The 115,343-nt window shown below is 38.5% G+C and carries 96 protein-coding genes, 1 pseudogene, 1 riboswitch and 1 other annotated feature (1 of these 99 running past the window's edge); of the genes and pseudogenes, 73 read left to right on the top strand and 24 right to left on the bottom strand.

Translation table 11 applies throughout. The features are described from left to right. A protein-coding gene (locus NQ185_RS15310) for a helix-turn-helix domain-containing protein (protein ID WP_257582847.1) crosses the window boundary here: on the top strand, positions 1-2,007 show its 3' portion. The gene continues 243 nt to the left of window position 1, outside the view; only the last 2,007 of its 2,250 coding nucleotides appear in the window; its start codon lies off the left edge, out of view; its stop codon occupies positions 2,005-2,007. A 1,045-nt stretch (positions 2,008-3,052) separates the two neighbouring features. After that, positions 3,053-3,850, top strand: coding sequence for a hypothetical protein (locus NQ185_RS15305; RefSeq protein WP_257582846.1), 798 nt, complete (start codon positions 3,053-3,055; stop codon positions 3,848-3,850). 304 nt (positions 3,851-4,154) lie between these two features. Here the strand turns inward: NQ185_RS15305 and NQ185_RS15300 are convergent, their stop codons facing one another. Continuing rightward, entirely contained in the window at positions 4,155-5,327 is a 1,173-nt protein-coding gene (locus tag NQ185_RS15300; protein ID WP_257582845.1) for an AraC family transcriptional regulator, read from the bottom strand. A gap of 394 nt (positions 5,328-5,721) precedes the next feature. Between NQ185_RS15300 and NQ185_RS15295 the strand changes: the two genes are divergently transcribed. From NQ185_RS15295 to NQ185_RS15285, 3 genes are all read left to right on the top strand, one after another. Next, positions 5,722-6,831, top strand: coding sequence for a Gfo/Idh/MocA family protein (locus NQ185_RS15295; protein WP_257582844.1), 1,110 nt, complete (start codon positions 5,722-5,724; stop codon positions 6,829-6,831). Positions 6,832-6,929: 98 nt separating this feature from the next. After that, positions 6,930-7,949: an NAD(P)-dependent oxidoreductase gene (locus NQ185_RS15290; protein ID WP_257582843.1), complete on the top strand. Its 1,020-nt coding sequence runs from the start codon at positions 6,930-6,932 to the stop codon at positions 7,947-7,949. Between the two features lie 153 nt (positions 7,950-8,102). Further along, on the top strand, positions 8,103-8,345 hold the full coding sequence (locus NQ185_RS15285) for a Gfo/Idh/MocA family oxidoreductase (protein ID WP_257582842.1): 243 nt from the start codon (positions 8,103-8,105) through the stop codon (positions 8,343-8,345). 265 nt (positions 8,346-8,610) lie between these two features. Here the strand turns inward: NQ185_RS15285 and NQ185_RS15280 are convergent, their stop codons facing one another. Beyond that, positions 8,611-9,408: a sulfite exporter TauE/SafE family protein gene (locus NQ185_RS15280; protein ID WP_257582841.1), complete on the bottom strand. Its 798-nt coding sequence runs from the start codon at positions 9,406-9,408 to the stop codon at positions 8,611-8,613. Positions 9,409-9,576: 168 nt separating this feature from the next. Here NQ185_RS15280 and NQ185_RS15275 point away from each other — a divergent pair, with 168 nt between their 5' ends. The 6 genes from NQ185_RS15275 to NQ185_RS15250 all read left to right on the top strand — a co-directional run bounded on the left by NQ185_RS15275 (position 9,577) and on the right by NQ185_RS15250 (position 17,234). After that, positions 9,577-10,482 (top strand): LysR family transcriptional regulator, encoded by a 906-nt coding sequence (locus NQ185_RS15275; RefSeq protein ID WP_257582840.1) that lies wholly within the window; start codon positions 9,577-9,579, stop codon positions 10,480-10,482. A 257-nt stretch (positions 10,483-10,739) separates the two neighbouring features. After that, on the top strand, positions 10,740-12,029 hold the full coding sequence (locus NQ185_RS15270) for an ABC transporter substrate-binding protein (RefSeq protein WP_257582839.1): 1,290 nt from the start codon (positions 10,740-10,742) through the stop codon (positions 12,027-12,029). A gap of 233 nt (positions 12,030-12,262) precedes the next feature. Next, on the top strand, positions 12,263-13,132 hold the full coding sequence (locus NQ185_RS15265; protein ID WP_257582837.1) for a carbohydrate ABC transporter permease: 870 nt from the start codon (positions 12,263-12,265) through the stop codon (positions 13,130-13,132). Positions 13,133-13,149: 17 nt separating this feature from the next. Further along, positions 13,150-14,016, top strand: coding sequence for a carbohydrate ABC transporter permease (locus tag NQ185_RS15260; RefSeq protein WP_257582836.1), 867 nt, complete (start codon positions 13,150-13,152; stop codon positions 14,014-14,016). Positions 14,017-14,222: 206 nt separating this feature from the next. After that, on the top strand, positions 14,223-15,728 hold the full coding sequence (locus NQ185_RS15255; RefSeq protein ID WP_257582834.1) for a sulfatase family protein: 1,506 nt from the start codon (positions 14,223-14,225) through the stop codon (positions 15,726-15,728). A gap of 27 nt (positions 15,729-15,755) precedes the next feature. Then, positions 15,756-17,234 carry a sulfatase gene (locus tag NQ185_RS15250; RefSeq protein WP_257582833.1) on the top strand — a complete coding sequence of 493 codons (1,479 nt, stop codon included), beginning with the start codon at positions 15,756-15,758 and terminating at the stop codon, positions 17,232-17,234. Between the two features lie 1,084 nt (positions 17,235-18,318). On the opposite strand, the gene NQ185_RS15245 is transcribed toward NQ185_RS15250, so the two are convergent. The 6 genes from NQ185_RS15245 to NQ185_RS15220 all read right to left on the bottom strand — a co-directional run bounded on the left by NQ185_RS15245 (position 18,319) and on the right by NQ185_RS15220 (position 24,734). Beyond that, complete coding sequence (locus tag NQ185_RS15245; RefSeq protein WP_213129538.1) at positions 18,319-19,146, bottom strand: carbohydrate ABC transporter permease; 828 nt, start codon at positions 19,144-19,146, stop codon at positions 18,319-18,321. Between the two features lie 157 nt (positions 19,147-19,303). Beyond that, the gene (locus NQ185_RS15240; protein WP_257582831.1) at positions 19,304-20,206 is read right to left on the bottom strand and encodes a carbohydrate ABC transporter permease; all 903 of its coding nucleotides are present in this window, start codon (positions 20,204-20,206) and stop codon (positions 19,304-19,306) included. A gap of 60 nt (positions 20,207-20,266) precedes the next feature. Next, the gene (locus tag NQ185_RS15235) at positions 20,267-21,604 is read right to left on the bottom strand and encodes an ABC transporter substrate-binding protein (RefSeq protein WP_257582830.1); all 1,338 of its coding nucleotides are present in this window, start codon (positions 21,602-21,604) and stop codon (positions 20,267-20,269) included. A 13-nt stretch (positions 21,605-21,617) separates the two neighbouring features. After that, positions 21,618-22,364 carry a glucosamine-6-phosphate deaminase gene (locus NQ185_RS15230; protein WP_257582829.1) on the bottom strand — a complete coding sequence of 249 codons (747 nt, stop codon included), beginning with the start codon at positions 22,362-22,364 and terminating at the stop codon, positions 21,618-21,620. Positions 22,365-22,418: 54 nt separating this feature from the next. Further along, positions 22,419-23,726: a family 4 glycosyl hydrolase gene (locus tag NQ185_RS15225; protein WP_257582827.1), complete on the bottom strand. Its 1,308-nt coding sequence runs from the start codon at positions 23,724-23,726 to the stop codon at positions 22,419-22,421. Between the two features lie 15 nt (positions 23,727-23,741). Further along, positions 23,742-24,734 carry an ROK family protein gene (locus tag NQ185_RS15220; RefSeq protein ID WP_257582826.1) on the bottom strand — a complete coding sequence of 331 codons (993 nt, stop codon included), beginning with the start codon at positions 24,732-24,734 and terminating at the stop codon, positions 23,742-23,744. A 147-nt stretch (positions 24,735-24,881) separates the two neighbouring features. On the opposite strand from NQ185_RS15220, the gene NQ185_RS15215 reads away from it, so the two are divergent. From NQ185_RS15215 to NQ185_RS15195, 5 genes are all read left to right on the top strand, one after another. Beyond that, positions 24,882-25,727, top strand: a complete 846-nt coding sequence (locus tag NQ185_RS15215) for an AraC family transcriptional regulator (RefSeq protein ID WP_257582825.1) — start codon at positions 24,882-24,884, stop codon at positions 25,725-25,727. An 832-nt stretch (positions 25,728-26,559) separates the two neighbouring features. Beyond that, entirely contained in the window at positions 26,560-27,171 is a 612-nt protein-coding gene (locus NQ185_RS15210) for a competence protein ComK (protein WP_257582824.1), read from the top strand. Positions 27,172-27,418: 247 nt separating this feature from the next. Next, positions 27,419-27,964, top strand: coding sequence for an HAD family hydrolase (locus NQ185_RS15205; protein ID WP_257582823.1), 546 nt, complete (start codon positions 27,419-27,421; stop codon positions 27,962-27,964). Positions 27,965-28,078: 114 nt separating this feature from the next. Next, the gene (locus tag NQ185_RS15200; RefSeq protein ID WP_257582821.1) at positions 28,079-28,837 is read left to right on the top strand and encodes a glycerophosphodiester phosphodiesterase; all 759 of its coding nucleotides are present in this window, start codon (positions 28,079-28,081) and stop codon (positions 28,835-28,837) included. Positions 28,838-28,965: 128 nt separating this feature from the next. Continuing rightward, positions 28,966-29,928 carry a D-2-hydroxyacid dehydrogenase gene (locus NQ185_RS15195; RefSeq protein ID WP_257582820.1) on the top strand — a complete coding sequence of 321 codons (963 nt, stop codon included), beginning with the start codon at positions 28,966-28,968 and terminating at the stop codon, positions 29,926-29,928. 291 nt (positions 29,929-30,219) lie between these two features. Here NQ185_RS15195 and NQ185_RS15190 read toward each other — a convergent pair whose 3' ends face one another. From NQ185_RS15190 to NQ185_RS20270, 3 genes are read right to left on the bottom strand one after another with little or no spacing between them, the layout of a single operon-like run. Beyond that, complete coding sequence (locus tag NQ185_RS15190; RefSeq protein ID WP_257582819.1) at positions 30,220-30,564, bottom strand: hypothetical protein; 345 nt, start codon at positions 30,562-30,564, stop codon at positions 30,220-30,222. Positions 30,565-30,584: 20 nt separating this feature from the next. Next, positions 30,585-32,213 (bottom strand): response regulator transcription factor, encoded by a 1,629-nt coding sequence (locus tag NQ185_RS15185; RefSeq protein ID WP_257582818.1) that lies wholly within the window; start codon positions 32,211-32,213, stop codon positions 30,585-30,587. Continuing rightward, positions 32,210-33,919: a sensor histidine kinase gene (locus NQ185_RS20270; RefSeq protein ID WP_257582817.1), complete on the bottom strand. Its 1,710-nt coding sequence runs from the start codon at positions 33,917-33,919 to the stop codon at positions 32,210-32,212. The genes NQ185_RS15185 and NQ185_RS20270 overlap by 4 nt, the downstream gene beginning before the upstream one ends. A gap of 374 nt (positions 33,920-34,293) precedes the next feature. Between NQ185_RS20270 and NQ185_RS15175 the strand changes: the two genes are divergently transcribed. From NQ185_RS15175 to NQ185_RS15105, 15 genes are all read left to right on the top strand, one after another. Then, positions 34,294-35,262, top strand: coding sequence for an ABC transporter permease (locus tag NQ185_RS15175; RefSeq protein ID WP_257582816.1), 969 nt, complete (start codon positions 34,294-34,296; stop codon positions 35,260-35,262). Positions 35,263-35,278: 16 nt separating this feature from the next. Continuing rightward, a complete protein-coding gene (locus NQ185_RS15170) occupies positions 35,279-36,202 on the top strand; it encodes a carbohydrate ABC transporter permease (RefSeq protein WP_257582814.1) in 924 nt (307 codons plus the stop codon). Positions 36,203-36,213: 11 nt separating this feature from the next. Beyond that, complete coding sequence (locus NQ185_RS15165) at positions 36,214-37,755, top strand: type 2 periplasmic-binding domain-containing protein (RefSeq protein ID WP_257582813.1); 1,542 nt, start codon at positions 36,214-36,216, stop codon at positions 37,753-37,755. A gap of 73 nt (positions 37,756-37,828) precedes the next feature. Next, positions 37,829-38,452 (top strand): YesL family protein, encoded by a 624-nt coding sequence (locus tag NQ185_RS15160; protein WP_257582812.1) that lies wholly within the window; start codon positions 37,829-37,831, stop codon positions 38,450-38,452. A gap of 24 nt (positions 38,453-38,476) precedes the next feature. Next, positions 38,477-39,559 (top strand): Gfo/Idh/MocA family protein, encoded by a 1,083-nt coding sequence (locus tag NQ185_RS15155; protein ID WP_257582811.1) that lies wholly within the window; start codon positions 38,477-38,479, stop codon positions 39,557-39,559. Then, positions 39,556-40,281 carry a ThuA domain-containing protein gene (locus NQ185_RS15150; protein WP_257582810.1) on the top strand — a complete coding sequence of 242 codons (726 nt, stop codon included), beginning with the start codon at positions 39,556-39,558 and terminating at the stop codon, positions 40,279-40,281. The genes NQ185_RS15155 and NQ185_RS15150 overlap by 4 nt, the downstream gene beginning before the upstream one ends. A 210-nt stretch (positions 40,282-40,491) precedes the next feature. Next, entirely contained in the window at positions 40,492-41,424 is a 933-nt protein-coding gene (locus NQ185_RS15145) for an aldo/keto reductase (RefSeq protein ID WP_257582809.1), read from the top strand. 187 nt (positions 41,425-41,611) lie between these two features. Then, positions 41,612-42,379 (top strand): SDR family NAD(P)-dependent oxidoreductase, encoded by a 768-nt coding sequence (locus NQ185_RS15140; RefSeq protein ID WP_257582808.1) that lies wholly within the window; start codon positions 41,612-41,614, stop codon positions 42,377-42,379. A 74-nt stretch (positions 42,380-42,453) separates the two neighbouring features. Further along, complete coding sequence (locus NQ185_RS15135; protein WP_257582807.1) at positions 42,454-43,437, top strand: sugar phosphate isomerase/epimerase family protein; 984 nt, start codon at positions 42,454-42,456, stop codon at positions 43,435-43,437. Continuing rightward, on the top strand, positions 43,428-44,201 hold the full coding sequence (locus NQ185_RS15130) for an SDR family NAD(P)-dependent oxidoreductase (protein WP_257582805.1): 774 nt from the start codon (positions 43,428-43,430) through the stop codon (positions 44,199-44,201). The genes NQ185_RS15135 and NQ185_RS15130 overlap by 10 nt, the downstream gene beginning before the upstream one ends. Before the next feature lie 90 nt (positions 44,202-44,291). Next, on the top strand, positions 44,292-45,074 hold the full coding sequence (locus NQ185_RS15125) for an SDR family NAD(P)-dependent oxidoreductase (RefSeq protein WP_257582803.1): 783 nt from the start codon (positions 44,292-44,294) through the stop codon (positions 45,072-45,074). A 129-nt stretch (positions 45,075-45,203) separates the two neighbouring features. Then, complete coding sequence (locus tag NQ185_RS15120) at positions 45,204-46,046, top strand: MBL fold metallo-hydrolase (RefSeq protein ID WP_257582801.1); 843 nt, start codon at positions 45,204-45,206, stop codon at positions 46,044-46,046. A 341-nt stretch (positions 46,047-46,387) separates the two neighbouring features. After that, on the top strand, positions 46,388-46,537 hold the full coding sequence (locus tag NQ185_RS15115; protein WP_257582799.1) for a hypothetical protein: 150 nt from the start codon (positions 46,388-46,390) through the stop codon (positions 46,535-46,537). A gap of 175 nt (positions 46,538-46,712) precedes the next feature. Further along, the gene (locus NQ185_RS15110) at positions 46,713-47,312 is read left to right on the top strand and encodes a hypothetical protein (RefSeq protein WP_257582797.1); all 600 of its coding nucleotides are present in this window, start codon (positions 46,713-46,715) and stop codon (positions 47,310-47,312) included. A 201-nt stretch (positions 47,313-47,513) separates the two neighbouring features. Next, the gene (locus NQ185_RS15105; protein WP_257582796.1) at positions 47,514-49,166 is read left to right on the top strand and encodes a methyl-accepting chemotaxis protein; all 1,653 of its coding nucleotides are present in this window, start codon (positions 47,514-47,516) and stop codon (positions 49,164-49,166) included. 205 nt (positions 49,167-49,371) lie between these two features. Here the strand turns inward: NQ185_RS15105 and NQ185_RS15100 are convergent, their stop codons facing one another. Further along, positions 49,372-50,103, bottom strand: a complete 732-nt coding sequence (locus NQ185_RS15100; RefSeq protein ID WP_257582795.1) for a glycerophosphodiester phosphodiesterase family protein — start codon at positions 50,101-50,103, stop codon at positions 49,372-49,374. A 367-nt stretch (positions 50,104-50,470) separates the two neighbouring features. On the opposite strand from NQ185_RS15100, the gene NQ185_RS15095 reads away from it, so the two are divergent. The 9 genes from NQ185_RS15095 to NQ185_RS15055 all read left to right on the top strand — a co-directional run bounded on the left by NQ185_RS15095 (position 50,471) and on the right by NQ185_RS15055 (position 60,763). Beyond that, a complete protein-coding gene (locus tag NQ185_RS15095; RefSeq protein ID WP_257582794.1) occupies positions 50,471-51,634 on the top strand; it encodes an MFS transporter in 1,164 nt (387 codons plus the stop codon). Positions 51,635-51,779: 145 nt separating this feature from the next. After that, positions 51,780-52,811 carry a Gfo/Idh/MocA family protein gene (locus tag NQ185_RS15090; RefSeq protein WP_257582793.1) on the top strand — a complete coding sequence of 344 codons (1,032 nt, stop codon included), beginning with the start codon at positions 51,780-51,782 and terminating at the stop codon, positions 52,809-52,811. 15 nt (positions 52,812-52,826) lie between these two features. After that, positions 52,827-53,696, top strand: a complete 870-nt coding sequence (locus NQ185_RS15085) for a Gfo/Idh/MocA family protein (RefSeq protein ID WP_308784567.1) — start codon at positions 52,827-52,829, stop codon at positions 53,694-53,696. A gap of 12 nt (positions 53,697-53,708) precedes the next feature. Beyond that, on the top strand, positions 53,709-54,557 hold the full coding sequence (locus NQ185_RS15080; protein ID WP_257582792.1) for a sugar phosphate isomerase/epimerase family protein: 849 nt from the start codon (positions 53,709-53,711) through the stop codon (positions 54,555-54,557). After that, positions 54,554-55,315, top strand: coding sequence for a glucosamine-6-phosphate deaminase (locus NQ185_RS15075; RefSeq protein WP_257582791.1), 762 nt, complete (start codon positions 54,554-54,556; stop codon positions 55,313-55,315). Before NQ185_RS15080 ends, NQ185_RS15075 begins: the two co-directional genes overlap by 4 nt. Further along, positions 55,315-56,460, top strand: coding sequence for an N-acetylglucosamine-6-phosphate deacetylase (gene nagA / locus NQ185_RS15070; protein ID WP_257582790.1), 1,146 nt, complete (start codon positions 55,315-55,317; stop codon positions 56,458-56,460). The genes NQ185_RS15075 and nagA overlap by 1 nt, the downstream gene beginning before the upstream one ends. Positions 56,461-57,523: 1,063 nt before the next feature. Beyond that, a complete protein-coding gene (locus tag NQ185_RS15065) occupies positions 57,524-58,672 on the top strand; it encodes an ROK family protein (RefSeq protein WP_257582789.1) in 1,149 nt (382 codons plus the stop codon). Continuing rightward, the gene (locus tag NQ185_RS15060) at positions 58,656-59,372 is read left to right on the top strand and encodes a 6-phosphogluconolactonase (protein WP_257582788.1); all 717 of its coding nucleotides are present in this window, start codon (positions 58,656-58,658) and stop codon (positions 59,370-59,372) included. Before NQ185_RS15065 ends, NQ185_RS15060 begins: the two co-directional genes overlap by 17 nt. A 5-nt stretch (positions 59,373-59,377) precedes the next feature. After that, on the top strand, positions 59,378-60,763 hold the full coding sequence (locus NQ185_RS15055; protein ID WP_257582787.1) for a family 4 glycosyl hydrolase: 1,386 nt from the start codon (positions 59,378-59,380) through the stop codon (positions 60,761-60,763). Between the two features lie 127 nt (positions 60,764-60,890). Here NQ185_RS15055 and NQ185_RS15050 read toward each other — a convergent pair whose 3' ends face one another. Both NQ185_RS15050 and NQ185_RS15045 read right to left on the bottom strand, forming a co-directional pair. Beyond that, positions 60,891-61,391, bottom strand: coding sequence for an endolytic transglycosylase MltG (locus NQ185_RS15050; protein ID WP_257582786.1), 501 nt, complete (start codon positions 61,389-61,391; stop codon positions 60,891-60,893). Then, a complete protein-coding gene (locus NQ185_RS15045; RefSeq protein WP_257582784.1) occupies positions 61,388-61,768 on the bottom strand; it encodes a hypothetical protein in 381 nt (126 codons plus the stop codon). The genes NQ185_RS15050 and NQ185_RS15045 overlap by 4 nt, the downstream gene beginning before the upstream one ends. A 300-nt stretch (positions 61,769-62,068) precedes the next feature. On the opposite strand from NQ185_RS15045, the gene NQ185_RS15040 reads away from it, so the two are divergent. From NQ185_RS15040 to NQ185_RS15030, 3 genes are all read left to right on the top strand, one after another. Further along, positions 62,069-63,061 carry an ABC transporter substrate-binding protein gene (locus NQ185_RS15040; RefSeq protein WP_257582783.1) on the top strand — a complete coding sequence of 331 codons (993 nt, stop codon included), beginning with the start codon at positions 62,069-62,071 and terminating at the stop codon, positions 63,059-63,061. A 255-nt stretch (positions 63,062-63,316) separates the two neighbouring features. Beyond that, positions 63,317-64,810 (top strand): sugar ABC transporter ATP-binding protein, encoded by a 1,494-nt coding sequence (locus NQ185_RS15035; RefSeq protein WP_257582780.1) that lies wholly within the window; start codon positions 63,317-63,319, stop codon positions 64,808-64,810. Further along, on the top strand, positions 64,803-65,873 hold the full coding sequence (locus tag NQ185_RS15030; RefSeq protein ID WP_257582779.1) for an ABC transporter permease: 1,071 nt from the start codon (positions 64,803-64,805) through the stop codon (positions 65,871-65,873). The genes NQ185_RS15035 and NQ185_RS15030 overlap by 8 nt, the downstream gene beginning before the upstream one ends. 198 nt (positions 65,874-66,071) lie before the next feature. Here NQ185_RS15030 and NQ185_RS15025 read toward each other — a convergent pair whose 3' ends face one another. Together NQ185_RS15025 and NQ185_RS15020 are read right to left on the bottom strand one after the other, a co-directional pair. Then, on the bottom strand, positions 66,072-66,836 hold the full coding sequence (locus tag NQ185_RS15025; RefSeq protein ID WP_257582778.1) for a uracil-DNA glycosylase family protein: 765 nt from the start codon (positions 66,834-66,836) through the stop codon (positions 66,072-66,074). 223 nt (positions 66,837-67,059) lie between these two features. Then, a complete protein-coding gene (locus NQ185_RS15020; protein ID WP_257582777.1) occupies positions 67,060-67,245 on the bottom strand; it encodes an H-type small acid-soluble spore protein in 186 nt (61 codons plus the stop codon). Between the two features lie 142 nt (positions 67,246-67,387). On the opposite strand from NQ185_RS15020, the gene NQ185_RS15015 reads away from it, so the two are divergent. After that, the gene (locus NQ185_RS15015; protein ID WP_257582776.1) at positions 67,388-68,848 is read left to right on the top strand and encodes a sulfatase family protein; all 1,461 of its coding nucleotides are present in this window, start codon (positions 67,388-67,390) and stop codon (positions 68,846-68,848) included. Positions 68,849-68,889: 41 nt separating this feature from the next. On the opposite strand, the gene NQ185_RS20380 is transcribed toward NQ185_RS15015, so the two are convergent. Next, entirely contained in the window at positions 68,890-69,459 is a 570-nt protein-coding gene (locus tag NQ185_RS20380; protein WP_373370817.1) for a transposase, read from the bottom strand. A gap of 560 nt (positions 69,460-70,019) precedes the next feature. Here NQ185_RS20380 and NQ185_RS15010 point away from each other — a divergent pair. Continuing rightward, the gene (locus tag NQ185_RS15010) at positions 70,020-73,031 is read left to right on the top strand and encodes an endo-beta-N-acetylglucosaminidase (protein ID WP_257582775.1); all 3,012 of its coding nucleotides are present in this window, start codon (positions 70,020-70,022) and stop codon (positions 73,029-73,031) included. Positions 73,032-73,138: 107 nt separating this feature from the next. On the opposite strand, the gene NQ185_RS15005 is transcribed toward NQ185_RS15010, so the two are convergent. Then, a complete protein-coding gene (locus tag NQ185_RS15005; protein WP_257582774.1) occupies positions 73,139-73,510 on the bottom strand; it encodes a PilZ domain-containing protein in 372 nt (123 codons plus the stop codon). A gap of 463 nt (positions 73,511-73,973) precedes the next feature. On the opposite strand from NQ185_RS15005, the gene NQ185_RS15000 reads away from it, so the two are divergent. From NQ185_RS15000 to tagU, 5 genes are all read left to right on the top strand, one after another. After that, positions 73,974-75,059, top strand: coding sequence for a response regulator (locus tag NQ185_RS15000; protein WP_257582773.1), 1,086 nt, complete (start codon positions 73,974-73,976; stop codon positions 75,057-75,059). A gap of 10 nt (positions 75,060-75,069) precedes the next feature. Next, positions 75,070-78,102 (top strand): ATP-binding protein, encoded by a 3,033-nt coding sequence (locus tag NQ185_RS14995; protein ID WP_257582772.1) that lies wholly within the window; start codon positions 75,070-75,072, stop codon positions 78,100-78,102. A gap of 283 nt (positions 78,103-78,385) precedes the next feature. Continuing rightward, positions 78,386-82,504 (top strand): InlB B-repeat-containing protein, encoded by a 4,119-nt coding sequence (locus NQ185_RS14990; protein WP_257582771.1) that lies wholly within the window; start codon positions 78,386-78,388, stop codon positions 82,502-82,504. Positions 82,505-82,855: 351 nt separating this feature from the next. Next, positions 82,856-82,940: riboswitch (cyclic di-GMP riboswitch) on the top strand. Positions 82,941-83,470: 530 nt separating this feature from the next. Continuing rightward, positions 83,471-84,238: a tyrosine-protein phosphatase gene (locus NQ185_RS14985; protein WP_257582770.1), complete on the top strand. Its 768-nt coding sequence runs from the start codon at positions 83,471-83,473 to the stop codon at positions 84,236-84,238. Positions 84,239-84,395: 157 nt separating this feature from the next. Further along, complete coding sequence (gene tagU / locus NQ185_RS14980; RefSeq protein ID WP_257582769.1) at positions 84,396-85,325, top strand: polyisoprenyl-teichoic acid--peptidoglycan teichoic acid transferase TagU; 930 nt, start codon at positions 84,396-84,398, stop codon at positions 85,323-85,325. A 102-nt stretch (positions 85,326-85,427) separates the two neighbouring features. Here tagU and NQ185_RS14975 read toward each other — a convergent pair whose 3' ends face one another. The 4 genes from NQ185_RS14975 to NQ185_RS14960 form a co-directional block, all read right to left on the bottom strand. Further along, positions 85,428-86,264, bottom strand: coding sequence for an energy-coupling factor transporter transmembrane component T family protein (locus tag NQ185_RS14975; RefSeq protein ID WP_257582768.1), 837 nt, complete (start codon positions 86,262-86,264; stop codon positions 85,428-85,430). Continuing rightward, positions 86,255-87,961, bottom strand: coding sequence for an ABC transporter ATP-binding protein (locus NQ185_RS14970; protein ID WP_257582767.1), 1,707 nt, complete (start codon positions 87,959-87,961; stop codon positions 86,255-86,257). The genes NQ185_RS14975 and NQ185_RS14970 overlap by 10 nt, the downstream gene beginning before the upstream one ends. A gap of 61 nt (positions 87,962-88,022) precedes the next feature. Then, positions 88,023-88,574: an ECF-type riboflavin transporter substrate-binding protein gene (locus NQ185_RS14965; RefSeq protein WP_257582765.1), complete on the bottom strand. Its 552-nt coding sequence runs from the start codon at positions 88,572-88,574 to the stop codon at positions 88,023-88,025. 48 nt (positions 88,575-88,622) lie between these two features. Further along, positions 88,623-89,480 (bottom strand): SAM hydrolase/SAM-dependent halogenase family protein, encoded by an 858-nt coding sequence (locus NQ185_RS14960; protein WP_257582764.1) that lies wholly within the window; start codon positions 89,478-89,480, stop codon positions 88,623-88,625. A gap of 66 nt (positions 89,481-89,546) precedes the next feature. After that, positions 89,547-89,824: a binding site (T-box leader), on the bottom strand. 52 nt (positions 89,825-89,876) lie between these two features. Between NQ185_RS14960 and NQ185_RS14955 the strand changes: the two genes are divergently transcribed. Next, positions 89,877-90,083, top strand: a complete 207-nt coding sequence (locus tag NQ185_RS14955; RefSeq protein WP_257582763.1) for a hypothetical protein — start codon at positions 89,877-89,879, stop codon at positions 90,081-90,083. Beyond that, the gene (locus tag NQ185_RS14950) at positions 90,080-90,511 is read left to right on the top strand and encodes a PTS sugar transporter subunit IIA (protein ID WP_257582762.1); all 432 of its coding nucleotides are present in this window, start codon (positions 90,080-90,082) and stop codon (positions 90,509-90,511) included. Before NQ185_RS14955 ends, NQ185_RS14950 begins: the two co-directional genes overlap by 4 nt. Positions 90,512-90,592: 81 nt before the next feature. Here NQ185_RS14950 and NQ185_RS14945 read toward each other — a convergent pair whose 3' ends face one another. Next, the gene (locus tag NQ185_RS14945; protein WP_257582761.1) at positions 90,593-91,753 is read right to left on the bottom strand and encodes a hypothetical protein; all 1,161 of its coding nucleotides are present in this window, start codon (positions 91,751-91,753) and stop codon (positions 90,593-90,595) included. An 87-nt stretch (positions 91,754-91,840) separates the two neighbouring features. On the opposite strand from NQ185_RS14945, the gene NQ185_RS14940 reads away from it, so the two are divergent. The 17 genes from NQ185_RS14940 to NQ185_RS14860 all read left to right on the top strand — a co-directional run bounded on the left by NQ185_RS14940 (position 91,841) and on the right by NQ185_RS14860 (position 109,422). Further along, positions 91,841-92,107 carry a PTS sugar transporter subunit IIB gene (locus NQ185_RS14940; RefSeq protein ID WP_257582760.1) on the top strand — a complete coding sequence of 89 codons (267 nt, stop codon included), beginning with the start codon at positions 91,841-91,843 and terminating at the stop codon, positions 92,105-92,107. 19 nt (positions 92,108-92,126) lie between these two features. Then, positions 92,127-93,422, top strand: coding sequence for a PTS ascorbate transporter subunit IIC (gene ulaA, locus NQ185_RS14935; RefSeq protein WP_257582759.1), 1,296 nt, complete (start codon positions 92,127-92,129; stop codon positions 93,420-93,422). Positions 93,423-93,577: 155 nt separating this feature from the next. After that, the gene (locus NQ185_RS14930; RefSeq protein ID WP_257582758.1) at positions 93,578-94,573 is read left to right on the top strand and encodes a phosphotriesterase family protein; all 996 of its coding nucleotides are present in this window, start codon (positions 93,578-93,580) and stop codon (positions 94,571-94,573) included. Between the two features lie 9 nt (positions 94,574-94,582). Then, entirely contained in the window at positions 94,583-95,311 is a 729-nt protein-coding gene (locus NQ185_RS14925; protein ID WP_257582757.1) for a creatininase family protein, read from the top strand. Beyond that, entirely contained in the window at positions 95,304-96,047 is a 744-nt protein-coding gene (locus NQ185_RS14920; RefSeq protein WP_257582756.1) for an SIS domain-containing protein, read from the top strand. The genes NQ185_RS14925 and NQ185_RS14920 overlap by 8 nt, the downstream gene beginning before the upstream one ends. Positions 96,048-96,471: 424 nt before the next feature. Beyond that, entirely contained in the window at positions 96,472-97,155 is a 684-nt protein-coding gene (locus NQ185_RS14915; protein WP_257582755.1) for a copper homeostasis protein CutC, read from the top strand. A gap of 115 nt (positions 97,156-97,270) precedes the next feature. Further along, positions 97,271-97,837, top strand: coding sequence for a polysaccharide deacetylase family protein (locus tag NQ185_RS14910; RefSeq protein WP_257582754.1), 567 nt, complete (start codon positions 97,271-97,273; stop codon positions 97,835-97,837). Positions 97,838-97,975: 138 nt separating this feature from the next. Continuing rightward, a complete protein-coding gene (locus NQ185_RS14905; protein WP_257582752.1) occupies positions 97,976-99,070 on the top strand; it encodes a Gfo/Idh/MocA family protein in 1,095 nt (364 codons plus the stop codon). A 156-nt stretch (positions 99,071-99,226) separates the two neighbouring features. Beyond that, on the top strand, positions 99,227-100,372 hold the full coding sequence (locus NQ185_RS14900; RefSeq protein ID WP_257582751.1) for a GntR family transcriptional regulator: 1,146 nt from the start codon (positions 99,227-99,229) through the stop codon (positions 100,370-100,372). Between the two features lie 191 nt (positions 100,373-100,563). Further along, positions 100,564-101,874 (top strand): ABC transporter substrate-binding protein, encoded by a 1,311-nt coding sequence (locus NQ185_RS14895; RefSeq protein ID WP_257582749.1) that lies wholly within the window; start codon positions 100,564-100,566, stop codon positions 101,872-101,874. Positions 101,875-101,925: 51 nt separating this feature from the next. Further along, positions 101,926-102,858, top strand: a complete 933-nt coding sequence (locus tag NQ185_RS14890; RefSeq protein WP_307001162.1) for a carbohydrate ABC transporter permease — start codon at positions 101,926-101,928, stop codon at positions 102,856-102,858. 15 nt (positions 102,859-102,873) lie between these two features. Beyond that, a complete protein-coding gene (locus tag NQ185_RS14885) occupies positions 102,874-103,707 on the top strand; it encodes a carbohydrate ABC transporter permease (RefSeq protein ID WP_257582748.1) in 834 nt (277 codons plus the stop codon). A 278-nt stretch (positions 103,708-103,985) separates the two neighbouring features. After that, positions 103,986-104,864 (top strand): sugar phosphate isomerase/epimerase family protein, encoded by an 879-nt coding sequence (locus NQ185_RS14880; protein WP_257582747.1) that lies wholly within the window; start codon positions 103,986-103,988, stop codon positions 104,862-104,864. Positions 104,865-105,031: 167 nt separating this feature from the next. Next, positions 105,032-106,117, top strand: coding sequence for a Gfo/Idh/MocA family protein (locus tag NQ185_RS14875; protein ID WP_257582746.1), 1,086 nt, complete (start codon positions 105,032-105,034; stop codon positions 106,115-106,117). Positions 106,118-106,297: 180 nt separating this feature from the next. After that, a complete protein-coding gene (locus tag NQ185_RS14870; protein ID WP_257582745.1) occupies positions 106,298-106,807 on the top strand; it encodes a P-loop nucleotide/nucleoside kinase family protein in 510 nt (169 codons plus the stop codon). Between the two features lie 17 nt (positions 106,808-106,824). Continuing rightward, complete coding sequence (locus NQ185_RS14865; RefSeq protein WP_257582744.1) at positions 106,825-108,555, top strand: phospho-sugar mutase; 1,731 nt, start codon at positions 106,825-106,827, stop codon at positions 108,553-108,555. Positions 108,556-109,008: 453 nt separating this feature from the next. Beyond that, on the top strand, positions 109,009-109,422 hold the full coding sequence (locus NQ185_RS14860; RefSeq protein WP_257582741.1) for a DUF4870 domain-containing protein: 414 nt from the start codon (positions 109,009-109,011) through the stop codon (positions 109,420-109,422). A 244-nt stretch (positions 109,423-109,666) separates the two neighbouring features. Here NQ185_RS14860 and NQ185_RS14855 read toward each other — a convergent pair whose 3' ends face one another. Beyond that, positions 109,667-110,803, bottom strand: a complete 1,137-nt coding sequence (locus tag NQ185_RS14855) for a GntR family transcriptional regulator (RefSeq protein ID WP_257582740.1) — start codon at positions 110,801-110,803, stop codon at positions 109,667-109,669. A 179-nt stretch (positions 110,804-110,982) separates the two neighbouring features. On the opposite strand from NQ185_RS14855, the gene NQ185_RS14850 reads away from it, so the two are divergent. From NQ185_RS14850 to NQ185_RS14835, 4 genes and pseudogenes are all read left to right on the top strand, one after another. Next, positions 110,983-112,035, top strand: a complete 1,053-nt coding sequence (locus tag NQ185_RS14850) for an aldose epimerase family protein (RefSeq protein ID WP_257582739.1) — start codon at positions 110,983-110,985, stop codon at positions 112,033-112,035. Between the two features lie 2 nt (positions 112,036-112,037). After that, positions 112,038-112,987 (top strand): annotated as a pseudogene (locus NQ185_RS14845) (glycoside hydrolase family 43 protein). Positions 112,988-113,184: 197 nt separating this feature from the next. After that, positions 113,185-113,709, top strand: coding sequence for a cupredoxin domain-containing protein (locus NQ185_RS14840; RefSeq protein WP_257582738.1), 525 nt, complete (start codon positions 113,185-113,187; stop codon positions 113,707-113,709). A 23-nt stretch (positions 113,710-113,732) separates the two neighbouring features. Beyond that, on the top strand, positions 113,733-115,214 hold the full coding sequence (locus tag NQ185_RS14835; RefSeq protein ID WP_257582851.1) for a cbb3-type cytochrome c oxidase subunit I: 1,482 nt from the start codon (positions 113,733-113,735) through the stop codon (positions 115,212-115,214). The last annotated feature ends 129 nt before the right edge of the window (positions 115,215-115,343 follow it).

Raw genomic sequence — 115,343 nt, 5'->3', positions numbered from 1 at the left:
ACGCCATATATGGTAAGGCAACCTTATTACAATATTGAGGCAATTCAAGAGCTTAGTAAATACCAAGTAAATAGCTCCTTGATTGATGATTTATATTTATACTATGACGAAGATGATTATATCTATTCACCAAAAGGTGTGACCACAGTTGACACGGTTATTAAATATGATCATAAGTTAAAAGAGTCTGAGATTACGAAATTCAAAGAGACGATTTACAGTGAGTCACAACCTGTTATATACCCCCTTGAACTTAAATCAGATAAGAAACAGAGTCCCAAAAACATTATTGCTTATTTTTATCCAGTTCCACCGGGTAGTTCAATATCATATGGAAAGGTTATATTTTTTGTTAAGCAGGAGACTCTAACTAAATTAATAAACAATATTCTTGGTGATTTTCAAGGGAATATTTATATTTTTAATAAAGAAAATGAAATACTTGCATCGGATAATAATGGTAAATTACTTGATTCTAGTGCTTTATATGGTCTCGCGAATAGTGACACGAAAGTAATTAACGAAAATATTAATAACGAAAAGTATTCATTAGTAAGGATTAAGTCAGATATAAGTGGATGGACTTTTGTAACCGCTATCCCGACAGCTCAGTTTTACGGTAAATTATCAGCGTTGAAAAAAATGATAATATCTATTTTCTCTATCATAGCCGTATTTGGAGTAATTTCTGCATTCTTGTTATCAGTAAGACAATATCGTCCCATTGAAAACATAGCGCAATATTTGAAATCGAATCAACGAACGGGGCTTATAAAGAAAAGTAAAGATGAATTGGAAATTATTAGAGATTCGATAGAGTTGATGTTTCAAGATAGTAAAAAGTTAGAAGAGCGGGTAATAGAACAAAAACCATTTGTTAGAGCCCAGTTTTTATTAAAAATGATCAAAGGCAATATAAAAGTTGATATGGAAACTCTATCAGAGGAGGCTCATCTTTCGTTTAATGGTAATAGTTATTTTGTCATGGTGATTTCTTATAAAGGTAATGATGAAAATGATTTTTATGGGCGCGAAGGAATGGTTGATTTATTATCAAAGGTTTCATTCCAAGGATGCGTGGGGTATGGAGTAGAACTTTTCCATGAAAAAGCAATTGCTTTAATTGTAAGTATTGGCGATGAACAAGATCTACAATTGAGAAGTCTTTATTTTGAAAAAATGAAAGAAATAATAGCGAGTGCCGGTAGCGGTCTAGTGCCAAAGATTGGTGTTGGAAATGTCCACCAAGGAATGGAGAATATTAATCACTCTTATATAGAGGCTCTTGCTTCCATTGAATTCAATCTAGTTACAAATAGTAATATCGTGTTTTTTGATGAAATTACTTTAAAAATGGGAAGGAATATTTGGTATCCAGCTGAGTACCAAGTTAAATTTACACAAAGTTTGAAACAGGGTGATTTTCATTTAGCCATTGAGAACTTGGAATCTATTTTTCAATATTTAAGGAATGAAGAAATATCTATTCCACTAATAAGGTGTATGTGTTTCGATATTATAAATACAGTATTAAAATATTTAGCTGAATTGGAGATTATCCATAAGGTTCAAAATATTGATAGAATAGTGGACTTTCAATCTTTAGAGGAATTAAAATTTAGTTTGATAAAAATGATTAAATTAGTATGCGAAGAAGTTGATATTAGGAAAGAAAGTAATAATATTCAATTGAGGAATGATATTATAGCCTATATCCAAAACGAATATAAATCCAATAATTTAAACCTAGAACTTTTGGCGGCAACATTTAGTTTGTCAACTTCCTATATTAGTAGATTTATTAAGGAACAAACAGGCTTTACTTTTACACAGTATATTTGGAATTTGCGTTCGGAAGAATTTAAAAGACAGCTATTAGAAACGAACCTACCTATAAGAGAAATTGTAAAAGATATTGGATACGTAGATGTTGCTAACTTTACTAGGAAGTTCAGGAATGAAGAAGGATTAACTCCTGGGCAATATAGACAGTATCTATCTTCTTGAAGAGTTGGAAGGGGACTTTTTGGACCAAAAAAATTCACCGATTTTCATTTTGGGCGAGTACTAGGTACTCACGCCACTCATGGTACTTACAGACATTTACCAGTATCATCCAATAATAGGAATATAAAGATTTATATTTAACTGAATATTTTATATTTAAATGCAACCACTGCAACCTCAGCAGTGCCAAGTCTAGTTGCATTACCATTTACCATGAAGTTCGATTCTAAGTAGTCGGTAGAAGGGGAGACGCCCTCCCGCCAATTACTTAGAATCTATTTGTGCGTGTTACCATGTGTAAGCGAACCTCAAGGCTTTAATTTGCTAACCAGCGTTTATACGATTATAAAGTTAATGTCAATTGTGCGTACTTGGGTTATGAAGATTGTGCTTTTCTACTTGTTACGTCCGTAGAATTTAAAACTTACATCTTCCTTCATCCCAGGTCTTTTTGAATTCCGTATTTTCAAATTCCTTCCTTGTATCTCTTCTTCAAATTCTTCTAATGATAATTTTGGGGCGAACTTTAAAGCATCTTCTACACTATACATGCTAATTATGTCCACACCAACCCAAAAACTCTTCTTCATCCCAAAAGAAATAGTTTACAGAAACCCTGATGGACGTCCTAAAGGTGGTGCAAAGTATCTGAACTTTCATCCCCTTATGATCGAGCCAAAAGCTTAGTACATCAACAATAGAATCCATTTCGAGCACTTCTATGATTTTATCCACCTAGTTTATAAGAAGCCATTCCTATGATCGGGAGATGAAAATTATAGGGTCTGATCTTTCTAAAGGGCTTAAAAAAAGAGCACAAGTGAGTACCCAAAAATAGATATTATTTTTGATTAAATTCCTGCTATTCTATCAATTTCCTAGAAAAATTTATTCTTAATGACAAATTCTAGCAATATTATGACATTCGTTATATCATAATAGAAAGGGTATTTTTTAAAAATTAGGTATAATTAATTTCATAGGATATAAGAAAAAAGCTAATTTTAAAGAGCTTGTATATATTGTTATTTTTGAGGTGAGTTGAATGCCGAAAAAAGGCACTGTATTTGTTTTATCGTTTATAGCTTTGGGAATTGCCTTTTTAGTGGGTGGTAATCTTTACTGGAAAAAGAGTGTCTCGATGTTTGAAAGTGATGAATATGCGCAAGTTGGCGAGGAAATAGAAATACATCAAGAGATACAAAGTGATGTAGAGTTAAAGGGAGCTTCTACTGCTTCGAATGAGGAACTTGAAGCGGTTGAGGATGAAGAAGAAGTGGAAATTGATGAAAATCTGGATGAAGTGAGTGAAGAAGAAATAACGGCACAAGCAGATGATTCACTTAACACACAGACGGAAGAAGAGGTTAATGTCACTCAAAATACCCAACAATCTACTTATACGCCAACACCGAATAATCAACATGAGACTAGCATCCCTAACAAGTCTGTTTCCGAGAGCAAAACTGACACCGCTAAAAAACCTGGAACTACACAACCAGAAGGAACGAATCCAGTAAAAACAAATCCGGCCAAAACAAGCCCGAAAACGGAAAAGCCGAAAACGAATAATGAAAAGCCAAAAGGCAAGTCAAAGGAAGAGAATGCTGATAAAAAACCAGTCACAGATAATAAAGACAAAACGGAAAAGCCTAAGACCGAAAAGCCAAAGGTAGAAGAGCCAAAGGAGCCGAAACCACCAGAGTCAACCGAACCACCTGAATCAACTAAACCACCAGTTTCAGATGAACAAGGTGAACAAGATCCTGTCAAACCTAAAGAGCCTGAGAACCCGCCAACGGATGATAGTAAGGAAGATGTTGAAAGCAAAGAAGGGCCGTAAAGAACTTAGTTGAGCTTGGAGTAAGCACGTTATTCTAGAATCCTGTTATAAGGTGATTCGGAAATAACGTGCTTATTTTTTATATTCTTTTAGTTTAACTTTCATATGAAGATAGAATCACAAGAATTATTGAATAAAATTACGTTTTCGCCATGATTCGAACTATTTTATTTTAGCAGCGAAATCAGATTCGTTTTTTTTGGATAAAACTAAATATCCGATACATTTCATAATTGTTCTATCAAATAAATTGGGATATTTATAGTTTCTTCCTTTGATATTTAATCTAGAAAAATGAGTTCTGTTACTTTGACTTACTTCTGTACTCACTTGGAGACATATTTAATTCCCTCTTAAATACAACACTTAAATATTCTGTATGTTTAAAACCTGCCCTTTCAGCAATTTCATACAATGGTAAATCTGTCTCCGTTAAAAGTTGTTTAACGAATTTAAGTCTAACGGATATTATTTCTTCGTGCGGTGTTCTCCCAACTATTTTTCGAAACCTGTCTTCAAAGATTCTCCGTGAAAGTGGGGTAACCTCTAATAAATCTTGCACTGTTATACCATCACAAGCATGGTTGCGAATAAAATTAAGGGCGTCTGCAATAACTTTGTCATTAATCGCCAAGACATCAGTTGACTGGCGTGTTTTGATTCCCAATGGCTCAATTAGATACTTTTTGTTTTCGAAATTTTTTCCATTCATCATTTGATCTAACAGGAATGCTGCTTGATATCCTGTTTTTAATGAGTTTGGGATAACGCTAGATAATGGGGGCTGAGCTAACTCACAAAGGAGTTCATCATTATCTACACCGATTACGGCAACCTCATCGGGAACTGAAACTTTTGCAATTCGACAAGCTTCTAGTAATTGCTGGCCTTGCGAGTCAAAACAAGACATGATGCCAATTGGTTTTGGAAGAGTTTTGACCCAATGCGCCATCTCTTTTCTCTCTACATATCGAAATTTATCCTGATGGGAATACGAGTCAAACGTATAACATGGAAATCCTAAATCTTGTATGTATTCTTTAAAGTGTAAACTACGCTGATCTGACCAGCTATATCTGGAATTTCCACAAAAACCAAAGTATTTGAAACCTCTCTCTATTAAATGATCAGCAGCCAATTGGGCAAAAGACTCATCATTAGTTTCTACAAAGGGTAAATTGGGAAGTAATCGCGCAGCGCTCAAGTCTACGGTTGGTAGATTAATTTTTGAAATATAGTCGGCAATATGTTCATTTTCTATACGTGCTATTATTCCATCGCCTTCCCAGTTGAGCAGCCAAGTTAAATCTGTATTGGACCTCCCGTATTCTCCTAAATAGACAGACCATCCCCTGTTTTCACGAATATATTTTCTAATTCCAAATAATAATCCTCGGGCATATTCATTTGAAGTTTCAATGATTAAAGCGACTTGTTTTCGATTTTTAAAGTTAGAAAAATAATTAACCTTCGTCAAATTTTTCAAATCCCTCTTTCGATATTATGTTTGCTGTATCAATTATATTGAATATATCAGTAATAAATAAGGGTTTCAATATCTTAAGCAATGTAAAAAAACTCAATTTATAATATAAGAAATCTCATAGACTAACAAAAAAACATCGGATATACTCTGAAGTAAAGATGATTTTAGAATATTTCAAATAGTAGTGGAAAGGAAAGGTGAGTAGGATTGTAAAAAAACATATGAATAATGGAGTTATCTTCCCTTATCTTACTGGTCATTTTCAAATTATGGATTAGCGACTGATTTTTTAGTGCTACGAGTAAGTGAAAAAAGAATAAATTGATTGTTCGTCAACGATATCTTGGAATTATAAAAAGAAACTGTTTTTTAGGAGGAATGTGATGTGGTGAACGAAAAAAAGATAAACATAGCAATCGTTGGTTTAGGATTCGGAGCTGAGTTTATTCCTATTTATCAAAACCATCCTAATACTGTAATGTATGCAATTTGCCAAAGAAATGAAGAAAATTTAAACAAAATTGGAGACTACTTTAATATTGAAAAACGTTATACCAGTTTTGAGGAATTATTGGAAGATGATCAAATAGATGCTGTTCATATAAATACTCCCATCCATTTGCATGCTAAGCAAAGTATTGCTGCGCTAAAGGCCGGCAAACATGTAGCGTGTACAGTTCCGATGGCTACGACAATTGAAGAATGTCGGCAAATTGTTGAGGCGCAGCAAGCTTCGGGGAAAAAATATATGATGATGGAGACTGCGGTATATACAAGGGAATTTTTATATGTAAAAGAGTTAAGGGATACTGGCAAACTCGGAAGAATCCAATTTTTAAGAGGAAAGCATCAACAGGAGATGGCGGGGTGGCCAGGTTATTGGGAAGGGTTGCCTCCTATGCATTATGCCACACATGCAATCTCACCCTTATTAGCTCTTGCTGAAAATGAGGCAGAATATGTATCCTGTTTTGGTTCCGGACAAATAGCGGAAAACCTAACAGAAAAATACGGATCTCCATTCGCAGTTGAAACGGCTTTATTTAAAATACGAAATTCTAATTTGGCGATGGAAGTTACTAGATCTCTTTTTGAAACATCTAGAGAGTATATTGAGAGTTTTGATGTTTATGGCGAGAAGGCAAGTTTTGAATGGCAACAATTGTTGAGTGAAAATCCTATCGTTTTCATTGGTGAAGATGGCAAACGTGTAAATGTGCCTGATTATGCATACTTATTGCCGGAATCCATACAACGATTCACAACAGAGGGTGTATACGATTCAAAGGGTAATCAGCATTTATCTTTTACACAAGGAGGAGGCCATGGAGGATCCCATCCGCATCTCGCACACGAATTTGTTATGAGTATTATTGAAAATCGCTCTCCTTTTCCTGATGTATATACATCTGCAAACTGGACTAGCGCTGGGCTCTGTGCACATGAATCTGCAATGATGAATGGCAAGCACATTCCGTTGCCTGTGTTTAAATAAACCGTTGCAATTTAGCATGAATGAAGAACATTCGGCGGTGGGATTTGGAAGTAATGATCAAAAAAGTATAAGCGTTTACAAAAAAGGGGAGGGGTATTATGAGAACCGTATTTGTTGTACATCCAGACTTTGATGCAGTATGGCCCTTTGCAGCTGATCATTTTCGCAAAGTAATGGAAAGGCAAGGAGAAGTTGAGTTTTACCGTTTAAATGATAATGATGAACGAAGTATAGGGGAAATTGCTCCAAATCCAGACAGTGTTACACGTTTGATTTCTCTATGTGTTCCAGTAACGAGCAATGATATCCAACTGTTTAGCTCTTTAAAAGAGGCTGTAATTACACACGGGTATGGCAGTGAATTATCAGATGTGTGCAAGGAACAACTCGAGCAAAAAGGAGTACGCATTTATAATCAGCCTAGTGAGGGATTCTGGGGACAGTCAGTTTCGGAATTTGCACTTGGATTAACCATTTGTGGGTTAAGACGGATCCCGCAAACACACCATGAAATAATTACAAACCTAGATTCATGGGACTATGACGCCCCTGAAAATAGAGGACGTCCTGGTGCTAGAGGACATCAATTTGGAGATAACCCTAATTTTTCTAATGGTACTATTCAAGGTAAAAGAGTGCGTATAGTTGGTGCAGGAAATATTGCCAGTCGCTATGCAAGTTTTGTAAACTTTTTGGGGGCTGATGTCGCTAGTTGGGATCCTTATGCAAGTGAACCGAGTTTCCATCGTTCAGGTTCGCGGAAAGAATGGCACTTAGAAGAACTAGTAAAAGATGCAGAAATTTTCGCTCCTATGGTGCCTTTGACTAAATCTACCGAAGGATTAATTACTGCAGATCATATACGGGCATTGCCAAAAGGTTGTTTAGTCATACTTGCTACTAGGGCAGGAGTATGTGATGTGCCAACTTTAAGGGAAAGGGTATTGGCTGATGAATTAAGTTTAGCCGCGGACGTTTTTGATATTGAACCACTACCACTTACTGATCCCTTACTCGGCAGACATAATGTAGTTCATACACCACATAACGCAGGGCGAACTATTGATGCCAATAAACTATGGGCAGAAAAATTAGCAGAACAATTTTTGCCGCTATAAGAAATGAGATTCAACCAAAATAGGAAACTATGTTGGGGAATGGCACAAAACTGATTATGATATAGGTCTTTCGTATCAGAAAAAAAGACTTATGAACAAATGAGTATTTCGATAGATGTATAAACTATAGAAGATGCTGGGAGGGAAAGTTTATTGGGCAAAAAAGTTAAAATAGCTGTTATCGGTTTACAATTTGGAGGGCAATTTGCACCAATCTTCCAATTACATCTCGATGTGGAAGAGGTAGGCATCTGCGACACTAATGAGACTCTGCTGAATGAATATGGAGATAAATATGGATTTGATGAACGTTTTACTAGTCTTGATCAAGTTCTAAACTCTGGTAAGTATGATGCTGTCCACTTAGTGACGCCGATACATTCTCATGCCGGTTGAGAAAGACGCATGATCGATATCATTTAGATTAATTTTATACTTATAAAAGCACTTTTTTCAGTTAAAGGAAATAGTAAATAATAGCAAAGTACCCACCTATTAAGAAGGTGGGATTTTTTGATCATACTTTTTTAATCTACTTAACTAATCCGAAGATCCAACCGCTTCACTTCATCACTCTCCAAGCTGAACTTAGCGGTTTCATCATGAATAATTCGTTAGTAAGTGTTCGTTTGGGGTTGCATGGTTCCTGCTAAATTGAAAATTAATGAATAAAAAGTAATTGAATGCCAACCACAATTAATATAACGGAAAGCATTTTAACGATCCATTTACCGGATAGTTTTTTGGATAATATAACACCAAGCTGGGCTCCAAATAATACCCCTATACCTCCCCACAATACAACTGCCCAATCAATATTGCCATAATTTATTTGGATCATAACTCCGATTGTGGAGTACAAACAAAGTGAAAAGAGAGAGGTAGCAGTTGCGTTATGCGGTAGTACTCCAAATATGTATATCAATATTGGTACAAGCAACCAACCTCCACCAATACCCAGATAACCTGAAACCACACCTAATAGTAAGCCAACTATTAAAAATGTATAAAATTTAAATTGTTTAAAAAGGTCCGAATCACTAGAATAATCATCTAGTGAAGCAGCTATTTCTGCTTTTATTTCAAGATTTTCTTCCGGAGCTTTTTTAAATAATATAAATAATCCTAAAGCAAGAATCATTATTGAAAAAATTAAATAAAAAATTTGTGACGGACTTGTTCGATTGAACCATATCCCTATAAATGTACCTGGGGTTGCTCCTACTGCTAAAACAATTCCCAATTTATAATTTATTCTATGTTGTTTTGCATATCCAATAATCCCTGATAAAGAATTTATCATTACAACTACAATCCCTGTACCAGCTGCAACAACGGGTGACATATTAAAAAAAAGTAGTAAAGCAGGAACAAATATAAATCCTCCTCCAGCACCTATAATAACGCCAAAGGTTCCGGTTAAAAGTGCAATGATGAAAATTAAAAAAGCATGTAGCATACTGTCCTCCCGGTAAAATTAATCTAAACTTAAAGTAGCATGTAAATTAACAAGGGTAAATTTAAATAAATGCATGGTCTATAACTTAAAGTTATAATAAATTATTGATTACTAATTTCTAAATATTCGTGATAATATGAAATATATTAAATTATCAGGAGAGATAGTATGAATATTGAAAGTTTAATAATGTTTTGTCATGTTGTTGAAGAGGGGACAATAAGTGGGGCTGCACGTATTGGATATGTATCTCAGCCAGCAGTAACCAAACAGATTCGCCAGTTGGAAAATCGTTATAATGCATTGCTTTTTAATAGGGCGGGAAATAAATTATCTCTTACGGAAGCAGGAGCAACTTTATATGATTATGCAAAAGAAATCGTACAATTTTATAAAAGATCCCAAGAAGCGGTGGATTATATAAACGGCAAACTTGAAACTTTTCTTAATGTTGGAGCCAGTCAAACTATAGGAGAATATACTTTACCGGAATTATTAGGAGACTTTACAAAAAATCACGAAAATATAAGATTTAATCTGTCGATAGGAAATACTCCGGAGATTTTATCAAAACTAAGAGATAACATTATTGATATTGGTTTGGTAGAAGGAATCTTGGAAGAGGAAAAGAAGCTTATAGATCAGGACATCATTATTGATAAATTATCTACAGACGAATTAATAGTAATAACATCACCTAGCCACCGTTGGAGGGAAAGGAAGGAAGTAAATGTATGGGAGTTGACCGAAGAAAAGATGATTTGGAGAGAACAAATATCTGGCACAAGACGATTAATTGAAAATGCCTTGAAAGATCGTGGCATTATTGAAAATATTAATTGGTTTATGGAACTCGGAAGCATCCAGTCCATAAAAAGTGCAGTTGAAGCTGATTTAGGTATTGCTTTTATTCCTAAACAAACAGTAAAAAGAGAATTAAGATTTGGATTATTACGAGAGGTAAAGGTTTCAAATTTTAACTTATCCAGGGATCTATATATGATTCAAAAAAATCATAGGTTCAGGAAGATTGGGCTTGGGAAATTTATACAGTTTGTAAAGGAAAGGAAATGACTGAAAATCTATATATAGTTGGAATAAAAAGTTAGCAAATTCTATCAAACTTTATACCTATAACTTTTGGTTATACCATATGATATTGTTGTAATTCTCAAAAGCAGGTTATGATGATAGGATATTTCCAAGGAATGAATATTGAAATAATTCGCGCTTATTGGAGGAGGTAAAAGTTGTATAGAGTGGTAATAGAGTTATAGATTTTTTTGAAAAGTTATGTAACTGCTTTCAAATCATAATGGGGGGTACGATTAGTGAGAAAGATTAAAAGTTTATGCCTGATTTCGTTAGTTTTTTCCTTACTATTATTAACTGCATGCGGTTCTCCATCTTCTGAAACCGGATCCAAAGGAAAGAGTAATGAAAACGAAAAAGTTACTTTAAATGTTTGGTTCCCTGGAACTGGTACAGTTGAAACAGCTGTAAGAGATATTTTAGATAAATTTGAAGAAGAAAATCCAAATATAAAGGTTGAATTGGAAGCAATCCCTTGGGGCGAATACTTTCAAAAGTTATCAGTAGGGTATGCGGGAGGAACAGCTCCCGATGTGCATGGTTTGGGTTATGGACAATTAATTTTTACAGTTATGCAAGATCAGTACATGGATTTAAATCAATTTATAGAAAAAGATAATTGGGAAGGTAAAGATGACGTTTTTGAATCTATTTTAAAAGCGGGTCAATATAAAGATGGACAGTATGGATTATTATTTCCAGAAGTACGCCCCTTAGTATGGAGAAAAGACTTTTTTGAAGAAGTCGGTCTTGATCCAGAACAACCACCTCAAACATTAGATGAGGTATTTGAATATGCTAAGAAATTGAAAGTTGTTGAAAATGGAGAAACAACAAGGGCAGGAATTGATATTCAAACTGAAAATGGTGAGCAATCTTATTTTTCTTTATTAATGTTATTGGGACAGGATATAGATATTTATGAAGAAAACGGAAATCCGCGATTTGACGAATCAGAATCAATTGAATTAGTTAAAAAAATGGTTGATTTATTTAATGATGGAGCGATAATCCCATCACATCAACAACAACTGCAAGGTTCAAATTTTGAAAATGATTTAGCTGCAATGTCGTTTGCATCTTCTCCTACTATTGAGACACTTGCTAATGCTGTCGGTCACGATAATATTGGTTGGTCCCTACCACCAAAAGGACCTAATGGTGATCAAACAGCATTAATGTTGGGGACATTCCTAACAATGAACAAAAATACTAAACATCCTGAAGAATCATGGGAGCTAATAAAATTTTGGTTTAATGCCGAAAATGCCTTAGACTTTTCGAAGCAGACCGGTTTTGCTGTACCATTGAAATCATTGGAAAATGATTTTAAAGAGTTGGCTCCACAAAATGAAATTGTATTTGAAGCACTAATGGATGCTAGGGGATATTCACCGACAGAACACTGGAGTAAGAACATGGATTATTTACGCTTAGCGTTGGAAGAATCATATAATGGAATACGTCCTGTAGATGAAGCATTTAAGGAAAATGCCAAACTATTAAGAAAAGAATTGGGTCTAGAATAAAGTTAACCTCCTATAAGCCCTCTATATTATAAATATAGCAGGGCTTATACATAAAATTAAAATATCATTCTTTTACTAATAATTAATTGAAGTATTTTATAAGAGTATTATCCGTTCTTACCAGTTAATTAAAGAGGAAGATTGTTTAGTAAACGGAAATTAATAGGATTAATGATTTTTAAAGCGGATTTAAAGAATACCAGGTAGCACTACGGTAATAACGGAGGATCACTATGAACAGTAAATGGAATAAAACATTACCCTATTTGATGATCAGTCCCTATTTAATAGTATATGGGATATTTATTTTGATTCCTTTAATATGGGTTTTTTATCTTAGTTTTACCAATTACACCCCCATGAATCCGGGAAATTGGATTGGTTTTGATAACTTCGAAAAATTATTTAACGATATTAAATTTAAAGCTGCTCTACGTAATACTGGACTTTTTTGGATTTTTACTGTTATTCCAAGTATGATAATAGGCCTTTTAGTAGCAACGTTTTTAAATACAAAGATAAAAGGTTCAAGTATTTTCAGAGCAATTATATATTTGCCAGGGGTAATGTCAGGCGTGGCGGTAGCGATGACTTGGTTGTGGATATATGATCCACAAAATGGACCAGTTAATCTAGTATTAAAGGCATTTGGTGGTACAGGAAAACACTGGCTAAGAAATCCGGAAACTGCGTTGCCGGCTATTATTATAATTGGAATTTGGATGGCTATTGGCTTTTCGATGATTATATATACGGCAGGTTTACAGGGGATTTCTCAGGAGTTATATGAGGCGGCAAGTATAGATGGTGCAAATACTGTAAGAAAATTTTTATCTATTACAGTACCACTATTAAGACCGATTACTTTCTTTCTATTTATTATGAACACAATTACCTCTTTCCAAGTTTTCGACATCGTTTATATTATGACAGGTGGAGGACCTGCAAATGCAACAACAACTATTGTAAACGAAATTGTTAAGACTGGATTTGAAACCTTCAATATGGGATACGCTTCCTCAATGTCTATTGCTTTACTTATAATTACACTTGTATTTACATTAATAAATTATTGGTTAAATCCAAAGGAAAGCGATTCATAATTAGGAGGAAACTACAAATGAAACATGAAAAGCGCAATAAAATAATCGCATATATTGTCCTAACGCTTTTTTCAGTAATTATGGCATTACCTTTGTTTGTAATTATATTTACCTCCTTAAAAGGTGATGCGGAATTTGTTACGAGAAGTGCATCGTTTTTCCCGAAAGAATGGAAATTTGAAAACTATATATTAGCTATGCAGGCAACTCATTGGGGGACATATTTTAAAAACTCCATTATCATCACTCTATTTGCAGTAGGAGGAAGTATTTTAGTTAGTTTACTAGCAGGATATACATTTGCACGCCTTCAATTTAAAGGAAGAGATATCATATTTATTTTATTATTACTTGGATTAATGGTCCCTCCCCAGGTAACAATCATTCCCCAATTTATTATTATGAAAAGTATTCCTTTTTTTGGCGGGAATAATATTTTAGGAAGTGGAGGAACGGGCTGGCTTGACACGTATTATGCTTTAATTATTCCGCAATTAGCAGCACCAGTTGGAGTCTTTCTGGCGCGACAATTTTTTCAATCATTTCCGAAGGAATTGGATGAGGCTGCTTATATAGATGGTACAGGATATTTCGGTACTTTTATTAGAATTTATTTACCGTTAAGCGGCCCTTTAATTGCTGCATTTGGAATATTAAAAACAGTCCATGTATGGAATGACTTTTTTAATCCATTAATTTATACAAATAGTCCAGCGATGAGAACAGTTCAACTTGGTTTAAAGGTTTTCCAAGGTGAATTCAATATTCAATATAATTTATTAATGGGATCAACGCTTATTATTTCTATTCCACTAATTATTATGTTTTTTGTCTTCCAAAAGCATTTTGTTCAAAGCTTATTATCATCAGCAGTAAAAGGATAAGCAATTTTAGTGCTAATTAAAATTGGTTAAAAAAATACTCAAAGCATTGTTGTGTATTTAATTAATCTTTATAGAAAAGTATAAGTGGACCTTTACCAATCAAGTATCAAGTACGCTGGAGATACGAGTATTATTAAAGAGAATCCGAAATAACTGGAAAACTCCTTTGGAAGTGCTATTACAATTAATATACGAGGAGGCTTAAAATGCAACCTAAGCCCAATGTAATTTTGATTACAACAGATCAGCAAAGAAAAGATTCGTTGGGGTGTTATGGATCAGATTTTGTAACCACACCTAACTTAGATAAAATGGCTGAACAGGGTATATTGTTTAACAGGGCATATTGTACCAGCCCAGTATGTACGCCAAGCCGGGCCACAATATATACCGGAAGCTATGCCAGTGAACATGGTGCATGGAATATTGGTATGAATGTACCTAAGGTTCAACCATTTCTGTCTGAATGTTTCCAAGAAAGTGGATATAAAACTCATTTAATAGGGAAAGCCCATTTTAACGCTTATAATAGTACATCGGAAAATTCTAAAGAACCAGACTCGGATTGGGAGAATCATTTCAGAAGCTTCCATGGCCCATATTATGGTTTTGACCAAGTAGAACTGACTGTTGCCCATACATTAGGCGGGGTTAAAGGACATTATGGATTATGGGTTAAAGATAAATCAGGAAAAACCGAATATGAGAGTGTACGTAAAGCTAAGAGGTCTTTTGGGGGAGAAGCCTATGATTGGGATTTACCAATGGAACTTCATAATAATAGTTGGATAGTAGAACGAACTAAGGAATTTTTAAAAGACAGTATTAATGAAAAGAATCCTTTTTTCCTAAGCATAGGCTTTCAGGACCCGCATCATCCCCATGCTGTTCCTAAGGAAAGAGTTGAGGAAATCCAACCCGAAAAAATCCCTTTACCTAAATATAATGAAGGGGAATTGGATGATAAACCTCCTCATTTCCAATCCGTAAGAGAGGGAAGATGGAATGATGATGCTTTAAAAGGGAACTTTTGGATGTCAGGACAAGCAAGTGGATTTGATTATAGAAATATTGAGGATCAAGATGCTAAGCTTGGAAAGGCATATTACTATAAAATGGTTGAGATGGTCGATGAAGCAATGGGTGAAATTCTTTTGACACTTGATAATCTAGGGTTATCAGAAAACACAATCGTTGTATTTACATCTGACCATGGGGAATTACTTGGGGATCACGGTATATGGATGAAAGGACCGTTCCACTATGAACAATTAGTAAATGTGCCCCTATTAATACAATGGAAGAATCATTTACCGGCTGGTAAAAAAATAAACTCAATTAACAGTTTAGTAGATATTGCCCCTTCCCTCCTTTCATTATGTGAAATACCAATTCCAAATGAATGGAACGGATTGGATTGTTCCCAAGTGTGGATAGGAAATTTACAAGAACATAGGGAACGTGCGCTTATTGAATATGTTGATGAACCACAAAAGTTGCGACTAAAAACAATCATTACTGCCCGATATAAATTGACTTACTATTCAGGTGAATCGTATGGTGAATTATACGATTTGCAAGATGATCCAGGAGAACTTAAAAATCTTTATCATGATTCGTCATACCAAGAGATTAAGCAAAATTTACTAATGAATCTTTTGGATGAGATAGAGTCAACCGAGATGAGAGCACATAGATATACTTATGCATAAAAAATAATAAAGGGGCCATGTATAAAAATGAAAGCAATCATGTGTATGTTTGATACTTTAAATCGTCATATGTTACCGCCTTATGGATGCGACTGGACACACGCACCTAACTTTAAAAGGCTAGCTGAAAGATCAGTAACCTTTGACAACTATTATGTAGGGAGTATGCCATGTATGCCGGCAAGAAGGGATTTGCATACTGGAAGATATAATTTCTTACATAGAAGCTGGGGACCAATTGAGCCATTTGATAATTCTATGCCAGAAATTTTAAAAAATAATGGTGTGTACACCCATATGGTTACAGACCACTGTCACTACTGGGAGGATGGAGGAGCTACATACCATCAACGATACAATACTTTTGAATTTGTTCGCGGACAGGAAGGCGACAATTGGAAAGGATCTGTAAATGAGCCTAATGTTCCACCATCTATTGGGATGAAGTACAATCCATTGGTTCGTCAGGATTGGGTTAATAGAGGATATATTAAGGAAGAAAAAGATTATCCACAGGTTCAAACATTTCAATTAGGGATGGAATTTATCAAAACAAATTATAAAGAAGATAACTGGTTTTTACAAATTGAAACTTTTGACCCTCATGAACCGTTTATGGCACCACAAAAATATCGAGATTTATACCCACATGAATACGATGGAAAACATTTTGATTGGCCTAGTTACGGTCCTGTTAGTGAAACAAAAGAGGAGATTGACCATGTCCGTTATGAATATGCAGCATTACTAAGTATGTGTGACGCATATTTAGGAAAATTATTAGATTTGATGGATGAGCTAAATTTATGGGAAGATACGATGTTAATTGTTAACACTGATCACGGTTTCTTGTTAGGTGAGCATGATCAATGGGCTAAATGTGTCCAACCGTTTTATAATGAAGTTGCCCATCCGCCTTTATTCGTATGGGACCCTCGGATTGGAAAAGCAGGTGAAAGGAGAAACAGTCTTGTACAAATGATTGATATGGCTCCTACATTATTGGAGTACTTTGGAGTTGAAATACCTAAAGATATGCAAGGCTCTCCTTTAAAAGAGGTTATTGATAATGACAAACCTGTAAGGGAAGCAGCATTATTTGGAATTCACGGAGGACATGTAAATTGTACAGACGGTAAACACGTATATATGCGTGCTCCCGAATCTATTAATAATGAACCATTATATAATTACACTTTAATGCCTTCTCATATGAGAAAATTATTTGATATAAAAGAACTAGCTACTGCAGAACTGGCTGAACCATTTTCATTTACAAAAGGAATCAAGCCATTAAAAATTAAAGGTAGTTGGGAGCAGATACCGAAACAACTGGAAACAATGCTCTTTGATTTAAAAGAAGATCCACATCAAAATGATCCGATTGATGACGAAGAAAAAGAAGAATACATGATTAATCATCTAGTCCGACTAATGAAGGAAAGCGATGCCCCAGAAGAACAATATAAAAGACTAGGACTATATGCAAAAGTATTATCAATGTAAGGATCTAAATACAAATAGCTATACGTAGAGCCTCATTAAATAAATATTGGATTTAATAATTATATTGAAAATTCCCCGTTTCTTATTATAAGAGCGGGGAATTAGCATGTGTGCCTATCAGTGGGTATTTATAGGGTGAAAGTTCCGAACTGCGATGTCAGAAGTAGTAGTTAAGGGTATCCATAGTGAAGTGGAATCTGAAGGAAGCTAGCGGCAAACCTCCCGTCTGGGGATCACCTACTCATATAAGGATAAGTACACAGATAATAAAGGAAAAACAGAAAAACCTAAGAGCGATAAGCCAAAAGTTGAAGAGCCAAAGGAGCCAAAACCACCAGAAGCAACTAAACCACCAGGATTAGATGAACCAGTTGAACAAGATCCTATTAAACCACAAGAACCGGGGAACACGCCAACTGATGTTAGTGAGGAAGATGTTGAAATTAAGGAGGAACGTAAAGAACTTAGTTTCCCCTAAGTGAGCACGTTATTCCAGAAACCTGTTATAGGTGATTCGAAATTAACGTGCTTATTTTTTTAATAAAAATAGCAATCTTATAAAGACTTATTGGTGTTGCGGGTTTGCTATAACTTTTGCGGCACTTTCTTTAGTTTGAAAACGAAAAAAGGTAGTACATTCGAACTTTGAGATACATTCAGAAATGTGAGTAATGTGGTCAGAGTAATTCAATTGATTTTTTTATCATAGTAGTCAGGGGTTTAGAGGGAAAACATTATTTGCAAACATGTGCAATTAATTTGGTGGGGGATTAATAGTCATACATAATAAGGTTATGGTGCCAGGTTCCAATAAGAATAAGAAAGTTTTTAAGAACCTGGCACATATACAATATTTCCTTTATAACGTTCATTTCCGCAATCTAGCACCAATCATATTTGAGAATATAAAATTCATTTTGTAATAACTCGATACCAATTAGAAAGATGTAACCAAACGGATATTGGTCAATCTGTTGTTTTTGCTTTTTTGAGCATAGATTTTAAAAGCTTTTAATTAAACTATCTTCTATTTAATACATTCCATTAATGCAGATGAATAAAGTAAGAAGAACCGACCTTTCCCTCATCCCTTTATCCCCGTCATCACTAATCCTTCAACAAAGCGACGCTGGAAGATGAGGAAAACGATAAACACGGGTACCATGATTAACACAGCGGCAGACATGACTACGTTAAAGTTTGTTGTGTTTTGGCTGTTAAAAAAGACCAAAGCTAGTGGTACTGTCATTTTAGTCTCCTCATTTAATACAATTAGGGGCCAAATGTAATTGTTCCATGAGCTCATAAAAGTAAAAATTCCTAGTGCCGACAAAACCGGTGTGATCTGCGGAATAATGAGCGAACGAAAAGTCCGAAACTCCGATGCGCCATCCACTCTAGCTGACTCGATAATGTCGCGCGGAATCCCTTCAATAAACTGTTTGCATAAAAATATCCCGAATGCGCTTGTTAAATAAGGAATGATTATGGCATGGATATTATTGATTAGGTTAAGTTTCGAGATGATTAGATAGGTGGGTATCATAATAATTTGAAATGGAATCATCATCGTAGCCAGGATGGCAACAAAGATAATCCGCTTCCCTCGAAATCGAAAACTAGCAAAAACATATCCTGCCAACGCACTGGAAAATAACGTCCCTAAACAGACTAATACAGCTGCATACAAACTGTTAAAGAACCAGCGAATAAATGGAGCATCGTTGATTACTTTCTCATAACCGGAAAAAGTAGGGTTTGCTGGTAACAGCGATGGTTTACTTTGAATAATCTCCATATTGCTTTTTAAAGATGACAACACCATCCACAAATAGGGCATAAACATGATGAACGATGCTACTGAAAGGAAAATGATTAATACAATATAGGTTACAGATAGTTTCTTTCTCATTGAAATCCCCCTTGTATATTAGTCGTAAGGGCTCTTTCTAGAAGAATTTCCAGTTGTCTTAAAAATTCGCTCTAGATTCATAAAGAATATTCAAAATATAAGGTGCTGTATTATTTACTCATACAGCACCTTATTGATCTTTTAAAAAAATATTTCTTTAATATTCCCAATTCGTGCGACCTACGCGTAACTGAATAACGGTAATCACCAAGATGATAATCAACAACACGAAGGCCATTGCGGAAGCATATCCCATATTGGCATAAGTGAACGCCTGGTCATATATTTCCAAGGAAAGGACCCTAGTTGAGTTCATTGGACCACCACTTGTCATGATTTGAAACTGGTCGAACATTTGAAAATAGGCAATTGTCGTCATAATGAATACAAATAGCGATGTACGACTGAGGAGCGGCAATGTGATATAGCGGAAAGCTCCCCATTTTCCAACCCCATCAAGCTCCGCAGCTTCATAGAAAGAAGAGGGGATTGCGTCCAAGCCTGCCATAAAAATAATCAAATTATATCCAATATCTGCCCACAGAGTCATGATAATGATAGATATCAGGGCCACTTTTGGATCTGTTAACCAATTAATCCCTTCAAAACCAAGCTTGTTTAATATCATGTTTAACAATCCTGCTTGCGGGTTAAAGATCGAAGCCCATACAATCGCTGATCCAGCCAACGGGGCAATACATGGCAAAAAGAAAAAGGTGCGAAATGTATTTTTTAAGCCGCGATGCCTCACTTTATTGATACAGACAGCAAGGAACAGGGTGAAAATGATATTTAAAGGTATTGCTACTAGAACAAAAATGGTTGTGTTCAGTAGTGCTTCACGGAAAATCTCATTTTGAAATAGCTTTACGAAATTATCTAAACCAATAAAATTAGACGACGCATTAAGCGGAGTATAGTCAAAAAACATTAACCATGTTCCGGCGAAAATGGGAATGATCTGAAAAATGATATATAACGTTAAGATTGGGAGAAGTGAAAGGAAGACAAACCTTCTCTCATGTATTTTTTGGCTAGATAATAAACCTTTTTTATTCATGGTTTACCTCCTCGTAACACAAATCAATCCTAGCCTTCATCGCGTGATATTAATGTCAATTTACTTGCTCTGTAGCATTTGATTGATTTCATTCTCGATTTGTTTAAGTCCATCTTCCACGGATACATTCCCTCTAACCATTGCCTGGAAATTGTCTAAGACTGTTTTAAACCAGAAAGAATCATCTTTCATTCTTCCTATGGTTTTACCATGCTCTAGCGCCTCAAGGGCTGTCTTCATAATAGGCACTTCTTCTTGGAAATTAGCATCATGAGCTACTGACTTTAAAGCTGGAACTGTAAATGTAGAGATGTTCCATTGCTTAGACCGTTCTTTTTCAGCCATGAAGTTAACAAATGTCCACGCTTCGTCAGGATGTTTTGTATAACTAGAAACGACCTCGCCCCAACCAGATTTGGCAGCAAAATATGCAGGATTCGCAGCATCAAATGAAGGCAAAGGAACGTAATCGTATTTATCGTCACTAACGTTCAGTTCCTCGGCCCCTGCAGGAATTGCCCAAGGCCCTATAATCGTCATGGCCGATTCGCCTTTGAAGAAAGTCATATAAGTTTCTGCACCAGGCACATCAAGTAAGTTTAAATCAGTAACCTGGTCTTCTTTAACTAAGTTAACGAGTTCAGTCATCGCGTTTACGGCTTCTGGAGAGGTGAAGTTTACCTTGTTATCACCGTCCCAATATTCGCCTCCTTGTTGAAGAATCATGGCCAAAAACTGATAATTCACCGAATCGCGAGAAATAAAGTCGAAACCTCTAACCGCTATGTTATTTCCGTTTTTTACAGTCAACTTACGAGCTGCGTCCTTTAATTCCTCCCATGTTTTTGGATAATCTAGCCCGGCATTAGCAAACATTTCCTTGGAGACAAGCATTGCACCAGCTTCGATACTAGATTCCCGAGGGATTCCATACACTTTGTCTTCATGCTTATAGAATCCTAAAGCAACATCGAAAACGTCGTTTATCAAATCTTCGTTTGTAACAGGCAGAAGATGTCCATTGCTGGAATACTCAGGCACCCAGGAACCAAACATTTGTACAACATCTGGTGTGTTTTTGGAAGCGAATGCCGCACGAAGCTTTTGAATAATGGCATCCCATGGGAATATTTCCATTTTAATCTTAATATTTGGATGCTCTTCCTCAAATTCTTCAATCATAGCTTTGTTCGCTTCATTAAAAGCTGGGCTTTGATGGACCCACCACGTAAGGGTTACTTCTTCTTTACTATCGCCATTGCTACTATTACTGCCGCTGTTACTATCACTGTTGCTGCCACTATTACTGCTTCCGGAACATGCGCTCATAACCACCATTACTAAAATTAGCGAGATCGAGACAAATAGCCTTGAAAAAGACCTGTTTTCTGCTCTCAATTTGCACACTCCTTTAAATTTGGATTTGTTTTATATCAAAATTACTCCCTGCATCTGCATCCACCACAACAGTAAGATACGGATGCAATTGCAATACCGATGCAGGGACACGTTCTGTAACCGGACCGAATAGTGCCTGCTGCATAATATCTGCCTTGTGCTTGCCTTTTGCGATTAAAAGAATCTGTTTTGCATGCATAATATTGCGAATGCCCATCGTGATTCCCTGAGCTGGAACATTGTCGGCAGAACCGAATAACTCTGTTTTCGCCTTTACAGTGGACGCGGAAATTTCGGCGATTCGCATCATCGTGCCGAAAGGTGTGCCTGGTTCGTTAAAAGCAATGTGGCCATTTTCACCAATACTAAGTATTTGAAGATCAATTCCTCCTAACTGCGTTATTTTTTTTTCATAATCTTCACACTCTTTTTCAGGTGAATCTGCCAATCCATCGGGAACGAACGTATTTTTCATATTTATATTTATTTGTTTCAATAAATCTTGATTGATCCTCGCGCGGCAGCTTGTCGGATCATCTGGAGCCAAACCTATATACTCATCCAGATTAAACGTAGATACTTTGGAATAATCGATACCCGCGTTAAGGTGTAATTGTACCAATTCACGGTGCAATCCCTCGGTTGTATTCCCTGTGGCAAGCCCCAAAACAAGATCCGGTTTGGTGATGACCATTCTGCTTACAAATAATGCTGCAAAACGATCAACTTCCGCGGGAAGAGTCTTCATATGAATGATCAATGCCTTTACCTCCGTTTTGTATTTTTCAATTAAGTGTTAGTATGGTTACCTTCATTAAAATTGGGGTAAATGTGCGCGTTGTGCGCTGATCAGTTCATCGACCATTCGAGATGCTGCTGCCGAATCAGTCATATATCCACCCGCTAGAATCGCCTCTATAAAAAGTTGTTTATCTCCTTTTAATGCTGCTTCGACGGTCATCTCGCCAATTTTGATATGTTTGTTTAATGCATCTAGCATGCCTTCCGGGAAGTCCAAAATCCGCAAAGCCTTAAACCCGCTTCCCGCAGCGACTGCCGGCAACTCAATGATGGCTTCATTAGGCAGGCCGGGCACTGCACCATTATTCGGCATGTTGACCGCATACAGGCGCTTGTGATCATGTTCTATTGAATCAATAATCTCCATCAGTTGTTCATGCTCACCCTCTACCCGATTAAAGAAATTCTCTGGTAATGGTTCAGTGGAAAAAGCAAGTTTTTTCGTCTCTGCGTAACTTTCGTCTCCATGCTCTATCGTCTTTTCAAACGAGTAAGCATCTATCCCTAACGTTTTTCCAGAGTAATTATTTTCTAACATCGCATCCACGGTGAATTCGGAATAGTGTCGGTCATCCGAAACGGGATACACTTGGTGAGTCATTATTAATTCCCTTGAGAGAGGGCCAATTTTGCTATTTTGATCATTTTTCGTTTGCTCCACTTGTTCTTGAACAAGCTCCCACGCATCCTTGCCATCATGGCGAAAATCGTACATAAAGACCATATGGTTAACGCCAACAGCAATCGACGATGTTTGTCTATAGTCAAGTCCCATAAATTCTGAAAGCCTGCGATGCCCATTTTTAACACCGTGACATAATCCGATGACTGGAACACCTGTATCTTTTCGAACCGCCCGACAGATCGTCGACATTGGATTCGAATAATTGAAGAATTGAGCATCGGGACAATATTTCTTGATATCGCGGGCGATGCCTGTAACAGCAGGGATCATTCTCATAGCTCGTGAGATTCCCCCAGGTCCTACACTGTCGCCTACAGGTTGATAAATGCCGTACTTCCGCGGAATAAACACATCCTGTTCCCATGCTCTTCTACCTCCAACCCCGATCGTACAAACAACATAATTCGCGTTATCTAACACCTGCGTACGATCAGTAGAATAAGAGATTTCGATATCACTTTTCTTTGCGGCAATCATCTTTTCGCAAAGTCTTTGCATCACTTCAAGCGCTTGGGGATCAGTATCTACCAGTGCTATATGCCACTTTTGCTCTTTCATTTGTTGAATTAAATCCATTACTAATCCACGAGTAAACACGACACTTCCTGCACCAATTAAGACGATTTTTTTCCTCATATTGTTATACACCCCTTATAAATTCAGACTTCTAACTTTCAGCTGCTGCTCATGCTTCCTCCATGCTACGCATCCTGCTCCAAGTAACCCAACGTTTTTCGGATCTAGTGTGGATAGCTGAAGATTTTTGGCGGACTTTGCAAACAGTCCAGAGTGGTCCTGTACATATTTGAGGAGTTGCTCGTAAAACCACTCATTTTGAAATAAGCCGCCGCCTAGAATAATTCCTTCTGTGTCCAACATGACTGAAATATTAATAATTGCTTGCCCTAGGCTTTTTACTGCTTGCTTAGTCATATCTTCACTTAGCGCATCCCCAGACTGAGCGGCTTGGAAAATATGTTTTACCGAAAGCACACCACTTTGAATGTATGGCTGCAAGGTAGAGGATGGATAATCGGGCGCAATTTTCTTAACATGCGCAATCATGTCTCCGCCGGACGCGAGCATTTCCAGACAGCCAGTTTGCCCACATTTGCACCGGACTTCCTCGGATCCGACAATCATATGACCAATTTCCCCTGCAGAAAAATTCGAACCTAGTAAAAGTTGCCTGTTGTTAACTATTCCTGCTGCTATCCCTGTACCGACATTAATATAAACAAAGTTACTCCATTGTTGTCCAGCGCCTAATCGCATTTCTGCGATCGTCGCTGCGTGAACATCATTGGCGAGTGCGGCATTAAGGTCATATCTCTCTTGAAACTCTTTAGCAATTTCTACGGAATGGCGAATAGGAATATTGACTGCACTCACCCAGACTCCGCGTTCAGAGTCAACCTTCCCGACTAGTCCTAACCCGGCCATTACAGGTTGCGGAAGGTGTTGAGTATCTGCTATGTAGCTATCAACCGCTTGCCATATTGATTTTAGCGCTGAATCTTGTGTGGAACGATCCATTGGATAACGCTTACATTCTGAAGAGAGCCCATCCCTTGTAATGCGGCCAATAAGGATTTTAGTTCCTCCAACATCGATGCCTAGAACGGTTTGTTGGCTTTCACCCACTGGACCTATCACCTGCCTTTTACTTCGTAAATGTTGTTGTCACTATATATAGTTAGTGCTATTATATAGGCAATTAAAAGGATTAAGAATGTTTAGATAAACTGATAATATGTACAAATCAACTATATGAGTTCGCGAGGTGATGGAATGACTTACGCTTCTACTTACGAATCTGATGAATATCATGGTCGAGGTTACGAGAATAAAGATGAGTATGCCCTTGTAAATAGTGCAGGTTACTACGAATTTGATCCACCCAACGGTTTAACGTATCGAAAATATGGCCGAGCCGATTATTATTTATCCTATAATCATTCCGGGGATATGCTTGTTAAAATCAATCGCAAAGAATATGAAATCGGTCCCGGTACGGTGTTTATTTATTCCCCTTATCAAGAGCAATTTTATGAGCAAGTGGATAATCAACTTATTTCTAATTACTGGGTCCACTTCACTGGTTTCGGCATTCAAGAATTGCTGCTTAAGGCCAACTTGGAGGCGGATCAAGTCTATCATGTATCTGTTAATGAGGAGATTCCGCATTTAATTAACACGATTATCGATGAGATTTCTCGTAAACAAGTAAACTTTAAACATATTTCCTCCATTCTTCTGCAGCAACTGTTCTTTACCATTTCCAGGAAATATGCACACGTCAATAACATAAATGAAAATTCCCAAATCGACTCACGAATCGTAGAAACGGTAGATTTTATCCGCAAAAATTACAAAAACAACATCACCGTTCCTGAACTAGCAGACATATCCGGTTGGAGCGTAAGTCGATATTCCTACTTATTTAAGCAAAAATTCAATGTGTCGCCCCAACAGTACCTTATCAACTATCGTTTGCAAAAGGCGAAGGAACTGATGGCTTTTACCAATCTAACTCTGTATCAAATCGCAGAAATGACCGGATTTGCCGACCAGTTTCATTTCTCGAAGACTTTTAAGAAGTATGAAAAGAAGACCCCGATGGAGTATAGGATGTAGAGGGGGTTTTAGTGAATTCCTACTAATGAATATTTGCTTAAATTGGAATTTGATAATTTGCATACGCTCATTGTCATCAGCTTTGATATATAGGGGAGTTAGGGAAATGGACACACTGGATGGGAAAAATGTTAGTGAATTGAGCGGGGCGGTTTGTGATAGATTGATGTTATATTGGGGATGTTTAATTTATTGGTGATATTTCGGTTGGAATTGTTGAAGTTTAAAAGATAATTGTTGAAAATTTCGAGCTGATTGGTGAGATATTATCTGTGATTGGTGAAGAATGCTTGGGAATTGATGAAAAAATAAGGTTAATTGATGAAAATCGAGTGCAGATAAGTGTTAGTGCATACTATTAAAAAATACCTTGTTAGAACTAGGAAAAGAGCTTATTGTGATCCTGAGGATAGATGAGGCCTAAAATAGTGAAAAGCCATCACTTTATTTTGGAAAAGGGACGGCTTTTTATTTGTATATCGCATGTGTCAAATAAAGAGAATGTACCTTGATGCTGGATTCAAGTTATGTGGAAAAATACCGGAATATTGTTCTATAAAATTACTTTCTGAAAACATGACTTTTTTACTAATTCTATTCTTTTTAAAAGTTTTTTTATAATAAAATGTCGAATTTTTTATAATATTTTGTCAAATGGTAGACAAAAAGTCCTAAATGTGTAATAATATAGAAAGATGTGAAAATTGTATTTTTGAAAGGGGAATGATGCGATAGGGCGGTGAAGGTTTTTAATAATGTTAATGCATCTTAGTTAATGTCATCCATGTGTGCTATCTCTGTTCGGAAAATAAATTGGGGGAGAGTCAGATGTATGAAATTGATTGATCGTTATATTATTAATCGCTTTACCATCGCGCTGATGGGAGTTTACCTTAAAAATGGGTATTTTTACTCACTTGTCATGGAAGGGAAAAAGACTTTCTTAGTCAATTTGAGTCCGACTGAAATCCTTGAAACCAGTTTGCTCTATTATGGAAATGATTTAGAGGGTGCGGAAAATGCTTCAAAAGCTGCTCTAGGAGATATTGAGATGCCGCCAATTAAAATAAGTGGCAGTTTAGGTATTTACTGGTTTCCAAGCACGTCTACAGAGAATGCTGATTGTGTTTGGTTTTCTGTAAATCATATTAAGGAGATCATTGCGGTAGGTAAATCTAAATCGAAAGTTGTTTTAGAATTTGGTGATGCGATTACCGTAAATATCAGAAAAAAAGCTTTTGAAATGAAGGAATATCGTGCCCGTTATCTCAAAAACATATACGATAAACGAACAGACCCAAGAATAAAGTTTACATATAATCCACGAAAAAAAGCGGACAACGTGGCTGAAAATAAAAATACATATCACTTCGAGCAAACTGAAGATGGTATCATACAAATATTTCCCGATAAAGACAACGATGATCAACACCATAAAAAATAATAGAATTAAAGATTCCAAAAACGTTTGGGTGCCAGTCGCCCAAACGTTTTTGCTATTTTAATATAAGTGCCAGGCACCCACACAACTCTGATACTATTCAGAATTGTGTCTGAATTGTTTGGGTGCCTGGCACTCACACAATTTGAGTGCCTAGCACTGAATATTCTATGAAAACTTAGCAGGAATTGGTGAAAGTTTAATAGAAGTATTGTTTGGTGCTAGGGAGAGAAGGAGGCAGAAAAGGGTTATGAGGCCGATTGGTGAAAGTGGAAAAAAGCTAATTGTATTTTTAGATTGTGGGGACACGATAATTGATGAGGGAACTGAGGTTAGGGATGATGAGGGGATTGTTATAAGGGGGGATTTGATACCGGGGGCGGATGTAATGGTTAGGACTCTTGCGGAACGGGGTTATACTCTTGCTTTAGTAGCGGATGGAGATGCGCAATCGTTTAAAAATTTATTGACGCAAAATGGGTTGTATGAGTATTTTACTACTTTGATTTATTCGGAAACTATTAAAGCTTCCAAACCAAGCTCTCGAATGTTCAAGGCTGCTATCGGTGCGTTGGACCTCGATTTTGAAGATTGTTCTAGGATCGTTATGGTAGGAAATAATTTAAGCAGGGATATTAAAGGTGCCAATGAAATGGGAATTACAAGTATATTTTTACGTTGGTCGCCCCGATATCCAAAGGATCATGTAGAGGATAGTGAAAAGCCGGATTATATCATTAGCCAACCCCTTGAGTTAATAGATTTGGTAGAAAGGCTTAATGCGCAATTAGGTTAAAATTGCATTCCGATGCGATGAAACTATTAAACTTATGATAGGATTTTCTACTTTTTCTTTGTAAAAATACAGAGCGCGAAACTATATATGTAAATGAATAATGAGGTGGCGAAAATGGCTAGTATTTTTCAAGGGAATCAGGTGAGCTATATTGGAGCACATCGGGGTGCATCGGCATATTGTCCGGAAAATACGATGTCTTCCTTTAAGAAAGCATTAGAATTAAAGGCTGATACGTTGGAACTAGATGTCCAACTTACAAAAGATGGGGAAGTCATTGTCTTTCATGATTTTTACCTTAATAAAAGTACAGATGGTCAAGGTTTTGTTTTCGAGCATACATTGGCTGAAATCCAACGCTTGGATGCTGGGTCTTGGTTCGCGAAAGAGTTTGCCGGAGAAAAAGTTCCTACCTTGGAAGAGGTTCTCACATGGTCTAGAGACAAAGTTTGGCTTAGTATAGAGTTGAAGCAGTTTGAGCATTTGCACGAACCCCTAGCAAAAAAGGTAGTTCAATTAATTGAGCATTATCAAATGGAAGATCAAGTTCAGGTGATGTCATTTAATCATGCATCATTAGTTAAAATTAGAAATTATAGTAAAAGAATGATGACTAATGTAATTTGTGGTGCAAGAATCGTTAATCCAATTCAATATCTGCGATCGATCCAAGCCCAAGTACTCAATACTCCTATTATTCATTTATCACCTGATTTAGTAAAAGAACTACATCATGAAGGATTTTATGTACATGCCAGTATGAGTGATGATATTAATGTTTGGAAAGCGGTTTTGGAATGGGGTATAGATGCGATGAATACTAATATACCTGATGTGATGATTGCAGAGAGAAGCGAGTTTTTAGAAAAGTAATTCGAATTTTTAAATCTGCAAATTATCCTACTACTAATACAGTTGTGTCACATATAAAAATCGCCCCATATAACCATGTTGTATAATATAAACAGAGGAATAGAATACATAAGAGCGGAGGAAATAAAATGCTTAACATAGTCGTATTAGATGGCTTTACATTAAACCCAGGTGATTTGGACTGGGCGAGCTTAGAAAGATTGGGGAATGTTACTATCTATGAGCGAACGAATGCAGATGAGATTATTACGAGAGCGGCAGATGCACACATCGTGTTGACGAATAAAACGCCAATGACGAAAGAGACAATATCAGCATTAACTAATTTGCAATATATCGGTGTACTTGCGACCGGCTATAATATTATTGATTCGGAAGCCGCGAAGGAACGGGGGATCATTGTTACGAATGTGCCGACGTATAGTACGCAATCGGTGGCGCAATTAGTATTTGCATTGCTTTTGGAGCTGTGTCACCATGTAGGGCGGCATAGTGATGCTGTTCACGAAGGGGAATGGACACGCAGTATTGATTTTTCTTTTACAAAATCCCCGCTGATTGAATTAGCTGACAAAACGATCGGGCTAATTGGATTGGGGAGAATTGGCATGCAGACAGCACAGGTTGCCCAAGCGTTTGGAATGCGTGTATTAGCTGTCGGGAGCGGACGCCGGACACCTACTGAAATGCCTGGGGTAGAATGGGTGGAACTTGAGGAATTATTGGAAAGATCTGATGTTGTTAGCCTTCACTGTCCATTGACACCTGATACAAATAACTTGATAAACGCCGAACGAATTGCTCTAATGAAGCAATCTGCATTCTTAATTAACACATCAAGAGGACCGTTAATTGATGAGCAAGCTTTGGCGGATGCATTGAATGAAGGCCGCATTGCCGGAGCGGCGGTTGATGTTCTTTCTACTGAACCACCGGCGGCTGACAATCCGCTTTTATCAGCAAGCAACTGCGTCATCACCCCGCATATTGCATGGGCGACAAAAGAAGCACGTGAACGTTTGATGGAAATTGCAGTGAGCAATGTGGAAAGTTTTATTGAAGGAATGGCTGTAAATGTTGTGAATCAATAGGAAGTAATGTGAAATAAACCTCCTTGCTATTTTTATAGCTTGGAGGTTTTCTGCTTTTAATAAGTGTCTCGCTTTCTTCATTTTTTAGAGAGGCGAGTACTCGCGGATTATTCGATGTTTTTATTGTTAAGGAAGATTTTTTTTAAATTGTACCTTATGGATAAGTTTAAATGTAAAATGTACTCATCTTACTTTGCCGCTTAGTAAGCTTCCGGTTGCTTACTACGATTAGTCAACGTCAGGTCGCCCTTCGGACTCACTGTATGTCGATTATCTCGCCAGGATTGTACCCTACTGAGCTTGGTCGTGAATTGTTTTTTGATGTTCAAAACAGTAGATTTTACCTTTGAATTTTTTATTGCCCAAGCAATATAACTTAACTTTTTCTGTAACAGGTTGATTGCAAATAGAGCGGGTTGATAGAACGCTTGTTTTTTCTATTTGAGCTTTTAATCCTTTCGTATGTTCCTCTCTAATCTTTTGATCAAAGATATTCGCCTTAGATAAAGTGTTATAGATCGATACAATGTCTTGTTCATGTAGTAGAATGGCAATCTGTTCTCTCGATGCATTTTTAACCTGATTGGAAAAACAGAATTTATTTCGGAAGATATGAAATGTATGAGTGCCAGGCACTCGCACAACTCCGGAACTATTCAGAATTGCTTGGGTGCCTGGCACTCTTTTCGGTAATCCATTGGAGTATAATTGGTTTCTTTCTTAAATATTTTTGTGAAATAAGAGTAATTTCCATAGCCTACCTTGTCGGAAATTAGGTGAACGGGATGATCTGTATTGGTTAGTAAGTCTTTTGCGACTTCGATTCTTTTTTTGATTAGGTAATTGATTAGTGAGATGCCCATTTCTTTTTTAAAGATTCTTGCTATGTAGTCAGGGCTTAGGTATAAGGTGCTTGCTAGGTTGGTTCTCGTAATGTTTTCGTGATAATTTTGATCGATATAGTCACAAACCTTATGAACGACTGACTTTTGAGAATTTGTAAATGTCATATAATTAAAAGAAACATCAACTAAATAAGCTAGGTAGTTCATTAGATCCTCTATTGATCTATTCGAATGTTCGTGTAAGAAATCAAATACTTTTCCTTGAAACAAATGATGTGCAAGGATTTCTTTCTTTTTTAAATGAGTATAGATTAATTGGTTAATGTCAATTTTAAAATTACCAATTACATGTTGGTTTGCTTCACTTTTTTCTACTAAATTGTTTAAATATTGTTGGCATCTATTTATAAAACTATCACGATTTTTAGTTAGAAGATAATCCTCTAACAATTTTAAATTCGGCTCTACATATTTAGCTGTTTTGTTTTGATGATTAAGAAGCAAAAACGTTTTGTTTCTATAATTAATATTTTCATCTCTAGCAGCTTGGAGTTTCGTTACCTCGGATTTAAATTGAGCTAATATTTCCACTGTTCCTAGGTAACATTGAATATCACAATGTAATTGTTTGTTGACGGTTTCAATCAGTTCATTACAAGCAGCCTGGGATGATGCTATATCAAGCGTTTCCATCACTTTAAAAATAGCTAGGTATTTTTCGTTATTCATCTGTAATGGTAGAAACCCATCTAATTGAATCGGATGATTTTGAAAAACTGTTTCAATGATAGAATTTAATTGATTTCTAAGATTGCTTTCATGATTGAATACGGATTGTATTTCTCTATTGTCTATCAACTTATAAGGAAAAAGTTCTATTAATAAAGGTAAAAACTGGTCATCAATGGAATAATCAATATGCTTGGTATTTAACTCTTCCTGTAACTCCTCAATTGTAAATGGAAAATCACTTCTTTTTATATGCGAACTCCAAAAATGCTCTTTAAGTTCTTCCTTGTTTTCCTGCCAATATTGCCCAACCTTTAATGCTTCCTCATTGTCTTGACTCGCTTTAACATTTTTGATTGCTTTTTTGATGATTAATTCAAGCTTGTCAAACTCGATTGGTTTTAAGTAATATTCAAAGCTTTGCAGCTCAATTGCTTTTTGGGCGTAGTGAAAGTCAGCGAAATTGGTTAAGTAAATTGTTTGGACTTTATACCCCTCCGACCTGATCCAAGCCAATAATTCAAGGCCACTTCCTTGTGGCATTTCGATATCAGAAATAAGAATGTCAATCGGATGTTCAGTAAAGAGTTTCATTGCCTGGCGAATATTGTATGCACAGTAGATTTTTTCAACACCTAATGTAACCCAATTTATCTTTTTTTCAAGGGCAGAAACAACAAAGCGATCATCATCCGCGATTAATATATTCATTTATTTACCCTCTCCTCGTCGATAATATAAGGGATCGTGATCTGTATCATGGCGCCCCAATCTGGAATATTTGAAAATTCAATCTGAAAATCTTCATCAAATAACAAGCGAAGTCTTTGGGTTACATTGTTAATACCAATATGGTTTCCGTTTTTCGTTGTTAATAGCATTTGATTTTGAAGTGTTTCTAAAATATCAGCGGGAAAACCTGGTCCATTATCAAGTAAATTTATAATGATCCATTTTCTGTTTTCGACTTTTTTGGAACGAATATGTAGTCTAATGTTAATTTGCTCATCCAATGAAATGGCATGCTTTACTGTATTTTCGATAAATGTTTGAATCATTAGGGGAGGAACCATTGCCTTCTCAATCGACGGTTCTGTTTGAATATCAAATTTAAATGAATGCGCATGCAATAATTTTTGGATTGAAAGGTAATCTTGAATATGATTCAATTCCTTTTCAAGTTTTACATAGTTTTGGTTTGTTTGAAATAAGTACCTGAAATAGTTAGAGGTGGAAATCGTCATTTTTTTAATTTCTTTATACATCTCCATTTCGGCCATACTGTGAATGGTCGTTAAACAACTTAAATAGAAATGGGGTTTTATTTGTAATTTCATAAAGTCCATTTGAATTTGCTTCTTTTCAAATTCCTGTTCGTAATAATCGATTTTCAGTTTTCTAATTTCGCTCATTAAACCTTTAAATTGTTCATTCGCTTGTTCTAGTTCGATAATACTGCTCCTAAAATCAATCTTCTCATTATTTTTATTAATTTCAGAGAGATTTTTAGAGAAATTTTGAATGGGTGATAGAACCTTATTCCGTAAAAACCCTAAGATGAGGAATAAGTTTAAACTAATTAGAAAGGTTGCTAGAACAAGAACAAATTGAGCAATCGCCACCTGTTTATATGCACTAAAATAATCAACTGATACATGTAGTGAAAATGGCAGACCAGTATCTTCTTGAGGAAAAAGAAGATAACTAGTAAAAATGGATTTTAATTTTCTATTACTTGAGCCTTCTTTTGATCCAGATAAAAAACCGTTTGCATCATCTTCAATCATGAGCATACCTTTATCACCAAGATTAATTTCTTGGAGTGGCAAAAGGATATCATCCATTGCAATCAAGGAAATAAACATTCGATTTTCGTATTCTAGTAAATGGTATAAATAATAGTTTTTATCAATTTTCAAAGGTTTCCATTTATCGATATTTTCATACATATTTATATTTCGCTTTTCAGATAGAAAAAATTTCTTTATCTCCAAATACTCTGAATAGTCCATTTGGATGGGGGAACTGTTAAAAAAGTAGTTCTCTTTTTTTAATGCTAAAAAGAACTGATATTCTTTACCTGTCGAGTATTGAAAATCGTTTACCCTTGTTCTGAAATTATGAATGCTTTTAGGTAATTCCGACATATCCTTTGCTTTTTCAATATCTTCAATTAATGGTTCATTTTTTATTGTCCATACCATAAAGTGATCAACCGCATTAAATTTTAAGCGGGTGTCTTTTAAATAAAGATTAATCGTATTTGTAATGTATTCGACACTTTGTTGCCTTGTAATCCAGATAGTAAAAAAAGTAACGAATAGATTTATTAACAGGATGGAAATTAATATAATGAATAGTATTTTTGAATAATAATTTACAGATCGTGAAGGATGTTTTCCTATATTTAACTTCACCTTTATTACTTCCTCCCTTGAGCGCCCCTTACTTTTAATTATAATCTCTTTTTTCTTTTGTTTAATAGCACAAAACGTGGGAAAGTGTGGAAAAACAGCTGCTTAGGACTGAATAGTGCTATTTTTGAATTTCCCTTTTTTAAATTAACATGATTTAGGTCCGAATCGTAATGATTTATAGCGATTTTCTTATATAAAGTCGTGAATGCGTTGCCATATAATAAATACAGTTAACGGATTGCCATTTTAAAAGGCTGCTAGATTTTGTTTTGTTAACGCTCTCTTGAAAGAATGAGAGGGAATTGAAAAAATTCCAAGGAGGTTGCGTGCACGGGAAATCTCTTTATAGAAAATCAAATAAAGGGGGAGGAAGATTGGAGAATAAAATAGGTACACAACTGGCGGCTGAACCCTCTACTATACTAAGGGTGAAAAATAAAAATAAAAAGCTGAAACAGGTAAAGAAAAGTATTCCACTGTATGTATTATTACTCCCATCCATTATCTTATTAATCTGTTTTACTTATATACCAATGTATGGAGTGATCATTTCCTTTAAAGATTATTCCCCAGTACTAGGCATTTGGGGGAGCCCTTGGGTGGGATTCAAGCATTTTATTCAATTTTTTAATTCTTATCAATTTGAACTAACAATCAAAAATACTCTGACTATTAGTCTATACAGTATTTTGGTAGGGTTTCCTTTACCAATTGCACTAGCTATCCTCTGTAATCAAATGCGTGTTGGAATGTTTAAAAAGGTATTCCAGGTCACTACTTATTTGCCGCATTTTATTTCAACGATGGTCATGTGTGGGATGATTTTGATATTCTTATCCCCTAGTAGTGGATTAATAGCAAATTTACTAGAATTAATTGGTATTGAAATGCCAAATCTTTTAGCAAAACCGGTATTTTTTGGCAGCATATATGTATGGAGTGATGTATGGCAACATGTTGGATGGGATAGCATTATCTATTTAGCTGCCTTATCTGCCATTAATCCAACCTATTATGAAGCTGCAACAGTGGATGGAGCCAGCAAAATGCAAAAGATTTTCCATATTGATATACCGTTGCTTTTACCTACAGCAATGATTTTATTAATTTTACGTGCGGGCGGTATATTGAGTGTAGGCTTTGAAAAAGTCCTGCTATTGCAAAATCCATTAAACTTACCTGGAAGTGAAGTCATTTCCACGTATGTATATAAAATGGGTCTTCAGAATTTTCAATACAGCTTATCAACTGCAATTGGTTTATTTAATACAGTCGTAAATGTGATTGTCTTACTCTTCGTGAATTGGCTATCTAAGAAATTGACGAAAACAAGCTTGTTATAGAAGGGAGGGAGGCAAATTGGATGTTGCAATAAGAAACAAGAGTCGCAAAAAAAATGCAAGAATTCAATCGAATTGGCAAGACCGATTATTTGATTTCTCAGTCTATGGAATAGCCATTATGATGATTATTATGATTGTATATCCACTATGGTTTATTATCATTGCTTCCTTCAGTAGCCCAACAGACGTGTCAAATGGAACTGTCTGGTTTTGGCCGAAAGAATGGAAATTAAACGGGTATATTGAATTATTAAAGAACGAAGCAATCTGGCGTGGTTACCTAAATACGATTATCTATACAGTGGTAGGAACCTTCATTGCATTATGTGTAAACATTCCTGCAGGTTTTGCTCTATCAAGACCTGACCTAATGGGAAGAGGGTGGATTACTACCTTTTATATTGTCCCAATGTTTTTCGGTGGAGGATTAATTCCAACTTATTTGACGGTGAAAAACTTTGGACTACTTGATACATTTTGGGTATTGGTTTTACCTTTTTCCGTTTCCGCCTTTAATATTATTATTGCTAGGACATTCTTTAAAAATAGTATTCCTGAGGATCTATGGGAAGCAGCGCAAATGGACGGGTGCAGTACGATTCGATACTTTTTCACTATTGTCTTGCCATTGTCGAAAGCGGTTCTTGCTGTTATTGGCTTATGGACGGCGGTCGGAATTTGGAATTCGTGGTTTGATGCTATGATTTATATTTCAAACGAAAATTTGCAGCCGCTTCAGCTCATTCTTAGAAGAATTTTAATTATGAATGAAACGCTCTTTGAAATGGCATCAGGCAACCTTGCATCAGAGTTAAGAAATCTTTCGGATATGATGAAATATGCAGCAATCGTTGTTTCGACACTTCCAATAATGTTACTGTATCCATTTTTACAAAAGTACTTTAATCAAGGGATTATGATTGGATCCATTAAGGAATAGGGGGAATTAATATGATTAAAAGTAAATTAAAAATAATTGCAAGTTTAGCTTTAGCTTCAAGTTTGATTGTTGGGTGCAGCAGTAAAGACTCTTCCAGTCCAGAACCTGCAAAAGAAGGATCTTATTCAATTGCTACAGTTCGTTGGGCAGAATGGGGAGATGACTTTTTAAAAGGGTTCGTGGCAGACACGGAGGAAGCTGCAGGTATCAACATTGATTGGGATATTTACGTAAATTCTGAATGGGGAGATAAAAAATCAATCCTCTTATCAGGAGGAGAATATCCGGATGCATTTTTTGGTTCGCTAGCACTCAGTGATTCAGATATAGCTAAAAATGCAGGAATATTTATTCCGTTGGAAGATTTAATCGATAAATATATGCCAAACTTAAATAAGGCATTTGAAGATGACCCTGCATTACGAGCTATGGTCACTTCACCAGATGGACATATTTATAGTTTGCCAAAAAAATTACCAATGAGACCTATTGCCGGAAATGCTTTGTTCATTAATAAAAAATGGTTGGATAATTTAAATTTAAAGATGCCCCAAACATATAATGAATTTTATGAAGTATTAGCGGCATTTAAAGGGCAGGATGCCAATGGAAATGGTGATCCGAATGATGAAATTCCATATCAAGGTGGAGTTATGCAGTACATTTTACCGTTCGGTCTTCCTGTAGGGGCCTACTCTTCGAATATGACTGTTAAGGATGGAAAGCCTGTCTTTATGCCAACTACGGATGAGTATCGCGAAGGAATTGAATGGATGCATAAAGCATATTCAGAAGGTTTAATTGATCAAGAATTATTTACACAAGACGAGTCAATGGCTGAAGCAAAAAGAAAAAATCCAGATGAAGCTTTAGTTGGTGTATCTTCCGGTTGGACACCAGATGCTGTATTTGGACCAAATGCTGATCAATATGCTCCATTACCGGCGCTAGAAGGTCCTGATGGAGAACGATATGTAATGACAGATGCGGCTATTTATGAAAGACGTGAATTTATGATTACTACAAAAGCAAAAGAACCGGAAAAATTATTAAAATGGATTGATCAGTTCTATACAGAGGATGCAAGTATTCAAACATTTTACGGATCTTTTGGTGTAGCAGTTGAGAAAAACGCGGATGGAACATACACAGTTTTAGATGCTCCTGAAGGTGAGTCAGCCGATATATTTGCATGGGTGAATTCATTCCGTGATTTCGGGCCAAAGTACATTGAGGAAGGCTTCAATGAAAAAGTCACATTACCTAAGAGTGGTGGGGATGGCTTAAAACTGGAAATTGACAAGGAAATCAATAAGTATGTAAAAGAACAATTTCCAAATGTTGTTTTTACAGAAGAAGAAATGAATCGTGTTAGTGCATTAAATACAGATCTGAATTCATATATTACTTCCATGCAATCAAAATGGATTGTGGAAGGCGGAGCAGCAAAAGAATGGGATTCCTACATTTCTCAGTTGAAAAAGATGGGATATGATGAATTTATAGAAATCCAGAATACAGCATTTGAAAGATATCAAGATTCACTTAAATAAGATGTTAGGACAGTCGGTCTTTTAATATTATGGATGGCCGACTGTCCTTCTTAAAATGAAGGGGGACACGTCCGTGGGCCAACTTTTTAGTGTGAAAAGTCCCTTTTCTCAACTATTGTCAAGAATAGTGGATATCGTTATTTTAAACTTTTTATTTATTCTTTTTTGCCTCCCTATCATTACGATTGGTGCATCCTCTACAGCAATTTTTTCCGTTTTACTGAAAATGGTTAAACATGAAGAGAGGAACATAATACAAAGTTTTTTGATTTCTTTTAGAAGGAACTTTTTCAAAAGTACGATTCTATGGCTAATTATGGCCGTTATTGGAATCATTGTTCTACTAGACTTTTTATTTTTAGGTAATCTTACGGGGCTCGTTAGATTTCTTTTTACAAGCATGGCTTTTATATTTGGATTTGTATATCTATGCAGCTTATTTTTTATTTTTCCTTATACAGCAAGATATGAAGATACGATTAAAAAATCGATATTAAATTCATTGCTGATAGGAATGTCTAATTTCCCATATTTGTTAGCGCTATTATTGATGAATGGCTTAATCATTTTCTTTGTCTTTTCTTCGGATTTAGGGTTTTTATCGGGGATATATTTCGGGACTTTTGGCGGATTTGCTTTAATAGCTTATTTTAATGCGTATCTATTTAGTAAGGTTTTTAGTAAATATGAAGTTTGAATTGATGATGGAGGGAGCAGCAATATGGAAACAAATAAGATTCTGAATATCGGCTTAATTGGCCTCGGTGGGATGTCTAATTATTACCGCAATCTCATTTCTACAATCGAGACCATTCGTATAGCGGCGATTTGCGATGTGAATCGGGAGTTAGTTGACAAATTAGGTGAAGAGATAGCGATTGGGCAAGAGAGACGATTCACTCAGATTGAAGATATCATCGCATCACCTGATATCGATGCAATTCTCGCAGTTGTACCAAATAATGTACATGCCAAAATTGTAGAATTATGCATATTAAATCAGAAGCCTGTCATGTCGGAAAAACCCTTTACAATGAATATGGATGAGGCAGATCATTTAAAAAAATTATACGAAGAAAGTCCTATTCCTTTTGCAATCGGCTTTATTCATCGCTATACACCATCATTTCAATATGCCAAGCAGCTGATAGATGAAAGCGCAATTGGTCGAATTCGTTATTTTGATGTGAAATATCAGCAATCATTCGGAGCTCCTTTCTATGAAACTCCTTATTTATGGCGTTATGATCAAAAGATTTCAGGTACAGGTGCTTTAGGAGATTTAGGCGCCCATATGATTGATATTGCACGTTTTTTTGTCGGGGAATTTGAGACGGTTTCGGCAGCACTAATGAAGACATTTATCGAAAAAAGAATTGATTCAACTAGTGGCGAAGAAAGAGAAGTAGATGTAGATGATTTTGCAAGCTTTCAAGCAGAGCTTGGGAATCATGTAGTCGGGAATTTTGTAACTACTAGGAATGCGGTCGGATCAGCGAATCAGCTGGAAGTAACGATTTACGGAGATGCTGGAACGTTAAATATGAATATTGAACGACCAGATGAAATTAGATTGTGTATTAAGAATTCAGATGAAGATCCAGTTTGGAAAACGGTGGAAGTACCGGAAAGTCATCGAAACAAGTCGGTTTTACGTGATTTTGCAAGTCTAATCATTGACGGGGAAAATTCAAATGTACCTACTTTTTCTGATGGTTATATCAATCAAACGGTGATTGAAAGTGTAATTCAATCAGCTGCAAAAGGGCAGTCAGTAAAATTAAATAGAGAGGAAGGAAAATGATGAGGGTAACAGTGTGGAATGAAAATCGTCATGAGCAAAAGAATCCAGTCGTTGGGGAAATCTATCCTAATGGTATTCATGGTGCAATCGCGGCATTTTTAAATGAAGCAGGATTTGAGGCGGGAACGGCGACACTTGATGAGCCAGAGCATGGCTTGACTGATGAAGTATTAGAAAGTACAGATGTATTGGTTTGGTGGGGACATCTTGCACATCATGAGGTTAAGGATGAAATTGTTCAGAAAGTCCAAAAAAGAGTGTTAGATGGAATGGGCTTAATTGTCCTTCATTCCGGCCATTTTTCAAAGATTTTCAAAACACTTATGGGGACAAGCTGTGACTTGAAATGGCGTGAAGCAGATGATAAGGAAATCCTTTGGGTTGTTGCTCCAGGGCACCCAATTGTAGAAGGAATCGGGGAAAATATCCAATTAGAAAAGGAAGAAATGTATGGTGAGCATTTTGATATTCCTGCACCTGATGAATTGATCTTCACAAGCTGGTTTGAAGGCGGAGAAGTATTCCGCAGCGGCTGCACATACTCAAGAGGAAATGGAAAGATATTCTACTTCAGACCAGGACATGAAACATACCCAACTTACCACAACAAAGAAATTCAAAAAGTCATCACCAACGCCGTGAAATGGGCAGCGCCACTCAATCGTAAAAAGCCCGCTTACGGCAACGCAAAACCAATTGAAAAAATTACTGCGAAAAGTTAATAAGGGAATAAATTGTGTAAGTGCCAGGCACTCGAACAACTTTGAAACTATTCAGAATTGTTTGGGTGCCTGGCACTTTAATATTCAGAATTCCCTTTATATTGTTTGAGTGCCTGGCACTCAAACAATTTTTTTAAAAGGGTATTTTGTTATTGTAACGAATAGTGTAATTATTATCTTATTTTTTATGTGGAGGATGGTGTTGGTGTTTTGAAGGGTATTCAAGTTAATGGTGTAGACAGGGAGATTTCTAGCCTCGTCATGGGGTCGGGTGGTTTTACGCCGGACGATATTGATCGTGTGACGGATGTATTAAATCATTATTTGGAAATTGGCGGGAATACGATTGATACGGCATTCATTTATTCTGGAGGTAGAAGTGAGGAAGCGATTGGAATTTGGATGGAAGAAAATAAGCGGCGTGATGATGTGATTATTTTAACAAAAGGTGCACATCACAATGCTGATGGTCCGCGTGTCAGCAAAGAAGCGATTGACGAGGAATTGGAAATCAGCCTGGAAAGACTGCGGACGGACTATGTTGAATTATATGCGCTTCATCGTGATAATCCAGAAGTGCATGTTGGGGAAATCCTTGAAATTTTAAATGAACATGTGGAAGCTGGGCGTATCCGTGCGTTCGGGGGCTCCAATTGGTCTGTTGAAAGGCTGCAGGAAGCGAATGAATATGCGGACAAGCATGGTTTAGTAGGTTTTTCATTTAGCAGTCCCAATTTAAGTCTTGCCAAACCTAATGAACCGTTTTGGGCAGGGTGTGTATCTGTTGATGATCCAATGCTCATGTGGCATGAAGGAAATCGGATGCCACTATTTTCGTGGTCATCGCAGGCGAGCGGATTCTTCACAGGAAGATTTACGCCTGAGGATCGTTCTAATATAGATATCGTTCGAGTCTACTATAGCGATGAAAATTGGAAGCGGTATCAACGCGCGCAACAGATGGCGAAGGAAAAAGGTGTGGATGCCGTTCAGATCAGTTTGGCATATGTTTTGAATCAATCATTCCCGACCGCCGCGATTATTGGGCCGCAAAACGAGCAGGAAATCTTATCTTGCAGACAAGCATTAGATATTTCTTTAACCGAAGAGGAAATGAAGTGGCTAGATCTTCGCATAAAGTAAAAAGAATATGATGCCGGGGTGTCGAACCTGAAAATAATCAACTCGAAAACGACTGCTTTTATATGGGATGAATTCCAAGTCATGCTTCCAATACCTTATTAAACATGATGTACTTGAACTATTCTGAATTGTGTCTAAGTTGTTTGAGTGCCTGGCACTCACACTATTCTCGAAAGGAGATTGTTTTATGTCTATTAATTTATTTTCTTTAAAAGGAAGGACCGCACTTGTTACAGGTGGATGTCAAGGGCTTGGATTGGAATTTGCTAGGGCGCTTGCATCAGCGGGTGCGAATGTTGCGATTACGAGTAGGGATGTTGAAAAGGCTGAAAGTGCTGCGCTGGTATTGTCTAGTCAGTATGAAACAAATATTACGGGGCATGCGGTGGATGTGTTGGATGCTGGGCAAATAAATGGGTTAGTGGATGACGTTATCAGTGAGCACGGAAGTATTGATATTTTAATTAATAATGCGGGAGTGAATGTTCGTAAACCTTTATTAGAATATGATGAGGAAAGTTGGGATTTGGTGCAGGGGACGAATTTAAAGGCTCCATTTCTCGTTGCGAAAGCCGTTGCCCCACACATGATCAAGCAACGTTATGGAAGAATTATTAATCTTGCTTCGATGCTAGGAATGGTAGGTCTCGCTGAGCGTTCCGCCTATTGTTCTAGTAAAGGCGGACTAATTCAATTAACAAAGGTCATGGCGCTAGAATGGGCTGAATATAATATAACGGCAAATGCAATTTGTCCGGGGCCATTTGCAACTGAATTAAACCAAGTTGTCATTAATAATCCGGAAGCCAATCAATTTTTCATGGATCATTTGCCTATTAAAAGATGGGGAAAACCGGACGAATTAGCAGGCTTGATCATTTATCTTGCTTCTGAAGCTTCGAGCTTTATGACGGGTTCGTCGATTGTCATTGATGGCGGCTGGACAGTGGAATAGGGACGAAGTCATATAAAAATTTGGTTTTTCTTAATGATTGATATTTTTGGAGGCCACTAAAGGGAGGAAAATGAATGAAGTTTGGACTTACAGCATATGGGACGGTTTTTTATATGGGGTTGCATCCACAAGCGGAGAATCCCCGAATCACTGCACTCGAGCAAATGAAGATGGCAGAAGAATATGGACTTGAAGGGGTAGAGCTGCCATACGATATTTTAGTAGATGCCGATTTGGGTGAAGTGAGAGAGTATGCCAGGGACCATCGTTTGTTTATTAATATCGCTGCAGGCGGTTTCGACCCGGAACATTTAAAATCTGTTTTGGAACTCGGGGGTAAAATAAACGCGCGTACAGTAAGAACGGTAGTGGGCGGAGCTGATTTTGGCGGCGACCGTCGAAAAATGAATGGCAGATGGCAAAGTTTCCTTGATGAAATACTAGTATCCTTTCGAGAGGCTGTTAAAACTGCTGAAAAAGTAGGAGTCAATTTAACCGTTGAGAATCACCAAGATTTAGCTTCCGAAGAATTGCTTTGGTTATGTGAAACGATCGATTCCAGCTATTTTGGCATTACTTTAGATGCCGGGAACCCACTTGCAACAGCTGAAGTTCCAATGGATTTTTTTGTGAAAATGGCTCCGCATATAAAAAATGTACATTTAAAAGATTACAAGATTTTTTGGTCAGATGAAGGGTACCGTCTCGCTCGTTGCCCTGTTGGACAAGGTGTAATTGATTTTCCTGCTCTTTTTTCATTAATGGAAAACGTGAATCCGAATATTACGTTGTCGATTGAGCATGGGGCGTTGGAAGCAAGGCATGTTCGAGTGTTGCAGGAAGATTATTGGACGGAATATCCGGATCGGACAGCCCAACAGTTGACACGTCTTCTTCGTTTCGTAGAGGATCATGCTTTTACTAAGGGAGACTGGCGGACTCCATATGAAAAAGGAGAATCCGCAGAGGCGATTGCCACATATGAAATGGAGGAAATGGCGGTTGGGATGGCGTATTTATCATATTTGATGAAGAATAGAGGTAAAGTATGTATTTAAAAGGAAAAAATGCGTTGGTTACAGGTTCGAGTCGCGGATTGGGAAAACAATATGCTTTTGATTTAGCGAAAGCGGGAGCTAATGTGATTGTTCATGATATTACTGAGGATGCAGCAAGTGAGTTTAATGAAGCGGCATCGGGGCATGAAGTAGCGAAGGAAATCCGGTCCCTCGGGGTAACATCAGAATTTTTTGCCGGTGATTTATCCGATCCATTGCAAGCTGCTAATGTAGTAGAAAAAGCGATTGAGAGATTAGGAACAATTGATATACTTGTGAATAATGCAGGTGGTGATATCGGATTTTCCACACCTCGCCCTAATCCGAATGATGCGCTGGATATATCAGTGGAGGATATTCGCTCTGTCGTCGATCGAAATCTCCTTACCACGATGTATATGTGTAAATACGTTGGACTTCATATGAAGGAGAGGAAATCAGGAAAAATCATAAATGTCGGCTCCATTGCTGGGCATATACCCGTAAAAGAGGGTATCATTTATGCAACCGCAAAGGCTGGAATCTCCTATTATACGAGAAGCTTAGCAGAGCAACTTCGTCCTTACAATGTAAATGTAAACGCTATCTCACCAGCACCAACCTATACTGGTAGATTCCTAGCGACGCGAACCGTCCAAAAAGAAGAAGGAAAACCCCGCCTGCAAAAAATAGCCCATCCCGAAGACATGTCCGGGATTGTCATGTTCTTATGTGGTCCATCCGCTGACATATTGACGGGTGAAACGATTGTGTGTTGGGTTTAAATTGTGTGAGTGCCAGGCACCCAAACAACTCTGGAACTATTCTGAATTGTTCGGGTGCCTGGCACTTTAATTAAAAAGGAAGAGAGAGTGATGTGTATGGGCAGCCGTCTTCAAGATAAAGTAATTGTCGTGACTGGATCTACAAAAGGGATTGGAAAAGGAATTGCGTTAATGTGTGCAGCAGAAGGGGCTAAGGTTGTTGTTAGTGGAAGAAACTACGAAGCGGGGAATGCGGTTGTTGAAGAGATAAAGGCTCGTTTTGGGACGGAAGTGATTTTTATACAAAAGGATATTTCTTCTGAGCAGGCTTGTATGGAGTTAATTGAGGAGTCTGTTGCCCATTTTGGTCGCATTGACGGCTTGGTTAATAATGCAGGAATTTTTCCAAGAGGAACCATTCTTGACACGACAGAAGACTTATTCGACGCTATTTTTGATGTGAATATTAAAGGGGCTTTCTTTTGTTCCAAATATGCTATACGGGAGATGTTGAAAACCGGAAAAGGGTCGATCGTTCAAATTGGTTCAACAAACGGCTATGCAGGTGGAGAAAATTTAGTTGCCTACTCGTGTGCGAAGGGGGCGATGCTAACGTTAAATAAAAGTATCGCCACTCATTATGCGAAAAAGCAAATTCGTTCAAATTGGATTACAGTCGGATGGGTCGCATCAGAAGGAGAAATCGAACTGCATGAAGGTATGGGAACGAGCAAAGAAGAACTAATAGAATGGGCCGAAAATGCAATTCCTTCAGGCAAAATGCAAACACCTGAGGATATGGCATACGGTGTTGTATACTTATTATCAGACGAATCAAGTCAGGTTACGGGTACAGAACTACATATTAATGGGGGATTAGGACTAAGAAGATAAGAAGATGAGTGCCGGGAATTGTGTGGGTGCCAGGCACTCGCACAACTCTGGAACTATTCAGAATTGTTTGTTTGGGTGGCAAGTTCTTATTACTGACGTTAAATAAGAAAGGAAATGAGTAAAGAGGAAATGACAAATTTAGAGCGCGGGTTGGAGATATTAAAGGAACTTAAGGAAACGGAAGTCCCAAGGGGAATGCTTGCTGTTTGGTTTTTAGGTCAGAATAGTGTTCTATTGAAGGGTGAAGGGAATAAGATTGTTTGCATCGATCCTTATTTGGAACCGGCTCCTTATCGGGCATTCGCTCCTCCTTTTCAGGCAGAATTGTTAACAAATATCGATTATGTTTGTATTTCGCATGATCATAGTGATCACTTGGATCCATATGCAGTGGAGGCGATTGCTAAAGCAAATAATCAAACAAAATTTATCGCTCCTGCATATTGTCATGAAGGTTTGCTGGAGTGTGGGGTCAGTCCTGAAAATCTAGTGAAGGCTGATACAAATCTAGACTGGTGCACTACCGATGTCAAAGTAAAGGCCATTCCTGCTGCGCATGAGGAATTTGAATACTCTGAGGAGCACGGCCACCGTTTTGTTGGATTTATTTTGGATTGGAATGGAGTAAAAGTGTATCATGCAGGGGATACAGTAATTTATCCTAATTTAGTAGAAACATTGAGAAAGGAATCCATTGACTTGGCACTTCTTCCAATCAATGGAAGAGACTTTTTTAGAAATGAGCGGGATATAGTAGGGAATATGGACGTACGAGAGGCAGCTGAACTTGCGGTTGCAGCTGGCGTAGATACGGTTATCCCTCTCCATTATGATATGTTTGCCGGAAATTCGGAAAAGCCTGGTAGAATCATCGACTACTTTTATGAAAATTATCCAATGCAAAAGTGCCATGTTTGTGCGAGGTTTGAGAGGTTTATTTATGTTTCGCCAGAGGCATTGAAAGGAAAGTAACGAAACGTAAAAAGTAGTGTGACAGTGTACTCGGAAATGTTTATCGTAAGTGTAGAATCCTTTTGATAGTCTTTTAGAGCAATCGAGGAAATGAATTGACTCTTAGGATTCGGCATATTTATTGTTGTGATTGCGGCACTGCTCACTAATAAAAAGAAGTAACTGCCCTCTGGTGGGTATGTTACTTCTTTTTTATTACCTAAATCTTGGCTAGCGGTTTTTATGCGCATCTGCTTTTTTTAATATGCCCTTATAATATGTAACAGTCGTTCAACCGAAATGGACATCGTTGTCTTACTATTGATATTGAAAATAATATTGGCAGATTTTCAGGAGGGTTTTTGAAAGGACTCATGAATGGGATAATAAGAGTTGCAATAATTGATGATAATTTTGAATGGATTGGTGAAAAGATTAGATTGATTGATGAGAATTGCGAAGGAATTGATGAGAATTTTGGAGTTATTGTTGGAAGTCTGGTAGGAAATTGATGAAATTTTAAAGGGAATTGATGAAACTTCGTCATGGAATGGATTAACTTTTTTAAATGATTGTAGTTGTCTAATGTAATTAAAAGTAATAGTTTTTTTGAGTAAAATATCGTTGCTTTACATGTAACGAATTTCATTCCCCATCGTCTAAAAAAGAAAAAGGAGCATTATAAAAATGAAAATATTTCACTGGTTTGTTAGCTTGACAATGATCACATTTTTATTTTTTACCATATCACCAATTAAAAGTTTAGCTTGTTCCTGTATACCAGTTGGCACTGTTCAAGAAGAGGTGGATCGTAGTACTGATGTTTTTTCAGGGAAGGTTGTTGAAATTGTTGATTCAAATAAAAACAAGAAAAATCAATCTTCTGCAGATTTACTCGAGGTAAAATTTGAAGTAGATAAATCGTGGAAAGGAAGTAATCAGTCAGAATTGATTGTTTACACAGAAAGAGATTCTGCAAGCTGTGGCTTCGAATTTTCCTTAAATGAAGAGTATATCGTATATGCAAATGAAGTAGACGGGCAGCTAAGAGTGAATCTATGTTCAAGAACAGCCCAATTGACAGCTGCAACAGAAGACCTTAATGAATTAGGAGAAGGCCAAAAACCTGTAAAAGTACCGTCATCAGACACAGAAAAAGCAAAAAAATCAGAAACCCCGGAAAAACAAGACAACAATAACCCAATATACGTAATTTCCACAGCTCTAGGAATAGGCTTGGCCGTAGGAATGGTTGTAGCATTTATCTTGAGAGGGAGAAAAAAGTAAATTGTGTGAGTGCCAGGCACTCGAACAACTCTGAAACTATTCTGAATTGTTCGGGTGCCTGGCACTCTTGTTTTAAATATTGTATATTTAGAGTGTCGAAATGTTGGGGATCTAGATTGGACATCTTGGGAAAATACATATGGGAAGAGGTTAGTAGTTGTGGGGAGATTGGTTGGTTTTAGGAGTTTGAGGGCGAAGATATTGAGTGGGTTTTCGCTTGTGATTTTGTTGTTTGTTATGTTTGGGCTTTATAATTTTATTTCTGTTAAGAATGTGAATCAGGATACTGAAAATATACTTGATAAAGAACTGCAGATTTTAATTATTGATAATGAATTGGCGGCAAATATCGATAAGAGGGTATCGGCTTTACGAGGATTCTTGTTATTTGAAGATGATGAATATCGGAAGCAGTTTAACGAATTATCGAAAAAAGCTATTTTAGATGAAAAAAAGGCGATAGATTTAGGTGCTTCGAAGGATTTTCAAAAACTTGTTGAGCGTTCGGGTGCTTGGAAAAAAGATATTGAAACGAATGTGTTTGCCATGTATGACAAAGGACAAAAAACATTGGCAAACCGAAATCATGCTGCATCCACAAAAGAGGCTGAGGCGATCATTGCAGAATATGAAAAAATTGCTTCTGCTAGAGAAAACATCATTCACCAAAAAGGCGACAACATCATATCGAATGGAGAAAATACGTTATACGTAGTATCCATTTTTGTTCTTTTAGTAATCGTCGTCAGCATTGCTGCAGCTCTTATTACTTCTAATTTTGTTACTCGTCCGATCAAGAAAGTGATGGAGAGGATGAAGGTGATTGCAAGTGGGGATCTGAGCCAGGAATCGCTGCAAATTTCCTCAAGGGATGAGATTGCAGAACTAGTTGATGCTACAAATGAAATGAATGAAAAAATCCGTGAATTGATTAGTGAAATTAACACTGTTACTGGAACGATTTCAAGTCATAGTGAGGAATTAACGCAATCCGCGAACGAGGTAAATACGGGGTCTGAACAAATCGTAGGAACGATGCAAGAATTGGCGGTCGGAACAGAGTCGCAAGCATCAATCGCAGGTGATTTGGCGGAAAGTATGGCTTCATTCTCTACAATTGTTCAAGAAGCGAATGATAACGGCAATCGAATTTTAACAGTGTCGACTAACGTTCTGGATATGACTAATGCAGGCAGCCAATTAATGGAAACATCCAGTAAGCAAATGGGGAAAATTGACCAGATCGTTCAGGATGCCGTTCAAATGGTGAGGGGCTTGGACGTGAAATCTCAGGAAATCTCTAAATTGGTTAATGTTATTCAAGCCATTGCTGATCAAACAAATTTACTTGCTCTAAATGCAGCAATTGAGGCAGCGCGGGCAGGCGAACAAGGTAGAGGATTTGCAGTCGTGGCTGATGAAGTAAGGAAGCTTGCGGAACAAGTATCCCATTCGGTTACAGATATAACTGACATTGTAGCGGGGATCCAAAATGAGTCCAGCATTGTAACGGATTCACTTGAGATTGGCTATAAAGAAGTGGCTCTAGGAACGAGTCAAATTAAAACGACGAGAGCAACCTTTAATGACATCAGTTCATTCGTTAATGAAATGGCGGATTCGATTAAAACCGTATCGGAAAATATCTTAAAAATCTCCTCTAATAGTGAAAAAATGCAAGAATCCATTACTGAAATTGCAGCAATCTCTGAAGAATCCGCGGCTGGCGTGGAACAGACCTCTGCTTCATCGGAACAAATAAGCAGTTCAATGGAAGAAGTGGCGAAAAGTTCTGCAGATCTTGCGAAGTTGGCTGAAAATTTGAATGGATTAATTAATAGGTTTAAACTTTAATAAATACTGATGAAAAATGCACTCAATATTTTAATTGGTGCATTTTTTATTGTACATAAATAGAATTCGTTCTTCCCCTAAGAAATCCATGAACATAAAAAATATTCGTGAAATAAAGGAGGGATCGTACGGGACGGTATCCCCCTCCCTGCAACAGTTGCAGGGAGAAGTGTTACCAGCGCTTTTTTTAAAAAAAATACATTTTTTATCGTCCAACGTACTGTAACGCCGGTAATGGATTATTGCATGTCATCAAGGTTACGCCGCAATCCAATGAATATTTAACTTGATCCGTATCGTCTGGACAAAAGCACCATGCCAGTTTTCCTTTTTTCTTGTAATCTTGCACAATCTTAGGATTCAATATGTTCATATCAATCCCAATTGCCCACAATTTGGAAAAGGTCCCTTCTTCGCCTGGGATATAATTGGACATTTGCTCGCGCGGAAACCCTTGTGTTTTTAACTGATATTTATCATGAAGATGCGCAACTATATTTGCATCGAAGCTTGTAAATACACATCTATCAAGGAAATTAAACTTTTTTAGAATCTCGATTGCGCGGTCAGCAACTTCGATTGCCTTATAGCCACGTTTGATTTCAACATTAAAAAGTAATTCGGAATATGGATGAAGCAGTTCGCAAAATTCCTCAAGCGAGGGGATTTTTTGTCCAAGACCAGCATCCAATTCTTTTAATTCTTTTAACGTAAACTCACTTACTTTTCCCGAACCATTCGTTGTCCTATCCACCGTCCGGTCATGGATGATGACGACTTCATTGTCTTTAGATAGCCGGAGATCAAACTCAATCATATCCACTCCAACATCCACTGCTTTTTGAAAGGCCATTAACGTATTTTCAGGATATTTAGAACTGAAGCCGCGATGAGCCGCTATGATTAGATTAGATTCGGTTTGAAGTTGTTCTATCATTTTATTTACGTTCTTCCTTCCTTATTTTGGTTTATTGAAACGAATTTATATAGACTCTACCTATAAAGTATGTATAAAATAGCCTATTTCGAACATTCAGTGTAAAATCTATGATGATGGCGCTTTTTCGTGAAGAGTCACTAAAGTTTACAAAAATAATAAGAATGAAAACTGCTGAATTGAAAAAAGCTGAATGTCAGCTTTTTTGTTTTGCCGGATTGGGAATTAAGACACCATTCAGTTCAACGTGATTAATAGATTAACACTTTAATTGAAACGGGTTTATTCTCTTTTCAAGGAAAAAGGTCTTTTTTGGATTGGACGTATTTTCACCAAGTAGAATCATCATAGAAAAGGAAGCGTACACATGAATCAAAAACCGTTATTTTGGAAATTAAAAGCATTTTTATTTTTAGTTGGGTCGATGAATACCTTTGTCATCAGCTATTTACCGCTTTATTTTAAGAACTTGGGATTAACTACTTCTGAAATTGGAATGTTTCTGGCGCTTGGTACTTTTGCCGGTCTTATTGGCCAGCCGTTTTGGGGACTGATCAGCGATAAATACAAAACGGTAAAAAAGATCGTGATTGTTGTTGTCCTTGGGAGTGTTCTTGGTCTTGTGTGGATTTTTCAGCTCTCCCATATTGGCTGGATTTTTATTGCTGGGTCATTCTTTTTTCTTTTTTATAATGCCCTTTTTCCCTTATCAGAAAACTTAACGAAACGGCTTGCGGACCAGAACGGCGTGTCTTTCGGCTCGATTCGTTCATGGGCTGCCATCGGGTTTGCTTTAATTTCTCTAATGAGCGGATTCTTATTTGCCAAAGTAGGAATTCAATACCTTGCTTTTCCAATGATTTTCATAGGAGTTATGCTGTTTTTATTAAGCTTGGGGCTGACAGATGCAAAAACGGGAACAGAAAAAATGGATTTCAAAAAGATGGGTGCCTTTTTCAAAAACCCGACCTTATTGCTTTTTTTCTTTTTTGTTTCGTTTATTACCTTAACCCATCGTATGAATGACAGCTTTATTAGCTTGTATTTATTTGATATTGGCGGAGATGAGACACTCGTTGGTTGGTTGTGGTTTATAGCTGTATCGAGTGAAGCGATTATGTTTTTGACCGCAACTCTTTGGTTCCGTTCCCAAAAACCAATCCACTATATCATCCTTGCTGGATTTCTATATATGGGTCGTTGGATCGTCATTGGCTTTATTTCCAGTCCGGTCCTCCTTCTCTTCATCCAGTCCTTACATGGCGTTTGTTATGTGATTTTATTTATGGGAGCGATTGAGTATTTGTATAAACGGCTTCCGGTAGAAATGCAAGCAACGGGTCATATGGCTTTTATGATCATTGTGTTTGGCGTGACAGGAATTATTGGTTCCTTTGCAGGTGGGTTTATCTTTGAAACATTCGGAGGCTCCACTTTATACTTCCTTATGGCTGCTTCTACTTTAATTGGCATTGCGGGCTTAGTTTATTTTAATATAAAAAATCCACATTCAACTGAAATGGCTGAATGAAGGTGACAAGGGGACTGACTTAGTATTTGGGTCAGTCTCCTTCTTTTTTTTAAAAGTACATATAAAAAATAAAAGAGGAGATTAATTCCTAACATAGAATGTCTTATTATGAGGTAATTTTTAAAAAGATTGAGGAGTGTATCCGATGACAAACAAAATGAAATTCGCGATTGTAGGTGCTGGTATAATTTCTGCCTTTCATGCAAAAGCAATTAGTGCGAACAGTGAAGCTGAATTAGTGGCGATTTGTGATACTGGAATCGAGAAGGCGGAAAAGCTGGCTGCTGAATATGGAGTTTTGAAAACGTATACCGATTATGAAGAAATGTTTAAAAAAGAAGAGATTGATATCGTATCCGTCTGTGTACCGAGCGGGCTCCATGCGGATGTAACGATTGCTGCGGCAAGAGCGGGAATACATGTATTATGTGAAAAGCCTTTAGATATTACACGCGACAAAATGACTGAAATGATTGAGGTTTGTAAAGACAATAAGGTGAAATTGGGTTGTGTATACCAAAGAAGGACGTTGGATGCAGCGATCATCACGCGTAAAGCCATTCAGGACGGGAAATTAGGGAAACTTGTCTTAGGGGATGCTTATTTAAAATATTATCGCAGTCCGGAGTATTACGAAAGTGCTGGGTGGAGAGGTACTTGGGAGTTGGATGGCGGTGGTGCGTTGATGAATCAAGGGGTGCACGGAATTGACCTTATTCAGTGGATGGTCGGAGATGTTGAGTCTGTTTTTGCCTATACTGCACCGTTAGTCAGAAATATTGAAGTCGAAGACACTGCTGTAATCGCTGTTAAATATAAAAATGGAGCATTCGGAGTCATTCAAGGCACAACGTCTGTTTACCCGGGGCAGGAGACAAGATTTGAAATACATGGGGAACATGGTTCGATAATTTTTGCGGATAGCGGTTTTAAAGAATGGAAGTTCCTTGATGGGGATGAAACAATCCCTCAGGTTGGAAATAGTGAAGGCGGGGGCAGTGATCCGAAGGCTATTTCGGATGAAGGGCATTATGCTTTTGTTGAGGATATCATTCAGTCTGTTCGTGAGGATCGTGAACCTCTTGTTTCTGGAGAAGAAGCGAGAAAGGCAGTTGATTTGATACTTGCGATCTATGAATCTTCGAGAACAGGAAAAGAAGTAAAAGTGAATGTTTAAAAGGAGGATGGTTGAGTGAAGATCGGAATGATTGGGTTGGATACATCACATGTGATTGCTTTTACAAAGCTGCTAAATGAACACGATGTCCCAGGAGGGGAAGTTGTCGTTGCGTTCCCGGGCGGGTCTAGCGATATGGAATTTAGTTACACTCGTGTGGAAGGGTTTACAACGGAAGTTCGTAATCAGGGCATTAAAATCGTTCAGTCTCCTGAAGAGGTTGCGGAAGAATGTGATGCGATATTGCTAGAGTCTGTGGATGGCCGTGTTCATCTTGAACAATTTAGTAAAATTGCATCGTTTAGAAAGCCAACGTTTATTGATAAACCGTTTGCGACTTCATCAGAGGATGCGAGAGAGATTTTTCGATTAGCTGAGCAATTTGGGACACCTGTAATGAGTTGTTCCTCGCTTAGATACTCCGATGGGTTGTCTAAAGCGCTCACTAAAAGCGGCGCCATTTATGGCGTTGACTGTTATGGACCGTTAGCAATGGAGCCCACTCACGGCTTGTTTTGGTATGGCATTCATACGGTTGAAATGCTTTATCGCGTGTTTGGTGCAGGTTGCGCGAAAGTTACGGCTACGAAAAATGAAGATCATGATCTGATTGTAGGGGAATGGAAAGATGGGCGCATTGGAAGTATCCGTGGAAACCGAAAAGGCAATCATTCATTCGGAGCGTTGATTCATCGTGAAACAGGTACGCAATTTGTTAATGTAGATGCCGATGAAAAACCGTATTATGCGTCTCTTTTAGAGGAAATCATTGTATTTTTCAAATCTGGAGTATCTCCGATTAACAACTTAGAGACATTGGAGATTACTAGGTTTTTAGAGGCGGCAACAGAAAGTCGCGAAACGGGAAAAACGGTGACATTATAAGGAGTGGTCGATTTGATTTTTGATAGATTAGGAGTATTAACAGACGAGGTGTCTCAAGACTTTGCGGAAGCGTTGGATTGGGCGGAATGTAATGGTATGACACATGTAGAAATTCGGATGGTCGGTGGGAAAAATATCGCTGATTTTTCGGATCAGGAATTAGATCAATTGCTTTTTGAAGTTGAAAAAAGAGGATTGTATGTTTCGGCCGTCGCTTCACCAATTTTTAAATGTGCACTCAATCCTTCAAGAGCGGTTGCCTCCGGGGACACGTTCGGACAGGAAGAAGAAAGTGTTGAACATCACTTTTTAAAACTAGAAAGAGTGATAGAGATTTGTAAGCGATTAAAGGCTGATAAAATTAGAATTTTTTCCTTCTGGAGAGAACAAAATCCTTCAGATTATGAAGAAGAGATTATCGGATATTTGAAAAAGGCTGCTACTGCGGCTGCGGAACACGATGCTTTATTATTACTAGAAAACGAAAATTCATGTAATGGCGGCTACGCATCTGAAGTTGCTCATTTCGTTCAGCAGGTAGATTCACCGAATTTAAAGGTCTTATGGGATCCGGGGAATGAAGAATATGGTGGACGATCTGCTTTTCCAGAAGGATATGATAGGGTAAAAGGTTTGATCGGCCATGTTCATTTAAAAGATGCTTTCGTTGATAAATGTGTTCCAATCGGGGAAGGAATGGTACCTTTTATCGATCAGCTACAAGCACTAGAAGATGATGGATATGAAGGACTTTTTACGATTGAAACGCATTATATCCCAGAAGGTGGAACAGCAAAAGATGGGACCGGGATGACATTGAAAGGCTTGCAAAATATATTGGGAGTCGAGGGTAAAATATGAGTAAGCTTGAGGAACAAGTGGGAAATTTAGTCGTTCAGGTGTATGAGAGCCGGGCGGATTTGGGGAAAGCAGCAGCGTTGCAAGTTTCGGCAAAAATAAAAGAACTATTGAAAAATAAGGAAACGATTCGCATGGTTTTTGCAGCGGCTCCTTCGCAAAGTGAATTTTTTGATGCGTTGAAGGAGGATGCGAGCATTGATTGGAGTCGTGTCATTGCATTTCATATGGATGAATATATTGGACTGGAGCCTTCCGCACCTCAAAGTTTTGGGGAATTTTTAAAACATCACCTTTTTGATGAAGTGAAACCGGGAAAAGTTCATCTAATGGATAGCTCAGGGAATGTGAATGATGAACTTACACGTTACGGAAATCTTATGAAGGAAGAACCTATCGATATTATTTGCTTAGGGATTGGAGAGAATGGGCATCTCGCATTTAACGATCCTCCCGTCGCTGATTTTAACGACCCTGAAGTGATTAAAATTGTGGAATTGGATGAAGTTTGCCGGCAGCAGCAAGTAAACGACGGCTGTTTTTTAAACTTTGATGCAGTGCCGACGCATGCCATTACCCTGACGATCCCGGCATTGATGTCAGGCGAGTATTTATATTGCATCGTTCCTGGACCTACAAAAAGGCAAGCAGTGCGAGGTGTGTTCGAAGGTCCAATTTCTACAGATAATCCGGCTACGATTTTACGCCGTCATCCAAATTGTATTCTTTATTTAGATAAGGATTCCTACGGTGGATCATGATGATTAAAGGAATCCACTATGTTACAGGTGAAGCAATTTCCGTCACGGTTGAAGATGAGATGATAACGAATATTGAACTAAATCAACGGAGCGAATCTCCTTTTTACATTGCTCCAGGGCTCGTTGATTTACAAATTAATGGCTATAAAGGCTATGATTTTAATACGCTGCCGATCCGAGAAGGCCTTGTTGAACAAATGACAAAGGCGTTATGGACCGAAGGGGTAACGACATATTATCCCACCATCATTACGAATAGTGACGAAGCTATTGAAAAAGCGGTAGAAGCAATCGCTCTAGCTTGTGAAAAAGATGAAATGACCGATACGTGTATCGCTGGAATCCATATTGAAGGGCCGTTTATATCGCCGGAGGACGGACCTAGAGGAGCGCACGGAAAAGATTTCGTCAAAGCACCTGATTGGGAGTTGTTTCAAAGATGGCAGGATGCAGCGGGTGGACGAATCAGGATACTTACATTATCACCGGAATGGCCGAATGCGGTTGAATTTATCGAGAAGTGCGTGGAGAGCGGCGTTATCGTTGCGATTGGACACACTGCAGCCACTTCTGAACAAATAAAAGAGGCCGTGGCTGCTGGAGCTGTGATGTCTACTCACCTAGGAAATGGCGCTCACTTAATGCTGCCCCGTCATCCGAATTATATGTGGGAGCAATTAGCGCAAGATGATTTATGGACATGCCTTATTGCCGATGGATTTCACCTACCGGAATCCTTTTTAAAAGTTGCAATGAAAGTGAAAGGTCCGCGTGCCATGTTAGTAAGCGATGCCGTATATTTGAGCGGGCTAGAACCTGGACAATATGAAACCCATATTGGCGGGCAAGTAGTTTTAACACCAGAAGGCAAACTTCATACAAAAGACAATCCAAACATTTTGGCCGGCTCCGCACAAATGTTAAAGGAAGGAATTGCCCATCTTTATAAAAGTGGAATAACGACCTTGCATGAAGCATGGGAAATGGCATCCATCCGGCCGGCATCTTTTATGGGACTACCGACAAAGCAAGGGCTAAGCAAGAATGCACCAGCCGACTTGGTTGTTTTTAGATGGAGGGAAAATCAGGTGGAAGTGGTGCAGACGTATAAAGCGGGGCGGCCTGTTTATTCGGCGGATGTGTAATTCTTGGTTAATGTTTGATGAAAAGAATGGAAATGCTAGGTTTGTTGATAATTCGGTGGTAATTCTCGATTAGAAGAATGGAAATGCTAGGCTAGTCGAAAATTTGTTGGTAATTTTCAATTAGAAGAACAGAGATACGGGGTTAGTCCATAATTCCGGTTTAATTCTCGATTAAAAGAGTGGAAATACTGATTTAGTCGATAATTCGGTGGTAATTCTCGAGTAAAAGAAATGAAATACCGGTTTAGTCGATAATTCCGGGTTAATTCTCGATTAAAAGAATGGAAATACTGATTTAGTCGATAATTCGGTGGTAATTCTCGAGTAAAAGAAATGAAATACCGGTTTAGTCGATAATTCCGGTTTAATTCTCGATTAAAAGAGTGGAAATGCTGATTTAGTCGATAATTCGGTGGTAATTCTCGAGTAAAAGAAATGAAATACCGGTTTAGTCGATAATTCCGGTTTAATTCTCGATTAAAAGAATGGAAATACCGGTTTAGTCGATAATTCCGGTTTAATTCTCGATTAAAAGAGTGGAAATACTGATTTAGTCGATAATTCGGTGGTAATTCTCGATTAAAAGAGTGGAAATGCTGATTTAGTCGATAATTCGGTGGTAATTCTCGAGTAAAAGAAATGAAATACCGGTTTAGTCGATAATTCCGGTTTAATTCTCGATTAAAAGAATGGAAATACTGATTTAGTCGATAATTCGGTGGTAATTCTCGAGTAAAAGAAATGAAATACCGGTTTAGTCGATAATTCCCTGTTAATTCGCGACTAAAAATAGGGAAACAGATATAGTCGTTAATACAAATTCACATTCTCGATGAATAGAACGAAAACACTGATATAGTCGTTAATTGTGGGGTGATTTATGGGTTCGTGATGAAATCAATTTTAATTTCATCACGAACCATCCTAGAGATGAATCTTTGAAGTTCAAACAGATTCCTTCTTATATGAATTGACACCCAGAAAAGTATGTAATACTATTTTTTAATAGGTTTAATTATTTAAGTTTATTAATTAATGTAGTTTAATAGTAAGGGGTACCGAAATGAAGTCATATTTACCTAATGACATAAAGGATGAAAACCGAAAAATCATTTATGACATACTTTTACATGATCCTGAACTGGCGAAGGTAGAGATTACCGAAAAAACAGCGATTAGTTTTGTGACTGTAAGTAAAATAGTTAATTTCTTTGAAACCGTTGGGATTTTGAAAGCGACTGGCGAAAGCCGCGAAGGGTCGGGAGGTCTAGGCAGAAAAAGAACGGTTTATCAATTCATTGAAAATAGCTACGTTACCATTGGCATTGAAATCATTGGAAATAAGATTACGGCTGTACTTGTAAATTTACATAGTAACGTGATTGATGCGTATTTGACTGAAACGGAAATTCCTTTTTACCATAAAGATTTTACAAAGATGCTTGAAAAAATTATAAACAGGATGAAGGCGAAAGCATCCGAAACAAATAGCGTTGTTTTAGGAATTGGGATTGGTGTTGACGGTGCAATTAATACTCGAAAAAAGACGATAAGAATGAAAACAAAAGAGTATAAGGAACAAGACTTTTTTTACGAGGAAATGATCGAGAATCTAAAAAACACGGTACAGTTGCCGATCATTCTTGAAAACGACGTTAACGCGTCTGCGGTTGCGGAATTCAGAAATTTAGAAAATAACGGAACCGTATCAACCGATTTGGTCCATATCACTTTAGGGGACGGGATTGGCGCCGGTATTATTATTAACAAAAAGCTGCACAGAGGATTTAATTCTAGTGCAGGAGAGTTAGAGTATATGTGTTTTGATGGGGATTATCGAAAAGAACCATCATCAGTAGGATGGCTGGAAAGTAAGATTGGGAACAAGAATCTACTTAATACATTTGATTTGCATGTCGGGACTGAAGATTGTATCGATTTTATTTCCAAAAAACTTGCCTTAACGATTACGAGTATTATCAGTATTTTAGATATCAATGACATTATTATCGGTGGAAAGACAACCATGTTATTTCCGGACGCTATTCTGGAAAGTACGAAAAAATATGTTGAACAGTATACGGAATGGACACCGAATATTTCGGTTAGTTATTTAAAACATTCAACTGCACTGGGAGCGGCTATTCTCATGCTGCAACAGGAAATTCAAAAAGTCATTTCGGGAAGTGGACATAATGATCAAAATATTTAAAAGTGAAGAGGAAGTAGCAAAAATAATAGCAGAAGAAATGAAGCAGCATTTAATTCATGACGATAAACCTGTTTTTTGCTTGGCATCTGGAAGCACACCACAAAAAGCTTATCAAAAATTTGCTGAAAACGTTGATGAGGAAATAAAAAAGCTAAAAATCGTGAGTTTAGATGAATGGGTCGGGATTAATCGAGATTCTGAAGGCAGCTGCTATCAAATGTTAAATAAGGATTTGTTTTCGCTTTTACAACTGGATGAAGAACAAATTCAATTTTTCAATGGAACATCACAAGACATACAAGAAGAGTGTGTAAGAATTGATAAATTTATTGAAGAGCAGCCGATTACGTACAGTTTAATGGGCGTTGGGATGAATGGACATATCGGATTGAATGAACCGGGTTGTCCTCTTTTAGATCATAGTTCAGTTGTAAAATTATCTGAAACGACTAAGCTCGTAGCGCAGAAATATTTTAATCAACCGACGGATTTAGAGGAAGGCATCACACTCGGATTAGAGCAAATTATCAACAGCAAACGAGTAGTTGTTGTAATCACTGGTGAGCATAAGGCAAGCATCGTAAAAGAAATCTTTTCGAATCAAGAAATGAAACTGCCAGCGCAAGAGCTGCTTGGTTATGAGCATATTGATTTCTATTTAGATGCGGCTGCGGCAAAGTTTGTAAAAAAAGGGGAATGATGATGATGAAAAAAATGAAAGTAACGCTAGTAGGAGCAGGAAGTTTATCTTTTGCTTTAGGAGCACTTCAAGATATCGTGTTGTCGGATCGATTGAAAAATCAAGTAGATCTTGAAATCGCTTTGATGGATATTGTCGAGGAAAATGTGAACAGGACGTATACATATGCTGCTGAGATGTTTTCGGCATTTTCCCATCCCGCCAAAATTACTCGGACGTCGAATCTAGAAGAGGCACTGACCGGGGCTGACTTTGTCATTGTCGCGATTGAGGTAAATCGATATTTTTACTGGTCCCAAGATTTTCATATTCCTCGCCGCTATGGAAGCAAGCAGATTTATGGTGAAAATGGTGGACCCGGATCGATGTTCCATACATTGAGAAATCTTGGACCGATGTTAGAGATTGCTAGAACGATGGAAAAGGTATGTCCGGATGCTTGGTTCATTAATTTTACAAATCCAGAGGCTAAGTTAGTAGAAGCGGTGTCCAAATTAACATCCATTAAAATCGTAGGTCTTTGCCATGGATTAGATATGGGAATTGATCAGATTTCTCAGTTTTTAGAAATGGATATTGAAGAAATCGGAGTTGAAGGTGGAGGCTTAAACCACTTTGGCTTCTTTACGAAAATTTGGAATAAGAAAACGGGAGAGGATTTATATCCGTTATTTCATGAAAAAGAAAAAAAAGCCGATCGACTCGCCCAATTTGATCATATCGGACTCTCGAGAACGATGTATCATACGTACGGCTATTATCCTTACCCGGGTACAAACCATATTGGTGAATATGTTTCATATGCTGCAGATTTCTACGCTGGGTTGTCTCTGCAATATCGCTATGATCCGATAAAAGAAAAATTATGGGAAAAAGATTCAAGAGTACCGGATTTTATTTATTGTGCGAGCGGGCATACGTTGGATAAAGGATTATTTTCAGACGACATGACGGAAGAGGAATGGATAAAAGAGACGTTCAAGTTCGACAAAGATAAGGTTCAAAAAAGTAATGAATATGCGATTCCGATTATCGAGGCGATCTTCTTTGATGACGAGGTGCAGTTAAACTCAGTCAATATGCAAAATAATGGTGCGATCAAAGGGTTGCCGGATGACATGGTCGTAGAAACCCAAGCCATCGTCAATGGACAAGGAATTCAATTAATCCCAATGACCGTCGAACTACCGACTGCCATCATCGGAACGATACACATCCAAGGCACAATCCATAAACTCTTACTCGAAGCCTTCGTCGAACAGTCCAAAACAAAACTACTACAAGCAATTCTGCTCGACCCACAAGCACCTACATACTACCAAGCGTGCGCCATGATCGACGAAATGTGCGAGCTGCAAAAGGAAATCTTGCCGAAGCTTGAGTGGAAATAGTTGAAATAGTTGAAATAGTTTGAGTGCCAGGCACCCAAACAATTCAGAAACAATTCGGAATTGTTTCTAAGTTGTTTGGGTGCCTGGCACTCTTTATGTGGCTTCTAGTCGTTTGTTTGAAATAAGGCTATTTAAAGATGATCGATATTATTTCTTTCATCGTCATTCCGCTTTCAACATCATATGTGCCGGGGCGTAAGTTTTTAGACAAGCCCTTTTTTTCAACTTCTTTAAAAAACTTCATTCCGCTGTCTATGATGTTTGCTCGCTCAAGGGCTTTGCCAACATCAATACTTGTCATGCCCGGGGTTACAGTTATCATCGTACGGTATATAATCTTTTCTTTTACTTCTTCTGCTTTTTCTTCTACTTTTTCTTCTGTTTTTTCGGTCTTTTCTTTTTCGCTATCTTTCGCTGCTTTAATGGCAGCTTCTTGCTCACGCCACTCTTCCTCCGAATGAAGTACATAGCCTTCAGAAATTAGCAGGCTTTTCATCTCATCTATCGATGGTTTTTCTGCCGTCTGTGCACTTTCCGCTTCACTGGGACCAAAATAGTATACTGCGCCACACATACTTGCCGCGACAAGTAGTCCAATGGCAAAGCTGCGAATTGAATTGTTTGTCATTGGGCTACCTTGCTCCTTTCATCTTTCGCTTTTAAGTAAGGCGCGAGAAAACGGTCAACCTCATTCTTGGTCAATTGTGTTTTCTCTGCAATACTATCAAATGAGTACCCGCGTTTATGTAAGTCGAGCATGTCCCTCAACAAAAGGCGCTGCTTTGAAGTGGCCGGTAATACACCTGCTTCATGTGCCGTGATTTCGGCATCTAACTCAATATTCCTCATTTTCTGTTCTAGCTGATATACATCATCCATAAAAGAATTTGAAAGCAAATCTATTTGTTTTTCCAATTTTGATGATGATTTCATCGACTTAAAAAACGACAAAATGAGCAGCAACACTGCTGCACCAATCAAAATGGCTAAAACCCATTCCATCATTATATATCCTCCCTTACCTAAAACTATTCCCTACTTATTATACATAAAATGCACCAAAATTCGCCCTAAAACAAGAAAATGTAACAATTGTAATGAACGGTGCCAGGCACCCACACAAATCCAACACAATTCTGAATTGTTCTGAAGTTGTTTGGGTGCCTGGCACTCACACAACTCTCACACAACTCTCAAGCAAATTTATAATTCATATATTTGATTTGTTGGACATAATCATCATTGAATGGTGGTTTTGGGGATTTTAAAGAGATTATAAGTTTTGTAAAAAGGGGAGGTATTTCGGTGGGAAAGGTGTTTCGTGTGTTTGCTTTGTTGTTATTGGTTATAGTTCCGCTTCTTACGGCTTGTGGAGGGAAGTCAACGGATTCGGGAGATAGTCCTGGCAATGATTCGGATGGTTCTGATTCAGGTGCCAAGAAACACAAGATTGGTATTTTAGCACCAGCTGTTACTCATGGTTGGGTGGCGGCGGTTGCTTATCACGCGGAAGCTCGTGCGAAGGAACTGTCCAATGAGATTGAGTATCAGATTCAAACGAGTTCTAATGCGGAGGAAATGACGTCACAATTGGATGACTTGATGACTTGGGGAGCCGAAGCGATTGTGGCATTCCCTCAATGGGAAGGAATGGAAGTTCCGATCCAAAAAGCGCTTGATGCAGATATAAAGGTTGTAAACTTTGATATTGTTATTGACGCGGACGGTGTGTACCGCGTATCTGGTGACAATGAAGATATGGGGATTCAAGGAGCGAAATATATCGTCGATAAAATTGGAAAAGAAGGCCATGTCGTCATGCTTGAAGTTCCGACTTCAGGATCTGTTTCTGAATTAAGGAAAAAGGGCTTTGTTGATACGATGAAAGAAATTGCTCCCGATATGGAGATCTCGACGTATGCTACGAAGTTTACCCGTGAAGATGGATTGAAGGATTTTGCCGATATTTTAACAAGCACTTCTAAGATTGATGCTGTTTACTCGATGGATGATGAAACGTCAATTGGTGTCCTGCAAGCGATTGATGAAGCCGGAAGAACAGATATAAAAGTTGTAACTGGCGGGGGAGGTATGCAGGAATATTTTAATATGATGCCTGAAAATGAAAATATTTGGATTGAGTCTGCCCTTTACAGTCCAGCGATGGTTAAGGATGCGGTAGATGTTGCACTTAAACTTTTAAATGGTGAAAGCGTTGAAGAGGTTAAGGTGATTCCGACAACGATTGTAGACCGTGACAATTATACTGATTTCCTCGACGAAAATTCACCGTATTAAGTAAGGAAGTCAGGAAGAAAAGGGAGATTATGGCTTAGCTATGGTCTCCTTTTTATAAGTCACTTTTCAAAATCATTGTTGCTTTTAGATGTAAATCCAAATAACGAGAAATATTTCACCTTTGGAGACTGATATTAAAACTGGGAAAATAGCTACTAGCTTAATAAGAAGAGCTAAACTTCCTTATTAGGTCGGCTCTTGGGCTTTTACAAAAAAACAAAATAGCCTTTTTAAAAAGTAGTTGGAAGTGATGGTATGATCATTGAGATGAAAAACATCCGCAAGTCCTTTGGAAGTAATCATGTGCTTAAAGATGTATCTTTTACACTTAGTGGCGGTGAAATTTGCGCTTTGCTCGGGGAAAATGGAGCCGGAAAATCAACACTCATGAATATATTGGGTGGAGTTTTACCTGCTGATTCTGGACAGATTACGGTCGACGGGGAGCAGGTGGTATTCAACACGCCGGCGGAATCACAGAGAGCGGGAATTGCCTTCATCCATCAGGAACTGAATTTGATCAACGATTTGCCAATCTTTGAAAATATGTTTCTAGGTCGGGAGCTTAAAACGAAGATGGGGAGTCTTGACTTAGAAAGAATGTTTGCGGAAACGGAAAAAATGTTTCGGCAAATGAACGTAAATCTCGATCCGAATACGATGGTTGGCGATTTGGATGCTTCTTATAAGCAAATCGTTGAAATATGCCGGGCGATGATGACGAATGCGTCGATTATTATTATGGATGAGCCTACGACTTCACTTACGGATCAAGAAATTAAGCGTGTTTTTACAATGATGAGAACGTTGAAGGACCACAATGTCGGAATTATTTTTATATCTCATAAATTAAATGAAGTGATGGAGATTTGTGATCGATATGTCGTGCTTCGGGATGGACATCGAGTGGCAGAAGGCGATGTCGGTATTGTCACAATGAATGATTTGGCACGTTTTATGGTTGGATTTGATGTGCGCACGGAGCCGTTAACTAGGGAGAAAACATTAGGGGCGGAGATTTTACGGATAGAGGGGCTAACGTCGGATCATAGTTTTAGGGATATTAATTTTTCTATTAAAACTGGCGAAATAGTAGGTGTTACTGGTCTTCTCGGTGATGGGCGCAGTGAACTGTTTCAAGCGATTTTCGGAGCTGATAAAGTTTCGAAGGGGAAAATATTTTTATATGAAAAAGAAATTGCGATTAAAAGTACCACACAGGCGATAAAAGAAGGAATTGCGTATTTACCGCGCAACCGAAAAGAAAATGCGATTATCAAAGATTTGAATATATTTGAGAACGCGTCAATCGTCACATGGTCTAAGTTTTCTAAGCTAGGTATTATCGATGTGAAGAAACATCAGTTGACGTTCGAAGAGCAACGAAAAGCATTGCAGTTAAAAATGGGCAAGCTGACGGATAGTATTACGAGTTTGTCCGGAGGAAATCAACAAAAAGTGGTGCTCGCTAAATGGCTAGCGTCAGATCCGAAACTGCTTATTTTAGACAACCCTACCCAAGGCGTAGATGTAGGCGCAAAAGAGGATATATATGATATTATTTTGCAGCTTGCCAATCGCAATATCGCGATTTTCGTCCTTTCTAGTGAAGCGTCTGAAATTATTCGTGTATGTGATCGCGCTCTCGTTATGTATCATGGGGTTATTCAAGGCGAAGTGACCGGAAAGGATATGACTGAGCAAAATATTATGAGTCTTGCTACTGGTGGGCGGTTGACTCATGAATAAGAGAGGAACGCCAATGATGGAAAATGCCAGTGTGAAAAATAGTAGATATTTTTTCGTGTGGTTTAAACATAAATGGGTAAATGACCCTATTTTTAGTACAGCGATCGCTCTTATTATCATGATTATTTTACAGACGTTGGTTTTGGGGTTCGATTATCATTCGTTTGGCGAGTGGTTCCAGTCCTGGATCAATAACTGGATCAATATTTTAAGAAATAATGCAGGAGTCGGAATCATTGCTCTAGGTATGACTTTGGTCATTATGACGGGAGGCATCGATTTAGCTGTCGGTTCCACATTGGTTGCGACAGGTGCTTTGACGATGATCCTTCTTGATACGGGCACAAAAGGGATTTTGGGCATGATAGGGATGACAGGATTTCCTGCATTTGTTGTGACGATTTTGTTGGTCGTGTTTTTTGGCTATTTACTAGGTTCATTGGTTGGCGTCACGATTACGAAAGGGAATGTGCCTCCATTCATTGCCACATTGGGAGCAATGATGATTTTCAGAAGTGTGACGCAGCATTTCATGCAAGGGTATAATCCGAAGGTGCCAGTGGAATTTTTACAGATTGCTAGTTTTAAATTAGGAAATTATATGATTATGCCGATTATTTATTGGGCAATCATTGCGTATATTCTGTACTATGTATCAAAGCGGACAACCTTCGGACGGCACATTATTGCGGTTGGATCGAACGAGCGAGCCGCTAAACTTTCCGGTGTGAACGTGAATAAGGTGAAGCTGCGAGTGTACGCGCTGATGGGCGTCCTCGTTTCGATCGCCGCCATCATCCAAGTTTCCCGTATCGGCTCCATGGACTTTTCCAACGCCGGAAGGGGAATGGAAATGGACGCCATCGCCGCAGCGGTCGTTGGCGGTACGAGCATGATGGGCGGAAGAGGCTTTATCCTCGGAACCGTATACGGGATGCTGATCATCGCAGTAATGAACAATTTGCTGAATCTATTTGGTGTGCCACCGTTTTTGCGCGAGGCCTTCAAAGGGCTGATTGTCATTGGGGCGGTGCTGTTACAGAGGAAGGAGAAAACTTCTTAATTGTTTGGGTGCTGTTTAGGCGCTGTTTTGGTGCCAGGCACCCGAACAATTCCGGAACAATTGTGAGTATTTAAAATTGAACGGGTGCCAGGCACTCGAACAATTCCGTGACAATTGTGAGTATTTAAAATTGAATGAGTGCCAGGCACTCAAACAAATCAGGAACAATTGTGAATATTCAAAATTGAAGGGTCTATATTAAAGTGTAGCGATTGTTTCGTTTTGAAAATGAGTTTTTAATATTTCTTGCATATGGTTTTTGTTTTCGGCAAATTGTTTGTGTCGATGACCATTTCCACCTGAGGGATGTGGAAACCCTGAAAGAAAGTTCTTTACATCTAGGAGATCGTTATTAGATAAGTAGTTTAATGCATTTGATACGTTCACACCTAAAGGGATAATGAGTGGATTGTTAAGTTTTCTCATTTCTGAAGCAAAAAACTCTGTAACATATTTTTTCAAGATTTCGTTCTTTAATATGTTTGGTGTTGAGCCATTGAAATTCTTTCCATTGTAAAATACTGGGTAAGGAATAATTGATGTTGTCTGTACTATATTACTAGACTCGTTGAAAAAACTCATAGTTGAAGTTAATCCTAAATATTCGTGCAAACCTAGTTCATCTAACATTTGAACTAAGTTTTTCCTCATCGGCCCTTCAAAGCTAGAATTATTTTTTACTTGCCTTAAAATTTCCTCATCATTCTCAATCTGATTTCTAGCGTTTATTACAGTAGTATAAGACTTTTTCATTTGATGAAGACCGGGAGTAATCCCGACAATCAATATTCTAGCTATTGGATTTACATATTCAAATGGGGCGTAATATATTTCAAGCTTTTTCTTTTCATTTTTTTCTAATAGAAACTGTTCATCTAGCATTTCTTCCTCTAAATGTGAGGCTGGGATCGATTGAATCAAATTCTTAAAATCGTGAAACCTTGAGTAACCTGCTATTGCCATAACCTTTACCTCCCACTAGACACTAATAAAATGACGTAACAACCCTTCTGTGGCAGATGGGTTGCTACTTCTTTTATTTTTTACCATTATAATTTAGCATACTTAACTTTGAAAGCATGTTGCTAGAGGGAAGATTTGGAATTGTTTGGGTGCCAGGCACTCAAACAATTCAGGTGCAATTGTGAATAATTAGAATTGTACGAGTGCCAGGCACTCGTACAATTTAGACTTCCTTTAATTCGTCAATCTTCACTGTGGTTTCTTCTCCCAGTTTCCGATTGTCAATTGTTTGAACAATTGCTGTTTGCTCGTCCTCGTTTAGGCTATTGATCCATATTGGAACATCGTGATAGTTAACGGTAATTTCGGCAGATGATGATAAAATTTGTTTTACTCTGTTTGCGTCCACGATATTCACTCCCTTTTGATTTTCCATTTATCTTTTGTTAACATTTCTTTTTTATGCATTAAAATCTTTTCAAGGGATCTAGATGTTTTTGTCGAAAACTATATAAAGTCGGATTTTACTATTTTAAAGGAGAGGTAAATGTATGAAAGTTCTTTTTCTCGATTTAGATTCCACTAGTCCGAAGCATTTAGGGTGCTATGGCTACCATCGCAATACTTCGCCTAATATTGATCAAATTGCAGCAGAAGGTGTAAAGTTCACAAATTATTATACGTCTGATGCACCATGTTTTCCTTCGCGGACTGCGTTAATGACGGGAAAGTTTGGAATACATAATGGAGTTGTGGGACATGGCGGAACCGCGGCTGACGTTAGACATGAGGGACAAGCGAGAGAATTTCGGGATAAGCTGGCTTCCGAAAGTTTTCCGGCTCTCTTTCGTTCATTAGGGATGAAAACAACATTGATTAGTCCTTTTGGTGAAAGGCATTCTGCTTATACATTTTATGCCGGATTCAATGAAATTCATAATACGGGAAAAGGCGGAATGGAATCAGCCGAAGAAGTTACTCCTACCGTCATGAATTGGCTAGAAAATAACGCGAGTAGGGATGATTGGTTTTTATATGTGAATTATTGGGATCCGCATACTCCGTATCGCGCTCCGGAATCTTTTGGGAATCCATTTGCAGATGAGCCTCTCCCTGAATGGATTACAGATGAAGTTTTTGAAAAGCATAAGGAAAAAGTTGGTCCGCATAGTGTACATGAAATAAATATGTACGATAGCAATACGAATCCAGAGTATCCACGTTATCCGGGCGAAATAAAGGATCGAAATGATTTGCGAAAAATGATCGATGGGTACGATTGTGGAATAAAGCATATGGATGATCATGTTGGCAAGATTTTTGCTGAGCTTGAAAAGCAAGGGATCATGGATGAAGTCATCATCATTATTACGGCGGATCATGGTGAAAATATGGGAGAATTGGGGATATACGGTGAGCACGGTACGGCAGACCAAGGTACATGCCGAATTCCGATGATCATTCGTTGGCCGGGATGTCAAAAGGGGCATGTTGATAAAGGGCTTCATTATCATCTAGATATCCTTCCGACTATTGCCGAGCTGGTTGGTAAGGAACCTGCTGAGAGTTGGGATGGAAGAAGTTTTGCAAGTAGCTTAACGGATGGCAAAGATACGGGACGGGATTTTCTTGTTATTTCGCAATGTGCACACGTTTGCCAGAGAAGTGTGAGATTCGGCGACTGGTTATATATTCGGACATACCACGATGGCTACCACTTATTCAATAAGGAAATGCTTTTCAACATAAAAGAGGACCCTTTCGAAATGAATGATTTGGCGTCAGAGAGACCTGATCTATGCAAGGAAGCCGTCTATCAATTAAATGAATGGCACGACGAAATGATGAGCACCATGCCATTCGACGTCGACCCACTCTGGACTGTAATAAAAGAAGGCGGCCCATACCATGCAAAAGGCCATCTAAAAGACTATGTGAAACGATTAGAAGAAACAGGTAGAGCAGATGCCGTGCCTGAACTTATGAGGCGCCATCCCCGGGAATTTGTATGAGTGCCAGGCACCCACACAACTCTGGTACAATTCAGAATTGTTCAATAGTTGTTCGGGTGCTTGGCACTTTTGTATTGTATGCAATATTGTGTATATGCTGTTAATTTGTCGGGTGGTTGGCCGGGAATTAGGTTTGGGAGCAGTGTGAGGTTAAGGAAAGGGTAGGGTGATTGCCGATTGTGGAAGTAGTATTGGTATGAGCTAAAATGGTATTGTTCCATTGTTTGTACAATAGGTATTTTAGTTTCAAGGGGGTTGCGGTGAATATAGGCGCTGGCGTTTAGTAAACTCATAAAGCCGATGATTTCATTTGAATAGTATCTGTTTTCGTAGATTTGCCCAGTGTACTCGTATTTTTTTCGGAAATAATCGCTGTATCTTTTGTTGAGAATGGCCATAAGTTTTCCTAAAGGGACTTCGTGGGATTGAAGCAAGAGGTGGGTGTGGTTATTCATTATACAGTAAGCATATATTTCAAAACGATACTTTTCATAGACATACCTTAGGATACGAAAATATTCTGACACGTCCGGATCCCCTTGAAAAATGCTTTGACGATTATTTCCACGGATCGAGATATGATAGTAATTGCTAGGATGCCAAGTTCGCATTGGTCTAGCCATTTCTCTCTCCACCTCTCATCCATACGCTAAAAATATCAATTCTTACTCTCCTAATAGCGGCTTTCTTAAAAACCATCAAACTCATTCTATTGAGTTCTCCGTCCATTAATAAATTTTGAATGATAAATCCCTCCTAGTATTATATTCTGAATCTTCCTTCACCTCCTATCATAATCATAGTTTCCGATATATGCAACAGTGCCAGGCACTCGCGCAACTTCCGTACAATTCAAAATAGTGTGATTAGTTTCGAAGTTGTGTGAGTGCCAGGCACCGACACAATGTGTGAGTGCCAGGCACCGACACAATTCAGGAATAAGTGCCCATGGGTGCACTGGGGGTGGTAGTTAGTTCGGCTCAATTTATGTGGGTTTGGGGATTTGCTGTGGATAATTTTGTAGATTTATGGTTTGTTTAGTGTAGCGCTTTCACCTGCGTCTGGCTGGATTTGAATGTGAATTTTGGCAAGGTGCAGAAATATCGGTTAGTAATAAGTAGGGTAAGGTGCAGCTTCTATTTTTTTATTAAGTGAACAAAGGGGGATTTTTGTGAAAGTTAGTAAAAGAAATAAACGCGTTTTGTATTTTGTTATGTTTCTACTTCTCCTAACTACTATGATTACTCCAGATGCCTATGCTGCTGTAGAAGGAGATGGAACCGATGCAGTGAATGAGAATTATGCTAATATGCTAAGTCTGCAGCCGCTAGCTCCTGCTTTTAGGGTTGAAACTCTCCTTAAGTGGTCTCCTCAACTTGATCCGGATGCTGAACTTAATCGTGCTAGCGTCTCGTTAAACACAAATCGTTTTAAAGGTCATCCAATTAATCCGCTTGCTCACCCGGAAGCCGGGATTACTTCAGCTGCGATTACGACATGGAATCATGATGAGGCCAGTTCTGTCGGAAGCAATGAATTTAATGTGTATGCTTTTGATAATTGGCAGTTGCTAGATTCTTATATTTATTGGGCGGGAACGGATGAAGGAATTTTTGCCATTCCTACTCCTGATATTGTCGATGCTGCCCATCGAAATGGGGTTCCAGTATACGCGACTGTCGGTTTTCCATGGGGGCCGGGGTCTGCCGCTGCGCTTGCAGAAATTGAAGCATTCACTCAGCAGGCAGAGGACGGATCTTTTCCTGTAGCTGATAAAATGATTGAGATTGCTGAATACTTCGGGTTCGACGGTTATTTTATGAATCAAGAAACATATGGCGTTAGCCGGGCGACTGCTGAACGAATGAATGAAATGATGCGTTATGTAAAGCTGAACTCAAATCTCCGCTTCGGTTGGTATGATGCCCAGGCGAATAACGGTGCAGTTTCTCATCAAAATGCTGTCAATAGCAACAACGATATGTACGTTAAAGCAGCAGACGATGGAGAATATGCAGTTGACGAGTTCTTTTTGAACTATAATTGGGGAGTCAATCAAATTAATACGACTGTTGCGACGATGAAAACCCATAACCGTGATCCGTACGATGCCTACGCTGGTTTTGAGGTTCAACAAAATTCCTATAATACTAGAATTAATACGAGTGCACTTTTAAATGAACAGATGCAGCCAAAAGTATCAATAGCACTTTATACTCCGAACTCTACTATGGGATTAGCGGATGATCCGGCTGATTTTCATGAAAAAGAAAAGTATTTCTGGACGGGGCCGCAGGGAGATCCGACAATGGCAGACGACTCTGCAAACTGGAAGGGAATGGCACGGTTTGTCACGGATTCCTCCGTCATTCAAAAGCTGCCATTTACTAGTAATTTTAACAGTGGACATGGGAAAAAGTATTTTGCAGATGGAAAAATAGTGAGCAACCAAGAGTGGAATAACCGTTCTATACAGGATATTATGCCAACTTGGCGATGGTGGATACGCACGGAAGGAAGTAGAATGAATGTTTCATATGATTTTGAAAAGGCGTTTAACGGTGGGAATTCACTCAAATTTAGTGGTGATCTCGAAGCAAATTCTATTAATGACGTAATGCTTTATAGCACTAAAATTCCTGTATCAGAAACGACGAAGCTGCGTTTAGTCTATCAGAATCATGCTGATGCTGATGTTTCACTTGGTGTTGCTTATAGTGAGGATTACGCTACGGATCAAATGAAATATTATCCCCTTCCGAAGACGGAGGATGGCTGGCAGTCAACAGTGATTGATTTAGGAGACGACGATGGAAAAACAGCTTATGCTTTAAGTCTAAAAGTCACTAACACAGAAAAAATAGATGACTATGATTTTAATTTAGGACAGATTTCAGCTTACGAATCAGCGGAATCCGTTTTACCAAAACCAAAGAATATAAAAATTGCGGAAAAAATGTTAAAAACGGCATTTGAAGCTGAAGCACGTATGAATTGGTCTGCTGATAAAAATGCACTTTATTATGAGATATACCAAAAAAATGCTGATGGGGTAGTCACATTATTAGGCGTTACACCTAATAATCATTTCTATACTCCAAATATTAGTAGAACGATTGAAAATGCATCATCTACTAATATGACAAACCTGCAAATTGTACCAATTAATGAAAACTTTATGCGCGGAGAAATGGCTGAGGTGGGCTTTGAATGGGGCATGGGTACAGATGCAACGGAAATAGATGAAAATCTGCCATCTTCAAATGTAGCACTTAATGCAACTGTAACCGATGTTTCTTTTGAAAATGACGCTGAGCCTGCTTCAAGAGTATTGGATGGTACTGCAACAGGAAATAGTAAATGGGCCGCAACAAATAGAAGAAATGGTTATATGACCATTGATATTGGCGAGCCTAAAACGATAAAACGCTGGCGGGTTGAGCATGCCGAATACGGTGGAGAAGCAAAGGACATGAACACCATTGATTTTGAATTGCTCTACAAGGATCAATCAGGTGAATGGGTTAGCGCAAAACGGATAAGAGATAATGATAAAGCAGTTACTGATATCATATTGGACGAGCCTATAACAGCCAGTGAATTTAAACTTCAAGTGCATAATAGCGGTTCATCCCCATGGGTAGCAATTCGAATTTACGAGTGGCAAATGTTTGAAAGTGATATTTTACCAAGAACAGAAAATATCATGATGCATTTTGCGACTGCGGAGAATAATTCAGGTGCCTATGACAAATTTATTCTGGAAAAAGTTAAGCAAGGCCAAATGGTTAGATTGTATAAATCGCTAGATACAAAAGAAGTGCTGGCGGAAAAGCTGGCAGAAAAAGATGGTACCGTTATATTTGAGGATTTGGACCTCGGTCCCGAAGCGGGAAGACTCTACTATACCGTTCAAAATCCCGATACTGGAGAAAGTCTCAAATATAGTACTGCTTACTTAAGTGAAGAGGTCACAATGGTCATTCAACAAATTAATAATCTACCAGACGTGAACGAATTAACATTGGGCGATAAACACACTGTCAATGATATTAAAATCGCCTATAACAAACTACACCCAACATCAAGACAACAAATCATCAACTATCAAAAACTTACCCAAGCAATCGATCGTATACAAGAATTAAAAAAGAACTTTAACAACGGGACCGGGAAAAAGTAAATTGTGCGAAAGTTGTGCGAGTGCCAGGCACCGACACAACTTAAGTATAATTCAAAATAGTGCGAATTGAACTGGAATTGTTTGAGTGCCTGGCACTCAAACAATTCCTATTGAAGGTTATGTTTTTTCTTGGATATTATTTTTAATTGGTTGATGATTTTCTTTTCTACTTCTTTGTCGTTGTCTAATAGGATTCCGTACATAAATTCTTCTGCGTGTGTTTTTTTCCAACGAAAGTGACCTGATACGAAAAAGTCCATTTCTTCCAATGTGAATTTAATGCTTACTCTTACTAGATCACGGTTCTGGGGGATATTAAATTTGCTTGAAAACATGATGCCATGAGGGCTGATGTTATGAATCTCCGCATGACCAAAGTGGCTAACTTTGTCAGGCTCATTTTCAATCGCGATATTAAATTGGCATTGAAGCGGTGGTGAAAAAATGTATCGGAACGCTTCGTGGCGGTTGCTCAGCATAAATGTTGACCTCCGTCGCTAACTATTTTCCACTATTATATCCGAAAAGATAGCCTCGTCCAATATTACTTGGATTGATGAGAATTTAAGATTAATTGGAGAAACTAGCATTGAGATTGATGAGAATTTAAGATTAATTGTTGGAAATGCCTTGGGAATTGGTGAGTATTCCGGATTTATTGATGAGAATCTCAGAGTTGCAATTTCACGAGAGAATTAAAGTGAATTGTTTAAATTCAAGTCAAGATTGATGAGAATTTAATGTTAACTGGTGAAACTTTCCCTCAAGATTATGATGCTGTGAATCTTAAAGTTTGTTCTACCTTTTTCGTCAATTTTATGATTCAATATAAATGAACTAGTGGAAGTTTTTGAAACTTCTATTTTTTATACGATTGAACCGGGACTTTTTTACTATTATATAAGTCGTTTATTAATATTCATGTTTTGAGGGAGATTCGTTATGTTGCGTGTTTTGCTTCTAGATGATGAAGAGGATGCTCTAGATCTTTTAGAAATACTATTATCTCAGATTGGGAATGTTCAAATTGTTGGACGATTTACGGACCCTTTTCAGGCTCTACAATCGATCGAGAAGACGGAAGTAAATCTTGTTTTTCTTGATATAGAAATGCCAGGGATGAAAGGGACACAAGTTGCGAGAAAGCTGAAAGAACAGAATCCACATTTGAAGGTTGTTTTTACGACGGCTTATTCGGATTATGCTGTTGAGGCGTTTGAAATTCATACAAGTGATTATTTGCTAAAGCCAATTACGTTGGAGAGATTGCAATTATGTATTTCTCGTTTTAAAGAGCGTGACATTCCTTCTATGAATTACATTCAGTGTATGGGGGGCTTTTTCCTTTTTGATGACCTGAAGCGTACATTGCCTTGGAAAACGCTAAAGGAAAAGGAGGTTTGCGCGTTTCTAGTTCACCACCATGATAAGCCGGTTGATAGTGATGTTATGATTGAGGCGATTTGGCCGAATTATGATGTGAAAAAGGCGAGAAGTTATTTATATACTTGTCTATCCTACTTACGAAAAGCACTGACAGAATATGGGCATCCAGCAAAAATAACCAAATTTGGCAAAGGGTTTGTCTTTTCGTTGGAAGGTTTCGAAACGGATGAAGAAAAGTTGAGAAAGCTTTTACTCGAGATTAATTCAAAAGAAGAATTACGAGTCGAGATATATCATAAAGTGGTTGCTTTGTTTAAAGGGGAGTATATGGAAGGGTGTGGATTTCAGTGGGCACACTCTACGCAGACGGAACTAAGAAATATGTATATTCAGGCGTTGCGCAGATTGTATGAATTTTTCAAGGAAAGCAATATCTCAATCGCCGAGGAGTGTTTGCAGCGTGTGCTGACCATCATTCCTGATTCTGAAAAAGATGGTCGAGAGCTTATAAAGGTATATATCGATTCTGGGAAACGAAATGAAGCGATGGCTATTTATAGATTGTTAGAGGAAGCTGTTCATGATTTGGGCGTTGAACTAGAGAGAGAAACGATGCATCTATATGAAAAAATGAATCTATGAGGCACCACATATGAAAAAAAATGTTGAGTCCATTATAATAACGCTTACTATTTTTGCTGCCATTTGTGTAATTTTATATGCGGTGTTTACCCACCAAGCGAAACAGCCTCCTAAAGCCATAAATGGAAATATGGATCTGACTAGTTGGAATTTTTATGCGGATCATGAAATTCCTTTGAATGGGGAGTGGGAATTCTACCCGAATCAATTAGTGTCTCAAGAAAATATTAAAGACTCCAGCTCCCAATATATTCATGTGCCTGGAAATTTTCACGATATCATGCCAAATTTGGGTGTAGCGACATATCGTTTACATATTAAGGTGAGCGACACAGAGCATGTATATGGCTTGAAAATTTCATCTATCCAGTTAGCAAATCGGATTATGATTAATGGTAAAACCATCGGGGAAAGTGGAAATCCAGCAGAAAAGGCAGATTACATAGCGAAAAATAAGCCATATACAAGCTATTTTAATTTACAACCAGGTTGGAATGAAATCATTGTCCAAGTTGCAAATTATGACTTGATCGGTGGCGGAGGAATTATTGGTTCGATCTATTTGGGGTATGCAGAGCAAATTACTGCCTTGAATGATAAGGCGCTCGCCCATGATTGGATTATTGTTTCATGCTTCTTGATTATGGGATTATATTTTATTGGCTTATTTACTCAACGCAAGGAAGATTCATCCTTAATTATTTTTGGTCTCGTATGTATTTTTACCGGATTATATACAACAGCTAGTGGTGAAAGAGTGTTATTTAATATTTTTCCCCATGTTCCGTTTTGGCTGCATTATCGTATACAGATCCTTTCTTCTTATTTCACTGGGATGGGATTGCTTTTATTCGTTTATACAGCGTTTCGGCCATATACTTCTAAAGGAATTGTCTTTATCGGGATCAGTGCAGGAGCCATTATGGCAATTATGACGTTTGGATTCATAACCCATTTAAATACAGAAATACTTTTACCAATCACCTCCATTTATATCACGCTTTCCTTATTATACGTAACATATGTGTTTGTCCTTACTGCTCTTCATAAAATAGCAGGAAGTGTGTATCTCGCAGTTGCCGCCGTTTCTTTGAGTGCATATGCTCTCATTCAAACTGCTTATTCATATTTTGCAGTTTCCGTTTATAAAGTAATTCCTTTTGAACCTTTTTTATTCTTAATTATGCTTGCTTTATTAATGTCTTTAAGATTTTCAAACGCTTATAAAAAAATTCAAGAACTCTCTGTTCAATTGATAAAGGCGGATAAGTTAAAAGACGAATTTTTAGCAAGAACATCCCATGAATTTAAGTCTCCATTGCATGGTATTATGAATATTTCAAGATCGGTGTTAGGAGATACGGTTAATCCTGTCATTGAGGAACATCGTGAGCAGTTGCAGTTAATCACGAATATTACAGAACGGCTTTCTCAGTTAGTGTACGATATTTTAGATTTTTCCAAGCTTAAAGAAGGGGAGTTAACGATTTATTTGGAGCCTGTTGATGTCCGCTCTACTGTTGACGTTAATTTGCGGATTTATTCTTTCCTTGCGATGGGAAAAAACATTCGCTTGGATAATAAAATCCCTGAAAAATTCCCATATGCACTTGCTGATAAAAGTCGTTTAGGACAAATTATTAGCAATTTATTGGATAATGCAATCAAGCATACTGAAAAAGGCGTGGTGGAGGTACTGGCGGAAGCACGGGATGGTAGGATATTTATATCGGTTCGCGATACGGGGGCGGGGATTTCGGAGGAGGAAATTCCCTATATTTTCGAGCCATTCCGATCTCTTGAATCACCTACAGAAGAACAGAGGGGGATGGGATTGGGGCTCTCTATAGTCAAGCAGTTAATTGAGCTGCAAGATGGGAATATTACTGTATCATCGAGAAAAGGGGAGGGAACGACTTTTACGTTTAGCCTTCCGATTTCAAAGGCAGTTGACATTCAAAGCATAAGAAATCCCCAATATGAAAAGGGGATCAAGCAGCCGGAATACATGTTTCCGACACCCTATTACTTTGACCAACAAGGGAAATATACTGTTTTAGTAGCCGATGATAATTTTTCAAATTTAAAAATATTAATGGATACACTGCAAACGATTCATTGTAATGTCATTGCCGTCCAAAATGGATACGAGGTAATGGAGCAGATTAACAAACCGAATTCGATCGATCTCGTTATTTTAGATTTAATGATGCCGGGGATGTCGGGTTATGAGGTTTGCCAGCAAATACGCAAAAAATATTCATTAACGGAATTTCCGGTTTTAATGGTAACTGCAGCTATTCAACCTAAGGATAAGGTGGCCGCATTTGAAGCAGGAGCTAATGACTTTTTACCAAAGCCTTTTGATTTGGATGAGCTAAAAGCAAGGATTGGAAGTTTGCTTGCGATGAAAGAATCTTTTAACAAGGCGCTTAATCTTGAATTGGCATTTTTACAATCGCAAATTAAACCTCATTTTTTATATAATGCATTAAATGGCATCATCGCTACTAGTTATACTGATGCTGATCGCTCGCGAAAGCTGACTCTTAATTTAGCTGATTATTTAAGGGGAAGTTTTCAGTTTAGCAACGTGGAGAAACGAGTATTCTTTAAGCAGGAATTACAATTAATACGTTCTTATGTGGAGATTGAAAAGGCGCGATTTAGAGATAGAATTCAAGTAGAATACGAAATTGATGAGGCCATGTATGGTGTGGAAATTCCTCCACTCTTAATCCAGCCCCTCGTGGAAAATGCCATCAGGCACGGCATCGGAAAGCAAATCGAGGGAGGAACGGTAAAAATAACTGCATACATCGCTGATCGTTATTATTGTATAGAGGTAGAAGATAATGGAGTAGGCATGTCGCTGGAAGAGACCGAGAACTTTGACGGCGATACGAAAGAAGAGGTTGGAGGAGTTGGGCTTAAAAATATAAGTAGAAGAATGAAATATGAGTATAGCTCGGGATTGGATATTTGGAGCGAACAAGGGGTAGGTACAAAAATATCTGTACGAATTCCATTTGAGCTGGCATAAAAGGATGAACCGGATTTTTTATCGTTTTTACGATGAGAAATCTGGTTTTTTTGTGGTTAAAGATGATTGCGAAGGATGGAATATGAAATTGATAGAAATGTGAAAGCGAATGGTGAAAAAAAGTAGGATTTTTTAATGATGTAGTCTTTAAGGTTTTTTTAAGGTCTTATGTCATATCATGTAGAAAAATGATGTGGAGTGGGATGCATATTCGGTTAATTTAGGGGTTTTTAGTAGATTCATAAAATTAATTTTAAAATGATAGCAAGAAGGGACGAAAGTTATGTTAAGGAAAGTTTCAGTAGGACTAATTTGTTTAATGCTGTTTTATTTACTGCAGCCACCTATCTATAGTAAAGCAGATATGGGACCGATGGCGGGAGCGGGAACGAAATCAAGTCCTTATATCATCACAACCGCGGATGAACTTGATAGTGTTCGAAATATTCTAAATGCCCATTATAAATTAGGAAATAATATTGATTTAAGTGGATATGCGAACTGGAAACCGATAGGAAACGGAATGCAACAGTTCATGGGTTCACTTAATGGAGCTGGGCATGTCATAACAGGGCTGAAAATTAACGATGCGAGCACTAGGGAAGTAGTAGGTTTATTTGGTTCTATTGGCTATAATGCGCTAATCGAAAATGTTGGTCTAGTTGACGTGAATATAAACGGTAATAACGGCGTTGGTGCATTAGCCGGATTCAATTATGGAACGATTAAGAAAAGCTATAGCACTGGTCAAGTTAAAGGTAATAGTTATGTTGGTGGATTAGTGGGAGATAATACCTTTATAGGTTCTATTGAGAATAGTTATTCTACCGCAACAGTAATGGGAGTTTATTCTATAGGTGGCCTTGTTGGTCAAAACGAAAGTAGGGTTCATGGTAGCTATGCAACTGGTAATGTAAGTGGAAATAATAATATTGGCGGCCTTGTTGGAAGTAATAGTGGGGACATGGGAATGATTGATGAAGGTATTATTAGCAACAGCTATGCAACAGGGGATGTCACAGGACAAGGATGGATTGGCGGTCTTGTTGGTTATAATATGGAAGCGCAGGTGACTAAGAGTTATGCCATCGGAAAAGTAACAGGTTCTAGTTTTGTTGGTGGTCTTGTCGGATTTAAAAGCTGGAATCCAGTTAATGCTAGTTTCTATGATAAAGATACTACTAAACAAACGGATATAGGAAAAGGAACACCTATGTCTACAGCCGATATGCAGAAAATCTCTACTTTTACAAATGCCGGTTGGGATTTTACTAATATATGGGGAATCAACCCAGGTGGATACCCATATTTACGAGCTATCCCACAAATTCAGTATTATCATGTAACGTATGATGCGAATGGAGCAACAAGCGGAAGTGTTCCGGCTGATGGAATAAATTATAAAAGTGGTGATTTTGTAACTGTAGAAGACAATATTGGTAATCTAGCGAAAGCAGGTTTTATATTTGTAGGTTGGAATACGAAATCAGATGGCAGTGGAACTGCTTACCCTCCTGCTAATAGGCTTGAAGTCGGAGCCGAAAATATTACTCTTTATGCACAATGGGCTATTCAGAACTACAAAGTAGAATTTAAATATTTTGATGATGTAAAAGAAGATGAATTTGTAAAGCATAATCAAAAAGTAAACAAACCAATCGATCCGCAGAGAACAGGATATCAATTTGATGGCTGGTACAGTGATACAGAGTTTACTACACCATATGATTTTGATACGAAAGTAACTTCGGATTTTACAATATATGCAAAATGGATAATCAACCAGTATAATGTAAATTTTGTCAGTGATGGTGGAAGTGCCGTTGCGGATGCTAGTGTCAATTATGGGGATAACGTGGTAAGTCCTAAGTCGCCAAGTAAGGTGGGTTACACGTTTGAAGGGTGGTATAGTGATTCTTCGCTAACTACATTATATGATTTTAGTACGCAAGTGATCTCTAACGTTACACTGTATGCAAAATGGACAATCAATCAGTATACAGTTGGATTTAATAGTAATGGCGGCAGCGATGTTGAGAATGCAGACGTCAATCATGGGAATAAGGTGGCAAGCCCTAAAACGCCGATTAAGGATGGTTACAAGTTTGATGGCTGGTACAGTGATGGGTTGCTTACAACATTATATGATTTTAATGAACCGGTAACTTCCAATATTGAGTTATATGCGAAATGGAATATTAACAAATATATAGTCGAATTTAATTCGAACGGGGGAAATACGGTCGCATCGGAAAATGTCAATCACAATGACAAAGTGACAAAGCCAGAAGACCCGACAAAAACAGGATATATCTTTAACAATTGGTACATCGATTCACTTTTTACTAACACCTACGATTTTAATCTTCCTGTGATGGATAACACTACATTGTACGCAAAATGGACGATCAAAGAATATAAAGTACGTTTTGAAAGTAATGGTGGAAGTACTGTGTCGGATGAGACTGTCAATTTTGGGGATAAAGCAATGACTCCTAAAACACCAAGTAAGGTTGGCCATACATTTGCAGGCTGGTATACGGATGCTCTTTTAACAGAACTATACGACTTTGAAACTAGTGTCGTATCCGATATTACATTGTATGCAAAGTGGACGATCAACGAGTATAAAGTAAGCTATGAAAGCAATGGCGGCAGCAACGTTTCATCTGAAGATGTGAACTATGAAGAGAAAGCTAGTGAGCCAGTAGATCCAACAAAAGAAGGTCATACATTTGCAGGCTGGTATACGGATGCTCTTTTAACAGAGTCATATGACTTTGAAACTAGTGTCGTAACTGATATTACACTATATGCAAAGTGGACAATCAACGAGTATAAAGTAAGCTATGAAAGCAATGGCGGCAGCACTGTTTCATCTGAAGATGTGAACTATGAGGAGAAAGCTACCAAGCCAGAAGATCCGACAAAAGAAGGCCATACGTTTGCAGGCTGGTATACGGATGCTCTATTAACAGAGCTATATGACTTTGAAACTAGTGTCGTATCCGATGTTACTTTGTATGCGAAGTGGACGATCAATGAATATAAAATAAGCTATGAAAGCAATGGCGGCAGCAATGTTTCATCTGAAGATGTGAACTTCGAGGAGAAAGCTACCAAGCCGGAAGATCCGACAAAAGAAGGCCATACGTTTGCAGGCTGGTATAGGGATGCTCTATTAACAGAGCTATATGACTTTGAAACTAGTGTCGTATCCGATGTTACTTTGTATGCGAAGTGGACGATCAATGAATATAAAATAAGCTATGAAAGCAATGGCGGCAGCAATGTTTCATCTGAAGATGTGAACTATGAGGAGAAAGTTACTGAGCCAGTAGATCCGACAAAAGAGGGCCATACGTTTGCGGGCTGGTATACGGATGATCTTTTATCAGAGCTATATGACTTTGAAACTGGTATCGTATCGGATGTTACATTGTATGCAAAGTGGACGATCAATGAATATAAAGTAAGCTTTGAAAGCAATGGCGGCAGCATTGTTTCATCTGAAGATGTGAACTATGAGGAGAAAACTACTAAGCCAGAAGATCCGACAAAAGAAGGCCATACGTTTGCGGGCTGGTATACGGATGATCTTTTATCAGAGCTATATGACTTTGAAACTGGTATCGTATCGGATGTTACTTTGTATGCGAAGTGGACGATCAATGAGTATAAAATAAGCTTTAAAAGCAATGGCGGCAGCAATGTTTCATCTGAAGATGTGAACTATGAGGAGAAAGTTACCAAGCCGGAAGATCCGACAAAAGAAGGCCATACGTTTGCAGGCTGGTATACGGATTCGAATCTAAATGACTTATACGATTTCAATGCACCGGTACAATCAGACATCACTCTTTATGCTAAATGGTCTGCGAACGAATATAAGGTAGATTTTGACACAAATGGTGGCAGTCTTATTGCGGCTGAAAGTGTTAAATACCAAGAAAAAGTAGATGAACCTCAAGCACCGATAAAAGAAGGATACATTTTCGCAGGCTGGTTCAGTGACAATCGGCTTTCAGAAGCTTATGATTTTAACACAGCTGTTACAAAAGATATTACGATTTACGCAAAATGGATATTGGAAAATAAGGATGATCCAATAAAAGATGATGAAAATATAGAAAAAAATGATCCTCCGAAAAATGAAGTACCTAAGGATAGCGATAAGATAGAAAAAGATGATCCAGCGAAACCAAAAGATCCAATTAAGGATGATGAAAAGAAAGAAAAAGAGAAAGATGATCCAAATAAGGAAACGAAAAAAGATACATCAAAAAAACCAAGTCAACTTCCAAATACCTCAACAAATGTATATAATTTGATGTTGCTAGGTGGAATGATTGTTCTTATCGGAACTGTTTGGTACATGCTATCAAGAAGAAGATTGAATTAAGTTTTGAGAGGGCATATGATGATTTTTTTCATATGTTCCTTTGAAGGTTATTGATGGAATTTAGATTAGGTATGGTGGATATTCTGAGCTATATGGTGAATTTAATACTAGAATTGGTGAAGTTTGGTCGGAAATTGATGATAATTTATTGTTAAATGTTGAAAATGTTTATGGAATTGGTGAGAACCGAACTTTTCCTTGAACAGGAGATCTTTGATGAAAGTGGAAATGTTGATTTCATAGTTCCTTCCTCCTCTATTAATGTTTTAGGTCATGCTAGAAAATGAGATATTGGACCTATTAATATCATTGCGATTCTATACGATTATATAGTTGAGAATACCCATAAATCGTACGAATCGGCAAAGTTACTGAAAAGTAATGACGCAAAACTATAGGGGCTAAGATCGTTTGATTATGCCAGCCAGTTTCCGAACACGACATCCGACGATTTATGACTAACGGAGGATGTATATGGATGAAGAAATTATATTTTCGATTCAGGTATTATTGGCATATTCTGAAGTTTAGAGAGCTAGCTGTGCTAATTCCTGACTGCTTGGACGCCTGCTATAAGCAGAGGTTAGAAATGAAAAAAAGACACCATGAACAAGCATACATAAATTTCAACAATTTTTCATCATAACTTGAATACAATCCAACGTGAAGACGAAGGCATTCCAGCCTTCGTCTTTAAATTTATATAATATATGAGGAAATATACATGTGTATCCCAATTGATAGATATACCATAATTTTCAAAATGAGCAGAACTTTAGATCTGTGATTTTGTCGAATAATATCACTTTTTAGCAAAATGTGACGAAATACCTATAAGCCAATAGTAACAAGGGAAAAATGTTTACTTTTTTAAAGAAATAGCGAGATAACCTCTTTTAATTAGGTATAATTTACTAGTATAATAAAATTGTTGTTTTTTTAAAATATCTAATTGGAGGAAATAGGATGATAGATATTCACTGCCATATTTTGCCTGGGGTGGATGATGGTGCACCTAACTATGCAAATAGTCTATTAATGGCCAAACAGGCAGAGGCTGAAGGGATTCATACTATTATTGCCACGCCGCATCACCAAAACGGGACATATTTTAATGAGAAAATTAATATATTATCACGAATAGAAGAGCTAAATGCTTACTTAAAGACTGAAAACTGTAAGGTAAATATTTTACCGGGTCAGGAAATACAAATCTATGGCGATCTCCTTAGAGATTATGAAGATGGGAAAATCATGACGCTTGCGGATCAGTCTACATATGTTCTAATTGAACTGCCAAAGAGTCATGTTCCGGGGTATACGAGCCAACTTTTTTTTGATATACAAATGAGAGGGCTTACACCAATTATTGCAAATCCGGAGCGAAATCTTGAATTTATTGAACAGCATGATCATTTATATAGTCTTGTTAAAAATGGTGCAGCGACTCAAATTAGTTCAGGCAGCTTGACAGGGCATTTTGGTAAAAAAGTCCAAAAATTTGCATTAGATTTGGTAGATGGAAATTTAGCGCATTTTGTCGCTTCTAATGCTCATAATGCGAAAAAGCGATCATTTAGAATGGAAGAAGCTTTTGATGTCATACAGAAGAAATACGGATCCGATCACATATCTTATTTTCAAAATAATGCAAAAGCGGTGGTAAAAGGCGATCATATTTACCGTGATATCCCTAAGAGAATTAAGAGAAGGAAGATAATGGGGTTATTTTAAGCATCTATATTCCATCCCTTTCCTAAAAATTTCTATATATATACTATTGTAATGGTTGATAGAGAATGAGTATAATATAGATTGTTGTAACTTTTGTATGTATATAACGTCTATTATAGTATGGCATCTAAAGTGTATTATGGGAGAGGGAAAAAACATGGGTCGACATAAACCGAAAAAGAAAAGAAAAGGATTAAAAATATTCCTTATTATTTTACTTGTGCTTGTAGCTGGTATTGCGGCATATGGTTATTCAATTTATCATAATCTTTCTAAAGCAGCCAATGCTGTTCATAGTCCGATTGACCGCACTCCAGAAGTTAAACGGCCTTCGGATTTGGAACTTGGTAAGAGGGAACCTTTTTCAGTATTGATGCTTGGAGTGGATGAGCGGAAAGGTGACAAAGGCCGCTCGGATACGATGATTGTGTTAACTGTAAATCCTAAGAATAAGTCAATGGAAATGCTCAGTATTCCACGTGATACACGAGTGGAAATTGTCGGAAATGGAACGGTAGAAAAGATTAACCATGCCTATGCGCGTGGCGGTGTTGAAATGTCTATGAATACTGTTGAAAAATTCCTTGATATTCCGATTGATTATTATGTAAAGATGAATATGGAAGGGTTCCAGGAAATTGTAGATGCGGTCGGTGGTGTGACGGTTAATAATGATCTTGATTTTTCTCAAGATGGACACCACTTTACAGTTGGAGAACTTAATCTTAATGGTAAAGAAGCATTAAGCTATGCGCGTATGCGTAAAAATGATGCTCGTGGTGATTTTGGCCGGCAATTGCGCCAACGTCAAGTGATTCAAGGCGTTATCAATAAAGGTGCCAATATTTCTGCTCTTTGGAAATATGATGACGTTCTAAAAGCATTGAGTAAAAACGTTGAAACAAATATTTCTTTTGATGAAATGAAATCTATTCAAAAAAATTACGCAGATGCGCGTCATAATATTGATCAAATCCAAATTGAAGGCAGCGGGGCAACCATCGATGGCCTTTGGTACTATGTAGTGCCTGAAGAGGAACAAGTGAAGGTACAGAATAGACTGAAAGAGCATTTGGAATTGAAATAAGTAGAGAAGCGTCGGGACATAGAGTCTCGACGTTTTTTCATACATCTAGATAGTTATAAACAGATGAGGTTATTTTAAAAAAAGAGCCCATTCGGAGCGTTCCTACAACGCCCCGAACGGGTTATAAAATCGACTTCCGTCATAATACGTAATAACCATTGCTAATACGAACGCGCTCCCTACTAATATAAGGGCAATATAATCAATACGTTTAAACGGTCGCGCGCTGTACCATGAGCGCTTTTTATTTTTTCCAAAACCGCGCAGTTCCATGGCGTTGCTAATAACTTCAATTCGATCTAGACTCGATAGAATCAATGGAATAATGATAGAGGCGATATTTTTGATTCGCTTCCCTATCTTTTCTTTCCTTGACATGTCAATTCCGCGCGCTTGCTGGGTGATGGCGATGTTCCGGAAATCGCGCTGGATGTCGGGAATATAGCGCAAGGCTAATGCAACAGCGTATGAAATTCGGTAGCTAACCCCGATTCGGTTTAGCGACGCGGCGAATTCACTAGGATGTGTCGTCACAATAAATAAAAGAGCTGCTGGAATAATCGTGAAATATTTAATGGTAATATTAAACTGGTAAAATAGCTGTTCCCACGTTACGTTATATCGGCCAACAATTTCAAACAGCACATGGCTTGTCCCGTAAATTTTTACCCCTTCTTGTGGAGAAAAAATATAGATGGCGATATTGTTGAGCAGTAAAAACGCTAATATAAACAATAACACAAAGGAAATTTCTCTTATCTTTACTTGCGAAGCGATAAAAATAGTGATGCTTGCGACAAATAAAAATAGGAGAACGCGCGTGTCATACGTAAGCATGGCTGTGGTCGACCATAAGATAAAGCAAATGAGTTTCGTTGCACCAGTCAGCCGATGAATAGGCGAAGGACGGTCAATATATGCAAGCATTTCTACTGCCATGTTGTTCGCACCCCCTTGTCGAAGGCGATAAATCGTCCAACGAATTCTCTCGGTTCTTCGATTCCTGCTTTAACGGCAAGATCAAATAATGAAGTTTCCTTCAAATTCGCTCTTTTGATCACATCTTGATCTGTTAAAATGTTCGCAGAAGTGTCATCGGCAATTTTTTCCCCGCCAGCAATGACGATCGCTCTTGGTGTGTATTCGAGCATTAAGTGCATGTCATGTGTGATCATTAAAATTGTGATGCCCTCTTCATTTAGTTTGGATAAAAACTCCATGATTTCAGTGTAGTGTTTGAAATCTTGTCCGGCGGTTGGCTCGTCTAAAATAATGAGTTCTGGTTCCAATACTAAGATAGAAGCAATCGTGACGCGTTTCTTTTGTCCGAAGCTAAGGGCTGAAATCGGCCAGTTTCGGAAAGGGTACAGTCCGCATATTTGTAGTGTTTTTTCAACTCGCTCCTTAATTTCATCTTCTGGGACTCCACGCAATACCAATCCGAGCGCCACTTCTTCAAAAATCATATGCTTTGAAATCATTTGATTAGGATTTTGCATGACGAGCCCAATTCGCTCAGCTCTTTCTTTGATCGTGTCATTCGTAATGTCTTTACCTTTAAAAAGGATTTTACCACTAGTAGGTTTGTTAAAGCCGCAAATAAGACTAGCCAGAGTCGATTTCCCTGCACCATTTTTCCCAGCGATGCTGAGCATTTCGCCTTTATCAATGGAAAAAGATACATTGTGAATCGTATCCTTTCCCGGCGAATAGCTAAAATGCAGATTTTCCAGCTCTAAAATTGGTTCAGATTTCTTTTTTAGATAAGGAGGACTGGTCGCTTCAAACCAGGTGAGCAGCTTGTCCTTATCAACAGCAAATGTTTTGATATGTGAAGGCTTTGACTCGGGTTTTACTTTAACTCCGGCGTATTTTGCTGCTTTTACATAAAGTGGCTCACGAATATTGCATTGTTCAAGAACCGAAGAAGCAAGCAATTCATCAGGTGTAAGATCCGCTACAATCTTGCCTTTATCGACGACAATAATTCGATCAACATGGCATTCGAGAACATCTTCAAGGCGATGCTCGATGATGACGACAGTTGTATTTGTTTCTTTTTGGATACGGTCAATTAGTTGAATCGCATGTTTTCCAGTTGCTGGATCGAGGTTAGCGAGCGGTTCGTCGAATAGTAAAATATCGACATTATCCACCATAACGCCAGCTAAAGAAACACGCTGCTTCTGCCCACCTGACAATTGATGGAGGGATGACTGCAAATAATCATCCATATCGACCATGCTCGAAACATCTTTTACAATTGAAACCATTTCATCTTGTGCCCGCACATCATTTTCAAGGGCAAACGCAATATCCTCGGCAACTGTAAGTCCGATAAATTGCCCATCAGGGTCTTGCAATACCGTTCCGACCATTTTAGATAGGGAAAAAATATCAAGATTTTTTGTTTCCTGACCCATTATGTTTAGGCTCCCAGTTATCTCCCCTTTATAGGAAAACGGAATTAACCCATTGAGGCAATGGCCAATCGTACTTTTTCCCGAACCTGAAGGACCGACAATGAGCACTTTTTCCCCTTCATAAATTGTTAAATTAAGATCATGAAGAGTTGGATCGACTTGTGTGCGGTATTTAAAATTAAATTGTTCAAATTGAATAACGGGCTTTTTCATTTTGTTCTCCTCAAATACATGTAAAACGAGGAAACCGAATACGATTTCCTCACCTTATCTTTTATTCTGCTTTCAAACTTCCACTTTTCACTCTAGTTTTTGCGTAGGCGACGAGTAAAATTGTACCTAGGACTGCAACTGTTACAATGTTCGCAAGACCGGCTACAATACCTTGTGTCCATACTTTGTTGGCTGGTTCAGCGTATATAAGTATATCAAGAGTCGGTGCAAGTATGCCCCATCCGACAATTTGAACGAGAGCTTGAATAATATTAAAAGAAATAATTTGTTTTTTGCCAAATTCTCCAGCTTCAATATTAATTCTTTTTGCCGTAAAGCCAATTAATAATCCAACAAAAGCTGAAATGATGACCCAACTCCACCAAATGCTGCCCCACATAATGGAATCTAACAATGCGTGACCAATTAATCCGATAAGACCACCGGCAATTGGTCCAAACACTACCGCCATTAACGCTAAGAATGCATAAGATGTGTTGATATTCGTGTTCGGAATTCCAGTCGGAATCGATGCGAATCTTCCTAAAATGACAAACACTGCTGCTCCAATCCCAATCGCGACTATTGTTTTAATTGCTAAATTCTTCCCCATATTGACCCTTCTCCCTTTTTTGTAAAATTTAATTTTTATAATATAAATTTAATTATATATGACTTTTGGCACTTTGCGGAGTGCTATTTTCCAATTTGCGCCGGTTTCGATGTGATATGCTTTTGCAAATGAGCCTTGGTTAATGGCAATTCCAAGTTTATCTAGCGAATTTACGTAAATTAACGGTTCGCCTAAATGACTATCAGCAAAGGAACGACCATATGTCATGATGTTTTTATACACTTGGCGTGTATCGTTTTGAATGGTGACTTCAAAATTATCGCCATATTCCACCGCTAATTGTAAAAATAGTGTGCGATCGATATTCGTCCATAGGTTTCCGAAACGAATATCTAAAATATCGATATTTCCTGTGACGGATGATTCGTCGATTGTCGGATTAAATTTTGTAAGTGTTACTACCGACTCGACGGGAACTTCTGGACCTACTTCTTCAAATGAGATGACACCAGATGCAAGTCTTGCCCCAGTATAGGCATACACGTCACGGCCGTGGAAAGTATACGACTCTCCTGATTTTGGCAGGCGGTTGACTGTCTCGTCGATGATTCTTACTTCTTGGATTCCAATCGCGTCTCTTATATGTGTTAACGTTCCATTATCAGGGGTAACGATATATTGATTTTCAGTTGTTTTTGCAACAACGCTGCGGCGATCAGAACCAACCCCCGGATCGACAACTGAAACGAATACCGTTCCTTCCGGCCAATAAGAAATAGTTTGATAGAGGCGGTAAGAGCCCTCCCATATATTATATTGCGGAATGTCGTGAGTTAGGTCAAAAATTCTAAGTGTCGGGTCGACAGAAGTCGCCACTCCGTACATAGCGCTAACCGCACCGTCACTTAAACCGAAATCTGTCTGGATTACTAAACTGTTTGTCATTGTAAATTCCTCCATCTGTAAAAAAATTAGAAAAACAAAAAACCACGCCCGTATCTTTATAAAAAAGATAAGGACGTGGTTGAATTCACGTGGTACCACCTTATTTCGCCGTTTGTTCACACAAAACAGCCTCTGCAAGTACTGGAGCATAAATAAATCTTTGCTCGTAATACTGTGGTATTGATAACGAGTACCAAATCTCGACGCCACCTACTAATCCGCAACCGGACGTTCAGCTCGCAACTCGGAGGCCATTGTTCAGATCGTGATTTTTGCTTCTTTTCAGCTACCGAAGCTCTCTGTGTAAAACCAATAATCCTACTTTTTCTCTTCATCGTCTTTAAAAAAGGTAAAGCATATGTGATTGAAATTGATTATAAGCCGGGCTGAAAAAAAATGCAAGCATTAATTTTTCTTGAAGATATTGGAAACGTGGAAGGTTTGAAAAATAGCGAACGCCACATTTCTTATATGAACAAGTCTGATTCTAATAGAACGAGCATATTATTTGTAATGGATATTAATATGAAAGTTTGGGAATCGGTAAAGGAGGTATGGTTCATACTACAAACAATAAACAAAGAACAAGGAGTGCCAAAATGAAGTTTATTGAAGAGAACATAACCGCATTTAACGTTCAGGCAACCACTCCAGAAAAAGCAATTCGAATAGCAGGAAATCTTTTGGCAGACAATGGATATGTCGAAAAACGTTATGTCGAAGCGATGGTAGAATCCTTTGAAAAAAACGGTCCTTATATTGTAATCGCCCCTCAAATTGCGATGCCGCATGCAAGACCTGAAGACGGAGTTCTAGAAGCATGTATTTCCATGATAAAACTAGAAACGCCAATTCCATTCGGAAGCACACCAAATGATCCAGTAAAACTTGTTTTTGCTTTAGGCGCTTCGGATAGTGAAGAGCATTTGAAAGTGTTGAAAAAGTTAATGAATTTGCTAGGGAATAAAGAAGCGGTGGAGCAATTGAAGGCGGCTACTTCGTATGAAAGTATTAGGGGTTTGATTGAGTGATGGGGAAATATGGAGAATGATTTTAGGGTAATACGGGATTGAAGCTTGGTTTTCCTTTGAATCGGTCTTGAATGCTACTTTTTAGCAAGTCCAGTCTTGATCAGGGGTGAATCGCACCGCAAATCTGGTTTTCCCGTAGTTTCCGTTGCGATCGGGCTCGAATCGCCCCGCAAATCTGGTTTTCCCGTAGTTTCCGTTGCGATTGGGCTTGAATCGCCCCGCAGATCCGGTTTTCCCGTAGTTTCCGTTGCGATTGGGCTCGAATCGCCCCGCAGATCCGGTTTTCCCGTAGTTTCCGTTGCGATTGGGCTTGAATCGCCCCGCAAATCCGGTTTTCCCATAGTTTCCGTTGCGATCGGGCTTGAATCGCCCCGTAAATCCAGTTTTTCCATAGTTTCCGTTGCGATTGGGCTTGAATCGCACCGTAAATCCAGTTTTCCCGTAGTTTCCGTTGCGATCGGGCTTGAATCGCCCCGCAAATCCAGTTTTCCCGTAGTTTCCGTTGCGATTGGGCTTGAATCGCCGCGCAAATCTGGTTTTCCCGTAGTTTCCGTTGCGATCGGGCTTGAATCGCCCCGCAAATCCGGTTTTCCCATAGTTTCCGTTGCGATTGGGCTTGAATCGCACCGCAAACCCAGTTTTCCCGTAGTTTCCGTTGCGATCGGGCTTGAATCGCCCCGCAAATCCAGTTTTTCCGTAGTTTCCGTTGCGATTGGGCTTGAATCGCCCCGCAAATCCAGTTTTTCCGTAGTTTCCGTTGCGATCGGGCTTGAATCGCCCCGCAAATCCGGTTTTCCCGTAGTTTCCGTTGCGATTGGGCTTGAATCGCCCCGCAAATCCAGTTTTTCCGTAGTTTCCGTTGCGATCGGGCTTGAATCGCCCCGCAAATCCGGTTTTCCCGTAGTTTCCGTTGCGATTGGGCTTGAATCGCCCCGCAAATCCAGTTTTTCCGTAGTTTCCGTTGCGATCGGGCTTGAATCGCCCCGCAAATCCGGTTTTCCCGTAGTTTCCGTTGCGATTGGGCTTGAATCGCCCCGCAAATCCAGTTTTTCCGTAGTTTCCGTTGCGATCGGGCTTGAATCGCCCCGCAAATCCGGTTTTCCCGTAGTTTCCGTTGCGATTGGGCTTGAATCGCACCGTAAACCCAGTTTTCCCGTAGTTTCCGTTGCGATTGGGCTTGAATCGAATCGCAAATCCGATTTTACCATGATTACAGTCTCTATCGTGCTCGAATCGAGACACAAATCCGGTTTTTTCAGTAGTTTCAGTCTCGATAGGGATCCAATCGAGTCGTAGCGTACTATTAATAAAAAAAAGGAGTGGATTTTCATGAAAATTTTATGTGTGTGTGGGTTGGGACAAGGGACAAGTTTGATTTTACGCATGAATGTGGAAACGGTTTTGCGTGAAATGGGTGTTAGCGCGGATGTTGAGCATATGGACGTTTCTTCGGCATCGGGAATGGCTGCGGATTATATTGTGACGAGCAATGAGCTGGCACAATCTTTGGGAGGGACGGACGCTAAAATCATCATAGTGAATAATTATTTTGACCAGGGTGAAATCAAAGGTGCTTTAGAAGAGAATTTACAATAATTAGTGGGGTGAAGTATCGATGGCAGTAATTCAATGGCTTGCCACTAACTTTTTTGGAACTCCGGCTATTTTGTTAGGATTGATTGTTCTGATTGGATTACTTTTACAAAAAAAGAATTCCAGTCAAGTCATTAGCGGAACGATCAAAGCTATCATCGGCTTTTTGATTATTAGTGCAGGCGCCAATATTATTGTCGGCGCTCTAACGGTTTTTGAACCGTTGTGGAAAGAGGTATTTAATCTCCAAGGTGAGACGTTAAGTGACTTTATGGGGCAGGATAAATTTAATGGGAAATTTGGAAGTGCGGTCACATTAGCGATGACACTTGGGTTTTTGATTAACGTTCTGCTTGCGAGATTTACGAGATTTAAATATATCTACCTAACCGGTCATATGATGTTCTGGACAACGACAATTTTTGCTGGAATTGTAGTTCAAACGGCAGGTGACGTTTCATTTTGGAAATTGGTCATCTTTTTATCGATCATTATGGGGATTTATTGGACGTTCCAACCGGCCCTTACCCAGCCGATTATGAGAAAAATAATGGGTAATGACAACATCGCGCTTGGCCATACTTCAGCTTCCGTGGCACTACTTGGGGCATGGCTCGGAAAAATACTTGGAAATAAAGAAAATGATTCCGAGAAAATCAAATTGCCGAAAGGACTGGAATTTTTAAGAGATTCAAACGTTATCACCGCTTTAACAATGGGAATCCTCTTCCTCGTTGGAGCTATCATTATTTCTTTTAAAAATACACCCGGGGCCGCGGAGCTTGTAGCTTCAGCGGGTGACCAGAACTTCATGATTTACTCGATTATTCAGTCCTTTACATTTGCTGGTGGAATCGCTGTTGTCTTGATGGGAGTTCGGATGTTTATTGGGGAAATTGTTCCGGCGTTTAATGGGATCGCAACAAAAATTGTTCCTGGCGCGAAGCCTGCGCTCGATTGTCCAGTCGTCTTTCCATTTGCACCTAACGCGGTTGTGCTTGGATTTTTAGGTGGTTTTATCGGTGCTTTATTATGGCTGATCGTTATTGGAAATACAGTCGCATATGTGTTTGTACCGACGATGATTGTATTATTCTTTCACGGTGCAACGGCTGGTGTTTTCGGAAATGCAACTGGTGGAGTAAGAGGTGCGCTGTTAGGAGGATTTATCACTTCAACGGTTGTAGCTTGGGGTCAGTACATTACGGTAAAAATGTTATTGCCAAATACGATTCCTGATACGGCAATGTGGGCTGCAGACTCTGACATGTTTGTGTTGGGACCAATCATAAGAGCACTTGCCGCAGTGTTGTTTTAATAAAAAAATGATTCCAAAAAGGTCGGGTAACCGCCTTTTTACATGGGATATAAAAAGGTCGGGAAACTGACCTTTTTAAATGTCTAGGCTAGGGTCTATCGACTAGCAAGGGCGCTTGTGCTTTTCCATAAAACATTAACCTAGAGGTGACAACGATGAGTTTTATTCGTACATTCCATGGAGACATTGAGCCTTCCGAATTAGGATTCACTTATTCTCACGAACATATTGTTTGCCGGCCGCCTTTTTGGGTGGAAAAAGGGGAAGATGATTTGCTTTTGGATGATAAAGAAGCGTCATTGAAAGACGTTCTCGATTTTACAAGCCATGGCGGGCAAGCAATTGTAGACGCAACCGCGGTAGATTATGGGCGCGATGTTCAAGCGGTCGCAGATATTGCAACAGAAGCAGGCATTCATATTATCGGGACTGCTGGTTTTAATAAAAGTTTCTTATGGGATGCAGCGATCACTCCTCACCTTCATGAGGTCATCGGCGGGAATTTTCATACGTACAAAGATTGGATAGACGGGTCTCAAATTAATGATTTGACTGAGTACGTGGTGAGGGAAGTGGAGGAAGGTCTCGAAGGTACAAAGTTTAAGGGGGGGCAAGTGAAATTTGGAACTGCTTATAACCGGATTACCCCTCTTGAGGAAAAAACGATTCGCGCGATTGCGAGGGCCCATCATGAAACGAAGGCACCCATCCATTCGCATACGGAAGTGGGAACGATGGCGCTTGAACAAATCGACATTTTAAAAAGTGAAAATATCGATCTATCCTATGTCAGTTTCGGACATATGGACCGAAATCCCGATCCTTATTACCATGAAAAAGTTGCGTCAATGGGGAGTTACTTATGTTTCGACGGAATCGCCAAGGTGAAATATGCACCCGAAAGCACGAGGATATCGTGCATTTTGGAACTCGTTAAAAAAGGATATGAGAAACAGATTTTGGTGAGTGGGGATACAGCGCGTAAAACGTATTATAAACATTATGACTACGGTTTAGGATTGGAATATATTATCGCAAAATGGGTCCCGAGATTTATCGACGAAGCCAATAAAGCAGGTTTTGACGGTGAAAAATTAGTTCAGTTGTTTTTTGTGGAAAATCCAAAACATTGTTTTACGTTCAAAGGGTAGGTGAGATTTGTGAAATTTGAGATGGAAAATTCATATGAAGTGAAGGATAAAATCTTACAATCGAACATTGCCATTTTGCCGATAGGTGCAGTGGAAGCACATGGTCCTCATCTCCCCCTTAGTACGGATACGATTTTAGCGGAAAGGTTATCGACACTGCTTGCTGAAAAAGTTGGTGCGTTTGTAATGCCGAGCCTTCCGTATGGGCAAGTGTGGAGCTTACGGAATTTTCCGGGGAGCATCAATATTTCCAATGATTCATTGATTTCTTTTTTAGTTGATATAGGTAGAAGTCTTTATGATCAGGGCTTCAGAACTTGGGCGATGGTGAATGGTCATCTCGGAAATCAAGTGGCGTTAAAAGAAGCAGCGAGGGTTTTATATGACGAGATTCCTGAATTTAAAGTGTTTTATTTTTTCTATCCAGGGATGAATGCAGTTGTAAAAGATATTCGTGAGACGAAATCAGTCCATGGTACTTATTTTCATGCTTGCGAAATTGAGACAAGCATTATGCTTTATTTGGCTGAGGAGTTTGTAGATATGGAACGAGCCCTGAATGATGTTCCAACGATTGGGGAGGCGGCGGATTTTACTCCGACACCGTGGGAAACTTTTACAAAAAGTGCGGTGCTAGGAGATGCGACGCTTGCAACAAAGGAAAAAGGACGGAAAATTGTTGAGACGGCTTTGGAAAAAATGGTCGACATGTTGATTGGAGGAAAGACGAATGATTGATGCTTATTTTGGTAAAATTAATGAAAAATTCATGGTAGTCTTAGACTCTGAACGCGGAAAGATGAAAGAAGCGGCTTCTAACATTGCAACGGCTATTGAAAAAGGCGGGATCGTGCAGCTTTTTGGCTGTGGACATTCTCATATTTTAACGGAGGAAGTTTTTTACAGAGCGGGCGGATTGGTCCCAATCAAGCCGATTTTCCATGAACTGCTCATGCTGCACGAAGGGGCCATGCTATCATCACAGCTGGAGCGAAAAAATCATTATGCCCATTCTTTTATGGATGGTCAGGATATTCGAGATCATGATGTCATGATCGTCCTATCGACATCAGGCAGAAATCCAGTCCCGGTTGATGCCGCTTTAATTGCGAAGGAAAAGGGGGCTTTTGTCATTGGGATCACCTCATTTGAATACTCCAATAGTCAGACTTCACGCCACGAATCAGGAAAACGCTTGTACGACGCGGTTGATCTAGCAATTGATAATCACTCTCCGATTGGCGATGCTGTTTTGACCCATGAAAAAGTGGAGGTGCCCTTTTCACCAACTTCGACCGTAGTAGGCGCCGCTATTTTGAATGCTATTTTTGCGGAAGCGATTGCCTTAATGGCAGAGGCTGGATTCGAACCGCCAATCTTTTTAAGTGGCAATATTGAAGGGTCCGATGACCACAATAAAGAGTTGGTGTCGAAATATGAAGCTAGAATCCCGTTATTGACGAAGGGTTTGTGAATTTCATCAAATAGGATAAAAGTTTCATCAATTAAGTCTTAATAATCACCAATTGAGTTAAAAATCCATCAATTAAGTCTTGAATTTCACCAATTAGGTCAAAAGCTTCATCAATTAAGATCAAACTTTCATCAATCAGATCTCAAGTCTTGCCACCAATTACGTTCGGATTATCATCAATTAAGGGTCGACTTTTACCAATTTACGTTGAACTGCATTCATTAGATTTGAAATTTCACCTAGTGGCAAAGTTTCATCAATTACGTTAAAACTTCATCAATTAAGTCCAAATATCCTCAATTCAATTCAAACGGGAACTTCCTTAATTAATCAACGAAGTTCCTCAATAAAAATCTTGCTTCTTTCTAAAAATCGAATATCAACCGCAAATAACGTACAATGAATTTGAAAGGGGGAGTCTCTCGTGATTTTAGAAATTATCGCTACCCATATTCGAGATGTAAAAGCGGCGTGCGAATATGGTGCGGATCGTATTGAATTGTGTGTTGGCATGAAAGAGGAAGGATTTACGCCAAGCTTCGGGCTGATTGAATCGGCATTGGAGATTGCGACCGTTCCGATTAATGTCATTATTCGCTCGCATAGCCAGTCTTTTTTCTACGAACCTGCCGAGGTGGATACGATGGTGCGTGATATTCGAATGGTTCGAAAGTTGGGGACTAATGGAATTGTCATCGGTGCGCTTACAGAAGATGGGCGAGTAGATGTTGAAGTGATGAAGCGGCTTCTTAACGAAGCGGAAGAACTGGATGTTACATTTCATCGCGCCAGTGATTTTTCGCGGAATCTTGAAGAAACATTGGAAGTGTTGACCCAATTCAAACAAGTGAAAAGGATTCTTACAGCAGGAGGAAGAAAGCCTGCTACAGAGTCTGTTCCAACGATCAAACGCCTCATGGAACTAGCGGAAAATACCCATCTTAACATTATGCCTGGGTATGGTCTTCGCGTTGAAACATTTAAGGAATTTTACGATGATATTCGTCCAACTGAAATCCATTTCGGCTCCGGAGTGAGGGAGGATAATAGTTTTATGAAGCAGATAGAACAAAAAAAGGTAGAGAAAATTAAACAAATGTTTAAGTAACCTCTTCAAAACGAAGAGGTTTCTCTTTAGCAAATATTTATGGATAGTATTCAAAATTTTTAGTATTATTAAAAGGACAAGGCTTTCAAAATATGTTTGTAGTAGGTGACGCGTAATGGAAAATGTTAAAAAAAGAGTAGCGTTAACATTTGATGATGGTCCACACCCAGAGAATACGCAGAAAATATTAAAAATCCTTGAAAAGTATGATGTGAAGGCAACATTTTTTCAGATTGGTAAACTTGTAGATGAATTTCCTACTATAACGAAAGAAGTTTTTGCAAATGGTCATGAAATTGCTTCACATACATGGAATCATCCTGACTTAAGCATTTTGGAAGATCACCTAGTAGAAGAGGAAATTTCAACGACACAAAGGACGATTAAAACGGTAATCGGGGAAGCTCCTGTCCATTTCCGTCCTCCATATGGGTACACAAATGAATCGGTTAAAGAGATTGCTAGAGAACTTGGCGAGACCGAGGTACTTTGGACCGTCGATACACTAGACTGGAAATCCCGTGATCCTGAAGCTATTTTGCAAATTGTAAAAGAAGAAGTACGTAATCAATCTATTATTCTAATGCACGACATCCACCCAACTACGGTGGAAGCAGTGGAGCCGGTAATAAAGTTTTTGCATGATGAAGGGTATGAGATGGTCACTCTTCGCGAATTATAATTGTCTTTTCCTATCCATGGGAATCTATAAAAATATATTTTTTTTGATAAGGACACAATATGTCCCAACTTTTATATTGACTATTTGCCTGAAAACGTTTAAATTTAAAGCGAAGTTTCTAGAAAAGGGGATGCTGAGATGTCAGAGAAATTAAAATTAGCAATCGTTGGATGCGGCGGTATTGCAAATGGTAAACATATGCCAAGCTTGTCCAAACTTAAGCAAGTAGAATTGGTAGCATTTTGCGATATCGAAGTTGAAAAAGCAGAAAAAGCGGCAGCTCAATATGGAGCTGAAGGTGCTAAAGTATATTCTGATTATAAAGAATTACTTGAGGACGGATCAATTGATGTTGTTCACGTTCTTACTCCAAATAGTTCACATGCTGAAATTTCCATCGCTGCTATGGAGGCTGGAAAGCATGTAATGTGTGAAAAGCCAATGGCAAAAACTTCTGAAGAAGCTCGTCAAATGGTTGAAGCTTCCAAGCGTACTGGTAAAAAATTAACTATCGGTTATAACAACCGTTTCCGTCCTGATAGCCTACACTTACATACATTGTGTGAGCGCGGTGACCTAGGTGAAATTTACTATGCAAAAGCTCATGCGATTCGTCGTCGTGCTGTTCCTACTTGGGGCGTATTCCTTGATGAAGAAAAACAAGGTGGCGGCCCGCTAATCGATATCGGTACGCACGCTCTTGACTTAACATTATGGATGATGAATAACTACAAGCCAAAAGCTGTACTTGGTACGACATACCATAAATTAGGTCAAAAAGAAAATGCAGCTAACGCATTTGGATCATGGGATCCAGAGAAATTTAAAGTAGAAGATTCTGCATTTGGTTTCATTACAATGGAAAACGGTGCAACAATCGTTCTAGAATCAAGCTGGGCACTTAATACTTTAGATGTGGATGAAGCAAAAGTTTCTTTAAGTGGAACTGAAGCTGGAGCGGATATGAAAGAAGGCCTTCGCATTAACGGTGAAGACAATAGCAAGCTCTACACAACTAAAGTTGATTTAGGTCCTGGTGGAGTAGCTTTCTATGATGGCAGCGTTGAATCTGATGCGGACATCGAAGCTCGTCAATGGATCGAAAGTATCATTAACGATACTGAGCCATTAGTAAAACCTGAAGAGGCATTCGTTGTTACACAAATCCTTGAAGCGATTTACGAATCTGCTAAAACAGGTAAAGCTGTGTATCTTGAAGAAGTATTTGCTTAATTTTCTAAAAGAAACCTCCGAATCGGAAATTGATTCGGAGGTTTTTTAGTGTAATAGTCAGATGGATACGGTTTTTTAAAAATTTTTAAAACTTTTTATTGATATTTTAGAAAAAGTTGATATAGTGATTATATCAACTTATAAGGTGATGCGACTATGAATGTGCCATTATATAAACAAATTTATGAGAATATTTTGGAAAAGGTACGAAGCGGGGAATTACAACAAGGAGACAAAATTTCTTCTGAAAAAGAGTTGGCCGATGAGTTTCAAGTAAGTAGAATTACTTCCAAAAAAGCGTTGGACTTGCTTGCTCAGGACCAAATTATAGAGAGAGTTCAAGGGAAAGGATCCTTTGTTACTTATTCAGTCGAAGAGCCGGATAATATGCTCAATAGTGTACAAACGGCTGGAATAAAAAAAGAATTGATGATAGGCCTAGTTATTCCAGGGTTTTCGGATAGCTATGGCACAAAATTAGTACAAGCGATTGAGCACCATGCATCAAAATATGGTGCGAATCTTTTAATGAAGCTTACTCGGGATCAAATCGAAGATGAGGAAAATGCGATTGAGGAGCTTGTAGATGCAGGGGTCGATGGGATAATTGTTTTGCCTATCCATGGTGAACATTATAATCGTAAAATACTTGAACTTGTTTTAAAAAAGTTTCCGATTGTCCTCGTTGACCGCTATTTACGTGGAATTCAAGCTAGTGCCATTTTAACTGATAATAAAAGGGCTGCCAAAGAGGCTACTGAGTATTTAATGTCACTTGGGCATCAGCATATTGCTTATATTACGCCCCCTTATGATGGGACTACCGTCCTAGAGGATCGTATAAAAGGTTTCCAATTAGCGCATACAGAGCAGCATAAACAAATAAATCCAGATTATATTTTTATGAATAATGGATCTGATTTAGCTTTCGATGAGTCGATGAAAGCAGAATATGAAATGGAAATTGAGAATATGCGGGAATTTATTTTAAATCATCCAGAAATCACAGCGTTCGTTGCATGCCGAAATGCCTTTGCAACGATCCTATCACATGTCATCCAATCAATTGGTAGAAAAGTCCCGGAAGATTACTCTTTTGTTTGTTTCGACGCGGTTCATTCAATCATTGGCAAGCATGCCTTTACCCATATTAAGCAAAGAGAAGAAGAGATGGGGGCAAAAACGGTCAGACGATTAATATCTCAGATTAACGGTGAGGAAAAAATTAAAACGGAATTATTAAATTTTGATTTGGTTGAAGGGTTATCAACTGCGATTTTAAAGGCTTCAGTGAAGAATTGAGAAAATTCTTCTTTTTTTTTTGTAAAAATACGATTGACATGTTGATATAAGATAATATATTATGTTGATTACATTGAATATATAGACATCTTAGAAAATTACATAGATTTTGAATGTAAGCGGTTGATAGGGGGTGTGGTGTTTTAGTGTTTGCTAGTTTACTATTTTTCAAAAAAACCGGAGGTGTAAAAGTGAGTAAAAGCGTAAAGAAATTCGGTCAAATGGTGATTATTAGTATCCTTTCCTTATCGTTATTTCTAGCTGGCTGTTCTTCGAAGGATAAAGCGTCTGGTGGAAATAAAGGCGGAGAAGGCGGCAAGACAGAAGTTACGTTTTGGCATGGTAGTACAGGTATCGGGTTAGAAGCGTTGGAAAATATGGTTAAAAGTTTTGAAGAATCGCATCCTGATATAAAAATCAAGATGGTTTATACAGAGGCTAATGAAGGAGCAGACCAAAAACTACTTACATCTGTAACAGGCGGTAATCCTCCAGATGTAGCTGCATTTGACAGATTTAAAGTTGGATCATGGGCAGCCCAAGGTGCATTAACAGATTTAACAGATATGGCTGCAGCAGATGGCATTTCTCAAGACCGCTACTATCAATATGCATGGGATGAGGCAAGTTATCAAGATAAATTGTATGCGATTCCATACTCCACGGATTCTCGTTTGTTATATTACAACAAGGATCATTTCAAAGAAGTTGGACTAGATCCTGAGAACCCGCCTAAAACGATTGATGAGCTAGAAGCTGCGGCTGAAAAGTTAACAATCAAAGAAGGTAACCGTTTTAAACGTATTGGATTTATTCCTTGGTATGGTCAAGGATGGCTTTACAGCTGGGGTTGGTCATTCGGCGGTGAATTCTTCAATGAAAGTACAGGTGAAGTTACAGCTAACGATCCTAAAGTTGTAGAAGCATTGCAATGGATGGTTGATTTCGGTAATAAATACAATGTTGAAGATATTTCTGGATTTGAAAGTTCTGCAGGTAGTGATGCGTTGGATCCATTTATTTCAGGACAGCTTAGTATGAAAATTGATGGAAACTGGACTGTTACAGGAATTAATAAATTTAAGCCAGATTTAAATTACGGCGTAACGCCAATTCCAACACCAACTGGAACTGATTTCACTACTTGGTCCGGTGGACACTGCTTTATTATTCCTAAAGGAGCTAAAAATACTGAAGCTGCCTGGGAATTCTTGAAATATTTCGGTGGCCCTGAGGGTGCAAAAGCTTATTATTCTAAGCTTGAAGGTGACTTCTCTGTTCAACCTGCTGTAAACGAAGAGCTAGGACGCAGTGAACATCCAATTTTAAAAGAATTTGTTGACATCCTTCCAAACTCTCACCATAGACCTGTTATTCCTGAAGGTCAATTGCTTTGGAATGAACTTGCTTCAGCTACTGAGAATGCAACAAGGGGTAATGGTACAGCTCAGGAAAACTTAGATAAAGCGACAGAAGCTGTAAATAAAGCATTGAAAAAATAATAAAAGGGGAGGCTTATACCTCCCTTTTATTTATGAAAGGGGCTGCTAATTTTGGCGAAAATTGAAACTTCAAGTGTCGTAGTCCAACCAAAAAAGAAAAGTTCAATAAGTTTTAAGGCAAATTTAACTGGTTGGCTATTTGCATCTCCGTGGGTCATTGGATTGATTGTGTTTTTTGCCATTCCACTATTTTCTTCCATTTACTTTAGCTTTACAACATATAGTATATTACAACCGGGAGATTTTGTTGGCCTAGATAATTATAAGGAATTAATGAACGATGATCTGTTTTGGAAATCAGTCTATAATACCGTTTATTTCGCCGTCTTTTTTGTTCCTCTCAGCATAATCTTCGGGGTTGCCCTTGCCATGATGCTTAATATGAAGGTCAAGGGACTTGCGGTTTATCGGACAATCTATTTCTTGCCGACACTTGTTCCACACGTTGCCCTAGCAGTACTTTGGATGTGGCTATTGAACCCTGGATTCGGTTTGATTAATGGAACATTAGACTTTTTTGGAATTGAAGGACCTAACTGGTTAGGTAGCGTGAAGTGGTCTAAGCCTTCATTGATATTAATGTCGCTTTGGGGAATTGGACAAGCGGTCATTATCTACTTGGCTGGTCTAGGTGATATACCAGAGGAATTTTACGAAGCAGCCGAGGTCGACGGAGCGAATTGGATACAAAGAACGCGTCATATTACTATTCCGTTGCTAACGCCAGTTATATTTTTTAACTTAGTAATGGGAATCATCGGGGCGTTCCAACAATTTACGTTACCGTATACGATGACTGCCGGACAAGGATCTCCAGCGAATTCTCTGACCTTCTATGTCATGTATCTATATGATAATGGATTTAAGTTCTTTAAGATGGGTTATGCTTCAGCGATGGCTTGGATTCTATTTGTCATCATCATGGCATTAACAGCATTGATTTTCATAACATCAAAACGTTGGGTCCACTATCAAGGTGAGTAGAAAGGAGTGTGTCGAATGCAACCGATTGTTAGAAAGAGGATTAAATATTCATTAGCACATTTAATTCTTATTATTGCGTCTATATTTTTCATCATTCCATTCATTTGGCTTGTGTCGACTTCATTGAAACCGATCACACAAATCTATACATTTCCACCTGAATGGATTCCGAGTCCGTTTCGCTTTAAGAACTATATTGAAGCGATGTCGTATATACCATTTTTCACTTATTTGAAAAATACGGTTGTCATTACGATTTTTAGTACGATAGGAATCATTATTTCTTGTCCGCTAGTGGCATATAGCTTTGCGAAGCTCCGCTGGAAGGGACGTAATGCATTTTTTATCATTACGATTGCCGTCATGATGATTCCAGGACAAGTCACCATGATTCCGTTATTCTTGTTATTCAATAAAATGGGATGGGTCGGTACTCCACTTCCATTAATCATTCCAGCCTTTTTCGGAGCGCCATTTTACATATTCTTATTGCGTCAGTTTTTCTTAGGACTTCCGGATACGTTAAGAGATTCGGCCAAAATTGATGGTGCATCTGAATTACGTATTTATTTACAAATTATGTTGCCTTTGGCGAGGCCCGCTTTACTTGCAGTAGGACTTTTCCAATTCATGGGCAGCTGGACAGATTTCCTTGGTCCTTTGCTTTACTTGACTGATGAAACGCAGTATACATTATCACTCGGACTCCAACAGTTCCAAAACCAAATGGGTACGGAGTGGGGAATGATGATGGCAGTTTCGACTATGATGACACTCCCGATTATCATCATGTTCTTCTTTATGCAAAAGACGTTTATTCAAGGGATTACGTTTAGTGGTATTAAGTAATTTTGGTTGTTGCAACCGAGGATGAATTGATAGAATTCATTCGTTAATTGGTGAAAATGAAAGTTTAGTTGATGAAATTGGACAGCAGATTGATGAAACTATTGATTTAATTGGTAAAATTGGACAGCAGATTGATGAAACTATTACTTTAATTGGTGAAAATTGATGGTCAATTGATGAAAATGTTGTCCTGATTGATGAAACTTTTGATTTAATTGATGAAATTCAAGTTTAAATTGATGAAATTTCAAAAAATAAATTCTATGGAGGTTTGTTAAATGGCTTTTCAAATAGGTATGCGCATCCCGCCAAAGCTCGGGGCATTAGGAATGGAGAAACTTAGCAGTTGGGCCAAAAGTTCCGGAATAGATGTAATTGATGTCCCATATTATAACGAAGAGGTAAAAAACGCTTTAGAAAGTGCTGGGTTGGAAGTAGGTTCCATTGATGGAGTTGGAGCTGTAGGATTGACGAACTTGTTGAACGCAGATGAAGCTGTCCGCAGTGAAGCAGTTTCCGCCTTGAAAAATCAAATTACTGAAATCTCTCAAATCGGCGGCAAAACTATTTTCATTTGCTTAGGACCAACAGATGTTACGCAATCACGCTCTAAGAGCTTTGATATTTGGAAAGAAACGTTTCCAGATATCGTGAAGCATGCCGAAGAAACTGGCGTATACTTTGCGCTTGAAGGTTGGCCAGGCCCTGCACCTCATTATCCAACGATTGGATGCACACCAGAAATGCTGCGTGCAATGTTCGAAGTGATTCCATCCAAGCATTTTGGACTAAACTATGATCCATCTCATCTTGTCCGTTTAGGTATCGACTACTTGCGCTTTTTAACGGAGTTTGGCGAGAAAATAAACTACGCTCACGGAAAAGATACGGAAATTTTGACAGATGATCTCTATGATGTTGGTATTCTACCAGCTACTTTCGGAACAAAATATGGCTTCTCAGAAGGTTCATGGAGATATACAATTCCAGGTCATGGCGCTGTCGAGTGGGAAAAAGTTGCGGTTCGCTTGGATCAGCTTGGCTACAATGGTCCAATCAGTATCGAACTAGAGGATCATCGTTACTGGGGAACGCTTGAAAAAGAACAGCAAGGCATTATAAAAGCGAAAGAAAACTTGGAAAGAATTTTTAAGTAAGACTCTATTCTCATCCTAAAAGTGGATCTTTATTCAAAATGAATAATCCAACTGAGAAAAGAGCGGGTATCTTCATAAGAACCGAATTAGTGTAAAAGCGGGCTTTTAAGCTTTTACAAAAACTTTAAGCAAACAGCCTTAAGTAAGGGTTGAACGAGGAGGATATTATGACGAAGACGATTAAAATCGGAATTATCGGCAGTGGTGGAATTGCTGGGGCACATGCAAGATCATATTTGCAAATGCCGGATGTTGAAATTGTGGCAGTAGCGGATGTTATTCCTGGAAAAGCGGCTGAATTTATCGAAAGGCTTGGCCTGACTGATGCGAAAGCCTTTGACAGTCACTTGGAATTATTAGAATTGGATTTGGATGGTGTCAGCGTTTGTACACCAAATGTGGCGCATCATCGGACAAGTGTCGATGCACTGAACGCTGGGAAGCACGTACTAGTCGAAAAACCGCTCGCCGTCACGTTGGAGCAAGGTGTCGAAATGGTTCAGGCTGGTAAAAAGGCGGAAAAAATCTTAACCGTTGGATTCCAGCCAAGATATGATCCTAATATGAAAGCTGTAAAAGAAATCGTTCAATCCGGACAGCTTGGGAACGTATATTACGTTCAAACAGGCGGCGGACGCAGGCGTGGAATGCCGGGCGGAACCTTCATTAATAAGGAGCTTGCAGGTGCTGGGGCGATGGCGGATATTGGCTGTTATTCTCTTGATCTCGCATTAAACGCTCTTGGCTATCCAAAACCATTAAGCGTATCAGCTTTTACATCGAACCATTTCGGAACAAGTCCTACATATCATTCACAAGCTGATCGATTTGAAGTGGAAGACTTCGGTGTAGCACTTGTACGACTCGAGGGTGGAAAGGTTCTAAATTTTAAAATCTCATGGGCGATGCATATGGATTCCCTTGGGCCAACATTGTTCTTAGGAACAGATGCAGGTTTGAAACTGACACCTGCTGGAAGCGGTCCGTGGAGCGGTGTCTGGGATGGTGGAATCGGCTCGATCACATTGTTCCATGACATCCAAGGGCATCATACAGAAAGCCCAATTCCAATCCAACAACATAACTTTAATATTTTCTATGAAAAGGTCCGTGCCTTTGTCGTTGCGATTCAGGAAGGAAAACCAGCACCAATTCCTGGTGAGGAAATCTTAATCAATCAAGCAATTATTGATGGTATTTTGCGATCTTCGGAGATTGGTAAAGAAGTGGATATCGTGATTCCAGAAGTTTGATTTGCTGTAAAACTCGAATTCTAATAGGATTCGAGTTTTTTTAGTTTAATCAGTGTTCTTATTGATCATTATAGCTTATTAAATCCTCCAATTAACAACAAACAATTTACAAATTAAATGGTATAATCGATATGGCGTTTATAGATAGGGACCACCTATATTACTGGGGGTGACATGTTCTTGCAATACATTTACATCATTTCCGGACCTTGCGGCGTTGGGAAATCAACTATTTCTCGAGAAATTGCCAGGCTAGTTCCAAATTGTGCTCTTGTAGAAGGTGATCATCTTCTTCATTTTTATGATGATCATTCAATGCTTCCATGGGAGGAGCGGTTGTGGATTGCATGGAAAAACCTTGTCGATGTGACGAAAAATCTTTTGCAGCATAAGCTTAACGTCGTGATTGACTTTGTTGTGGAAGATGAATTAGAGTGGTTTTGCGCATATTTTTCCCATTTGGAAATAAAGTTTAAATACGTTGTTCTTCGGGCAGACAAGGAAATATTGGTAAATCGCATTACCAGACGCGGGGATACATATATGATTGATCGATCGCTATTTTTACTAAATCAGTTGGAAAATGAAACACCGTTCAATGAGCCGTTTCTATACGATACGACCAATAAACAACCTGCCGATATTGTAAAAGATATAATAGAAGAGAAAAGATTTGAACTGACAAATTAAGGATGGTGACAGGCACGATGTCTTGGAAGACAAAGATGAATGAGTGGCTGGAATTTGAGTCGCTTGATAAGAATTTACAGGAAACATTAGCAGCCAATCAGGGAAATGAAAAGCTGCTTGAAGATAGTTTTTATAAGGAATTAGAGTTTGGAACAGGTGGAATGCGCGGCGAAATTGGGCCGGGGATTAACCGGATGAATATATATACGGTTAGAAAAGCGGCGGAAGGCTTAGCTCGTTTTATAGCAGAGCAAGGCGAAGAAAAAATGGCGCGCGGAGTCGTGATTGCTTATGATTCACGGCATATGTCTCCTGAATTTGCGCTTGAGGTGGCAAAAACGGTAGGAAAGCATGGAATAAAGGCATATCTGTTTGAAGAATTACGCCCAACTCCGCTACTGTCCTTTGCCGTCCGTTATTTACATGCATATGCAGGAGTTGTCATTACAGCAAGCCATAACCCGCCTGAATACAATGGATTAAAAATGTATGGCGAGGATGGAGGACAGCTGCCGCCTTTAGAAGCTGATACGATTATCCGTTATGTTCAGGATGCCGGCAGCGAATTGAACATTGAGGTTGCAGATGAACAGGAACTTTTACAAAAAGAGCTGCTTACATATATTGGCGAAAAGGTGGATAATGCCTATACAGAAGTGATGAAATCAATCCATCTTAGTGATAAAGTAGATAAGAATCTAGCGATCGTATTCACTCCATTGCACGGAACCGCCAATCACTCGGTTCGTAACGGGCTTCTCGCATTTGGCTTTGGAAATGTGACGGTCGTGAAAGAACAGGAACTTCCAGATCCTAATTTTTCAACGGTGGCCTCTCCTAATCCAGAAGAACATGCTGCATTTGAGTTGGCGATTCGTTACGGGAAGGAAGTCAATGCAGATGTGCTGATGGGAACAGATCCCGATGCAGACCGTCTTGGAGTCGCGGTAAAAAATCAGAGCGGCGATTACGAGGTATTGACAGGTAATCAGGTTGGAGCACTCATGGTGCACTATATTCTCGAGCAGAAACGTACAAATGGAACACTTCCTAAAAATGGTGTTGTCTTGAAAACAATCGTAACTTCGGAAATTGGCCGTGCCATAGCTGAAAGTTTCGGCGTTGAAACAATGGATGTGCTGACAGGATTTAAGTTCATCGGTGAAAAAATCAAAGAGTTTGAAGAAACAAGTGACCATACGTTTTTATTCGGATATGAGGAAAGCTATGGCTATTTGATCGGCGATTTTGTCCGTGATAAAGATGCGGTTCAAGCGGCAGTTTTTGCTGCAGAAGTCGCGGCTTTTTATAAAATGCAAGGAAAATCACTTTATGACGGCTTGATGGAGCTATTTGAAAAGTATGGATATTATAAAGAATCGCTGCGCTCACTTACATTAAAAGGTAAAGATGGTGCAGAGCAAATCGCCGGCATTATAGAAACGTTCAGAAACGATCCTCCAAAGGAAGTAAACGGAATTGCCGTGACAACAATTGAAGATTACGGAACAAGCGAGAGCCTAGATGTTGCGAATGGTGTGAAAACCACGATCGAGTTGCCAAAATCGAATGTATTAAAATTCAAACTTGCCGATGGTTCCTGGTTCTGCGTCAGACCCTCCGGAACTGAACCAAAAGCAAAATTCTACTTTGCCGTTAAAGGCGAATCGATGGACGATAGCGCAAATAAGATAAGTGGACTCGAAAATGAAGTAATGGAGCTCGTTGATCGCTTAGTAAAAAATTAAGATGAAAGCCAATTCTCGAATTTGTCCGGAGAATTGGCTTTTTGTTTGTGGTTCGCAGGGCATATTCCGTTTAAGTCCGTTCTATTGCCCTTTAATGTGATGCTATTCCCTTTCATCAAGGTCAAATTCCCGCTCAGTCCGTTTCAATTCCCTTTTGACAGGGTTCAATTCTTGTTCAACCGGCTCTAATTCCCGTTCAAAGGTTCATCCCGTTTCTATTCCCTTTCATCAAGGTCCAATTCCCGTTCATCAAGGTTCAATTCTCGTTCAACCGGCTCCAATTCCCGTTCAAAGTTCCAACCCTTTAAATTGATAAAATTTCAGATCTAATATGAAATAGAACCTTCAATCTTTGTTGCAACATTATTATTTTTTGAAAAGGTAATCTATTCTTATTTTTCGTGAATAAAATAACAGTGAATTGTGAACTAAGAGCGGAAGGAGGAAGGTGGAATGGAGGACAAGAATTCGAACGAAAAACCGATTTTTAAGGACGTCGTTGATGAGCCGAAAACACAGGTGAAGAAGCAAAAACAGGATGATACAGTTAATTCAACAGGTTTATCGGAGAATGTTGCGGGCTTATTATGTTATTTATTCTGGTTTGTTGGTGGAATCGTATTTTTATTAGTTGAGAAAGAAAATAGATTCATTCGTTTCCATGCGATGCAATCCATTGCATTATCGGCTGTATATTTTGTACTAAGCATTATCCTAACGGTTATTCCACTTATCGGCTGGATTATGAATCTAATTTTAACTCCAGTCATGGTAATACTATGGATCATCTTGATGTACCAAGCATACCAGGGCAAGTATTTCAAGCTTCCTATCCTCGGGGAGCTATCAGACAAACAATTGAAATGATCTTTTCAAGGGTCCCTTAATTAAGGGATCTTTTTCATATAGGTTATTTCTTTAAAGTTTGTTTTTTGTAAAAGCCCAAGAACCGGATTTTACTCCTAATTTGGAAGTTTAGCAGCTCGCAGCTCTTTTCCCATTTTATATCAGTTACAAGAATAAAATCTATTTCTCGTTATTTAGATTTATATCAATCAGCAACAATGTTTGGGAAAAGAGCCTTCAAAAAAAGAGCTCTGCAAGAGAGCTCTTATCTCGATGAACCTAACGCTTCTTTTTGAACTACCACTTTTGTGGAGCTGCGGATAATAAGCTCTGGTTCATACGTAATATGGTTTTTGTCCGATTTTCCATTGTTTTCAACGGCATCGATGATCCACTTTGCTGCATCAAGTCCCATTCTACTTTTTGGATGGTTGACGGAGGTTAATTTTATTTCGGAGGCTTCTGCTAATGATGAATTATCGTAACCAACAATCGAGATATCGTCAGGGACACTTAGGCCTTCCTCACGTAAAATATTTATGACTTTAAGTGCGATTTCATCGTTATAGCAAACAATGCCTGTTGGCACCCTTTTCGGATCGGCCAACACTTCTTTAACTTTATTCTCAAATCCACTAGCGAGATCCTCGGTCGTATAAGAAATGATCGTATCATTTAAAAATGGAATTTTATGCTCACGAAACGCACGGATAAAGCCTTTCATCCGATAGACCCCTTGCATGTCATCTGTTTTAAAAATACCGATGATTTTTTCGTGGCCTGCTTCAATCAGATGATCCGTCGCAATAAATCCGCCTTTTTCATCATCAAGAATCATATATGGAGGATTTAATTGAGAATAGTATTGATTTATCATTAAATAAGGAATGTTTTTCTGTTCAAGCTCAAGATAATAATGAATGTTCGGATTGAATCCGCTGCTTTTTGACGGTTCAATAATTAGACCATCAATATTTCTGCTTAACATCGCTTCAAGACATTGCTTTTCTTTATCGATATCATTATCGGTACTGGATATAATAAGTGAATAGCCTTTTGATGTGAGATATGATTCCATTCCTCTAATGATGGCTGGAAAAATATAGTCTGAAATATACGTTGTGATAATTCCAATATTTTTACCGGAAATGGGTGCGGGTTGGCCGGAAATATTCGTTGTTTCTGCTTGACTCGTGCAAAACGTTCCAGCACCTTGTTCCCTATATAGTAGTCCTTCGTGGACGAGTTCACCTACAGCTTGACGAATCGTATGTCTGCTGACATTGAACATCTTTGCGAGTTCATTTTCGGAATATATTTTCTCACCAGGCTTCACTTCGCCGTTTGCAATCCATTCTTTTATTGTATCAATGACCATCATATATTTTGCGGGCTTACCCATAAAATCCCTGCTTTCAAGTTGTTCGTTTTTAAATAGTTATTCGTACAATTATTCCCATTATACACGATAAAGAAACTAAATTGTATGTTTTAAATTCACTATTTAATAAGAATTTTGAAATTGACATGTACGTACATCGGGACTATGATGACAATAGAAGAATGAAAGGTGGAGATCCAATGAAGATAGAAAAAGAAGAATTTGGAAAACTGAATGCTAATACTGTAACTGCTTTTACTTTAGAGAATGATCATGGTGTAAAAGTGACGACTCTAGATTATGGATGCACAATTACGAAAATTTACACTCCCGATCAAAACGGAGAACTCGAAAATATCGTTTTGGGTTACGACCAGTTGGAAGGATACCTTAATAATACCGCTTATTTTGGTTGTGTTGTCGGGAGAGTTGCAGGAAGAATTGGCGGCGCGGAATTTACGCTAAATGGAAAAACGTATTCTCTTGCTAAAAATGAAAATGGCAACCATCTGCACGGTGGGATAAGAGGGTTCGACAAAGTGGTTTGGGATGCCGAAACGGAAGAAAAGGCTGATGAAGTAAGTGTAAAATTTTCTTATATGAGTCCGGACGGCGAAGAAGGATATCCCGGAAATTTAAAAATGAACGTTACATACACACTTAACAACGATAATGAATTTAAGATTCAATATGAAGCGATATCTGATGAAGCGACGCTTTTAAATGTTACGAATCATTCTTATTTTAATTTAAGCGGTGAGTTAAAGCGCGATATTCTTGATCACGAGCTTACGTTAAAAAGTGATCAATACCTTGAACTGCAAGAAAATTTATTGCCGACTGGGGAATTTGCTAATGTGGAAGGAACTCCATTTGATTTTCGCCGAGGTCGTTTCATTCGCAGCGGCAAGGAAGCAGACCATCCACAAAACCAGCTTGCTGGAGGCGGATATGACCATCCGTTTATATTGAACGAGAACCGCAACGAGGAAATTGTTTTAAAAGATCCGGAAAGCGGCCGTCAAATGATCGTTGAAACAGATGAGGTGGGCGTTGTCGTATATACGTCCAATCAGCTTGCGGGCGATGACGAAATATACGGCGTTCAGCCGCGGAAGCATCTTGGAATTTGCTTGGAAACACAAGGATTGCCTGATGCTGTTCACAATAATCATTTCCCTTCATGGGTATTAGAAAAAGACAAGCCATTTTCTTCAGTCACAACATTTAAATTTAGTGTAGTGGGAGAATGATGATGGAAACAATCACAACTTATAAAAACCCGCTTATTGAACAGCGGGCAGACCCGTGGGTGTATAAGCATACGGACGGTTTTTATTATTTTACCGGGTCCGTTCCTGCTTATGATCGAATTGAAGTGAGAAGGGCGAAAACGCTTGAAGGTTTGAGTGAGGCGGAACCTGTTACAGTTTGGAAAAAGTATGAGAGTGGTCCGATGAGTGCGAATATTTGGGCTCCTGAAATCCATTTTGTCGATGGAAAATGGTATATCCACTTTGCGGCGGCACGAGCAGATCAAATTTTTGATCACAGGATGTACGTGCTTGAGAATGCATCTGCAAACCCGCTTGAAGGGGATTGGGTCGAAAAAGGACAAGTTAAAACAGATTGGGAATCTTTTTCTTTGGATGCGACCACATTCGAACATAGAGGATCGAGATATTATGTGTGGGCGCAGAAGGATCCGAATATTAACGGAAACTCCAATTTGTATATCGCAAAAATGGAAAATCAATGGACGTTGAGCTCTCCTCAAGTTATGATTACAAAACCCGAATTTCCATGGGAAGTAATTGGCTTTTAGTAAATGAAGGGGCAGCCGTTTTAAAAAGAAATGGCAAAATCTTCATCTCTTACTCTGCAAGCGCTACAGACTATAACTATTGTATGGGACTTTTGTGGGCGGATGAGGATAGTGATTTATTGGATCCTGCCTCTTGGTCAAAGGCCGAGCAGCCGGTTTTTAAAACTAATGAAGAAACAGGTCAATATGGACCAGGGCATAATAGTTTCACAGTTTCAGAGGATGGAAAGCATGACGTGTTAATCTACCATGCACGAAATTATAAGGAAATCGAAGGCGACCCGCTTTGGGACCCGAATCGTCATGCACGTGCGAAGGTGTTTACGTGGAATGGGGACGGGTTTCCGAACTTTGGAATTCCAGAAGCAGATTCTAAATAAGTTTTTAAAAAAAGATTAATTCGAAAAGTCACTTCAGCTATTTCAAGGAGTGGCTTTTTTTCTGCGTTCCACCACCTCCAAAAAAACATCTTCTAATTTAAAAGTCCTTCTCTGTGATAGCCATCACTTTCACGCTTCCTTCCATAAGGTACATTAAAGTTAATGGTTATTTTTTGAAAAAAGGAGGGTGTGAAAGTATGGTTCAAAGTGTGGCATGGATTGTGAGTTTAGTTTTTATGTTACTGATTGCGGTAGTATTTTTATTTGTAGCCATGAATTCAACAAAGAGGAAAGAGTATGAGGTTGTGAAGAAGAAGTGGTATAAAGCAAGGACGTTTTATGGGATTACGCTTGTCGTTTTGATGCTCGTTGTGACTATTTATACGTTAAGGGAGCTTCCGTATAATCAGCCGGTATATGCAAAGGGGGAAGAGCCGACGATCGTTGATGTGGAGGCGCTTCAATTCGGGTATAAGCTAAGCGCGCGGGAGTTTAAGGCTGGGGAAACAATCGAATTTCATGTGACGAGTTCGGATGTGAATCATGGATTTGGAATTTATGATGAGGACATGAACCTTATTGCTCAAACGCAAGCAATGCCGGAGTATACGAATAAAGTGTTTATAACATTTGATCATCCTGGTACATATAAAATTTTATGCTTAGAATACTGCGGTTTGGGACATCACGTGATGGTGGACGAAATAACAGTCACAAATTAAGAATGGGGGTGGAATATTTGGAAATGACAGTTAATCCAAGAAAGACAAATTCGAATCAGAATAATGAAATTATCATTTTTTTAACGATAGGTGCTATTGTCGTCGGTGTCATGATGGTATTTGGTGTTTTAATGCTGCTGGCTCAAGGGGGGAGGCTTGATTTATCCCCGGCGAGGTTCTATCAATTTTTAACGATTCATGGTACAGGGATGGTTGGAACAGCGGCATTAGCTGGGACGGCTGTCATGTGGTACTTTTTACGGGACTATGTAGATTTGTCTAAAAAAGTGTTAATGCTGCATCTTGTTTTCTTTTTAATCGGCGTTTTAATGGTGATCATTGGCGTTTTTTCATTTGAATATGCGAGTGCGTGGACATTTTTATATCCCTTACCAGCTTTATCCGCAGGTGCATGGGGAATGGCGGGGGCGTTATTATACCTTGCTGGGATGCTTATTCTCGGTGTTGGGTTTTTATTATTTTACATCGAAACGGGACGGGCGATCATTAAAAAGTATGGAAGTCTTGGCAAAGGTTTAGGCTGGGATGTTATTGCCGGTAAAAAAGCGGAAAAAGATGCGCCATCTGCAACCGTTATTGCAAGTACAATGGTGACGATCGTGAATATAACCGCGCTTACAGCTGGTGCAGTTGTCCTGATTATGAATGCAATCAATACAATCAATCCCGCGTTTTCATTTGATCCGCTGTTAGCAAAAAATTTAACATATGCTTTCGGACATATATTTGCTAACTCGATTATTTATATGGGCGTTATTGCCGTTTATGAAATTTTACCTAAATATACGAATCGCCCTTGGAAAGCAAATAAAGTATTTTTAGTTGCGTGGACCATGTCAACCGTATTCACATTGATTATTTATACTCATCATATGTTAATGGACTCCGTCATGCCGAAATGGATGTTAATTATGGGACAGGTTTTATCATATGCAAATGGGCTGCCTGTTCTTGTTGTAACAGCTTACGGAGCGCTCATGATTGTATATAAATCAGGGATTAAATGGGATGTTCCGTCTTCCTTAATCTTTTTATCTATGTTTGGTTGGGTTGTTGGGGTAGTTCCAGCCATTGTCGATGCAACAATTGTTGTAAACCATGTTATGCATAACACAAAATGGGTGCCGGGCCATTTTCATATGTATATGGGGCTTGGGGCTTTAGTGATGATTTTCGGCTTCATGTACTATCTGGCCAAAACAGATAGTGAGATAAAAACGACCTTTATAGATAAAATTGGGGTTATTTTATATGCGCTTTCCCTTATCGGGGTCAGCGGCGGATTTTTAGTGTCGGGTGCCATAAGTACACCGCGAAGATGGGCTACTCATTTTCCAGAATGGATGGGGCCGGCCTTATTCGGAGCGGCTGCCGGAGTTTTTGCGGTTATTGCAGTTGCGATCTTTTCCATCCACTTTATTCGCTTTATCAACATAAGAAATAAAGATATAAAATCAGGCTTACAACAACGTAAATCAGCATAATGGGTAGTGTCAAAAGTTCTATGAAAACTCAATAGATACTCAGTTCCCTTTCCAGTTATTAGTGGAATGACTCCGCAATCGCCCTTGACAAACACGCCAATGGTTTGAATTCAGGGTAACAAGGGCGAA

Origin of the sequence: Lederbergia panacisoli (assembly GCF_024626525.1) — a bacterium.
Taxonomy (GTDB): Bacteria; Bacillota; Bacilli; order Bacillales; family Bacillaceae_C; genus Lederbergia; species Lederbergia panacisoli.
Note: the sequence above shows the minus strand (reverse complement) of the source record. Positions and strands in the feature narration are given on the sequence as shown.

Bases quoted from the DNA above. Each gene is read 5' to 3' on its own strand.
- NQ185_RS15305 (WP_257582846.1), top strand. From the start codon at position 3,053: ATGCCGAAAAAAGGCACTGTATTTGTTTTATCGTTTATAGCTTTGGGA.
- NQ185_RS15290 (WP_257582843.1), top strand. From the start codon at position 6,930: ATGAGAACCGTATTTGTTGTACATCCAGACTTTGATGCAGTATGGCCC.
- NQ185_RS15280 (WP_257582841.1), bottom strand. From the start codon at position 9,408: ATGCTACATGCTTTTTTAATTTTCATCATTGCACTTTTAACCGGAACC.
- NQ185_RS15275 (WP_257582840.1), top strand. From the start codon at position 9,577: ATGAATATTGAAAGTTTAATAATGTTTTGTCATGTTGTTGAAGAGGGG.
- NQ185_RS15265 (WP_257582837.1), top strand. From the start codon at position 12,263: ATGAACAGTAAATGGAATAAAACATTACCCTATTTGATGATCAGTCCC.
- NQ185_RS15260 (WP_257582836.1), top strand. From the start codon at position 13,150: ATGAAACATGAAAAGCGCAATAAAATAATCGCATATATTGTCCTAACG.
- NQ185_RS15255 (WP_257582834.1), top strand. From the start codon at position 14,223: ATGCAACCTAAGCCCAATGTAATTTTGATTACAACAGATCAGCAAAGA.
- NQ185_RS15250 (WP_257582833.1), top strand. From the start codon at position 15,756: ATGAAAGCAATCATGTGTATGTTTGATACTTTAAATCGTCATATGTTA.
- NQ185_RS15245 (WP_213129538.1), bottom strand. From the start codon at position 19,146: ATGAGAAAGAAACTATCTGTAACCTATATTGTATTAATCATTTTCCTT.
- NQ185_RS15240 (WP_257582831.1), bottom strand. From the start codon at position 20,206: ATGAATAAAAAAGGTTTATTATCTAGCCAAAAAATACATGAGAGAAGG.
- NQ185_RS15225 (WP_257582827.1), bottom strand. From the start codon at position 23,726: ATGAGGAAAAAAATCGTCTTAATTGGTGCAGGAAGTGTCGTGTTTACT.
- NQ185_RS15215 (WP_257582825.1), top strand. From the start codon at position 24,882: ATGACTTACGCTTCTACTTACGAATCTGATGAATATCATGGTCGAGGT.
- NQ185_RS15210 (WP_257582824.1), top strand. From the start codon at position 26,560: ATGAAATTGATTGATCGTTATATTATTAATCGCTTTACCATCGCGCTG.
- NQ185_RS15205 (WP_257582823.1), top strand. From the start codon at position 27,419: ATGAGGCCGATTGGTGAAAGTGGAAAAAAGCTAATTGTATTTTTAGAT.
- NQ185_RS15200 (WP_257582821.1), top strand. From the start codon at position 28,079: ATGGCTAGTATTTTTCAAGGGAATCAGGTGAGCTATATTGGAGCACAT.
- NQ185_RS15195 (WP_257582820.1), top strand. From the start codon at position 28,966: ATGCTTAACATAGTCGTATTAGATGGCTTTACATTAAACCCAGGTGAT.
- NQ185_RS15185 (WP_257582818.1), bottom strand. From the start codon at position 32,213: ATGAATATATTAATCGCGGATGATGATCGCTTTGTTGTTTCTGCCCTT.
- NQ185_RS15165 (WP_257582813.1), top strand. From the start codon at position 36,214: ATGATTAAAAGTAAATTAAAAATAATTGCAAGTTTAGCTTTAGCTTCA.
- NQ185_RS15155 (WP_257582811.1), top strand. From the start codon at position 38,477: ATGGAAACAAATAAGATTCTGAATATCGGCTTAATTGGCCTCGGTGGG.
- NQ185_RS15150 (WP_257582810.1), top strand. From the start codon at position 39,556: ATGATGAGGGTAACAGTGTGGAATGAAAATCGTCATGAGCAAAAGAAT.
- NQ185_RS15140 (WP_257582808.1), top strand. From the start codon at position 41,612: ATGTCTATTAATTTATTTTCTTTAAAAGGAAGGACCGCACTTGTTACA.
- NQ185_RS15135 (WP_257582807.1), top strand. From the start codon at position 42,454: ATGAAGTTTGGACTTACAGCATATGGGACGGTTTTTTATATGGGGTTG.
- NQ185_RS15130 (WP_257582805.1), top strand. From the start codon at position 43,428: ATGTATTTAAAAGGAAAAAATGCGTTGGTTACAGGTTCGAGTCGCGGA.
- NQ185_RS15125 (WP_257582803.1), top strand. From the start codon at position 44,292: ATGTGTATGGGCAGCCGTCTTCAAGATAAAGTAATTGTCGTGACTGGA.
- NQ185_RS15120 (WP_257582801.1), top strand. From the start codon at position 45,204: ATGACAAATTTAGAGCGCGGGTTGGAGATATTAAAGGAACTTAAGGAA.
- NQ185_RS15110 (WP_257582797.1), top strand. From the start codon at position 46,713: ATGAAAATATTTCACTGGTTTGTTAGCTTGACAATGATCACATTTTTA.
- NQ185_RS15100 (WP_257582795.1), bottom strand. From the start codon at position 50,103: ATGATAGAACAACTTCAAACCGAATCTAATCTAATCATAGCGGCTCAT.
- NQ185_RS15095 (WP_257582794.1), top strand. From the start codon at position 50,471: ATGAATCAAAAACCGTTATTTTGGAAATTAAAAGCATTTTTATTTTTA.
- NQ185_RS15090 (WP_257582793.1), top strand. From the start codon at position 51,780: ATGACAAACAAAATGAAATTCGCGATTGTAGGTGCTGGTATAATTTCT.
- NQ185_RS15075 (WP_257582791.1), top strand. From the start codon at position 54,554: ATGAGTAAGCTTGAGGAACAAGTGGGAAATTTAGTCGTTCAGGTGTAT.
- nagA (WP_257582790.1), top strand. From the start codon at position 55,315: ATGATTAAAGGAATCCACTATGTTACAGGTGAAGCAATTTCCGTCACG.
- NQ185_RS15065 (WP_257582789.1), top strand. From the start codon at position 57,524: ATGAAGTCATATTTACCTAATGACATAAAGGATGAAAACCGAAAAATC.
- NQ185_RS15060 (WP_257582788.1), top strand. From the start codon at position 58,656: ATGATCAAAATATTTAAAAGTGAAGAGGAAGTAGCAAAAATAATAGCA.
- NQ185_RS15055 (WP_257582787.1), top strand. From the start codon at position 59,378: ATGAAAAAAATGAAAGTAACGCTAGTAGGAGCAGGAAGTTTATCTTTT.
- NQ185_RS15050 (WP_257582786.1), bottom strand. From the start codon at position 61,391: ATGACAAACAATTCAATTCGCAGCTTTGCCATTGGACTACTTGTCGCG.
- NQ185_RS15045 (WP_257582784.1), bottom strand. From the start codon at position 61,768: ATGATGGAATGGGTTTTAGCCATTTTGATTGGTGCAGCAGTGTTGCTG.
- NQ185_RS15035 (WP_257582780.1), top strand. From the start codon at position 63,317: ATGATCATTGAGATGAAAAACATCCGCAAGTCCTTTGGAAGTAATCAT.
- NQ185_RS15030 (WP_257582779.1), top strand. From the start codon at position 64,803: ATGAATAAGAGAGGAACGCCAATGATGGAAAATGCCAGTGTGAAAAAT.
- NQ185_RS15025 (WP_257582778.1), bottom strand. From the start codon at position 66,836: ATGGCAATAGCAGGTTACTCAAGGTTTCACGATTTTAAGAATTTGATT.
- NQ185_RS15015 (WP_257582776.1), top strand. From the start codon at position 67,388: ATGAAAGTTCTTTTTCTCGATTTAGATTCCACTAGTCCGAAGCATTTA.
- NQ185_RS20380 (WP_373370817.1), bottom strand. From the start codon at position 69,459: ATGCGAACTTGGCATCCTAGCAATTACTATCATATCTCGATCCGTGGA.
- NQ185_RS15005 (WP_257582774.1), bottom strand. From the start codon at position 73,510: ATGCTGAGCAACCGCCACGAAGCGTTCCGATACATTTTTTCACCACCG.
- NQ185_RS15000 (WP_257582773.1), top strand. From the start codon at position 73,974: ATGTTGCGTGTTTTGCTTCTAGATGATGAAGAGGATGCTCTAGATCTT.
- NQ185_RS14995 (WP_257582772.1), top strand. From the start codon at position 75,070: ATGAAAAAAAATGTTGAGTCCATTATAATAACGCTTACTATTTTTGCT.
- NQ185_RS14990 (WP_257582771.1), top strand. From the start codon at position 78,386: ATGTTAAGGAAAGTTTCAGTAGGACTAATTTGTTTAATGCTGTTTTAT.
- NQ185_RS14985 (WP_257582770.1), top strand. From the start codon at position 83,471: ATGATAGATATTCACTGCCATATTTTGCCTGGGGTGGATGATGGTGCA.
- tagU (WP_257582769.1), top strand. From the start codon at position 84,396: ATGGGTCGACATAAACCGAAAAAGAAAAGAAAAGGATTAAAAATATTC.
- NQ185_RS14975 (WP_257582768.1), bottom strand. From the start codon at position 86,264: ATGGCAGTAGAAATGCTTGCATATATTGACCGTCCTTCGCCTATTCAT.
- NQ185_RS14970 (WP_257582767.1), bottom strand. From the start codon at position 87,961: ATGAAAAAGCCCGTTATTCAATTTGAACAATTTAATTTTAAATACCGC.
- NQ185_RS14965 (WP_257582765.1), bottom strand. From the start codon at position 88,574: ATGGGGAAGAATTTAGCAATTAAAACAATAGTCGCGATTGGGATTGGA.
- NQ185_RS14960 (WP_257582764.1), bottom strand. From the start codon at position 89,480: ATGACAAACAGTTTAGTAATCCAGACAGATTTCGGTTTAAGTGACGGT.
- NQ185_RS14955 (WP_257582763.1), top strand. From the start codon at position 89,877: ATGCAAGCATTAATTTTTCTTGAAGATATTGGAAACGTGGAAGGTTTG.
- NQ185_RS14950 (WP_257582762.1), top strand. From the start codon at position 90,080: ATGAAGTTTATTGAAGAGAACATAACCGCATTTAACGTTCAGGCAACC.
- NQ185_RS14940 (WP_257582760.1), top strand. From the start codon at position 91,841: ATGAAAATTTTATGTGTGTGTGGGTTGGGACAAGGGACAAGTTTGATT.
- ulaA (WP_257582759.1), top strand. From the start codon at position 92,127: ATGGCAGTAATTCAATGGCTTGCCACTAACTTTTTTGGAACTCCGGCT.
- NQ185_RS14930 (WP_257582758.1), top strand. From the start codon at position 93,578: ATGAGTTTTATTCGTACATTCCATGGAGACATTGAGCCTTCCGAATTA.
- NQ185_RS14920 (WP_257582756.1), top strand. From the start codon at position 95,304: ATGATTGATGCTTATTTTGGTAAAATTAATGAAAAATTCATGGTAGTC.
- NQ185_RS14910 (WP_257582754.1), top strand. From the start codon at position 97,271: ATGGAAAATGTTAAAAAAAGAGTAGCGTTAACATTTGATGATGGTCCA.
- NQ185_RS14905 (WP_257582752.1), top strand. From the start codon at position 97,976: ATGTCAGAGAAATTAAAATTAGCAATCGTTGGATGCGGCGGTATTGCA.
- NQ185_RS14900 (WP_257582751.1), top strand. From the start codon at position 99,227: ATGAATGTGCCATTATATAAACAAATTTATGAGAATATTTTGGAAAAG.
- NQ185_RS14885 (WP_257582748.1), top strand. From the start codon at position 102,874: ATGCAACCGATTGTTAGAAAGAGGATTAAATATTCATTAGCACATTTA.
- NQ185_RS14880 (WP_257582747.1), top strand. From the start codon at position 103,986: ATGGCTTTTCAAATAGGTATGCGCATCCCGCCAAAGCTCGGGGCATTA.
- NQ185_RS14875 (WP_257582746.1), top strand. From the start codon at position 105,032: ATGACGAAGACGATTAAAATCGGAATTATCGGCAGTGGTGGAATTGCT.
- NQ185_RS14865 (WP_257582744.1), top strand. From the start codon at position 106,825: ATGTCTTGGAAGACAAAGATGAATGAGTGGCTGGAATTTGAGTCGCTT.
- NQ185_RS14860 (WP_257582741.1), top strand. From the start codon at position 109,009: ATGGAGGACAAGAATTCGAACGAAAAACCGATTTTTAAGGACGTCGTT.
- NQ185_RS14855 (WP_257582740.1), bottom strand. From the start codon at position 110,803: ATGGGTAAGCCCGCAAAATATATGATGGTCATTGATACAATAAAAGAA.
- NQ185_RS14850 (WP_257582739.1), top strand. From the start codon at position 110,983: ATGAAGATAGAAAAAGAAGAATTTGGAAAACTGAATGCTAATACTGTA.
- NQ185_RS14840 (WP_257582738.1), top strand. From the start codon at position 113,185: ATGGTTCAAAGTGTGGCATGGATTGTGAGTTTAGTTTTTATGTTACTG.
- NQ185_RS14835 (WP_257582851.1), top strand. From the start codon at position 113,733: ATGACAGTTAATCCAAGAAAGACAAATTCGAATCAGAATAATGAAATT.